Consider the following 112,849-nt stretch of genomic DNA (forward strand, 5'->3'; position numbering starts at 1 on the left):
CGCGGCCGGTTATGCCGATGGCTATATGCGCAGCCAGTCGAGCGGCGGCGTGCCGTTGCGCCAGGCCGTGCCGCAAGGTGGACAGGGTTTTGTCGCCGGCCAGAAGGTGCCGGTCGCAGGGCGCATCACCATGGATCAGACGATCTTCGACGTGACCGACCTGCCTGACGGCGCCGTGCGCGCCGGCGACTATATCGAACTCTTCGGCAAGAACATTCTCGTCGACGATGCGGCAAAGGCTGCGGGCACGATCGGCTACGAGATGCTGACGAGCATCGGCCTACGCCATGAACGCAAATACGAGATGGACGAGGAATAGCTCAGCGGCTCGTTAGCGCGAGGCGAACGCCGAGCGCCACGAAGAGCGCGCCGAGGCCGCGGTCTAGCCACAGGCCGATCTTCGCGTTGCTCTTGAAGAGACCCGCGAGCCGCCCTCCCGCAAGGATCAGCGGCGGCTCGATGAAGACGGCGACGACGATGATGAGGCCGCCATGGACGGTAAGCTGCAGCCACGTCGGACCTGCGCCCTCGACGACGAATTGCGGCAGGAAGGCGAGGAAGAAGATCGCCACTTTCGGATTGAGCAGCGAGACCAGCACGCCCTGCCGATAGATGCGCCGCCAGCCGAGCGTCTCGCCGGCCGCCTTGACGAAACCGCCCTCGCCTTTTGAACGCAGCGCCTGGATGCCGAGCCAGACGAGATAGACCGCGCCGACCCATTTGACGGCTGAAAAGGCGATGGCCGAGGCGGCGAGGATCGCCGACAGGCCGAAGGCGGCGAGAAGCACATGGATGCAGGCGCCCGTCCAGATACCGAACACCGCCGAGAAGCCGGCGCGTGTACCGCTCTTGATCGTGTGGCCGAGAATGAAGGCCATGTCGGGACCGGGCGAGAGGTTCAGGAGAACCGCCGCGGTGAAGAAACCGATCCAGTGGGCGAGCGAATAATCGAGCATGAGGCATCCTTTGACAGGCGCCGATGCTGCCAGCCAGAGCCTTGATGGGAAAATCATTAGTTTTGATCGATGCCGGAAGCCATTATCTAGGGCAAAACTCCGATTCGGGCGTCAGCCACGCCCTCTACCCGAAAGCAGTCATTGATGGCCAAGGCCAAAACACGATTCATCTGCCAGAGCTGCGGCGCGGTGCATAACCGCTGGGCCGGCAAATGCGACAATTGCGGCGAGTGGAACACCATCGTCGAGGAAGATCCGATGGGCGGCATCGGCGGCGGCCCGGCGAAGACGCCGAAGAAGGGCCGTCCGGTCGCATTGACGGCTCTGTCAGGCGAGATCGAGGAAGCGCCGCGTATCCATACCGGCATTTCCGAACTCGACCGGGTGACCGGCGGCGGCTTCGTGCGCGGTTCTGCCGTGCTCGTCGGCGGCGATCCCGGCATCGGCAAGTCGACGCTGCTCATGCAGGGGGCGGCTGCACTCTCGCGGCGCGGACACCGGATTATCTATGTTTCGGGCGAAGAGGCGGTGGCGCAGGTGCGGTTGCGCGCCCAGCGGCTGGCGGCCGCCGATACCGACGTGCTGCTGGCAGCGGAAACCAATGTCGAGGACATTCTCGCGACGCTCGCGGACGGCAAACGCCCCGACCTCGTCATCATCGATTCCATCCAGACGCTCTGGAGCGAGCTTGCCGAATCCGCGCCGGGCACGGTGACGCAGGTGCGCACCGGCGTGCAGTCGATGATCCGTTTTGCCAAGCAGACGGGTGCGGCCATGGTGCTCGTCGGCCATGTGACCAAGGACGGACAGATCGCCGGCCCTCGCGTCGTCGAGCACATGGTCGATGCCGTGCTATATTTCGAAGGCGACCGCGGTCACCACTACCGCATCCTGCGCACCGTAAAAAACCGCTTCGGGCCGACCGACGAAATCGGCGTCTTCGAAATGTCGGACAAGGGCCTGCGCGAAGTCGCCAACCCCTCGGAACTCTTCCTTGGCGAGCGCAACGAGAAATCGCCGGGTGCGGCCGTCTTTGCCGGCATGGAAGGCACGCGGCCTGTTCTCGTCGAAGTGCAGGCGCTAGTGGCGCCAACCTCGCTCGGTACGCCGCGGCGCGCCGTCGTCGGCTGGGACTCCGCGCGCCTGTCGATGATCCTTGCAGTTCTGGAGGCCCATTGCGGCGTGCGGCTCGGCCAGCACGACGTCTATCTCAACATTGCCGGCGGCTTCCGCATCTCGGAACCGGCGGCCGATCTTGCCGTTGCCTCGGCCCTGGTTTCCTCGCTTGCCGGTATTGCCCTTCCGGCCGATTGCGTCTATTTCGGCGAAGTCAGTCTGTCGGGCGCTGTCCGGCCGGTTGCGCAAACAGCCCAGCGCCTTAAAGAAGCCGAAAAGCTGGGGTTTTCGGCGGCTCTGTTACCGTCCGGCTCCGCCGAACTGCCGAAGGGCGGCGGCCGCTGGAGCGAGATCGAGAGCCTGCCGGATCTGGTCGCGCGCATTGCCGGGTCCAAGGGCGCGTTGCAGCGTGTGGAAGAAGACGTTTGATCCTTCATCACCGATAGCGGGGATGCTATAGGATCAGCCAAACAAGGCGCGACGCGGCCCGCAAGGCGGCAGTCTGGAGTGGAATTTACATGCCCATTACGATTTTCGACGGTATTGTCATCGGCGTCGTGCTCTTCTCCGCCGTTTTGGCAATGGTCCGCGGCTTCTCGCGCGAAGTCCTTTCGATCGCGAGCTGGGGCGGCTCAGCCGCCGCCGCATACTATCTCTACCCCTACCTCGTGCCTTATGCGAAGAAATATACCGACGATGACCGCATCGCGATCGTTGGTTCTGCCGCCGTCGTCTTCCTGATCGCGCTGATCGTCATCTCCTTCATCACGATGAAGATCGCCGATTTCATCATCGACAGCCGTATCGGCGCGCTCGACCGCACTTTGGGCTTCCTCTTCGGTGCGGCGCGCGGCATACTTTTGCTTGTCGTGGCCGTTGCCTTTTGGAACTGGCTGGTCGATGCCGATCACCGTCCGGCTTGGGTCAACAACGCGAAATCGAAGCCGTTCCTGGATTCTCTCGTCGTTCGCCTGCAGGCGGTCCTGCCGGATGAATTCGCCCAGATGATCCAGAAGAGCATCACCGAGAAGCTTGGTGGCGCGAAGCCGACGGAAGACAATGCGCCGGCCAGCGATCAGGCTCCGGCGGAAGACGCAGCACCCGCGCCTAACAATGGCGCACAGCAGCCATCGAATTGACGCAGTGTTCACTAGCTTGACCCGCAGCCTGGCAATTGCCATTTGAGCGGGGCGTAAGACCAAAGGTCCGGCCGGGCATTTCGCTTTGCCGGGCCTCAACCGTTTCAGAGCCGGCGAACCGACTTTGAGACAGGTGTCGTTGAGCGTGAGGCTATCGGAAAGCTTAGAGATTTCCGGTATCATGCAATTGGAAATGCCGATCCATTCTTGTGAGAGCAGAGGCCCGCAGAAATGAACCAGTCCCATTCCTTCCCGACTGACGATCCGCTCGACGGAGATACGCTGCATGAAGAATGCGGCGTTTTCGGAATTCTGGGACATGACGATGCCGCGGCGCTGACGGCGCTCGGCCTGCACGCCCTGCAGCATCGCGGGCAGGAAGCGGCCGGTATCGTCTCCTTCGACGGCAAGCGCTTCCATCAGGAACGCCATATGGGCCTCGTCGGCGACCACTATACCAATCCGATGACGCTCGCCCGCCTGCCCGGCAGCATATCGATGGGCCATACGCGCTACTCCACGACCGGCGAAGTGGCGATGCGCAACGTTCAGCCGCTCTTCGCCGAACTGGAAGAAGGCGGCATCGCCATTGCCCATAACGGCAACTTCACCAATGGCCTGACGCTGCGCCGCCAGATCATTGCCACCGGTGCCATCTGTCAGTCGACCTCGGATACCGAAGTCGTTCTCCACCTCATCGCCCGCTCCCGCCACACGTCCACAGCCGATCGCTTCATCGATGCCATCCGCCAGATGGAAGGCGGCTATTCGATGCTCGCCATGACGCGCACGAAGCTTATCGCGGCGCGCGATCCCACCGGCATCCGCCCGCTCGTGATGGGCGAACTGGACGGCAAGCCGATCTTCTGCTCGGAAACCTGCGCGCTCGACATCATCGGCGCGAAGTTCATCCGCGACGTGGAAAATGGCGAAGTCGTCATCTGCGAAATCCAGCCTGACGGCTCGATCAGCATTGATGCGCGCAAGCCGAGCAAGCAGCAGCCGGAGCGCCTCTGCCTGTTCGAATATGTCTATTTCGCCCGTCCGGACTCGGTCGTTGGCGGCCGCAACGTCTATACGACGCGCAAAAACATGGGCATGAACCTCGCCAAGGAATCGCCTGTCGATGCCGACGTGATCGTGCCGGTTCCCGATGGCGGCACGCCGGCTGCGCTCGGCTATGCGCAGGCAAGCGGCATTCCCTTCGAATATGGCATCATTCGCAACCACTATGTCGGCCGCACCTTCATCGAGCCGACGCAGCAGATTCGCGCCTTCGGCGTGAAGCTGAAACATTCCGCCAACCGGGCGATGATCGAAGGCAAGCGCGTGGTGCTGGTCGACGATTCCATCGTGCGCGGCACGACCTCGCTGAAGATCGTGCAGATGATCCGCGAGGCGGGCGCCAAGGAAGTGCATATCCGCGTCGCGAGCCCGATGATCTTCTTCCCGGATTTCTACGGCATCGATACGCCCGACGCCGACAAGCTGCTCGCCAACCAGTATGCCGATGTCGAAGCCATGGCCAAATATATCGGCGCGGATTCGCTGGCCTTCCTGTCGATCAACGGCCTTTATCGCGCCGTCGGCGGCGAGGATCGCAACCCGGCCCGCCCGCAGTTCACCGACCATTACTTTACCGGTGATTATCCGACCCGCCTGCTTGACAAGAACGGCGAGTCCATGGGTAACAAGATTTCCATGCTTGCCAGCAACGGCTGAGCCGCTTCCGCTTTGACTTTCCTATCTGGGGCGCTTATTGCGCCCCTTATCTTTTCAAGCACATCCGGAGCCGGGGCAGATGAACATCAATCTTGAAGGCAGGATCGCGCTGGTCACAGGCGCATCGCGCGGGATCGGCTATTTCACCGCCCTCGAACTCGCCAAGGCCGGCGCGCATGTGATTGCTTGCGCCCGTACCGTCGGCGGACTGGAAGAGCTCGACGATGCCATCAAGGCTGTCGGCGGTTCCGCCACCCTCGTGCCCTTCGATCTCGCCGATATGGAGGCAATCGATCGTCTCGGCGGCTCGATCTTCGAGCGCTGGGGCAAGCTCGACATTCTCGTTGCCAATGCCGGTGTGCTCGGCGTCATCTCGCCGATCGGCCATATCGAAGCGAAGGTCTTCGAGAAGGTCATGAACATCAATGTCAATGCCACATGGCGGCTGATCCGCTCGGTCGATCCGCTGCTGGCCCGCTCGGATGCCGGCCGCGCCGTCATCATGTCCTCGGGTGCGGCGCATAAGTGCCGCCCCTTCTGGAGCGCCTATTCCGCCTCCAAGGCCGCCGTCGAGGCGCTGGCGCGCACCTGGGCCGGCGAAACGCAGACCACGCTGCTGCGCATCACCAGCGTCGATCCGGGCGCAACGCGCACGGCCATGCGCGCGCAGGCGGTTCCCGGCGAAGATCCGATGAGCCTGCCGCATCCGTCTGAAGTGGCGAGGGCGATCCTGCCGCTGGTCGGCCCCGGCGTGACCGAGACCGGCAAGTTGTTCATTGTGCGCGAGAACAAGCTGGTGGATTATCGGCTGCCGGAATAGCCGAACGCTTCAATTCGCCGCAACGGTCGGGAACAGATGAGCCAAACAGGCCTCCGACGGGCACAACGCGTTAAGGTCGACCGGTCCCTGAATGCCGTCCAAGGTGCCGTTATCGGCGAATTGCCATATCGACCAACGACTGCATCCCTCTTGTGTCGGCTCCTTGAAGACGCTTCGCAGCCACAGATAATGGTCCGGGAAGCGCGCTTCATTGCCTTTCAGATATTGATCGAAGAACTCCTCGGTGACGTAAAAAATGGGCTTTTCCGGAAAAGTGCCTTTGAGCTCCGTGAAAAACGCATTCACTTCCGCAGCCATTTCCTCGAGCGTCGGAACCTTATCGCAATTGCCGACGAACTCCAGGTCGACGGCGATCGGCAGGGTTCCCGCTTCCTTCGGCACGGTCGCGAGGACATTCTGCGCCTGATCCTTGCCGGGGCGGCAGAAGGTGAAGAAATGATAAGCGCCTCTTATTAGTCCGGCATCTCCGGCACGCTGCCAGTTCTCAGCGAATTTGGAATCCCGGTGATCTCCGCCTTCAGTCGCCTTCATGATCGCGAAGCGCACGTTCGCCTTCGAGGCGACGGTTTTCCAATCGATGTCGCCTTGATGGTGGCTGACATCGATACCCTGGATCGGATAGCGGCTTAGAGACGGATTGTTGAAGCGGACCATACCGAAATCGTAGGCGAAATATGCGGCGGACGCGACTGCCAGAATTGCGGTCGCGCCGATTGTCCATCGTGCCACTCCCCTCACCCATTCCTCCTGTTTTCAATGGCTTCGCAATTGGCTATGCGAAATTTACGTCTTGAAAATGACCAAGAAATCTTAACGCAAGCACATCTCTTTCGCTGGGCGTCCATCGCTGCAGTCGATTGACGAGACAGATAACTCAGGTTGCCTCGGATCGTTGCTCGCCCTCTTGACCAAACTCCGATCCCGCGCCATAAAACGCCTCATGAAAACGGTTACCTGCATTATTTGCCGGAAGATTATTCGCTAGCCCAAAGCTGGCCTGGCCGTTTTCGTCTCCCAAATGTCCAAGATGCGAAACGCCCCGGCCTCCGGTGGTGGTATTTTTCTGCATATGCATTTTAGGAGAGTGAAATGGGCGGTACGCCGGAACTGAAGCTGTACAACACGCTGACGCGGGAGAAATCGGTCTTCAAGCCGATCGATGCCGAAAATGTCCGCATGTATGTGTGCGGCCCGACGGTCTACGATTACGCCCATATCGGCAATGCGCGACCGGTCATCGTCTTCGACGTGCTGTTCCGCCTGCTGCGCCATGTCTATGGCGAAAGCCACGTCACCTATGCGCGCAACATCACCGATGTCGATGACAAGATCAACGCGCGGGCGCTCAGGGATTATCCCGGCCTGCCGCTGAACGACGCGATCCGGGCGGTCACCGAAAAGACCGAGACGCAGTTTCTCGATGATGCTAAGGCGCTCGGCTCCCTTGAGCCGACGGTGCAGCCGCGCGCGACCGACAATATCGCCCAGATGATCGAGATCATCGAGCGGCTGATTGCGCGCGGCCATGCCTACCAGGCATCAGGCGAAGTGCTGTTCGACACGAAGTCGATGGCCGAATACGGCCAGCTCTCGAAGCGCAATCTCGATGAACAACAGGCCGGCGCCCGAGTTGCCGTCGACGCACACAAGAAGAATCCCGGCGACTTCGTGCTCTGGAAGCTGTCTGACGAGAACGAGCCCGGCTGGGAAAGCCCCTGGGGTCGCGGCCGTCCGGGCTGGCATATCGAATGCTCGGCCATGAGCGGGCGCTATCTCGGCGATGTCTTCGATATCCACGGCGGCGGTCTGGACCTGATCTTCCCGCATCATGAAAACGAACTCGCCCAGTCGCGCTGCGCCCATGGCACCGATGTGATGGCGAATGTCTGGATGCATAACGGCTTCCTGCAGGTCGAAGGCCGCAAGATGTCGAAATCCGAAGGCAATTTCGTCACCATCTACGAGCTGCTGCACACGGAGACATTCGCCGGCCGGCAATGGCCGGGCGAAGTGCTGCGTCTTGCGATGCTGATGACGCATTACCGCGAGCCGATCGATTTTTCGGTCAAGCGGCTGGAAGAGGCCGAACGGCTGCTCGCCAAATGGCCGGCGGCCGAACCCGGTGATGCCAAGCCGGACGAGACGGTGCTGAATGCGCTCGCCGACGATCTCAATACGGTCGCGGCCGTACAGGCGCTGCATGCGCTGGCGCATTCCGGCAACGACGCCGTTTTTGCCGCCAGTGCGGCCCTGCTCGGCGTGCTGCCGAAAAAGACCGAGATCGACGAGGCGGTGGCGGCGGAAATCGATGCGCGGGTCAAGGCTCGGCTGGAGTTGCTCAAGGCGAAGAATTTCGCCGAAGCCGACAAGATCCGCGATACGCTTGCCGCCGAGGGTATACAGCTCAAGGACGGCAAGGATCCGGCAACGGGTGAGCGCGTGACGACGTGGGAGGTGAAGAAATGAACGTCTATACCGGCGGCTGCCAATGCGGGGCGATCCGGTTCCGGATGCGGGGGACGCCGCCGGATTCGTCGATCTGTCATTGCCGAATGTGTCAGAAAGCGTTCGGTGCTTATTATGCGCCGCTGGTTTCCGTGCGTGGAATGGAATTCGAATGGACAAGGGGGCAGCGGAAGAGCTTCCGGTCCTCGAATTTCGTTAACCGTGGCTTCTGCGGCGATTGCGGCACACCGCTGACCTATGAGGCGCCGGACGGCATGGCGGTTGCGGCTGGCGCATTCGACGATCCGTCGCAACTGCCACCGACCATTCAATGGGGAGTGGAAGGCAAGATCGGCTTCGTCGATCATCTGCACGAATTGCCCGGAGAGCGGACCGAAGCGGATCTTGCGGCAGGCTCCTTTCTCCGCGAGATCGTTTCCTATCAGCATCCGGATCACGATACGCCGGTCTGGCCGCCGGAGGATCATGCCTGATGGAAACGGTGGAGCAAACTGGTGGGTGCCAATGCGGTGCAGTTCGCTATCGGGCGCGCGGCGAACTCGGCTATCCGCATATTTGCCACTGCCGCATGTGCCAGAAAGCCGCCGGCAATTATTTCCTGCCGCTTGCTGCGGCCATGCGTGAAGGTTTCGAGCTGACGCGCGGCGAGCCCAGGTGGTTCCACTCCTCCGGCCTCGTGCGGCGCGGCTTCTGCGGCGATTGCGGCACGCCGCTTTTCTACGACATTCCCGATGCCGACTCCATCAACATCACGCTCGGCTCGCTCGATGATCCGCAGGCGGTAAAGCCGGTCATGCAGTCCAATCTCGACAGCAAAATGGTCTGGTTTCATGTGATCGACGGCTTGCCAGTCGAACCGGAACCGGAAACAACCGATCGCGAGGACAGGATCGCGGCGAGCAATCACCAGCATCCAGACCACGATACATCCCACTGGCCACCCGGAGCTCATTCATGACCGAGACGACTAGAACAGGCGGCTGCCAATGCGGCGCCGTGCGCTTCCGCATCACAGGCAAGCTCGGACGCCCGTCCATCTGCCATTGCCGCATGTGCCAGAAGCAGTTCGGCGGCTTCTTTTCCGCGCTGGTGACGGCGCCGGAAGAAGGCATGGAATGGACGCGCGGCGAGCCCGCCTATTTCCAGTCCTCGGTCAATATCGACCGCGGCTTCTGCCGCGATTGCGGCACGCCGATGACCTATCGCCATCCGGGCGGTCTGGAGCTTGCGATCGGCACCTTCGACGACCGCAGCGACCTCGCGCCGCAGATCCAGGTCAATTACGATTCCCGCCTGCCCTGGGTCGAGACGATCTTCGACGCGCCTGTTCACAAGGACCCGGACTTCTATGCCCGGCAGGAAGCGATCATATCCTTCCAGCATCCCGATCACGATACCGCAGTCTGGCCGGCGAAAGGCGTGAAGATATGACGGAAGTGCTGCGCACGCTCTATCCCGAAATCGAACCCTATGCCTGCGGTCATCTCGATGTCGGCGATGGCCATGTGATCTATTGGGAACGCTCCGGTACACCGGGCGCCAAGCCGGCGGTTTTCCTGCATGGCGGCCCCGGCGGCGGCATTTCGCCTGTTCATCGCCGCCTGTTCGACCCAAAGCTCTATGACGTCCTGCTGTTCGACCAGCGCGGCTGCGGCAAGTCCACGCCGCATGCGAACCTGGAGTCCAACACCACCTGGCATCTCGTTGCCGATATCGAGCGGCTGCGGAACATGGTTGGCGTCGACAAATGGCAGGTCTTCGGCGGCTCCTGGGGCTCGACGCTGGCGCTCGCCTATGCCGAGAAACATCCCGAGCGGGTGTCCGAACTCATCGTGCGCGGCATCTATACGCTGACGCGGGCCGAGCTCGACTGGTATTATCAGTTCGGCGTCTCCGAAATGTTCCCGGACAAGTGGGAGCGCTTCGTCGCACCCATCCCGCCGGAAGAACGCCATGAGATGATGCTCGCCTATAACCGCCGGCTCACCGGTTCGGACCGGGCGGTTGCTCTCGAGGCCGCGCAGGCCTGGAGCATCTGGGAGGGCGAGACGATCACGCTGCTGCCCGAGAAATCGACGAGCGGCAAATTCGAGGAAGCCGATTTCGCCTATGCCTTTGCGCGCATCGAGAACCACTTCTTCGTCCATGCCGGCTGGATGGATGAAGGCCAGTTGCTGCGCGATGCCCATAAGCTGAAGGATATTCCCGGCGTCATCGTCCACGGACGTTACGACATGCCCTGCCCGGCCAAATACGCCTGGCTGCTGCACAAGGCATGGCCGAAGGCCGACTTCCACCTGATCGAAGGGGCTGGTCACGCTTTCTCGGAACCCGGCATTCTCGACCAGTTGATCCGGGCGACGGACCGGTTCGCAGGCAAACAATAAAAGCCGCAAGGCGCGACAGGAAACACCACCATGACACGCGAAAGAATCTACCTCTTCGACACGACGCTTCGGGACGGGCAGCAGACGCCCGGCATCGATTTTTCGGTCGAGGACAAGATTGCGATTGCAAGCATGCTGGACGAGTTCGGGCTCGACTATGTCGAAGGCGGCTATCCGGGCGCAAACCCGACCGATACCGCCTTCTTTGCCGAGAAGCGTACCAGCCAGGCCACCTTCGTCGCCTTCGGCATGACCAAGCGTCCTGGCGTTTCCGTCTCCAACGATCCCGGTATCGTGAGCCTCCTGCAGGCGCGCAGCGATGCGGTCTGCTTCGTCGCGAAGAGCTGGGATTATCATGTGCAGGTGGCGCTCGGCTGCACCAACGAGGAAAACCTCGAATGCATCGCCGAAAGCGTCAAGGCCGTGGTTGCCGCCGGCAAGGAAGCTTTGGTCGACTGCGAGCATTTCTTCGACGGCTACAAGGCCAATCCGGAATATGCGCTCGCCTGCGCCAAGACCGCTTACGAAAACGGCGCGCGCTGGGTGGTGCTCTGCGACACCAATGGTGGCACGCAGCCGCCGGAAGTGTGCGCCATCGTCGAAGCCGTGATCGCCGCCGGCGTGCCGGGACACTGTCTCGGCATCCATGCGCATAACGATACCGGCCAGGCGGTCGCCAATTCGCTCGCCGCGGTCGAGGCAGGCGTGCGCCAGATCCAGGGTACGCTGAACGGCGTCGGCGAACGTTGCGGCAATGCCAATCTGGTGACGCTGATCCCGACGCTGGCGCTGAAGAGCGCCTACAACACGCGTTTCGAGACGGCGATCGACGCGGATCGGTTGACCAACCTCACCCGCCTGTCGCACGCGTTCGACGAACTGCTGAACCGCTCGCCGGATCATCAGATGCCTTATGTCGGCGCGTCTGCCTTCGCCACCAAAGCCGGCATCCACGCCTCGGCCCTGCTGAAAGACCCGCGCACCTACGAGCACGTACCGCCGGAAAGTGTGGGCAATTTCCGCAAGGTCATGGTCTCAGATCAGGGGGGCAAGGCCAACTTCATCAATGCGCTGAAGCGGCGCGGTATCGACGTCGCCAAGGACGATCCGAAGCTCGATCTCCTGATCTCCATCGTCAAGGAGCGCGAAGCATCCGGCTATGCCTATGAGGGTGCGGATGCGAGCTTCGAGCTTCTCGCTCGCCGCACCATGGGCACCATTCCGGACTTCTTCTCGCTCGATGGTTTCCGGGTGATGATCGAACGGCGCTTCGATTCCCACGGCCGTATAAAGATCGTCTCCGAAGCGGTCGTGAAGATCAGCATCGACGGGCAGACGCTGATGTCGGTTGCGGAAGCCGAAGGCCCGGTCAACGCGCTCGACCTTGCGCTGCGCAAGGATTTCGGCAAGTACCAGCACGAGATCGATGACCTCGTGCTCGCCGACTTCAAGGTGCGTATCCTCAATGGCGGTACTGACGCCATCACCCGCGTTCTGATCGAATCCACCGATTCCAGCGGCGTGCGCTGGTGGACTGTCGGCGTTTCCGACAACATCATCGACGCCTCGTTCCAGGCGCTGATGGATTCGGTGATCTACAAGCTGATGAAGAACCGGCAGCTCGCCGGCAAGATCGCCGCCGAATAGGCTCAGAGGAGGCCCCAGTCCTCCTCCGAATACCATTCGTCCTCTTCTCTCGGCGTCTTCCAGCGCAGCCGCGTGACCTCGTTCATGCCGCCATGCCGGAAGGTGTCTTCGAGCGCCCTGTAGGTCTCGAGCGTGCCGGTCGCGCCATGGCCCCAGACAAAGACGGTAGAGCTCAGATAACGGGCGCGATAGTCACTCGGCGTGCGCTCGATCAGGAAGAAGCCGCCGCGGGCGCTGAGTGGACGCAAATTATCCCTGCCGTCACGGGAGGGTGCGCTGAGCGGAAAAATCAGCCTGCCGCCGACAGCGAGATTGTCGATCCAGGCTTCGGCTGGCCTGTGGACCGCGAAATTGACGTAGATCGCGTCGAATGGCGACTGCGGCCATTTCAGGCCGTTGCCGCAGATGACCTCGACATTGCCGTAAGGGGCCAGACTGGTGGCGGCGCGGGCGGCAAGATCCCGGTCATATTCGATTGCCACGACATGGCCGTCGTGACCGACCAGATGCGACAGCATGGCGGTGTAGTAGCCACCGCCGGCGCCAATATGGCAGGCCGTCTCGCCGGGTTGCGGCGCGAGCCAGTGAAGGCCGAGCGCATGCAGCGAGGGGCTGCCGTTGTTGACCTGCCGTCCCTCCTGCAGCGCAATCAGAACATCCTGATAGAGGATGACGGGATCGGTCGACGGCATGTCCTGATAGCCGATCCCGTTTGCCATGCGCCACGGCGGCGGGTCCAGGAAATCCTCCCGCGGCACAGTGGCAAAGACCTGCCACAGCCGCTCGTCGCCTGCGATGCCCATCTTCGCCAGCATCTGAGTGGCATAGGCCTGCCGGCAGATCGCCAGTTTCGTTTCGTCCATGTTCGCCTCTTCCGGCGGCCAAATAGACACCGGTCCATTCAAGGAAATGAATTGGCCTATTCACGCCGCTTAAGCTAATCCGGATCAGAAACAGAACAAAGACGGAAACATCCAATGTCAGCTGACGTCAGCGCCCCGCTCATCAAGAACGAAGACAGTCCACGCGGATTTGCCTTCGCGCTTACGGCCTATCTTCTGTGGGGGTTCCTGCCGATCTACATGAAGGCGGTGGCGCATATCTCGCCGGCCGAAGTCATCGCCCACCGTATTCTCTGGTCGCTGCCGCTCGCCGGCATCGTGCTCCTGGTCCTGGGGCGGACCCAGGACGTTGCTGTTGCGCTGCGTTCTCCCCGCATGCTTGCCATGGCGGCCATGACCGCGGCGCTGATTACCGTGAACTGGGGCACTTATGTCTGGGCGATCGGCGCCGGCCATTCGCTCGATGCGGCCATGGGCTATTTCATCAACCCGCTCTTCAGCATCTTTCTCGGCGCGGTGCTCCTGAAGGAAAAGCTGCAGCCGATGCAGATCGCGGCGATCTGCCTTGCAGGCCTGGCGGTCGTGGTCCTTGCTTTCGACAGCGGCGGCATTCCCTGGGTGGCGCTGACGCTCGCAATCAGCTGGGGCTTCTATGCGCTCTTTCGCAAGACGTTGCCGCTCGGGCCGAACCAGGGCTTCTTCCTGGAGGTGCTGATCCTCAGCCTGCCTGCCCTGCTTTACATCCTGTATCTGGAATTCGTCAGCGGCGAAGGACACTTATACCGGACCGGCCTTTCCGACACCGCCCTGCTGCTTGGCTGCGGACTGATCACAGCCGTGCCGCTCATGATCTACGCCAACGGCGCCAAGTTGCTCAAGCTGTCGACCATCGGCATCATGCAGTATATCGCGCCGACGATGATCTTCCTCATCGCCGTCTTCGGGTTCGGAGAAGAGCTGGATAGGGCGCGCATGATCGCCTTCCCGCTGATCTGGGCAGGCCTGTTTTTCTATACCTGGTCGATGCTACGGACGACGCGCGGGCGCTGAGCCTACATCTTCGAGATCACGTCGTCCTCGCCGCCGCGGTCGGCGGCGAGTTCTGCCGCCTGCGCCATGATGGCCGGGATGATGCCGGAGATCTCGTCGACGACGAGCGGCTGGACGCGATGGGCGGTGTGCAGGAAGCCCTCGCCCGTCATGTGGCGCATGAGCTCCATCATCGGATCCCAGAAACCGTTGATATTGGCGAAGACCATCGGCTTCTCGTGGCGGCCGAGCTGCGCCCAGGTCATGATCTCGACGATCTCTTCCAGCGTGCCGATACCGCCCGGCAAGGCCACGAAGGCATCCGAGCGCTCGAACATCGTGTGTTTGCGCGCATGCATGTCAGGGGTTACAATAAGCTCGTTGAGTTGGCCGAGCGAATGGCGGGTCGCCTCCATGTCGATCAGGAACTCGGGAATGATGCCCGTTACCTGACCACCGTTGGATAGGGTCCCGCTGGCCACAGCGCCCATGATGCCTTTCGTGCCGCCGCCATAGATCAGGCGAAGGCCATATTCCGCGATCTCTTTTCCAAGTGCGCGGCCGGCAGCCATATGGGCAGGATCGCGTCCCGGCCGAGAGCCGCAATAAACGCAAATGGATCGAATCGATACAGATTGTTCGGTCATAAGGGAAAAACAACTATTCCATTTCAATGCAGTCAAGAAAATTGAATGAAAAGCGGCGTGCCGAGCTTGTGTAATTGCTTTGAATGCTTGTGAAAAGCAACGGGAATCGCTAGCAATTTCTGGATACTACGGCAATTTGCCGCCTTGGGAGACGTAATGATGAAAAACCGTGCCGGCTTGCTGGCCCTCGCAGTGCTCGTAATCGCAATCATACTGATGGTGTTTTTCGTCATGCCCCGGCTCGGCCCTGATGTGGCGAAGGTTGGTGACGCCATCAACCAGGCCGGCACCGAGGTCAGCAATACGGTTAACGAAGCGTCTAAGACTTCCCGCTCGGCTGTCGCGGATGCCGCAGCCGCCGTTCAGAAGATCGGCAGCCTCACCGCCGATGCCGGCCAGTCACTCTCCGGCCTGAAGGCGCTGTTTGCCGATGGCAAGGTGCCCGCCGCCGATGCGGTTGCAGGCGCCAAGACAGCAGCCGTGAATGCGCTGACCGCGATCGTCGATTTCGCCGCCCCTGACGGTCTCGACACCGCAACCGCAGGCCTCGTCTCCAAGGCCAAGGACGGTGCAGGCAAGGCGCGCGACATCATCCAGAATCTGCCTGAAAATGCCGCCGATGCGCTGGCCGCACTCACAAAGGCCGAAGCCGCGCTGACCGGATCGCCGGAAGCTGCCGGCCAGCCGGCCGCTTCCGACACAGGCCCGAAGATCCCGGCGTTCGACGTGCTGCGCGTCGAGCCCGATGGTTCGACCGTCATTGCCGGCTCGGCCGAACCGCATGGCAAGCTGGAAGTGCTTGACGGCGACAAGGTGGTCGTGACGACCGATGTCGACGGCACCGGCGATTTTGCCGCCGTTCTCGACAATCCGCTTCCCGCCGGCGACCATCAGCTCGTGCTGAAAGTGACGGGCAAGGATGGCAAGACCACGCTCTCGGAAGAAGTCGCGACCGTTTCCGTGCCGAAGGACGGCAGCGGCAGCGAACTGCTCGCCATGGTCTCCAAGCCCGGCACGGCAAGCCGCATCATTACGGCGCCGAAGGCTGAGGTCGCCAGTGCCCAGCCGCCGACCGCCAACGACGCATCCGCCGTACCTGCGGGCAATCAGCCGGCGCAGAATGGCGCTGCGAACGATCAGGTCGCCGTGCAGACCCCGGATATGCCCGCAGGCGCCAGCGATAACGCCAAGACGGCGCCGGCGGTTCCCGGCACCCAGCAGGGTGGCGGCAGCACGGCCGACGTGATGGTCAATGCCGTCGAGATCGAGGGCAACAAGATCTTCGTTGCCGGCACGACGCGCTCCAACGCCAAGGTCGTCGGTTATGCCGATGATGCGCTCATCGGCCAGGATACCGCAGGGCCGGACGGGCACTTCGTCATCGAAGGCGTGATGAATCTGTCGGTCGGCGACCACAAGATCCGCGTCGACGTCGTCGACGGCGCCGGCAAGGTGCTCGTGCGCGCCACCGTCAACTTCAACCGTCCAGCGGGCGATCAGGTCACGGTTGCCGCCCGGTCCGGCAACAATGCGAATACCAGTCAGGCGATGGTGCCGCTCGATGAAGGCCAGATCGGCAAGCTCAAGAGCGACGCAACGAAGGCCTTCGGCCTGCTGAAGGGCCTGTTTGCAGACGGCGGGGTGCCGGGTGCGGAACAGCTTGCGGCAGCGCGCTCGGCAACCGAATTCGCACTGCGCTCGATTGTCGATTTCCGTCCGGGCATCGATGCGACTGACGCCATCAAGCAGGCATCGGCTTCCGCCTCGCAGGTTGCCTCGAACGCGCTCACAGTGCTGCAGGGCCTGCCGAAGGATGCAAAGTCAGTCGGCGCGGCGCTCGACCAGCTCGGCGCGATCATTGCCCAGCTGACGGTTCCCAATGCCGCGCCCATGCCGTCGAACGAAATATCCGACGCCGGCCAGCCGAAGACGATCGAGCAGGCGCCGCTGACGGAAAACAACAATGCTGTCATCATCCGCCGCGGCGATACGCTGTGGCAGATTTCCCGCCGCGTCTACGGCCTCGGTGTGCGCTACACGACGATCTACATCGCCAACGAGGACAAGATCGTCAATCCGGACCGCATCCGCCCCGGCCAGATCTTCGGCCTGCCGAAGGATGCACTGCCCAACGCGGAGGAGCTGCATCGCAAGCGGCTCTCCGGTCAGCATCCCTGAATATCAAAACGGCGGCCCATCGGCCGCCGTTTTCCTTAGAGCGCCGTGCGTCCATTCGGACCCACAAAGGACGCTCTAACTCTTTGAATCTACGCATCAGGCTTCCGAAAATCGATTCCGATTTTCGGGCCGATGCTGTGGCGCGGGCGCGCAACACTTCGCCTATAAAATCCCTATCAATGTTGTATTCCGCCAGCCGGTATCATATCTCGCGGGAACGGCGACAGGCCGCGGCGAGAGCGGCCCTTCGGGCTGGAGACAGGCATGGCAAACAGCAAGACAGTTTCTGATACCAACCTGCTGGGAACGCTCTACAATCTCTGGCCCTATATGTGGCCGGCAGACCGTCCGGATCTCAGGATGCGGGTCGTATGGGCTTCGGTCTATCTGCTGATCTCGAAGTTCGTCCTGCTGCTGGTGCCCTATTTCTTCAAGTGGTCCACGGATGCGCTGAACGGCAAGATGGATCTGCAGGGCACACTGCCGCCGCTGCTCATCGGCGTCACCGCCCTCGTCATCGCCTATAACCTGACCCGCCTTATCCAGCTCGGCCTCAACCAGCTCAGAGACTCGCTCTTTGCCAGCGTCGGCCAATACGCGGTGCGCCAGCTTGCCTACCGTACCTTCGTGCACATGCACGAGCTTTCCCTGCGCTTCCACCTGGAACGCAAGACGGGCGGGCTTTCACGCATCATCGAGCGCGGCACCAAGGGCATCGAAACGATCGTGCGTTTCACGATCCTGAACTCGGTCCCGACCGTCATCGAATTCCTGCTGACGGCAGCAATCTTCTGGTGGGGTTACGGCTTCTCCTATCTTGCCGTCACCGCCTTTACCGTCTGGGCCTATATCTGGTTCACGATCCGCGCTTCCGACTGGCGCATCTCCATTCGCCGGGCGATGAACGACAGCGATACCGACGCCAATACGAAGGCGATCGACTCGCTCCTCAACTTCGAGACGGTCAAATATTTCGGTAACGAGGAGATGGAGGCCAAGCGCTTCGACAAGTCGATGGAGCGCTATGAGAAAGCGGCGACCGATGTGTGGACTTCGCTCGGCTGGCTGAACTTCGGCCAGGGCGTGATCTTCGGCATCGGCACGACGATCATGCTCGTTCTTTCCGCCTGGTCGGTACAGCGCGGCGAACATACGGTCGGCGATTTCGTCTTCGTCAATTCCATGCTGCTGCAGCTTTCCGTGCCGCTGAACTTCATCGGCTTCGTCTATCGCGAAATCCGCCAGGGGCTGATCGATATCGAGCAGATGTTCGATCTTCTGGAGGTCAAGGCCGAGGTTCTGGACGCGCCGGACGCGAAGGACCTCGCCATCGGCCAGGGCGCTATCTCCTTCAAGGACGTGCATTTCGCCTATGATGCCGCCCGGCCGATCCTGAAAGGCATTTCCTTCGACGTGCCCGCCGGCAAGACGGTCGCGGTCGTCGGTCCCTCGGGGGCCGGCAAATCGACGCTGTCGCGGCTGCTCTATCGTTTCTACGATATCCAGAGCGGCGCGATCACCGTCGACGGGCAGGATATACGGGGCATCACGCAGAAGAGCCTGCGCTCGGTGATCGGCATGGTGCCGCAGGATACGGTGCTGTTCAACGACACGGTGGCCTACAACATTCGCTATGGCCGCCCTTCGGCCAGCGAAGCCGACGTGAAGCAGGCCGCCGAGATCGCCCAGATCGCGCATTTCATCGAGACGCTGCCGGAGGGCTTCGAAACCAAGGTCGGCGAGCGCGGGTTGAAGCTCTCCGGCGGTGAAAAGCAGCGTGTGGCGATTGCCCGCACCATCCTGAAGGCGCCTCCGATCCTCATTCTCGACGAGGCGACCTCGGCGCTCGACACGACGACGGAGCGGGAAATCCAGACGGCGCTCGATGTCGTTTCCAGGAACCGCACGACGCTGGTCATCGCCCACCGCCTGTCTACCGTCATCGGTGCGGACGAGATCATTGTTTTGAAGAGCGGCGAGATCGCCGAGCGCGGCACGCATGCCGCCCTTCTCGAGCAGAATGGCCTCTATGCCTCGATGTGGAGCCGCCAGCGCGAGGCGACGCAGGCCGAAGAACATCTGAAGCAGGTGCGCGAGAAAGACGAGTTGGGCATCGTCAACCGGTTGGCACCGGCAAGCTGAGTATCGAAACAGGCCAAAGTGCCCGTTTTGTTGTTCAGAACCGGCGCATGAAAGCCTTGCTGATATCCGCGGCATTGCTCCTGGTGTCGTTTTTCTGTAACCAGCGGATACGAAAAACGACAGGAGGCCGGCATTCATGAGCTTGTTCGATACGGTTCGCAACACGATCGTTCCGGTGCACAAGGAAGGTTACCCCTTCGTCGCCGCCTTCTTCGTCGCGTCGCTCGTATTGGGCTGGATCTTCAAGCCGCTCTTCTGGATCGGCCTCATCCTGACGCTGTGGTGCGCCTATTTCTTCCGTGATCCCGAGCGCGTCACGCCGCAAGACGATGACCTCGTCATCTCACCGGCCGACGGCAAGGTCTCCTCGATCCAGATGGTCACGCCACCCGCCGAGCTGAACCTCGGCAGTGAACCGATGCTGCGCATCTCCGTCTTCATGAATGTCTTCAACTGCCATGTGAACCGCGCGCCGATGCGCGGGCGCATCGTCAGCATCAACCATCGGCCGGGCAGCTTCGTGAATGCCGAACTCGACAAGGCGAGCGAGGAGAACGAGCGCAACGGCCTCGTCATCGAGACCCGCCACGGGCAGATCGGCGTGGTGCAGATCGCCGGCCTCGTGGCGCGCCGCATCCTCTGCTTTTCGCATGTCAACGAACCTATCGATGCCGGCGAGCGTTTCGGCCTTATCCGCTTCGGCTCGCGGCTCGACGTGTTCCTGCCCGCCAATACCGCGCCACGCGTTTCGCTTGGCCAGACGGCGATAGCCGGCGAGACCGTCATTGCCGAATTCGCCTCGGCAAAGGGTCCGGTCATCAGTCGCCGCAGCTAATTTCAGGAGCGCGCGATATGGAACCTCCTTTTCCGCCCTTCGAACCGAACGGCCCAAACGACGATTCCGCCCGCGGGCCGCGCCTGCGCGAGATTCCGATCCGGCTCGTTGTACCGAACCTCATCACCATCCTGGCGATCTGCGCCGGCCTGACCGGCATCCGGCTCGCCTTTGAGAACCGCTACGAGCTGGCTGTCGCCATGGTGCTGGTCGCCGCCTTCCTCGATGGCATCGACGGCCGTGTGGCAAGGCTGATGAAGGCCACGTCGAAATTCGGCGCGCAGATGGATTCGCTTGCCGATATCGTCAATTTCGGCGTTGCCCCTGCCCTCGTGGTCTATGTCTATGCGCTTGATGCGGCACGCTCGCTCGGCTGGATCGCAGCACTCATCTACGCGATCGCGGCCGGCCTGAGGCTGGCGCGCTTCAACGTGATGTCGGAGCGCGAGAACCGCGCGCCCTGGCAGTCGGAATATTTCGTCGGCGTGCCGGCGCCGGCCGGCGCCATGCTGGTGCTGCTGCCAGTCTATCTGGGCTTCCTCGGCCTCTCCACCGACCGTACCTTCGCCTTTTTCTCTTCGGGCTACACGGTCCTCATCGCCTTCCTGCTCATCAGCCGCCTGCCTGTCTGGTCCGGTAAATCCGAAAGCCGGATGCGACGCGATCTCGTGCTGCCGGCCATGCTCGGCGTCGTCATCTACGTTGCGCTGCTGATGAGCTTCACTTGGGAAGTGATGGTCTTCACGGTCTGCGCCTACCTCATTTCGCTGCCCTTCGGAGCGCGGAAGTGGAAGCGCAAATATGGCACGCTGACCATCGAGGAACCCGGTGTCGGCGAGGACGACATCGGCCGCCACATCTGAGCGCTCTATTTTCTTAAGTAAGTATTAACGTACGCAGGCTTCGGTTAAGCCTCGCGAATTATGGTCCGTATTCACATTTCCTGATGAGCAATGCCTCTGTTTTGTCGCTATTGAGGACAAAAGAGCAAGATACATAAAATTCTAGGGAAACACGTAAGGAGAGTATCGTGACCTCGAAGAAGTCGGAACAGCAGCAGCAGGCAGCCAAGCCGGATCTCGCGACCAACTACCGCCCGCTCGGCCTCAAGGCCGTGGCTGCCGCCTCGATGATGGCAAAGCCGGCGCCGGTCAAGAAGCTCGCCTGAGCGGGCGCGAAGAACCGCACGCGCAGGCTGATCGCCAGCAGGTTCATGACGATGCTGATAATGACATCCGGAACCCGCCATGCCGCGGGTCCGGCAAAAATGGGCTGCAAGAGACGCGCCCCATATTCCAGCCCAAAGAACCAGACGAACGACGCCGTGGCGGCACCAAGGCCGTAGGCGAGACGATCCGTGATCCGTGCCATGACAGGCGGCCGAAAGGCTGGGCAGCTTTGCGCGACGCGTTTCAGAAGAAACTGAGCTGCCCGTCATCGGGCGTTTTCTTCTGGAGCGGCTTCGGCAGCTTTTCGAGCGGCACCGGATCGTGCAGATCCGGCCCCATATTAGAGACCTTGTTGACCTTGTCAGAGACCGGGATCGCCTCGAAAAAATCGTCCTGAACCGGCTGCATGAGATCGACGACCTCGCGCGGCTCCTGCGTCTTGCAGTCCAGCCAGCGGGAGAAATCCTCCGGCTGGATGACGACGGGCATGCGGTCATGGATCGAGGAAATGGCGCCGTTGGCCTTCGTCGTCAGGATGGCGCCGGTATCGACCTCGGACCCATCGGCCGAGGACCATGTTTCCATCAGGCCGGCAAAGGCGATCACGCCGCCACGGCGCGGCCTGATCCAATAGGCCTGCGCCTTCTCGCCGCTTTCCTTCGAAGGACGATGCCATTCATAGAAGCCGGAGGCCGGGATGAGGATGCGGCGATGACGCATGGCAGCGCGGAAAGAAGCCTTGCCGATCGCGGTTTCCGAGCGCGCATTGATCAGCAGCGGAAATTCCTTGGGGTCCTTGACCCAGCCCGGCGTGAAGCCCCAGCGCACCAGCAAAGCGCGGCGATCCGGCAGGTTGCTGCCCGGTTCCTGCCCCTCACCTGATATGACGACGAGAATCGGCTGCGTCGGCGCGATGTTGTAACGCGCCGGAAAGCCCTCTAGCTCGGCAAGGCTGAAGGTTTCGGCGATATCCTTGACCACCTCTGTCAGGGCAAAACGTCCACACATGCGGATGTCTTTGCACCCTGTCCGGCATCGGTCAAGGCGCTTTGTCCTCTGAATGGAAAGGCGCTGCACATCTTCAGCGGACTTGTTCTAACTGCGCGGCGCAAAGAGGATGATCGCCGTGCCGGCGAGGCAGACCAGCGCACCGCCGATATCCCAGCGGTCGGGAACACGGCTTTCCGCGAGCCATAGCCACAACAGCGAAGCAACGATGTAAATACCGCCATAGGCTGCGAAAGTGCGCCCAGCCGCCTCGCTCGGCACCAGAGTCAGCAGCCAGGCGAACAAGGCAAGCGACACCATACCCGGCGCCAGCCACCAGACGGGTTTTGCTAGCCGCAGCCAGGCCCAGAAGGCAAAGCAGCCGGCAATTTCGAAGAGAGCGGCAAGGGCGTAGATGAGGTAGGTCAACGGCGTCTCGCAGGAATCGTTGTGCCATATTCCACGCAATGCCGACGGTTGCGCAAGGTGCGCCGCCCGTGGGATAAGGCGGCATCACAGCAAAGCGTGCGAAACAATGACCTCCCAGGCCAAACCCGCCTCTTCCGCCATCCTTGAACGTGATGGCCGGTTCCTTCTCGTGCTCAGGCGAAACCCGCCTTCGGCCGATATGTATGCGTTTCCCGGTGGACGAGGCGAACCCGGCGAGACGCCCGAGGAAACGGCACTGCGCGAATTTCTCGAAGAGACCGGCATTCAGGCACGAAACCCGCTGCTGTTCTCCACCTATGACTTGAAGACGCATGCGCCCGATGGCAGCATCAGCAGCCATTTCTTCCTCTCCGTCTTCCGCGTCGAGGCGGATCGCCATCTGGTGGCTGAAGCCGCTGACGATGCTGCGGCGATCGGCTGGTACAGCGTGGAAGAGATCCGGCGCATGCCAGTGCCGCAAAGCGTGCTCGAATGCGCAGAGCGGCTGTCGGCCGGTGAATGAGGCGCACTCGCTAGAATAGAAGTGGAAACTGCCCTATCCGCCTTGTTCCTGTCATGCTCCCTGTATCAACTGGGGAGCATGATTCCCGTTCGACGCGTTGTCTTGTCATCTCTCGTCTTTGGCGGCCTCGTCTGGGCCGGTCCCACAATGGCGCAAGGAGGGGCACAAGGAGGGGCGCAGGGTGGCAAGAATGCGCCTCCGCCGCCAGAGGAGATCGTGCCGCAGGTCGCGATCGTACCCTATGACGACAAGCTGGCGCGGCTCGCGGAGGTTCTGGGTTCGGTGCATTACCTGCGCACGCTGTGCAAGGCGCCGGGGGCTGACGAATGGCGGAGCGACATGCAACAACTGCTTGATTCTGAAACGAATGGAGAGCCGCAGCGCAAGGAAAAACTGACCGCAGCCTTCAATCGCGGCTACCGCGCTTTTGCCTCGGTTTATACGGATTGCACCCAGGCGGCCATCGTGGCAGAAGAGCGCTACCGTAACGAAGGTGCAACACTTGCCACAGAAATTACTTCGCGCTTCGGAAATTAACGTTTAATTAACCTGTTTTCGCATGCGCACGTGTCGTTTTGGGAAAAGGCTGTTAGTGTTGTTAACGTAGCGGTAAGACATGAGAAGTGCTGAGGAAAAGATAATGGAACCAAGCCTCAACGACATCGACGACATGATCGTCCACGAAAAGATGCAGGCGGCTCTGGAATACCAGAACGAGGCTTGGGCCGACGGCATGGCCGACGGCATCGAGCCTGAGATCATTGCCGATGCCGCGATTGCCCATGCACTGCGCGAGACGATCAGACTGCATGGAGAAGGTAGCGCCGAGGCCTTGCTGGACTCGCTGCGTGATCGCATGCTGGCAGGTGAGTTTTCCACCAACAGGACCCTGCAATAAGGGCAATACAGAGAGTCTCATGCGTACCGGTAAAGATATTTCCTCGCGAATCCCGCTCGCGCCGGTCCTGCTTGCCGTCGGCCTTGCCGCAGGCAGCGTGCTGTCCGCATCTTCCGCCTACGCGCTTTCCGAACTTCAGAAGATTCCGGGCCAACCCGATGCGCCGGCCACAGCGCAACAGGGCCAGCAGCAACCGGCTGCACCACAGAACGGCTCTTCCGGCATTCCCCAGCCCGATCCGCTCGTCAACAAGCAAGGCGGCCAGAGCGTCGACAAGACACCGGGCGCATCCGACGATTCCAAGGCCGTCGACGTGATCTACGACATCAGCAAGGTGCCGGAGCCAGTGCGCAAGATGCGCGAACAGATCGTCGAGGCTGCCGCATCAGGCGATCTCGAACGCCTGCGCCCGCTGATGGGGACCGGTGCCGACCAGACGCAGGTGACGGTCGGCGAACCCACTGACGATCCGATCGGCACGCTGAAGGATCTCTCGGGCGATCCCGACGGCGACGAAATCCTCGCCATCATGCTCGACGTCATCTCGACCGGCTTCGTGCATGTCGGACAGGGCACGGCTGATGACATGTATGTCTGGCCCTATTTCGCCGAGAAGGACCTGAAATCGCTGACCCCGCCGGAACGCGTGGAACTGCTGCGCATCGTCACGGCAGGCGATCTCTCCGATATGCAGGAGTTCGGCGGCTATAATTTCTATCGCGTCGGCATAACGCCCGACGGCAAATGGAAGTTCTTCACTGCGGGCGACTGACGCCGCAACGCTTGCACCGTCAGCCTCAAAGACATACCTCTGAGCGATCACCAACGCGACAGGTTTCGCCATGCCAGCCGTATTCCTGAAAGACCGCTCGCTCATTGCCGTCGGCGGCGAAGAAGCAGAGTCCTTCCTGCAGAATCTCATCACCACCGACATCGTTTCGCTCGGCGCGGACGAGGCGTGGCCGGGCGCATTGCTGACGCCGCAAGGCAAGATCCTCTTCGACTTCATGATCTGGCGCGACGGCGACGGCTTCGTCATCGAAACGGATGCGGCCCAGCGCGAAGCCCTGCTCAAACGGCTGACCATGTACCGCCTGCGCGCGCCGGTGACGCTGACGCCTGACGCCGAGGATGGTGTGACCGTTTCGTGGGGCGAGGATGCTGGGGACGGCGCTAAAGACAGCCGATTCTCCAAGGCGGGCGTCACGCTTTTGCGCCGCGCCGGCCATCATGGCAGCTCTAACGAGGCCCTCTACGATGCATTGCGCATCAAACATGGCATCGTGATATCAGGGCCTGATTACGCGCTTCAGGACGCCTTTCCGCATGACGTGCTGATGGATTTCAATGGCGGCCTCTCCTTCAAGAAGGGCTGCTATGTCGGCCAGGAAGTGGTGTCCCGCATGCAGCATCGCGGCACGGCAAGACGCCGCGTCGTGACCGTGTCGGCAGGCGCAGCGCTGCCGGCCAGCGGCACTGAAATCACGGCTAATGGCAAGCCCGTCGGCACGCTCGGCTCCGTCGAGGGACAGAGTGGACTGGCGATCGTGCGCATCGACCGCGCCGGCGAGGCGATCGCATCGGGCACGCCGCTGCTTGCCGGCGATGTTTCCGTGACGCTCAGCCTGCCGGCCTGGTCCGGCCTCAGCTTCCCGACCTCCTCGGACGAGGCCAGCGCGTGACGGTTGCGAAGGCTCCACGCGCCTGGCAACGCATGCTGTCCGGCCGGCGGCTCGATCTGCTCGACCCCTCGCCGCTCGATGTCGAACTGACCGATATCGCCCACGGGCTCGCGCGCGTCGCCCGCTGGAACGGCCAGACGTCGGGCGATCATGCCTTTTCGGTCGCGCAGCATTGCCTTGTCGTCGAGTCCATCTTCCGGCATTTCAACGAGGCCACGCCCGGCGATTGCCTGATGGCGCTGCTGCATGACGCGCCGGAATATGTGATCGGCGACATGATCTCGCCTTTCAAGGCCGTTGTCGGCGGCGGATACAAGACCGTCGAAAAGCGGCTGGAGGCCGCCGTGCACCTGCGCTTCGGCCTGCCGCCGCACCCTTCGCGCGATCTCAAGGACAAGATCAAGAAGGCCGATACGATCGCCGCCTATTTCGAAGCGACGGTGCTTGCCGGCTTCACGCCTGCGGAAGCGCAGAAATTCTTCGGCCAGCCGCGCGGCATCACCAGGGACATGCTGTTGATCGATCCCCTGCCTGCACTCGAAGCACAGCGGCTTTTCTGCGAGCGTTTCGCCGAGATCGAGGCGGAGCGGATCGTGACCCCATGACCGTGATCGTGGTTTCCCCGCTTTCGCGTATCGCCGAGATGGCGGTGCGGCACAAGGCGCGCGAAATGATCAGCCTGATGGCGAAGGAACAGGCCTTTCACCGGCCGGGCATCATCCAGGCCGACCGGCACCTACTGCTCAATATGAACGATATCACCTTCAAGGGCACCGGCGATCTCGTGGCGCCCGACGAGAAGCATGTGCGGGCGATCATCGATTTCGCCGCCGGCTGGCAGCAGCAGGCGCCACTCCTGATCCATTGCTGGATGGGCGTATCGCGCTCGCCCGCCGCAGCATTGATTGCCGCCCTGTCGCTCGCGCCGGAGCAGGAAGATGCGGCACTTGCCCGACGGCTGCGCGCCGCCTCGCCCTATGCGACACCGAATGCACGGATCATCGAAATCGGCGATGCGCTGCTTGACCGGCGCGGGCGGCTCGTCGACGCCGTGAGAGCGATCGGCCGCGGTGCGGAGGCCGACGGCAACGCGCCCTTCGTGCTGTCCGTCGGAGACAATTCGAACGGTTGACGCTCCTCACCCCTGCCCCATCTTGCCCTCGACGAGGCATCCGAGGAGCACGTGATGGAACAGCAGGCCACCGACCTTATCATCGCAACCCGCTCGGCACTCGATCAGGCGAGTGCGCTTGCCGTGCAATATTCCTTCTCCATCCTCGGGGCGATCATCCTGCTCATCGTCGGCTGGGTGGCGGCGAGCCTCATCAGCCGCTGGGCCTATGAGGGCATCTCGCGCGTGCGCGGCATCGACGAGACGCTCGCCCGTTTCTTCACCAATGTCGTGCGCTATGCGATGCTGGTGTTGGTCTTCGTCACCGTTCTCGGGCAGTTCGGCGTGCAGACGGCATCGATTATCGCCACTCTCGGCGCCGCCGGCCTTGCCGTAGGTCTTGCGCTGCAGGGGACGCTGCAGAATATCGCTGCCGGCATCATGCTGCTGGTGCTGCGACCCTTCCGGGTCGGGGAATATATCGAGACGAGCAGTATCTCCGGAACGGTGCTGGAGATCGGCCTGTTCGCCACGGAACTGAAGACGGGAGACGGCCTTTACCGGCTGGCGCCCAATTCGACGCTGTGGAATACGCCGATCACCAATTACAGCCGTCAGCCGACCCGGCAGAACGAAGTGAAGATCAACATTACGCATCAGGAGGATCTCGATCTCGCCATGGAGACGCTGATGAAGCTTGCAACCGCCGATAAGCGCGTCCTCAAGACACCGGCGCCGAGCGTCTTCATCGATAGTCTCAGCGACAGTGCGGTCAGCGTGACGTTGCGCTACTGGGCATCGACAGGCGACTGGTGGGGCCTGAGCCGCGACATGATCAAGCGCGTCAAGCTTGCCTTTGACAAGAGGGGCGAGGCTGGCGACGCTCCGGCGGAAGTTTCGAACGCTCCCGTTCCCGAACCGCCACCAGAGGAAGCGCAGGCCAGGGTTTCGGCCCGCAAGAGGACGCCGAAGACGTCCCCGCAGACGCAGCCATAATCTATTTGATCACGCCGCAGGCAATCCTGTCGCCCCCGCCGCCCGAAGGCTGGCTTCGGTAATCGTCGGAATTGGCATGCACCATCAGCGCGCGGCCGCGCACGCCATCCGTCTTGCCGTCAAGCGAGATCATGGTGTCGAAGACCTGGGCGCGCAGGATACCGTCCTGCCCGACATACTGGTTCGGCATGTCGCCGGCATGCGGGCCTTTGGCGGCGAGGAAGCCATGCTCGGCCTTGGTCGGATTGAAATGCCCTCCGGCGGATTCGTGATGGGTTGCGGCATCGCAGCGGCCGGTTTCATGGATATGGAAGGCGACCCATTTATTGATCGGCAGGCCGGAGATTTCCGCCTCGATGAAAACGCCGCCATTGGCGGCAGCCGTCAGCGTGGCGCGTCCGGCCTCCTTGCCGTCAGGGCCGACAAAATTCGCCGTCGCCGTCTGCTTGTTCTGAGCAAAGCCTTGGGGCGCCGCCGCAAGCAGGCCGAGGGCAGCGATGGTGCATATGATTTTCATCGGGTTTCCTTCCATTTCGGGGACTTCGTCCCAACGCCTCACGAGGGAAGGTGTTCCTGCCTGCATAAAAGGCAAGAAAAAGCCGGCCACGGGCCGGCGGGATCGTTCAGCTTGGGCCGGCCCAGGCTCAGGCGGCGATATCGAGATCGAATTCGCCGTAGGTATTGCGATAGATCTGCATGGCCTGATCGTCGGCATCAGGGAGAACCTGCTGCAGTGCATAGGGAACGGCCATGCCGGTCGCCGAGCCGTTGTCGCGATATTCCATCACCAGCGCGACGAGGCTGCTCGGATATTTCGGCTGCATATTGCCAGCATCATCGTCTTCGAGAAATTCCCTGATAATGCCGGGCTTCTCATCCGCCGCGCGTTCCGTGCGGCTCAGCACACCGTCGCCATTGGCGTCGAGCCGCGAGAGCGTTGCCAAATATGCATAAGAGATGTCTGAAACTGATGAAAGAGCAGTCATACAAACCTCCGTTCACCGCTTCTACCGGTGAGAGTCTGCACGCAATACGCGGGTGGAAAATATCAAGGCTGATCTGTTGGTTAAACTGATTTGCAGCTTCGGTCAATAAGCTGTTAACTATCGATTAACCATAGTTGACAAAGTGTAACGACCCATTCCAGCGGCTGTTTCACTTTCCCTTGGGAAACCGGGTTTCTTCATTATTTCAGTAGTTTGCGAGATACAAACAAATTGCCGGCTAGCGATAAAGAGCCGCCCAGTTGCAACCGATTATTAATCGGGGCGGTAGAAGATGCCGCATGCGGGTTGCTGGAAGTTGCCGCTTGCCGCTTACAAAAATTTGATTCTCGCATTCATTTTAGAAAGGTCTTTTTATGCCCGGCGCGATATGGCAGCTTTGCCAATCGAAGACGCCTTCGCCTTTTGCCATGCTTCCACCGCAACCGTCCCATGAGGGGACTCGTGCGCATGAAAGCTGAGACGCTTTTCTGGCAACAGTGCACGCAGGCCGTCAAGCAGGACGGATCGATCGATGCCGAGCATCTGATGGAGCTCGTCATCGCGACCTATCGCAGCCATCAAAGCGAATATGATGTAATCGAGCAGAGCACCGAGACGCTGCTCAATGAAAACCGCGACCTGAAGAATACGATCGGCTCCACCACACAGGCGCTTGCAGAACAGCGCAAACTCTTCGAAATCGTCCTGAACAACCTGCCGCTCGGCCTCAGCGTGTTCGATGCGGACCAGCGGCTGACCCTTTCCAACCTGCGCTTCCGCCAACTCTTCGGCTTTACCGAAAGCGATGTCACGCCCGGCACGACGATTGCCGACCTGATGCACAAGACGCGCGGCACTGAGCAGACCAATGCCAGGACGCGTGGCAAGAAGGACGGCCAGGAAGCCTCTTCGAAGGCAGGGCGCATCCGCAGACGCGAATGGCTGATGGATGACGGCCGCATCATCCAGAGCGTGGTCACTATCCTGGCCGACGGCAGCAACATCGCTATCCATGCCGACGTTACAGAAGACCGCAAGGCTGCCGAGCGCATCACCTATCTCGCCCATCACGATCCCCTGACCGGCCTGCCGAACCGCATTCGCTTCCGCGAGCAGCTGGATGCCGCCCTTGCCGAGCGCAAGGAGGATGAGCAGATCGCGCTCGTGCATCTCAATCTCGACCGGTTCAAATCGATCAACAATACGTTGGGTGTTTCAGCCGGCGACAAGATCCTGCAGCAGGTGGCAGAGCGCATCCGTGCCTCGGCCGGCTCAGAGAATATCCTTGCCCGTCTCGGCTCGGACGAATTCGCAATCCTGCAGACGCGACGCCAGCAGCCGTGGAACATCACCGCGCTCGCCGACCAGATCCGCCGTGAGCTCAGCGAACCCTTCTTCCGCGGCGACAAGCAGGTGGAACTCAGCGTTTCCATGGGCATTTCGATCGCCCCTGGCGATGCTGTCGAGACCGACAAGCTGCTGCGCAATGCGGCGGTCGCCCTGTCCCATGCCAAGGCGGACGGGCGCCGGCACGAGCGCTTCTTCACCGGAGAGATGAACGAGAAGATGCAGGCCCGCCATGCGCTGGAGGCCGATCTGCGCGCTGCAGTGCAGAAGGAGGAATTCGAGCTTCACTACCAGCCGCTCTACGACCTGACGCAGCATCGCATCTGCGGCTTCGAGGCGCTGATCCGCTGGAATCATCCGGTGCGCGGCCGCGTCTCGCCTATGGAGTTCATTCCGCTGGCTGAAGAGGTCGGCCTCGTCGTCGATATCGGCCGCTGGGTTTTGCGCCGCGCCTGCAACGATGCAGCGCAATGGCCCGAAGATATCAAGATCGCCGTCAATGTCTCGGCCATCCAATTTTCCAGCAGCGACCTGCCGCAGGATGTCAGCGAGGCGCTTGCCGCCGCCGAACTCTCGCCGTCGCGTCTCGAACTGGAGATCACCGAAAGCGTGCTGATGGAAAATCTCGATGAGGCATTGCCGATCCTGCATGCGCTCAAGGAGCGCGGCATCCGCATCTCCATGGACGATTTCGGAACCGGCTATTCGTCGCTGAGCTATCTCTCGAGCTTCCCCTTCGACAAGATCAAGATCGACAAGTCCTTCGTCAACGACATCGTCGAGAACAAGGAAGCGCATGCGATCATGCGCGCGATCATCCTGCTCGGCGACGCACTCGGCATGCGCGTGACCGCAGAGGGCGTGGAAACCGCACAGCAGATGGCGCTGCTCGAACGCGAGGCATGCGACGAAATCCAGGGCTATTACATCAGCCCGCCAAAACCCTTCGGCGACGTAGCTCACATGCTTTCGATGCCGCCAAAGAAGAATGGCAGCGTTACGCCGCCCGTCAAACCCCGATACTGATTTCGGCACGTTGCGACTCGCCAGCCAAGCCGTTATCGACAGGAAACGATCCCTTCGAAAACCGGTGACGACGATGTTCAAGGCCGAAGCTTTCTTCCCCCATGAAGCGCTTGCTGCGGAGCTCATACCCCATGCAACGGAGGGTGACGACGGGTCCCACGATCTCGCCCATATCCTGCGTGTCTTCCGCAATGCCATGCGCATCCATGCTGCGGAAGGCGGCAAGGGCCAGGTGCTCGCGGCTGCCGTGCTGCTGCACGATTGCGTCGCCGTCGAGAAGAATTCGCCGCTGCGCGCCCAGGCGTCGGCGCTCGCCGCGGAAAAAGCGTCACGGATATTGAAAGAGCTTGGATGGGACGATGAGGATATCGCTGATGTCGCCCATGCGGTGACGGCGCACAGCTTTTCGGCAAATGTGCCGCCGGAAACGCTGGAGGCGAAAATCCTGCAGGATGCCGACCGGCTGGATGCCATCGGCATGGTGGGTGCTGCCCGCTGCTTCTATATAGCAGCGCGGCTTGGGTCCGGCCTCTACGATCCTTTCGATCCGGCTGCTGAGAACCGGCCGCTCGATGACAAGCGTTATGCGATTGACCATTTCCAGACGAAGCTGTTCAAACTGGCGGATGGTTTCCAGACCCCGACCGGGCGCGAACTGGCCGCAGCCCGCGACAGGAGCCTGCGCGACTTCCTCGCTGCATTTATGGACGAAATATAGGAGCCTATGATGCGTGTCAGCGATCTCTTCGTCTATCCGCTCAAGAGCGCCCGCGGCATCGCCCTGCCCTTTACGGACATAGACGCCTATGGCCTGCCCGGCGACCGGCGCGCGATGGTGACGGACCCGGATGGCCACTTCATCACCCAGCGCGAGCTCCCAACCCTTGCTCAGATCGAGGTTCGGCCCGAAGCCGGAGCCTTCCGGCTGCGGATGGAGGGCAAGCAGAAGATCGCCGCAGCACCGCCGCATCCGGACCGGCGACTCGATGTCATCGTCTGGAAATCGGCCGTCAGCGCCGCCGTTGCTGACGATGAGAGCAACGCCACGCTTTCGGAATGGCTCGGCCGCGCAGTGAAACTCGTCTTCTTCGACGGCAAGGCAGAACGGATGGCCAATGCCGAATGGGCGGGCGAAGGCACGCCGGTGACTTTTACCGATGGCTACCAGATCCTGGTGACGACGACGGGATCGCTGAAGGCGCTCAATGCCGATCTTGCCGACCATGCCGAAGGCGGCGTCGGCATGGAGCGCTTCCGGCCGAATATCGTCATCGACACAGACGAGGCCTGGGCCGAGGACCGCTGGGCGGCAATCGAAATTGCGGGCATCCGCTTCGACCTCGTCAAACCCTGCGCCCGGTGCATCATGACGACGCAGGACCAGTTGACGGGCTCACGCGAAGTGCCGAACCCCATGCCCGCCATGGGCCGCATCCGAATGTCGGGCGACCGGCGCGTTCCCGGCCCGCTTTTCGGCTGGAACGTCACCCCGCGCGGCACCGGCAGGGTCACGATCGGCGACGAGGTGAAGATCCTCGAGACGCGGCCGGACGGTTGGACCTTCAAGGTTCGCGCCCGAGCCTAAAACCTCAGACGCGGGCCAGCGCCGCGTCGATCTCCGCCATCACCTCTGCCGGCAACGGACCCTTTTCCAGTGCGCCGGCATTTTCCTCGACCTGAGCCACGGTCCGGAAACCGGGAATGGGCAAAGTGCGCGGCGAGCGCGCCCAGAGCCAGGCGAGCGCGCCCTGCGTCAGCGTGCGTCCATCAGATGTAAGCAGGCTGCGCACGGCGTCGAGCCTTGCTGCAAATTCCGGCGCGATACGGCCATCTTTGAAATAGACCATCCATTCGAGTGCCGCACCGCGCACGTCCTTGGCGCCGACGGCCTTGTCCGGCGTGAACTTACCTGTCAGCAGGCCCATGGCCAGCGGGCCGCGATTGATGGAGATGAGACCGTTCGTTTCGACGACATCGATCATCTGAGGCACGGGCTCGAAGACATTCATCGTGTGCTGGATCGAGACGAAGCCCGGCCGGCCGGCATGGCGGGCGGCGCGGTCAGGAAAATCCGTGCTCCAGCCGAAGGCATCGATCTTGCCCTCCGCCCGCAGGGCCTCCAGCGTATCGAAGACTTCGTCGGACTGTTCCAGCGGAAAATCGTTGAGGTGGAATTGCAGGAGGTCGAGACGCTCCCGCTTCAGACGGCTGAGCGACGTCTCGACCGACTGGCGAATGAAGGCCGGATCGGCAAAGGCGCCGGTCGCCTGTTTCGTCTCCGGATTGGTGGCAAAGCCGAATTTGGTGGCGATAATGATATCGGCGCGATTGCCGATTGCCTGCCCGAGGACCTCTTCCGAATGGCCGGCACCGTAATTCGAGGCCGTATCGAAGAAGCGGATACCAAGGTCGATCGCGCGATTGATCGCGGCGACGGATTCATTGTCGTCCACCTCGCCCCAGCCGAGCGGCGTATCACCGGCAAAGAACGGACCGCCGATCGCCCAGCAGCCCATGCCGAGGCGGGGAACTTCCTGCCCATTCCAGAGCTTGATGGTGGTCGATGTTTTGGGCTTGGTCAGCATGGCTTCCTCCTTGAGCACTTAGAGCCTTTCCTGATCGAATCCTTATCGAATGGAGAGATAGGGGCGCTGGGGATGCGGGTAAACCGCCAAAACTGAAGACTATTTTGCAAGGATGAAAAGCCGCTCAGGCAGAGAGCTCGTCCGACCGAGAAAGCGTCCGTGCAGCCGGGTTCAAGGCCTTGAGTGCTGCTTGGACGAAGCCCTCACGCGCTGCCGAAGCCTCCAGGCCACGCGGCTCATAGACATGGCGATGCAGAAAGAATCCAGTCAGACGGAATGCCGCCGTGAGGCTCTCGTAATCGGCCGCCTGGTTTTCCTGAACACTTAGAAAGGCCGGCAAAAGCAGCATCTTGTCGGCCCAGGGCTCTCCGGCGCCGCGACTGACGGCGCGGCCGGATTTTGGCGAGACATAGGCGAGATCGGTGCGGGTGCCGGTCGCGGCACATTCCGAGAGGTCGAGGCCGAAGCCGAGATCGTTCAACACGGCGAGTTCGAAGCGTACGAAGAGTTCGCCGGCATCGGCAGGATTGTGGAGATGATCGAGAATGACTTCCAGCGCCTCGAAGAGATGCGGATGCGGATCGCGCTCCGGTAACAGGCGCAGCAATGCGCCCATGGCCTGCACGCCATAGACGGCGGTTGCCGTCTCCATCAGCCGCGCGGCGCGCAGCTTCACCGGCTCGAGGCGGAATTCACCGAGATGCTCATCCAGCCGGGCGCGCCAGGTGACTTCCACCTCGTTGCCGGGCTGCAACACCGGCTGCATGGTGCGCGAACGGCCGGAGCGAACGAGACCAAGGTGACGACCGCGATCACGCGTCATCACCTCGGCGATGACGCTCGTCTCGCCGTGGCGCTTGACGCCAAGAATGATCGCCTGATCCTGCCATTGCATCGGAAAACCGTCCTTCAGCCTGCCGATTCACTTTAAAACCTTTCCCCGTCAGATTGAAGCGTTCTGACCGGGAAAGGCTCCAGGAAGGCTGGAGCCCTTTTATTCGGCCGGCGACGGGAAAAGCTTTTGAAGGAAGTCGCGCATCGCGTTCTCGTCGAAAGGTTTGACGAGAAGCGGCACGTCCTGAAGGTCGATCGGAAAATCCTGCGTATCGGAATAGCCGCTGACGAAGCCGAAGGGGATGTTGGCCTGCGACAGATCTCGCGCGAAATCGAAGCTCAGCGCCTCGCCGAGATTCACGTCGAGTAGCGCGAAATCGTAATCCGCAACCTGAATTGCATCCCTCGCCTGATCGAGGCTATTGGCAATATCAATGGTATCAGCACCGACGAGACGCAGGATATCCTCCGCCTCCATTGCGATGATCAGACTGTCTTCCAGGACCAGAACACGGGTTGTTGCGTTCATGATCTCCATGCCCCTCGTGAAGCGCAAATATTGCAGCGCTTCGGCCTCTTTGCAAACATCATTCCGTCGGTGCCCCGCCTGGACCTTTGACGGTGGTTGCCCACCATAACTGAATAGCCACATTTTCGTCTCCGGTCGATAAAAACGAAAGTCGGAGGAAAGATGACGCGACTCTAATTTTCCCGGCGTCATTTTGCATTTAAAAAAGACATTGATCTGCTCGAGCAGCTATATGAAAGGACGTTTCCCGTCGCTCAGGCCTTCCCAGCCGGCCATCCGCATCAGACCCTCCCCGTCCTGCACCTCGCAGCCACGCTCCTGCCAGCGGATGAGGCTGCGTGCCGCAAGCTTTTTCAAAGTCTTGTTGGTGTGAACGATCGAAAGACCGAGTGTGTCGGCGATATGCTGCTGGGTGATCGGAATGAGATTGCGGCCATTGAAAAGGCTAAGCTTTCTGGCGCGCTCGAAGAGGAAGGCAATCAGATAGGCGGCTCTTTCGAGCGCAGTGCGGCGGCCGATGCTCAAGAGGTGTTCATCGAGAATACGCTCTTCCTGCGCCGCGATCCAGGTAATGTCGAAGGCAAGCGAGGCGTGCCGGTTATAAAGGGTCATCAGCTTGTCGCGCTCGAAGACGCAGAGCGATACCGGCGACAGGGCCTCCACAGAATGCTGCATCTCGCCCATGATCGTGCCCTGCAGGCCGATCAGGTCGCCCGGCATGACGTAGTTCAGGATCTGTCGGCGGCCATCCTCCAGCATCTTGTAGCGGAAGCCCCAGCCGGACAGCACGGTAAAGAGGTGGGCGCTGTGGGCGCCTTCGACGAGGATGGTTGCGCCGGCATCGGCCGCCAGTTCCCCTCTCTTGAACTTCGAGACGAATTCCAACTCGTCCCGGCTGAACTCCCGAAAATGCGGCAATGACCGCAACGGACACTGCTCGCAGGGCGTCTTGAAGGAATGGGTAGGTTTTGCCGTCGCCATCTTGTCCCTGCTGTCGCAAAACCCGGCGCTGCAGGGTGCAGCGCCGTTGGCGGATCAATGCGCAGGCAGGCCGATTTGTTCCTTGGAACAGGCAGCGATTTTTACACGGAAACAAGGGGCTGAGTGCCCCTTGTCAATTTTCTTGTCGAACTAGCGCGGAAATTCGAGGCCCATTTCACGAAAGCGCTCGGGATCATCGCCCCAGTTCTCGCGCACCTTGACGAACAGGAAGAGATGGACGGGCTGTTCGAGGATTTCCGACAATTCCTTGCGTGACGCCGACGAGATCGCCTTGATCGTTTCGCCGCCTTTGCCGAGCGCAATCTTCTTCTGGCTGTCTCGCTCGACATAGATGACCTGTTCGATGCGCACGGAGCCATCCTTGCGTTCTTCCCACTTCTCCGTCTCGACATGCGAGGAATAGGGAAGCTCCTGATGCAGGCGCAGGAACAGTTTCTCGCGCGTGATTTCGGCGGCAAGCTGGCGCATCGGCAGGTCGGAAATCTGATCTTCAGGATAATACCAGGGGCCTTCCGGCAGGGTCTTTGCCAGATAATCCATCACGTCGTCGCAGCCGGAACCGTTTTCGGCCGAGATCATGAAGGTCTGGTCGAAATCGACCTTCTGGTTTGCTGTGGCAGCGATCGCCAGAAGCAGTTCGCGATTGACCCGGTCGATCTTGTTGAGAACCAGGATCTTCCTTTGCGGAACGTCCTTCAGGCTTTCGAGGATGGCTTCGGCATCGCCGCGCAGGCCACGCTCGCTGTCGATCAGCAGCATGATGAGATCGGCATCTTTGGCACCGCCCCAGGCAGACGTCACCATGGCGCGATCAAGACGGCGGCGCGGCTTGAAGATGCCGGGCGTGTCCATGAAGACGATCTGCGCATTGTTGTGGATGGCAATGCCGCGCACGACGGCGCGCGTCGTCTGTACCTTGTGGCTGACGATCGACACCTTGGCGCCGACGAGACGATTGACCAGCGTCGATTTGCCGGCATTGGTGGGGCCGATCAGGGCGACGAAGCCCGAATGCGTCGGATTGCTTTCAGCAGCGCGATCGGCTGCCATTTCGTTTTCTTCTGTCATTGATCCCGTCAGTTTCCGGCAGATGTCGGCTGCCAAATGCCTTCACGCTCGAGCATTTTCGTCGCGGCGACCTGTTCTGCAGCGCGCTTGGAACGCTCTACGCCTGTTTCCGGTGCCACACCAGCCACTTCGACCGTCACCTTGAAGCGCGGATCATGATCCGGTCCGCTGCGATCTTCAACCCGGTAGACGGGTGTGACGCCATATTTGGCGTGCGACCATTCCTGCAGCTCGGTCTTGGCGTCACGGCGGGCGCCATCGGCGCGCACCGCCCTGCCCTCCCAATAGCGCAGGATGAAACGACGGGCGACTTCCAGGCCGCCATCGAGATAGAGCGCGGCGATCAGGCTTTCGACGACATCGGCGCGCACATTCATCATGCGCTTGCCGGTGAGTTTCTTCACGTCGGCGCCGGTGCGGATATAGAGGTGGAGATTGAGTTCGTCGGCAACTGCCGCACAGGTTTCGGCGCTGACAAGCTGGTTCAGGCGCACCGAAAGCTCGCCCTCCGCCGCAGCGCCGAAAGTGCGGAATAGCAAATCGGCGATACAGAGCCCAAGAACCCTGTCGCCGAGAAATTCAAGCCGCTCGTAATTGCCCTTGTCGGTGCGCGCGCTGGCATGAGTCAGCGCGCGATCCAGACGTTCCTTCTCGGCAAATTCATGCCCGATCAGGGTTTCAAGCTTTGCGCGGTCCGCCGCTGAGAGCGTCTGCGCCTTGCTCATTCAACAACCTTGAAGAGGCGGTCCCAACGCATGTTGGTCGGCCATTTCCAGATTTCGCGGAAGGACGTGTCGTTGCCGAGCGAGAAGAAGATGACGCTGGCGCGGCCGACGAGATTTTCCGCCGGGACGAAGCCGACATCGAAGCGGCTGTCGAGCGAGTTGTCGCGGTTATCGCCCATCATGAAGTAATGGCCTTCCGGAACGATGAACTCGCGGGTGTTGTCGCCGCGCGACACCGGCGACTGGTCGAGCGTGTCATAGGTCTTGCCATCATCCAGCGTCTCGCGGAATACCGGTACGTCCTGACCCGGATCGAGCTTGTAGTCGGAGTTGAAAGTACCATCCGGTACCTTCGGAACCGGCTTGCCGTTGATGTAGAGAATACCGTCGGTAACCTGGATATGGTCGCCCGGCAGGCCGACGACGCGCTTGATATAATCGACATCAGGATTCGGGGGGAAACGGAACACGACGATATCGCCGCGCTTCGGATCGGAGCCGAAGATGCGGCCGCTGAAGATGTCGGGCGAGAAAGGCAGCGAATATTTCGAATAGCCGTAGGCAAACTTGTTGACGAAGATATAGTCACCGACGAGCAGCGTCGGCATCATCGAGCCCGAAGGAATGGTAAAGGGCTGGAACAGGACAGTCCTGATAATCATCGCCAGGAGAAGAGCCTGGATGATGACCTTGATGTTTTCCCAGAGGGCGTTCGGCTTGGCTTCGACTTTTTCGGACACGCAGTCTTATTCCTTCAAGACGCCATGAAGGCGCATTTCTTTCTGATGTTCTCTCTAGCGACTTCGACCGGTGGCGGCAATAACGACGGCGGTAAAAGCGACGAGAGGTCGCCATCATACGGTATCCGGCAGCGCTTCGATGATCACAAAAGCCTGAGCCAAGGGATAATCATCGGTTATTGTCAAATGAATGGCCGCCTTATGGCCGGCGGGCAGCATGGCCTGAAGAACGGCTGCGGCACCGCCCGTCAGTTGCATGGTCGGCTTGCCGCTCGGCAGGTTGACCACGCCCATATCCTTCCAGAAAACGCCCTGCGACAACCCCGTGCCGAGCGCCTTGGAGCAGGCCTCCTTGGCGGCGAAACGCTTGGCATAGGATTCGGCACGGTTGGCGCGGCGGTCCGAACGGGCACGCTCGATCTCGGTGAAACAGCGATGCGTGAAGCGGTCACCGAAGCGCTCGATGGATTTCTCCACGCGGCGGATGTCGATGAGGTCGCTGCCAATGCCGATGATCATGCGAGGGGCCTTTCGGGATGAATTCTGCTTGAGTTCAGACGGTCGGCATCTCGGTGACGGGATCGGCGAGCCGAAGACGCGCACGCTCCATCAGCCGCGCACGGCGGCGCGTCTGAAAACCCCTGACGGTGTAGAATGTCAGCGCATAAAGCGCAACCGAGGTGAGAGCAGCCGGCGGGATGGCGCCGATCAGCATCGGCTCCAGCACCGGTTTCCAAAGCTCGGTGAAGTGCAGCTTATGAAAGAGTTCGGCGAGATCGATCGTCTGCCCGCCCATCTGAGCCTGGCGGCTGAGCAGCAGGTGACCGACTTCCCAGGTGATGCCCCAGATGAAGGGATAGGTCAGCGGATTGCCGAAAGCCGCGCAGCCGAGGGCTGCGGCCACCATGTTTCCCGACAGGAAATAGGTGATGACGAAGGCCATGACGAAATGCACGCCGATAAAGGGTGTCCACGAAACGAAGACACCCGCGGCAACGCCCACCGCAACGGCATGCGGCGAAGCTGACAGGCGCAGAACGCGCATCATGATATAGCGTGCAGGGCGCAGAAAACCTTTTCGGGGCCATAGAAGCTCCCGCAGCTTTTCCTTAAATCCTGCTGGTTTGCGACGGCGAAATAACATGGCGCGTATTTAGTGCAGCGCACATGACCCTGACAAGAGCGGCAAATGGAACCGCTTAACAAACAGGCCGTCTCTTCTTCTTTTATTCCAAGGGGCGTGGATCATGCATAGCGCCCCCTTCCTTGCGTCAAGTATATCTCAGCGATCAGCGATTGCGGAAGATGCCGCGATCGACCTGGCGCTGACGATATTCAAGATCAATACGGTCGTGCGAGCCGTTGAGATATGCCATTTCACGTTCCTGAGCGGTCGGAGCGCGAAGGGCGCGGGCGAACTTTCTGATCGGTTCAAACATTGCTTTGCCTCATCTTCGTTTCATTTCTTGATGACCAGAAGATAGTCGCGGCAATGGTTAATTACCAACGCTGTAACCTGAACACAGCCATGCAAATGATGCATGGCTTGCCATTTCAATGTGCCGGCCCGGCCATGAAATGATCACAAAATGTGCAAATCGCAAGTCTGCGAGCGGCAATAATTTAATGAAATCCTACTCATAGAGACGCCGGACCGTCGCGATGCATTCCAGGTCCTTGAGCTGGGCAAGAAGCTGGTTGAGCTGACGCAGGTCCCAGACCTCCACTTCCAGCATCATTTCGGTGAAGTCGGTCGCCGCCCGCATCGTGTTCAGCATGCGGATGTTGACGTCGAGGCTTGCGACCGTCTGCGCCACCTTGGCGAGCGTGCCGGGTTCGTTCAGCGCATTGACCATGATGCGGGCCGTGAAGCGGGACTTGTTGGCTTCGTCGAGATCCCAGCGCACGTCGATCCAGCGGTCCGGTTGGTCATCGAAACGCTGCAACGCCGGCGACTGGATGGGATAAATGGTGATGCCCTTGCCCTTTTCCATGATGCCGACGATGCGATCGCCGGGCACCGCGCCGGTCGGCGAAAACTTGACGCCGACATTGCCGGAGAGCCCGCGGATCGGCACAATATCGGGATCGCTCTCGGTGGAGGCGCGCTCGCCATCGAGATCGGCCTTGGTCTTGCCGGGGATCTTGAAGATCATGCCCGCGGCGCTGCGGACATTGAACCAGCCCTCGTCGCCGGCCGGCTTGACGGTGACGCGCTCGTCCTGATGGTCGGGATAGACGGCACGCAGCACGTCGAGCGAGGACATCTCACCGCGGCCGACGGCGGCGATCGCGTCTTCCACATCCTTCTGCCCCAGGCGGTGGAGGGCCGGCTTCATGGCGTCGCGCGAGAAGATCTTGCCGGCGCGCTCGAAGGTGCGCTCCAGGATGCGGTGGCCGAGACCGGCATATTGCTTGCGGATCGCCATGCGTGTCGCGCGGCGGATGGCGGCGCGCGCCTTTCCGGTGACGACAATTTCCTCCCAGGCAGCCGGCGGCACCTGCACGCCGGAGCGGATGATCTCCACCTCGTCGCCATTGTTGAGGCGGGTCACCAGCGGCATGATGCGGCCGTTGATCTTGGCGCCGACGGTCGTATCGCCGATATTGGTGTGGACGGCATAGGCGAAATCGATGGGGGTCGCGCCGCGCGGCAGCGCGATCAGCTTGCCCTTCGGCGTGAAACAGAAGACCTGGTCCTGAAACAGCTCGAGCTTGGTATGTTCGAGGAATTCTTCCGGGCTGTCGCCTTCGGCAAGTGCCTCGATCGTGTGGCGCAACCAGGAATAGGCGTTGCTTTCCCGCGAAAGGATATCGCCGTCCGCATTGGTGGCACCATCCTTGTAGAGCGTATGGGCGGCGATACCGAATTCGGCGATCTCATGCATGCGCTTGGTGCGGATCTGCAGCTCGATGCGCTGCATCGACGGGCCGACGATGGTGGTGTGCAGCGACCGATAATCGTTCTGCTTCGGCGTCGAGATATAGTCCTTGAAGCGGCCGGGAACGACCCGCCAGCGCGTATGGACGATGCCGAGCGCGCGATAGCAGGAGGGGATATCCTCGACGATGATGCGGAAACCGTAGACATCGGAAAGCTGTTCGAAGGAGAGCGACTTCGACTGCATCTTGCGGAAAACCGAATAGGGCTTCTTCTGGCGACCCTTCACATAGGCGCTCGTCAGCCCGCTGGCGATCAGCAGGTCGCGCAGTTCAGCCTCGATCTTCTTGACCAGCCCCTCATTGCGCTTCGACAGTTCCTCGAGGCGCTTGGTGACGGTCTCATAGGCCTCGGGGTTCATGTGCCGAAAGGAGAGTTCCTCCAGCTCCTCGCGCATGTCCTGCATACCCATGCGGCCGGCAAGCGGCGCATAGATTTCCATCGTCTCTTCGGAAATGCGCGCGCGTTTTTCCTGCGACATATGGTCGAGGGTGCGCATGTTGTGGAGACGGTCGGCGAGCTTGACGAGCAGGACGCGCACATCATCGGAAATGGCAAGCAGGAGCTTACGAAGGTTTTCCGCCTGCTTGGCCTTCTTGGTGACGAGGTCGAGCTTCTTGATCTTCGTCAGGCCTTCGACGAGACGGCCGATATCCTCCCCGAAGAGTTCGTCGATTTCGGCGCGGGTCGCCGTCGTATCCTCGATCGTGTCGTGCAAGAGGGCGACTGCAATCGTCGATTCATCGAGATGCATGTCTGTCAGGATGGCGGCCACTTCGAGCGGATGCGAAATGTAAGGGTCGCCGCTCGCCCGCTTCTGCTGGCCATGCTTCTGCATGGCGTAGACATAGGCTTTGTTCAGCAGAGCTTCGTTGGCATCGGGCTTGTATTTCTGAACCCGCTCCACGAGCTCGTACTGCCGCATCATTCCAAAGCCACTCCAATAAAATAAAAGCGCGCCAATCGCAGATTGGCGCACACATGGGCAATATTATGCCTAAGCTTTACAGGCGCAAGATTGATGATTGGTAATCATCGATCTTTTGCCGCGCAGGAAGCCCCGACCGTTCAAAGGCAAGGGATGCGCTTAGTAATCGTCGCTCTTTTCCGGCGGGACGAGACCTTCGATGCCGGCCAGAAGCTCTTCTTCCGACATCTGGTCGAAGGTGATCGTTTCCGGCAGATCGTCCTGCTCTTCGCTGTCGGCAGAGGCAGCAGCGCCGGCGGCGATCAGGCTTGCCGGATCGGGCTCGGGCTCATCCACTTCCACGTGCTTCTGCAGCGAGTGGATCAGGTCTTCCTTCAGGTCATCAGGCGACAGGGTCTCATCGGCGATTTCGCGCAGAGCCACAACCGGGTTCTTGTCGTTATCGCGATCGATGGTGATCGATGCACCCTGGGAAATCAGCCGGGCGCGGTGGCTGGCGAGCAGAACCAGCTCGAAGCGGTTCTCCACCTTGTCAATGCAATCTTCTACTGTGACACGGGCCATTGCCTGTCCTTTGCGGTCGTCTTTTCAGGATTAAAACGCCCGATACAATTAAAACCGGGCAAATTCAAGTTTTTCGTTAGGGTCCCCTCGCCTTTATCCGCAGCCGGTCTAAATTTCCATGCACAATATGACATTTCCACCGGGGGTTGCTTGGAATATCCCGAATCGTGCCCTAAATCTTTCATATATGAATAATTCATAAAGTATGAAACAGCTCGACGCCACATCCACAAGCCGCTGTTTTTATTGGGCTAAGTGGCTTATGGATTTGGATTACTCTCTTTGGATTGGTAAGCGATGTTTGACCCACGCGAAAAAATTGCACTATTCATTGACGGCGCCAACCTCTACGCTGCATCCAAGAGTCTCGGCTTTGATATCGATTACCGCAAGCTCTTGAAAGCATTTCAGAAACGCGGATACCTGCTGCGCGCTTACTACTATACCGCGCTAATCGAAGACCAGGAATATTCCTCGATCCGTCCACTCATCGACTGGCTGGATTATAACGGCTACAAGGTCGTGACGAAGCCTGCCAAGGAGTTTACCGACTCCATGGGACGCCGCAAGATCAAGGGCAATATGGATATCGAACTCGCAATCGATGCCATGGAACAGTCCGAAACGGTCGACCATCTCGTCATCTTCTCCGGCGACGGCGATTTCACCAATCTGGTCGAAGCGCTGCAACGCAAGGGGCGCAAGGTTTCGGTCATTTCGACCATGTCGACCCAGCCGCCGATGATCGCCGACGACCTGCGTCGCCAAGCCGATCATTTCATCGATCTCCTGTCGCTGAAGGCCGAGATCGGCCGGGATCCTTCCGAACGTCCGCCCCGTCCTGCCGAAGTGGCGCCGGCCAGCGATTTCGAAGACTGAACCCTATTCGCAGATAGCGAATGCTGGTGGCATGGTCAGCCGTTGTCTTTCAACAGACGGCTCTTCTGCCTGTTCCAATCGCGCTCCTTCTCGGATTCGCGCTTGTCATGCAGTTTCTTGCCCTTCGCAAGCGCCAGCTCGAGCTTGGCGCGGCCCTGATCGTTGAAGTAGACCTTCATCGGGATCAGCGTCATGCCTTCGCGATTGATGCCTGCACGCAAGCGGTTGATCTCACGCGCGGACAAGAGCAGCTTGCGTCGGCGGCGCGGCTCATGGTTGAAGCGGTTCGCCTGCAGATATTCCGGCAGATAGGAATTGATCAGCCAGATCTCGCCATCCTCATCGGAGGCGTAGGATTCGGCGATATTGGCCTTGCCTTCGCGCAATGACTTGACCTCGGTGCCCATCAGCACCAAGCCCGCCTCATAGGTATCGATGATCTCGTAGTTGAAGCGGGCCTTGCGGTTTTCCGCGACGACCTTCTTCACGATACGCTGGCTGCCTTTGGGGGCCATGACGATAATTCCATTCCAGAGGCGCGAATGCCGCGCCCTCATTTCCTGTCATCTATGTAAGAGAACGGCTCGATTTTGTGAAGACGGGCCGGGTTTACGCTTAACGCATGTCGTTTTCGCAAAACCGCTGCACACTTTTGCGCGACATGCTTTAGTTGAGCAGGCCCGCGTGACGCATGGCGGCATCGATCGCCGCTTCCGTTGCCGGCTCCAGCGAAGACATCAGCGGCGAGCGGACAGTACGGCCCATGCGGCCGAGCTTCGACAGGCCGTATTTCGCGCCGCAGACGCCGGGCTCCATGAAGACCGCCTTGTGCAGCGGCATCAGCCGGTCCTGCAGTTCCAGCGCCTTGGCATAGTTGCCGGCAGCCGTCGCCGCCTGGAACTCCGCACAGAGGCGCGGCGCGATATTGGCCGTCACCGAAATGCAGCCGACGCCGCCGTGGGCGTTGAAGCCAAGCGCCGTCGCATCCTCGCCGGAAAGCTGCTGGAACTCCTTGCCGCAGGTGATGCGCTGCTCGGAGACACGCTCGATCTTGCCGGTGGCATCCTTGACGCCGACGATGTTCTTGTGCGCCTTGGCAAGCGCGCCCATCGTCTCCGGCGTCATGTCGATGACCGAGCGGCCGGGGATATTGTAGATGTAGATCGGCAGGGCAACGGCTTCGGCGATCGCCGAATAGTGAGCGATCAGGCCCTTCTGCGTCGGTTTGTTGTAATAGGGCGTGACGACGAGGACGGCATCGGCACCGACCTTTTCGGCATGCTGGGCAAGCTCGATCGCTTCGCGCGTATTGTTCGAGCCGGCGCCGGCCATGACGGGCACGCGTTTGCCCGCAACTTCGATGCAGAGCTCCACCACCCGTTTGTGCTCGGCATGCGACAGCGTCGGCGACTCACCGGTCGTGCCGACCGGAACGAGGCCGCTGCTGCCCTCCCCGATCTGCCACGTGACGTGAGCGGCGAAGCTGTCTTCGTCGATCAGGCCAGCATCGGTGAAGGGAGTGACGAGAGCGGGGATGGACCCATTGAACATGCAAAGCTCCTCACGGCCGATATCCTTGCTTCAGCCGCATTCCATGAATAAGAGTTGCGCACCATAGAGCGGCAATATGGCCGCGACAAGCGCGCATAGATCGGTTTAGGGCAAAATCCGATAGCAAATGTGAATGAATTTTACCTGGTTTGGTAAGGTTTCGTTAATGTGCCTCCCGCCAAATGGAAGGGCGTATTTTCGTTGCGAGTCATCCGGATGAAGAGAACCGTTCTGATCCTGTCCGCCTTCGGTCTGGTGGCCGCGGCCTGGGGCAGCGCTGCATCGCAGCTGCCCGGCGAAGGCGCTCCCGTACCCGCCGTCAAGCCGCTGGGTTTCGTGCCGGAAACCGCGTCCTTCCCCGAGGCGATCACGACCGGCGCCATTCCGCGCAATCCGGCGATCGCGCCTGTCAACAGCGACCTGAAGGCGGGGCTCGATGCGCTCTCCAACAAAGATCCGCAGCAGGCGCTCGCCATCCGCAATACCATGGCGGCGGGAACGCTCGACCGTCATATCCTGACCTGGGCAATCGCCACCTCCGGCCTGAAGGGTGTTCCCTCCTACGAGATCGCCAGTGCTTCGGACGAGCTGAAGGGCTGGCCGGGTCTCGAACGGCTGCGCGGCAATTCCGAACGCGCGCTCTATGACGAAAACCCCGCTCCTGCCGCGGTGTTGAACGCCTTCGGCGATACGGCGCCCGAGACGGCGCAGGGCGCCATGATCCTGTCGCGGGCGCTTGTGGCGACCGGCAAGTCTGTGCAGGCGGCAAAATATATCGGCAAGACCTGGCGCGGACAGGCGCTCGACAAGGCAACCGAAGACAAGATCCTGGCCGAATTTGCCGGTCTGCTGACTCCGGCCGATCATAAGACGCGGATGGATTATCTCATGTATCGCGGACGTGTGGCGCAGGCCAAGCGCTTCGGCGACATGGGTCAGGCGCAGTCGCTCTACAAGGCCTGGGCTGCCGTCGACAACAATGCCGGCAATGCCGGCGCGCTTCTGAACGCGGTCGATGCCAAGTGGCGCAGCGATCCGGGTTTTCTCTTCGCGCGCATCGAATATCTTCGCAAGCAGGACAAGTATCTCGACGCCGCCAAGCTGCTGCAGCAAATACCCCGCGACCGGACCGAACTGATGAACTCGGGCGAATGGTGGAACGAGCAGCGGATCGTCAGCCGCGGCCTCGTCGACCAGGGACAGTTCAAGGCCGCCTACCAGATCGTTGCCGCCTCCGTCGCGACGGTGCCGACGGATGTCGTCGAGGCGCAATTCCATGCCGGCTGGTATGCGCTGCGCGGTCTGCAGGACCCGACGACGGCCGAGACGCATTTCCGCAAGATCCTGCAGGTTTCCAACGGCCCGCTCTCCGTTTCGCGCGCCTGGTATTGGCTCGGACGCTCAGCCGAAGCCGGCGGACCGGGCAAGGCCAGCGAATTTTTCGCCAAAGCCGCGAATTTTCCGGGCACTTTCTACGGCCAGCTTGCCGCGGAAAGGCTGGGACGCAAGACGCTCGATGTCACATATCCGTCGCCGACGGCTTCCGACCGCCAGAATCTGCAGCAGCGCGAGGCCGTGCAGGCGATCGGGCGGCTGGAATCCGCAGGTCATGGCTGGCGGGCCGCAGCCCTTTATCTGGCACTGGCCGACCAGCTCCAGAGCCCCGGCGAGCTTGCAATCCTGACTGCCAAGGCCGAGCAGGCGGGCGACCATCATCTTTCACTGCAGATCGGCAAGATCGCCTATGGGCGCGGCATCGATGTCGCAGCACTTGCCTTCCCGGTCGGCGTCATTCCGGCCAACGCCAATATATCCGGCTCCGGCAAGGCGCTCGCCTATGCAATCGCCCGGCAGGAAAGCGCCTTCAATCCGGCCGCCGTTTCCGCCGCCAATGCCCGCGGCCTGCTTCAGCTCTTGCCGGGCACGGCCCAAGCCGTCGCCAAGCGACACAAGATCACCTATTCCAAGGACAAGCTGACGGCCGATGCCGGCTATAATGCGACGCTCGGCGCGCATTACCTCGGCGAGCAGATCGACGCCTTCGGCGGCTCCTATATCCTCACCTTCATCGCCTATAATGCCGGGCCGAAGCGCGTGCCGGAATGGATCGGCCGCTATGGTGACCCGCGCGGCAAGCCGGTCGACGAGATCGTCGATTGGATCGAGCGCATCCCCTTTCCCGAAACACGCAATTATGTGCAGCGGGTGATGGAGAACTACGAAGTCTACAAGGCGCGCCTTGGGCAGACACCTGACATCGAGCGTGACCTCATTGGTGGGCGCGGCGCGACCTGAAGCCGATTGGCAGGCCTGCCGAAAGCACACTAACCTTCTTCCGGCAAGCGGATGGAGGCGTCATGGCCAACGGGAACATGAAAGATTTTGCTGAACGATTCTATAAGTCGACTGACGGGCTGACGCTCTACGTCCGTGACTACCAACCGGCGACTGGAGACACCGGTCGATTGCCGGTCATCTGCCTGCCGGGCCTGACCCGCAACTCGCGTGATTTCCACGATCTGGCATTACTGCTTTCGCGAGACGCCACCTCTCCCCAGCGCGTCATTGCCCTGGATTATCGCGGGCGCGGCATGTCCGAGCGGGATGAGAACAAGGCGAATTACAATCTCGCCGTCGAAGGCGGCGATGTCATCGCCGCCTGCGCGGCGTTCGGCATCAACCGCGCCATCTTCATCGGCACATCGCGAGGCGGGCTGATCCTGCATTTGCTGGCGGCAACGCGGCTCGGATTACTTGCCGGCGTCATCTTCAACGATATTGGCGCAGTCATCGAACCGGCCGGGCTGATGGCTATCCGGGACTATCTCAATCGCAGCCGCAAACCTCGGACCTGGAGTGACGCGGTCGATATCCTCAAAGAAAATCTTGCCGCTGCCTTTCCCGCGCTCGGTGCCAACGACTGGTGGGAAATGGCACGGGCTATTTACAGGGAGACAAATGGCATACCGGTTGCCGACTATGACCCGGCTATTGCCGAACAGTTGAAAACGATTGATTTCAACGGCCCCCTACCCGACCTTTGGCCGCAATTCGAAGAGCTGCGCTCCACACCGCTATTGGTGATCCGGGGAGAGAATTCCAATCTGCTATCCCTGGAGACGACAGACGAGATGACGAAACGGCATCCTAATATGGTGCAGATCACGGCGAAAGGCCAAGGTCACGCGCCACTTCTGCATTTAGGAGACATTCCGGAGGCGATCAGGACATTTATCGGCAGGCTGAGCTGAGCTTTCGTGACACCGCCTAGCGCCGACATCAAAACACTACCCGCCACAATGAAGGTGGCAATCAACAAAAAAGCCCGGCTCAAAAGCCGGGCTTCTCTATGACCGAAGTCAACTCGAATTAGAACGCACGCTGCAGACGGAAGTAACCGGTGGTTACGTCGTCGCCATCTTCCGGATCCAGGTACTGGACCGAAGCCTTGGCGTAGAAGTTTTCGACGATCTGGTAATCAACCGTCAGACCAGCCTTCCAGGCATCGCCGAGACCATCCCAGTCTGTCGGAACATTCTTGCTGCCGCCGAAGTAGTTGCCGTAGTACTGAACGCCAGGGGTGATCTTCAGCTTGTCCGTTGCCTTGATGGCGTATTCGCCAGCAACTGCCCATTCAGCCGTCGAGTAGTAGGAGTTCGGGCCGCTGGAGTAGACAACAGCGAGGCCGAGCGTGCCCGGGCCGAGTTCAGCCGTACCCATAGCGCGGATTGCGCCGTCTTCGTTGTCGAAGTCCCAGCCGCCGGTGACCTGGTAGCTGAAGGCGCCAGCCTTACCGCCGATGCCGAAGGCAACGCCGACGTTGTTCGGACCATCGTCCGCAGTGAAGGTGGTGGTGCCGGCAGCGTTGGTAGCAAAGGTGCCCTGATAGACGCCGTCTTCCAGTTCGTCGACGCTGAGGCCAGCGTAGAAGGAGCCGGTTTCGTACTGATAACGGATCGAGTTATGCAGCGTTACGACAGAACCGATATCGTCCGTTTCGCCGGAGAGACCATCGTCCCACCAGGAGTAGAAGAGACCAGCGCGGAAGCCCGCGACGTCGAGGTAAGCGGAGTCGAGCTTCGTGTTCTGGCTGGACGCGTTGTCTGCGTTGGCCTGGAGAACGATCACGCCGGTGAGCGGGCCGTATTCGGTGTCGCTCTTGGCCGTGAACTGAACCTGACCGCGGGTTACAGCATCCCAGCTGGAGTCGTTGGTCGTCTTGTCGCCGCCGGCGTTCGGGCCGACGTTAACCTGGAAACGGATGTAACCGTTGATCTTCAGGCAGGTTTCCGTGCCCGGGATGTAGAAGTAGCCGGTGCCGTAAGCGTCGCAGACGCGAACGTACTCAACCGGTTCCGGCTCGGCTGCAACGATAGCGTCAGCAGCCTGAGCGCCGGAAACTACTGCCAAAGCGGCAGCAGAGCCAAGAAGAAGGCTCTTGATGTTCATAATGACCTCCAATTCAAGTTTCGATCGGAGGTAGGATCACGTCTGAACGACGTTTCCCTGCCCCACCCCCGGTGTTTGAAGAAGTCGGGCGGTCAGGCCCTTGCTTCCGAGAGTGAAAATACAAGACGAAAGCTGTCACGCAATCACCAACTTGTGTTCGAGAGGGGTTTACGAAGGCCTTACCGAAACGCTGTTGCTGAAAGGCCACAAGTTGGGCAACGGGGCCGCCATTTGTTTAAGCTTTGTTAAGAAAGCGCTTATTTTCCCGGTGTTTATTGGGATTTCATAAGACGCAGAGGCATCCGGTCGTGCCAAATTGGCACCATTTTCCCGCCAGATTCGGCTTTCTGCGCTGACCGGCTAACGACTGACGCGAAGCTTGCCCATGCGAAAATCGAAACCGATTTCAGCTTTGGCCGACGAGAGACGATTGATTCCCCTATGCGATTCGCTCGGCGCTCATCGCGATTCCGGAACGCGACATGCGACAGGGAGAATTTCGAACAGAGAAAATTGACGGCGGGCACGAGAAGCCGCGCGCGAAAAGACCGCTGACATTAATGAAGGAAAACGGCGGAGACGATATCCGCCAGCCGGATCAGCACCACTCCCACTGTGGTCGGCTCACCGACGATTCCAGGCCGCTCGATCGATGAAACCGTTCATCGGAGGTTCATGCCTGGCAGCGCAATCTGAAAACCTGAGAGGATACGTCGATGAGGAAGCTATTATCAGCACTCGCAGCCGTTGTCCTGGCTGCATCTTTCGCCCCACCGCTAAACGCGGCTCCGATTTTCGTGCCGAGAGCCGAACAAGTGCAGATCGGCAATGTCGAGCTGGTCAGACACCGGAGCCATCGTCATTGGCGTGCGGATCGCCACTGGAACCACCGGTACGCCTACCGTTCCTGCGGGTATTATGGCAGGTGCTACAATAGATATCCTCGGTATTACGGCTATCGATATCCCGGGTATTACGGCTATCGGGATTATTACCATCGGCGGCCAGGAGTGACTTTATATTTTCGCTTCTAGCCGGCGACACTCGCCCGGCCTATCGCAGGGTGCGGCATTCAGCAACCGTCGGCTCCTTCAAGACCGATGGCGGAATGCTGCCCGGGCATCTGCGCTGGCGCTCTCGGGCAGAACGTCTTCACCAAAGCCACCACAGACGCCTGCCGGCTCACCACCCGGCGGGCATTTTTACGTCCAAGGACCGATCACGCTTCGAGAGACGTGGAAAATTTACAGCCCAAACGCGGCCCAGCCCGACTGAGGCAAGCGAAAATCGTCTTCCGGCAAATATTATGGCTGAATTGATATACGCGGCCATCTATCTGATTCAATGACAAAAAAGATAGATGGCGGAGAAGATGGGATTCGAACCCACGATACCCTCTCGGGTATACTCCCTTAGCAGGGGAGCGCCTTCGACCACTCGGCCACCTCTCCGGTGGGAGCCCTGATATGGGTATTCTCCCGTGCGATCAAGCTCTTTTTGAAGTTTTCACATGTCCTTTAGATAGGCCACCGATAGAATGATGACAGTTCAAACGTAAAGCGCTTCAGAGGCGCTTGTGCGGGTTGCCCGGTCAGGCCAGCAATTGCTTCAGATCGGCCGCGGGATCAGCAAGGATCGCCCGATCCGGATTGATCCCCGATTCCAGCATCTTCTTGCCCGTCACATAGGCCTTTGCATCGTTGATGGCATCGACGGCAATCAGCCTGCCCTCACGGAAATACCAGACGGAGCTTGCGCCTTCGCGGGCGCCCGGGCGCAGAAGCGTGTCGTCATAGCCCATATTGAAGCCGGCGATCTGCAGCTTCACATCATATTGGTCGGACCAGAACCAGGGCTTCGGGTCATAGGGTTCGCTGCCGCCGGCGATAACGGCAGCGGCGGCATCTGCCTGATCGACGGCGTTCTGGACGGATTCGAGCCGGATGCGGCCGCCCTGCCACGGCAGGCTCGCGCAATCGCCCGCCGCAAAGATCGACGGATCGGATGTGCGGGCGAACTCATCGACGATGATTCCATTGCCGACGTCGAGCCCTGCCTCCTTGGCGAGAAGATCGTTCGGCACCACACCGATGCCGACGATGACGAAATCCACGTCGATGATGCTGCCATCGGAGAGTTCGGCGCCGGCCACCCGGCCATCCCTACCGATCAGATGCTTCAGACCGGTCTTTTCGCGAATCGTCACATCATGGCTCTTATGAATCGCGCGCATGATGTCCGCGGTCTCCTTGGCGGCGACGCGCTGCAGGATCCGCTCGGCCATTTCGATGACGGTCACTTCGAGGCCGAGATGGCGGGCAACGGCTGCAGCCTCCAGGCCGATATAACCGCCGCCGATGATAAGCACACGGCGGCCGGGTCGCATTTCCCCGGCCAGAAGATCGGCGTCGCGCTTGTCGCGGGCGACATAGACGCCCTCCAGATCGCCGCCGATCGCGGCAGGCAGGCGGCGAGGCGTCGAGCCCGTCACGATTGCCAGCGTACCGTAGTCGATGATGGAACCATCCTGCAGCAGGACCTGCTTGGTCTCGCGGTTGATCTGCTCGGCCCAGGTCGACAGACGGATCTCGACATTATTGTCTGGGTACCAATGCTCGGGACGGAACAGCAGGCGATCGAAGGCCATCTCACCGAGCAGATATTTCTTCGACAGCGGCGGGCGCTGGTAGGGAAGCACGTCTTCGGCGCCGATGAGCGTGATCGGACGCTCATCCTTCAATGCACGCAGCTTGGCTGCCAATGCGAAGCCTGCCTGCCCCGCGCCGATGATCACCAGTCTATCCGTCACGATGTCACTCCCGAATATGCGGCCTTCAACAGGGACAAGGCCTATCCCCTGCCCCAAACGCCGTCAACGGAAGCGAGGTCTAACCTCAGCCGATCTCGATCCAGCGGCGCTCATGGAAGGACTGTGCCATGGCATGAACCGACTTCTCTATCCTGAGACCGTCTTCGAATGTCACGATAGACGCCGGCTCTCCGGAAATCGCCCGGATCAGCTCGCGGCATTCGATGATCTTCAGATCGTTGAAGCCGAGACCGTGGCCAGGGGCCGGAATGAAGCGATCATAGGGCTGATGGGCGGGCGCCGCCAGTATCTTGCGGAAGCCCTGTTCGGAGCCTCGCCCTTCGGCCCGATAGAGCTCGAATTCGTTCATGCGCTCCTGATCGTAGAGGATCGAGCCCTTCGAGCCGTAGATCTGCAGGGCGATCCGGCCCTTGCGGCCCCAGGCGGCCCGGTTTGCCATCAGCACAGCGGAGATGCCGCCGCCAAGGCGCATCAGCACATTGGCGGCATCGTGATTCTCCACAGCGCGGCGGCCGCCTTCCTTCTGAGGGCGGTCGGCATAGGGCTTCACCATATCGGTGGTGACGGCCTCGACATGGCCGAAGAGATACCAGAGCAGCGACAGGGGATGGACGGCGAAATCGTCGAGCGCGCCGTAGCCGGCCGACAGCTCGCTCTTCCAGTAGAAGAAGACATCGGGATCGGCCATGAAATCCTCGTCCATTTCGACGCGGATATGATTGACCGAGCCGATCGCGCCTTCGCCGATCAGCGTCTTTATATGCCGCATGATCGGGTTCTGGATATAATTGTAGCCGAGCACGGCAACTTTGCCGGATTGCCTCGCAACGGCAAGCATGCGCTCGGCTTCCGCATAGGCAGGCGCCATCGGCTTTTCACACCAGACATGTTTGCCGGCCTCAAGTGCCGCAATCGCCATTTCGGCATGGAACTGATTGGGTGTGGTGACGGAGACGACATCGACATCGGGGTCGGCAATCAGTGCCCGCCAGTCGGCCGTCGCCTTCTCGAAGCCGAACTCGGCGGCGCGAGCGCCTGCAAGCTCGGCATTGGCTTCGGCAAGATGCACGAGGCGCGGCCGCTCGACATCGCCGAACACCGTTTTCACCGCATTCCATGCCAGTGCATGGCACTTGCCCATATAACCGGTGCCGATCAAACCGATGCCGAGTGGCTTCATGTCAGGGTCTCCTCCTCAAATCCGCATGGATTTTTGGAATATTTGGATCATTTTGACAAGCAGGCAGCGATGCATCATTTCGTCTCGTCGCTCCTGAGACTGTCTAAAACCCTTGATTTTCAGGAGATTAAAAACAATTAGGCGCCTTCGTGGAAATCGTTTATGCTTCGAAATATGGAATATTTGTTTCATCTTCTGAGCCGTCAGCATGGATAATGATCCCAAGAGAGCGCGCGTGCCGCGCGATTTCGAAAGCCTGCGCAGCACCATCATCGAGCGCAAGGCGAACATGCCGAAACGGCTGGCGCAGGTGGCCGCCTTTGCGCTCGGCAATCCCGACGAGATCGCCTTTGGCACGACGGCGAGCATTGCCGCGGCCTCCGATGTGCAGCCGTCCACGCTCGTGCGCCTTGCCCACCACTTGGGCTATGAAGGCTTTTCCGACCTGCAGAGCATCTTTCGCGAGCGGCTGCGCGACCGGACACTGAGCTATGAGGAACGCCTCGTCACGCTGGAACAGTCCGGTGGGGACGACGAGGATGCAACGCTGCTTTCCGGTTTCATATCGGCCGCCAGCCAGTCCGTGAACCGGCTTGCGGCGACGGTGCAGACCGACACGTTCGCCAAGGCAGTCGATATCCTGGCGGCTGCCGAGACCATCTATCTCATCGCCAAGCGGCGCTCCTATCCGCTGACGGCGCATATGACCTACGCTTTTTCCAAGCTGCATATCCGCCATCAGATCGTCGCCTCGCCAAACGGCGTCGATCCGGAGATGGTGCAGTTTGCCACGCCGCGCGATGCGGCGATTGCAGCAAGCTTTTCGCCCTATGCCGCCGACAGTCTCAGCCAGAGCCAGGAGCTTGCCGATCGCGGCGTGCCGGTCATTGCGATCACCGATTCGGCCTTTTCGCCGCTGGCTGCCTGCGCGACACACTGGTTCGAGGTGGCGGAGGCCGATTTCGGCGGTTTTCGTTCGCTCTCGGCATCGATGGCGCTCACCATGGCGCTGCCTGTCGCCATTGCCGAGCGGCGGCGCAAGCTGCAACATTCCAAACCCGTGAAGACGAAAATGGAATAAACATTCCGAATTGACAAAGAGACGGAACCGATGTTTCATTATTCAAAATTCACGGGCACCCCAGACCGTGTAAGAATCTAGCGGGAGGATATCATGGTACAATCGAATCCGGGCTCGCCGGAGCCGTCTCTCGACGTGATCACGATCGGCCGATCCTCCGTCGATCTCTACGGCCAGCAGATCGGCTCGCGGCTCGAAGATATCGGCTCGTTTGCCAAGTCCGTCGGCGGCTGCCCGGCCAATATCGCGATCGGCACGGCGCGGCTCGGGCTGAAATCGGCATTGATCACGCGTGTCGGTGCGGAGCAGATGGGCCGCTTCATCATCGAGCAGTCGGCGCGCGAAGGCGTCGAGACCAAAGGCATCAAGACGGACAAGGAGCGGCTGACGGCGCTCGTGCTGCTCGCGGTGGAGGCCGAAGGTGTCTCGCCGATGATCTTCTATCGCTCCGACTGCGCCGACATGGCGCTCGACGAAGGCGATATCGACGAGGATTTCATCAGGTCCTCGCGCGCCGTGCTCGTCTCGGGCACGCATTTCTCCCGGCCGAATACGGAGGCCGCGCAGCGCAAGGCGATCCGCATCGCCAAGGCCAACGGCCGCAAGGTGATCTTCGATATCGATTATCGGCCGAACCTCTGGGGCCTTGCCGGCCATGCCGAGGGCTTCGAGCGTTATGTGAAGTCCGACCGTGTGTCTTCGAAGATGAAGGAGACGCTGCCGGATTGCGACCTGATCGTCGGCACGGAAGAGGAAATCCTGATTGCGTCGGGTGCGGACGATGTTCTCGGTGCACTAAAGGAAATTCGACGTCTTTCCCCGGCAACGATCGTTCTGAAGCGCGGCGCCATGGGCTGCATCGTCTATGACGGCCCAATCAGCGACAATCTGGAAGACGGCATCGTCGGCCAGGGCTTTCCGATCGAGGTGTTCAACGTGCTTGGTGCTGGCGATGCCTTCATGTCCGGTCTGCTGCGCGGCTGGCTGAAGGATGAGCCGCTGAAGACCTGCGCCACCTGGGCGAATGCCTGCGGCGCCTTTGCTGTCTCCCGCCTGCTCTGCTCGCCGGAATATCCGACCTGGGCGGAACTCGACTTTTTCCTGAACCACGGCAGCAAACATCGCGCATTGCGCAAGGACGAGGCGATCAACCACATCCATTGGGCCTCGACCCGCAAAGGCGCAATCCCACTTTTGATGGCGCTCGCCATCGATCACCGTTCGCAATTGACCAGCGTCTGCGACGAGCTCGGCGTCGACTACAAGCGGATCGTCGCCTTCAAGCGGCTGGCGGTGGAAGCCGCAGCCCGCGTTGCCGATGGGCGGCGGGGCTACGGCATGCTGATCGACGAGCGTTTCGGCCGCGATGCCTTCTTCGATGCGGCCAAGAAGAATTTCACCTGGATCGGCCGGCCGGTCGAGCTTCCGGGCTCCAAGCCGCTGCGTTTCGAGTTCAGCCAGGATATCGGTTCGCAGCTGGTTGAATGGCCGCTCGACCATTGCATCAAGTGCCTGTGCTTTTACCATCCCGACGATCCGGCAGCGCTGAAGACCGAGCAGCAGGAGAAGCTGCGCACGCTCTTCGAAGCCGCACGCAAGGTCGGCCGCGAGCTGCTGGTGGAGATCATCGCAAGCAAGAACGGGCCGCTGACCGACGATACGGTGTCGACGGCACTGGAAGAGCTCTACGCGCTCGGCATCAAGCCGGACTGGTGGAAGCTGGAGCCGCAGGCATCGAGCGGCGCCTGGAAGAAGATCGATGCCGTCATCGCCAAAAATGATCCATGGTGCCGCGGTATCGTGCTGCTGGGGCTCGAGGCTCCCGCCGATGAACTGGTGAAGGGGTTCGAGGCAACGCTGGCGGCACCCTCCGTCAAGGGCTTTGCGGTCGGCCGCACGATCTTTGCCGAAGCCGCGCGCGGCTGGCTGTCCGGCAAGATCAACGACGAGGAGGCGATTGCCGACATGGCCGGCCGCTTCAAGCAATTGACAGAGGCTTGGCTGAAAACCCGCGGCCTCAACTAAGAGAGTGAATTTGGGAGGCGCCTTATGGGCAAGACGGTAAGATTGACGATGGCGCAGGCTATCGCGCATTTCCTCAAGAAGCAGATGACCATTGTCGATGGCAAGAAAGTGCCGATCTTCGGCGGCGTCTGGGCGATCTTCGGCCATGGCAATGTCGCCGGCATGGGTGAAGCGCTCTATCAGGTGCGCCAAGAGCTGCCGACCTATCGCGCACATAATGAACAGGGCATGGCCCATGCGGCGATTGCCTATGCCAAGGCGAGTTTCCGCCAGCGTTTCATGGCCTGCACGACCTCGATCGGCCCCGGCGCGCTGAACATGGTGACGGCCGCCGGTGTGGCGCATGTCAACCGTATTCCCGTCCTCTTCCTCCCCGGCGACGTCTTCGCCAATCGCGCGCCCGATCCGGTGCTGCAGCAGATCGAGGATTTCGGCGACGGCACGGTTTCGGCCAATGACGCCTTCCGCCCGGTCTCGCGCTATTTCGACCGCATCACCCGGCCGGAACAGATCATCACCGCATTGAAGCGCGCCATGCAGGTGCTGACCGATCCGCTCGATTGCGGTCCTGTGACGCTGTCGCTCTGCCAGGATGTTCAGGCGGAAGCCTTCGATTATCCGGAGAGCCTGTTTGCGGAAAAGGTCTGGACGGTGCGCCGTCCGCAGCCGGATGCCGATGAGCTTGCCAATGCGATTGCGTTGATCAAGGCCTCGCAGAAGCCTGTCATCGTTGCCGGCGGCGGCGTCCTCTATTCGCAGGCGACCAAGGAGCTTGCGGCCTTCGCGGAGGCGCACGGCGTTCCCGTCGTCGTCACCCAGGCCGGCAAGTCGGCGATCGACGAGCGTCATGCGCTGGCGCTCGGCTCGGTCGGCGTGACCGGCACGTCTGCTGCCAATGCGATTGCCGAGGAAACCGATCTGGTGATTGCCGTCGGGACGCGCTGCCAGGATTTCACGACGGGCTCCTGGGCACTCTTCAAGAATGAGGGCTTCAAGCTGCTCAGCCTCAACATTGCAGCCTATGACGCACTGAAGCATGACAGCCATCCGCTGGTTGCCGATGCGCGCGAAGGGCTGAAGGCGCTCTCATCCGGTCTTTCCGGCTGGAAGGCGCCGGCAGCCCTTGCCGAAAAGGCTGCGAAGGAAAAGAAGGCCTGGATGGAGGCTGCCGCCAAGGCAATGGGCACTACCAACGCCGCCCTGCCCTCCGATGCGCAGGTCATCGGCGCCGTTGTCCGCTCGATCGGTGGCGAGAAGACCACGCTGCTCTGCGCGGCAGGCGGCCTGCCGGGCGAATTGCACAAGCTGTGGCCGGCAACCGTCCCCGGCAGCTACCATATGGAATACGGCTTCTCCTGCATGGGCTATGAGATCGCCGGCGGCCTCGGCGCCAAGATGGCGCATCCGGAAAAGGACGTCGTCGTCATGGTCGGCGACGGCTCCTACATGATGATGAATTCCGAGCTTGCGACCTCGGTCATGCTTGGTCTCAAACTCAACATCGTGCTGCTCGACAACCGCGGCTACGGCTGCATCAACCGCCTGCAGATGGCGACCGGCGGCGCCAACTTCAACAATCTCCTGAAGGACACCTATCACGAAGTGATGCCCGAGATCGATTTCCGGGCACATGCCGAAGCGATGGGCGCGATTGCGGTCAAGGTATCTTCGATTGCCGAACTGGAACAGGCGATTGCCGATTCGAAGAAGAACGACCGCACGTCGGTCTTCGTCATCGACACCGATCCGTTGATCACCACGGATGAAGGCGGCCACTGGTGGGATGTCGCGGTGCCGGAAGTCAGCCCGCGCGGCGAGGTCAACAAGGCGCATGAGGCCTATGTCAAGGCACGCGCCGCCCAGCGCGTCGGCTGATCGGATTGCTATGATTTATGGAGGAGCGGCAGCGCTCCTCCGCACTATTTAAGGAGACCATTGATGAAGGCCAAACTCGGCATGTCGCCCATCGCGTGGTGGAACGACGATCTTCCCGAACTCAGCGACGATGTATCCCTTGAGGAATGCCTGCGACAGTCGCGCACAGCCGGCTTCACCGGCATGGAACAGGGCCGCCGCTTCCCGAGCAATCCTCAGGAAATGCTGCCCATCCTGCGCGCCGCCGACGTGACGCTCTGCGGCGGCTGGTTTTCGGGCACGCTGGTCAATGAGGAGCTTGCGGCCAACAAGGACCGCATCGCGCCGATGATCGAACTCTTCAAGGCCGTCAATGCGCCCTGCATCGTCTATGGCGAAGTCGGCCGCTCCATCCAGGGCGACCGGTCCAAGCCGCTCGCGACCAAGCCGCGGCTTGGCGATGACGAGATGAAGGCCTATGCGCGCCGCGTCACCGAATTCGGCGAATGGTGCGCTGACCAGGGCATGCCGCTCTCCTATCATCACCACATGGCGGCTGTCGTCGAAACCGAACCGGAACTCGACGCCTTCATGAAGAATTCCGGCGCCGGCATTCCGCTGCTGCTCGATGCCGGGCACCTTGCCTTTGCCGGCGGCGACGTGCTGCGCGCCATCGATAATCACCATGCCCGCATCAATCATGTGCACGTCAAGGATATCCGCAAGGCTGTTGTCGACGGTCTCGACCGCAGCAAGCAGTCCTTCCTTGATGCGGTGGCGCTTGGCGCCTTTACCGTGCCGGGCGACGGCTCGCTCGATTTCGGCGCGATCGTCAAGCGGTTTGCGGATTATGGTTATGAGGGCTGGTTCGTTGTGGAAGCCGAGCAGGACCCACGTAAGGCACCGCCGCAGAAGATGGCGGAGATCGGTCATGCCGAATTGATGCGGGTTATGACGGCGGCTGGTTATACGGTGGAGACGGAAGGTTTCCCGAAGGGGTAATTACACGATCGTCGGAGCAAGAGGCCCCCTCATCCGCCCTCCGGGCACCTTCTCCCCGCCGGGGAGAAGGGGGAATGAGAGGGCACGGCATGTCCCTTCTCCCCGGCGGGGAGAAGGTGGCGGCAGCCGGATGAGGGGGGCCGCACCCACCAATCTAGGAGGAAAACACCAATGCCAAACCTCAAGGTAAAACCATCAGGCACGCATGGCCGCGTCACGCATGTGACGCCCGAAAGCGCCGGCTGGACCTATGTCGGCTTCGACATGTACCGGCTGAAGCCGGGCGAAACGGCATCGGGCGAGACCGGCGAACGCGAGATCTGCCTCGTCTGGGTCACCGGCAAGGGCAAGGCTTCGGCCGGCACGAAGGATTTCGGCACGCTCGGCGAGCGCATGAGCCCCTTCGACGGCGCGCCGTATGCTCTCTATATTCCGATGGAATCGACCTGGTCTGTCACGGCCGAGACCGATCTGGAGCTTGCCGTCTGCTCTGCACCCGGCGGCGGAACCTATGAGGCGAAGGCCATTCCGCCCGGCACGCATGCCCCGCTGACACGCGGCAAGGGCACGAATGTGCGCCACGTCAACAATATCATGCCGGAAGACGATGCCTCGGCACACTCGCTGCTCGTCGTCGAGGTCATTACGCCTGGCGGCCACACCTCCTCCTATCCGCCGCACAAGCACGACCAGGACAATCTTCCGCACGAAAGCATGCTGGAAGAAACCTATTATCACCGGCTCAACCCGCCGCAGGGTTTTGGCTTCCAGCGCGTCTATACCGATGACCGCTCGCTCGACGAAGCGATGGTCGTGGAAGACGGCGATGTGACACTGGTGCCCAGGGGATATCACCCCTGCGCGGCAACGCACGGCTATGATCTCTATTATCTCAATGTCATGGCCGGGCCGAAGCGCATCTGGAAGTTCTACAATGCGCCGGAGCATGAGTGGCTGCTGAAGGCCTGATATGGCCGCAGATCGCTAAATAATCTGACAGCGGGCGAGCCGCGCAGATGGTTCAATCCTCTCATTCAAACGCAATGGATGGAGGAACACCATGCGCGGCTCAAGCCTTACACTCTACTCCCAGATGTCCCGACGGACGGAAACCAGGCAATCCCGGCTCTTTGCCAGTCTCATCAATGGTTTCCGATGGACGGCACGTAAGCTCGCCGAGCGGCGCAACCGCAGCGCCGTGATGGAGCTTTCAGACGATCAGCTGAAAGATATCGGCCTTTCCCGCGGCCAGATCGAAAGCGACGTGCATGTCAGCAGCTACTACTGGAACAACAAAGGATTGTGATAGGGTGCGGCGGGCAATGCTTGCTGCTCGAAGTTCCGGAAAGACCGATGTCGCAATTTTCGACCGAACTGCTCCTGAAGACCAACACCGTCACGATCCGTGACATTGTGTGCAATGGCGAGTGCCGCCACAAGAGCGGTGAGGAATGCGCCCATAAGACCAGCCTTGTCTATCCCTATCGTGGCGTCTTCATGCGCCATGTCGGGCGCACCGACACGGTGGCGGAAGCCAATCAGGTTCTGTTCTTCAATGTCGAGCAAGGCTATCGCATCAGCCACCCGGTCGACGGTGGCGATGCCTGCATTGACCTCTCGATAGACCAAACGCTGCTTGCCGAGCTTGCACCCAGGGATCAGGTGCAGGCTGGTGAGCTATTCGGTTTCAAACGCCAGCGCCGGCGCATCGATCCGCGCGCGCAGGCGCTTGTTGCGCTTCTTCGCCATGGGCTGCATCGGGGTGTTGCCGAGACGCTGGAGGCGGAAACACTGGCGCTCACGCTCGTACGCCGGTCTCTTGGCGAGCGCACCTCGCATGCAGCGGGTGCCAGCGTCGGTCGACAGAAGCTTGTCGACCGGGCGAAGCTCGTTCTGTCTTCCGATCTTGCGCGGCGCTGGACGCTCGCCGAAATCGCCACCGAGGTCGGTGTTTCGCCTGTTTATCTCACGCAGGTTTTCCAGCAGGTGGAGGCGACGCCGCTTTACCGCTACCAGCTCCGGCTCCGGCTTGCCCGCGCGCTCGATCTTCTTGGCGAGTATGAGGATCTGACGGCACTCGGCCTCGATCTCGGCTTTTCCAGCCACAGCCATTTCACCTCATCCTTCCGTCAGACCTATGGCCAGACACCGGCGGAGTTCCAGCGCGCGACACGGCTTCGGGCGTAAAGTCGCTAAAGAATTCGACAGCGGCGAGAGAGCCTTCGATGGTCTTATGACCCTGCCCCAGACGGGGACCGAAACGGAGGACCATCCCATGAAGAAGACGACATGCGCCGCCTGCGACTGTGAACTCGGACCTGACGCGATCAGCGTCAAGCTCGGCGGCAAGACCGTCGAGGTCTGCTGCGAGGAATGCGCGCAGGCGCTCGGGGAAGCGGAGGCGGCAGCGGCTTCCGCACCCGCAGCCAGCAAGGATTGAAAACCAAGGCCGCGCCGGACAGGCGCGGCCTTGTTGGCTTACGCGGGCAACAATCCATAGCGCCAGCCGAGCCGCTTGGCATTCCGCGTAAGGACGGCAAAGGCCAACAGGAACATGCAGGCCTCGGCAAAGACCGGCACCATCCAGATGCCCATTTCACCAAAGGCATGCGGCAGCAGGAAGGTCAGCGGCAGTGTGAAGAGATAGGCCCGCGACAGGCCGAAGATCGCAGCACGCCCGGCATCGCCGATCGCCTGGAAATAACCCGACAGCACGATCATCTGGCCGAACAGGAAATAGGCGCCGACCGTCCAGGGCAGGATGCGGGAAACTTCGGCGATGACGACGGGATCGGCCACGAAGATATGGCCGAGGCGGGTGGCCAGCAGCTCCACCGTGATCTCGACGCCGGTGCAGTAGACGAGTGCGGCGACCAGGGCGATCTGCAGGCTGCGGCCGACGCGTTCTCCAAGGCCGGCACCGTAATTGTTGCCGCAGATCGTCTGGAAGGCGATGTTGAGGCCAAGCAGCGGCAGGTAGGCGACGGTCATGACGCGGGTGATGATGCCATAGGCACCGACGGTTGCGACATAATCCCCTTCGCTCCAGATCGATAGGTTGAAGATGACGGCTGCCGAGCAGAGCGAGATGCCGATGAAGCCGAGGCTCATCGGCACACCAAGTGCGAGGATCGGCCGCCAGTCGGCAAGCGGGAAGCGTGTCGCCGGACGCAGGGCGCGCTCGTTGCGCCAGCGATAGATCAGCACGGCGACCAGGCAGATTGCCTGTGCGAGCACCGAGCCGAGAGCCGAACCCGCGACACCCCATCCAAGGATCGCCATGAAGAACCAGTTCGCGGCAATGTTCAGCGCTGTCGCCGCAAGCATCACCAGGGTCATGAAGCCGATCCGGCCTTCGCTGCGCAGGGCGTCGATGTTGAGCGACAGGAAGAAGGCAATGGGTGCTGCGCCGACCATGATGGCGATGAAGGTCCGGGCATTTTCGGCAACGGCGAGATCGCCCGCCGCGGCATTGTCGACGATCCGCCAGCCGACCGTCCAATAGATGACGTTGACGACAAGCACGACGACGATTGCCAGCACATGGGCGGCAGCGAAGGTGCGTCGCGCGGCATCGCGATTGCCGCCACCGAGTTCGCGGGCAAGGATGCTCGCCATGCCGTTCGAGACGAGCGATTGCAGAGCGACGAGCATCATCAGGCCGGGAAAGATGAGCGTTACGGCGGAGAGCGCCCCGGCGCCGACATAGGCGCCGAGGAAATAGGCGTCCACAACGGCAAAGAGGCCGTTGATGGTGGTGATGAGGATGATCGGCAGCGCCGTGCGGGCAGAGACTGAAGGCAGCGAACCGGTTAGGAAGGCATTGGTTTGCGAACTCGAGGTCATGGACGGAATCCGGATGTTGCGGGCAACGACAGGGCTGTCAGATATCGAGGACGAGATGCGGCAGACCGTTGGAGGTCTTGCGCGGCGAGACGCCGTTCTCGTCGATCTGGGCATGGATGCGCTGGCGGAAGGCCGAGAAGCTCTCGAAGGTCACGACATCGACGGGCTCGTCGAAATGGATGGTGATCCTGTAGAACTCGCTGCCTGCTACGGCCGAAAGCGCCAGAACCTTGCCGGTGAAAGGCTGGTTCAGATAACGCCCGCGAACATGGGCGCCGACGAAGATCGGCGAGGCGGGCTTATCGTTGGGCTTGGCAGCGAGGGCCGAGAGCGTGTTCCAGTCGCGGGCGCCATATTGGCGGGCGATCAATTCCAGAGCGACGGCATGGGTGATCTCGCTGCCGCGCTCGGTCATGGCCTGGCGCAGGCGCTTTGCCTGGGCCTTGAGTTCGTCGACCGTGGGATAGGTCATAGTCATGGGTTCAGCCTTTCAAAAGGCATGCCATTCGACTGTCAGGGGGGCTCGCATTGCCGTCAGTCAGCATGCACTCGGGCTGTGACCATGATCGCGAGGGCTTCACCATGGATCTTCATCCGCGAGCGGCCGGTGCCTCGAACCGGCTTCTCTATGCGCGACGACAGGCCGCAAGTCAATGGCAGTACAAAAATGGTGAAAAACTGGGCAGATTCTGGACAGTCTTGCCCGTGATAAATGCGTTTTGTCATTCAATTTTGCACAAGGTTTCAATTTTAAAGATGTTGTTCAGCAGATGTGAGCAATCCTGCGTTAAAGTCTGATCATACAACAAGCGGAGGCTGATATGGCCTTTCAGATGCAGCTCGACACGGAACATCCCAAGCCGGAACAGGCTTACAGGGAATTCAATCTCGACCGGCCCGGCAACATCATTTTCGTCGGCCACCACTTGAGCACCGGCACGCAGGTCCGCTGCCTGATCCGTACCATCACGCTCGCCGGCGCGCTGCTGGAAGTCAGCCCCAGCCTGGAAATGCCGCAGCATTTCTTCCTGGAGATCCTTGGCATCCATGACGAGATCGGTTCGACCGTGGTCAAGCGCGAAGGCGAGTTCGTGACCATCAGCTTCAACATGCTGCTGAACCCCGAATTCCTGCACCATGTGCTGCGGCTGAGTTTCGAAGCCAGTCTCTGATTTCCGACCTCTAATCCGCATAGGAAAACGCGGGCCTTGCGACCCGCGTTTCGAAGAGCGATGGCTTTCGGCGATCACGCGGCGAGATGCCGCTCGATCTGATCGACGGGAAGGTTGGTATAGTCCTTCACCACTTCGGCCGAAATCGCCGCCTGCGCATCGACACTCAGGTTGGGACGCAGCATGCCGAGCGCCCGCGGGGGTGCTACGAGAATGATGCGGCTCGCCTCCTTCTCATGCACGAGCTCATCGAGCTTGTCGGCCACCTCCTTCAGGAACTCCTCTTCCGCCTGGTCCTGCCAGTCGGTTTCCTCCATGGCGCTGCCGCTCAGTCCGTCAGGCGCATAGGATCGGCCTGGCTTGTCGGCACCGATTTCGCGGGTCGGCTGGTTGGGTTGCGTCAGGGTTTCGCGAACCTGAAGATTCATCAGTTGCGCGTCACCGGCATTCTGCAGGATCAGGGCTTTCGCCCCATCGCACACGACAACCCAGGATTCCCAGGGAACTTTGACATCTGTCATTTGAGTTTTCCTCGCTTTGATGATTGGAGGCGACGCGTCGCTAGAGGAAAAACGCCGGACAATTGAAAGAGTTCGGAAGATCCCGCGGAAAGAGAGTCACGGGTGATCCAAGGGTCAAAGTCGATCGGCACGACGCTTCTCTATGGTGCCATTTTAGGATTCGCCGCCTACAGCACCTATGAGATTCACTGCGCAGTGAGATTGCTTGCTCGAGCGACGACAGGTTTATTCCCAAGAGGGCACAATAGCTGTGCCGCTAAAGCACAAATTTCAAACTCGTTAAAATTGTAGTTTTATATTTGACGAATGTGAAAAACATTCGTGTGAGCCTCTCCGTCGAACAGCCCGAAATTTGAACTGCCCCAAATTTTGAACTGCCTGACGGAGAATGCGAAATGGAAATGCTCCGCGCAACGCACCTCGCCACGGTGAAGTCGGCTGTCTACGATATTCGCTGGGAGGAGTTCAACGTCAAACGACCGGCCCGTATCGTCGCCGTTCGCCCCTGTCTGACCGGGATTTCGATGCGCAGCGCCGAAATTCTCGACATTTCCCAGGGCGGCGCGACCTTCGTCGTGTCGACCACGGCCGGCCTGCCCAAACACTATTACCTGAACATCCTGGGGCTTGCCTACCGCATCGGCTGTGCCGAAGTCTACCGCCATCATGAACGCATCGGCGTTCGCTTCATCAACCTCATCGATCCGGATGTTCTACGCAAGGTAGTGCGTGCCGACTTCATGATCGGCAATACGGAAGCGATCGACGCGCGCCGCAACGGCAACCGCGTCTGAGCCGTCACGAACGAGAAATAATCTTGCTTGCCTTGGCAAAGCGAGGGCCTATTGTTGCGCGGCTTTTTCAATAATTCCGGGAAATTGCCGTCGCATGTCTGCCTTCTCGCGCTTCACGCCGCTTGCCAGCGCCCTGCCCTCCACCGTCCCCTTCGTCGGCCCCGAGGCCATCGAGCGCCAGCGCGGCCTGAAGGTCGAAGCGCGCATCGGCGCCAATGAAAACGGCTTCGGCCCGGCTCCCTCGGTCATTGCCGCCATGCGGGAACAGGCCGGCGATATCTGGAAATACAACGATCCGGAAAACTACGTGCTTCGCGAAGTACTCGCCGCCCATCTCGGCGTGACGCCGGCCAATATCGCCATCGGCGGCGGCATCGACGAGTTGCTCGGCCAGATCGTGCGGCTGGTGATCGAGCCCGGCGGCACCGTCGTCACTTCGCTCGGCGCCTATCCCACCTTCAATTTTCACGTGAACGGTTTCGGTGGCCGGCTGGTCACCGTTCCCTATGCCGGCGACCGCGAGGATCTCGACGCGCTGCTCGATGCGGTCAAGCGCGAAAACGCGCCGCTCGTCTATTTCGCCAATCCCGACAATCCAATGGGAAGCTGGTGGGATGCCCAAGAGATCGTCGCCTTTGCGCGCGCGCTTCCGGAAAGCTGCCTGATGATCCTCGACGAAGCCTATAGCGAGACCGGGCCGGCCTCCGCCCTGCCGTCGATCCAGTCCCTCATCGACCTGCCGAACATCGTGCGCACCCGCACCTTCTCCAAGGCCTACGGTCTTGCCGGCGCCCGCGTCGGCTATGCCATCTCGACGCCGGGCACGGCGCAGGCCTTCGACAAGATCCGCAACCATTTCGGCATGAACCGGCTAGCGACGGTCGCCGCACTCGCGGCCCTTAAGGATCAGGCCTACCTGTCCGAAGTGATCGGGAAAATCCATGCCGCGCGCGACAGGATCGCCGGTATTGCCAGGGCGAACGGCCTGCAGCCGCTCTCGTCGGCCACCAATTTCGTGGCAGTCGATGCCGGGCGCGACGGCACCCATGCGCGGGCCATCGTCGACGGGCTGATGGAACACGGTGTCTTCATCCGCATGCCGGGCGTGGCACCGCTCAACCGCTGCATCCGCGTGAGTGTTGGGCCGGAGGCCGATATGGCGCGGCTTGAAGCAGCCTTGCCGTCGGTCCTGAAGACATTGAGCTGAAACAGGTAAACCGCGGCCGGCAGAGGACAAGCCGGTCGCGGTTTCCTTCTCCTGGCATCGGCCCCGTCCAAGGCGCCCCGCCAGCTCCCCTCTTTTGAGGTTGTTATTTTGCTCTTGTCGATTTGTTCCCGGATGGACGGTTTTTAGTGGATCGTCATCCATTCGCGGGCGGCGCGCAGCGCCTCGGCAAGCTGCATCTTGCTCATCGTCGCAGCGACATCGGCGCGCAGCTCGGCTGCGCGGTCGTTGCCCTTGATCGCGGCAATATTCAGCCACTTGTGAGCGGCGATGAGGTCGATGTTGCAGCCGCGGCCGGTCGCATACATCAGACCCATTTCGCAGAAGACATCGGCGCTGTTGTTGTCGCCACCCATGGTGGCCATTTCAGCATTGTGCATTTCAAAGCGTGCCATCGGTTCTATCCCTGTTTAGCCTGTTAAGACGTACCCTGTTTTACCTTTGGGCCTTGCCATCTTCTGCGGCTTGCGGCCTCTCCGGTCCGGCGGGTTTTCCCCGCTCGTTTGATGGGTTCACTATGCCAAACGGCCTTCAAAAAACGCCTAAAATGCATGATTAATTTGACGCAAACAAAGTGCAAATGCTTGGTAAAATTGGATTTTTGTTAAACATCGGAATCCCTGGGAATTAAGGATTTTCGCGCGCTTTTTACGAAAAATTAGGAATTGGAAATTGAGGAACTGTTTACCGTGAAATCAGCATCGATCAGGCCATCAGCAGAAAAACCTGGAGGCGAAAGCCGGATTTCAGGCGCTCCGGCAGCGTATTTACCTTTACGTTCGCGTCAGTTATTTTCGCGCCAATCAGCTTCATGGAGGAAAAGATGATCCGTACCCTCGTTCTCGCCAGTGCGCTGGCACTTACGGCAGGCCTTGCGCTGGCGGAAGAACCGATCGTCGGCAAGTGGAAGACGGTCGCCGGCGATACGGCAGTGATTGCCCCTTGCGGCGGCGGATACTGCATCACGCTCAAGTCGGGCAAATATGCCGGCAAGAAGATCGGCATGCTGGCGGGCACCGGCGACAGTTACAATGGTGAGATCACCGATCCCTCCAATGACAAGACCTATAGCGGCTTTGGTAACATTTCCGGCAGCTCTCTGAAGCTGAAGGGCTGCGTGATGAACGTCCTCTGCAAAACGCAGACATGGACTCGCCTTTGAGGGGACTCGCCTTTGAGGGGACCCGTCTCCGAGACCCTTAGCCGGCCTCAGAAACTGAACGCCAAATGAACCGCCATCTCAGCACCCGTTCAGCCGCATCATGGCAAAACAGCACCATGAAGGGCGCATATCGGGGTAAGGACGTGGACGTGTTCATTCTGGCGAGACGGTTTACAATCATAACGCTGTTTGCGGCGATCTTCGCGATCTCGTTTTCGGCGGTGGTCGTGCGCACGGGCGGCGGCGGGGCACAGCAGTCGCATTTCGGCGCGAACTATACGTGCCTGGAAAGCCGCGGCGGTTACTGCACCGCCATCCGCTGAGAGTTGGAAAGATATTGGGGAAAATATCTGGGTTTCAGCCTTTGCGCGTCGTTTGCTTGTTAAAAACGACTCTCTATAATGCCTCATGAGCAAACGAATCTATCCACTGTCCGCTTTCGACATTTCGTCCCCCCCCCCTTTCGAGCCGCAAGCCTTCGATGATCCGGCAAAAGCCGTCGAAGCTTTGACGGAGCTTTACGAGCGCAACACCTCGTTCCTAATCGACAGCTTCACGAAGCTCGCGCAGGGGGCGCCGGTCACGTCCCGCTACCGCGCTTTCTACCCGCAAGTCAGCATCGAGACGACGAGCTTCGGTCATGTCGACTCCCGCCTCTCCTACGGCCATGTGACGGCACCGGGCGTCTATACGACGACGGTGACGCGGCCGAAGCTCTTCAAGCATTACCTTAGGGAGCAGCTGCTGCTCCTGATGAAGAGCCATAACGTGCCTGTCGTCGTCTCGGAATCCTCGACGCCGATCCCGCTGCATTTCGCATTCGGCGAAGGCGCGCATGTGGAAGCATCGGCAACGGCTTTCGTCGATACCCCGCTGCGCGATCTCTTCGACACGCCCGACCTCAACACGACGGATGACGAGATCGCCAACGGCGAATACCTGCCGCCTCCGGGCGAGCCCTCGCCGCTTGCACCTTTCACCGCACAGCGCATCGACTATTCGCTCGCCCGCCTTTCGCACTATACGGCGACCGGTGCCGAGCACTTCCAGAACTTCGTGCTGTTTACGAACTACCAGTTCTACGTCGACGAATTCTGCTCCTGGGCGCGCAAGCTGATGGCTGAGGGCGGCAACGGCTACACCGCCTTCGTCGAGCCCGGCAATATCGTCACGCTGGCAGGATCGAGCGTTCCGGAAACGGATGCCGTGCTTTCTCGCCTGCCGCAGATGCCGGCCTATCACCTCAAGAAGAAGGGCCATGCCGGGATCACCATGATCAATATCGGCGTCGGTCCTTCCAACGCCAAGACGATCACCGACCATGTGGCCGTGCTTCGCCCGCATGCCTGGCTGATGCTTGGCCATTGCGCGGGACTGCGCAACAGCCAGCGCCTCGGCGATTATGTTCTGGCGCATGCCTATATGCGCGAAGACCATGTGCTGGACGACGACCTGCCGGTCTGGGTGCCGATCCCGGCCCTTGCCGAAGTGCAGGTGGCGCTCGAGGGGGCCGTTGCCGAGATCACCGGCTACGAAGGCTTCGAGCTGAAGCGCATCATGCGCACCGGCACGGTCGGCACCATCGATAACCGCAACTGGGAACTGCGCGACCAAGCAGGCCCGGTAAAGCGACTGTCGCAGGCCCGCGCCATCGCGCTCGACATGGAATCGGCGACGATCGCTGCCAATGGTTTCCGCTTCCGCGTGCCCTATGGAACGCTGCTCTGCGTGTCCGACAAGCCGCTGCACGGCGAGCTGAAACTGCCGGGCATGGCGACCGCCTTCTACCGCACGCAGGTGAACCAGCACCTGCAGATCGGCATCAGGGCAATCCAGAAACTCGCCGCCATGCCACCGGAAGCGCTGCATTCACGCAAGCTGCGCAGCTTCTTCGAGACGGCGTTTCAGTAAGATATCAGGCGTGGCCCGGCCTTGTCCGCCGGGCCACACACTGTTCTCAAGCGCTTGCGGCAAGCTGCAGCGCTGCGATCAGGCCTGCAAACGCCGCCAGCGCAATCCCGGTCCTGACCAGCATCCTTATCACCTCGGCATTCTCAAGCGGCGGCATCTCGCGTGCGCCGCGTGTGATGATCAGATGTGCTATTCCGAATTCAAGCATGCTCATTGCTCCATCTCCTCGATGTTGTCGATGGAGCTTTGTCGAGCGCTGCCCCGGCCTTTCGACATTCAGGCCGCTTAAAAGATATTTTTCTTCCCTGTCGAAAAACGCCTAGGCTGTTCGTCTCTAAGCATCGGCCCGAAAATCGAGATAGATTTTCGGAAAGCCCGATGCGTAGATTCAAAGATTTAGAGCGTCCTTTGTGCGTCCGAATGGATGCACGGCGCTCTAAGGGCTGTGAAACCACAGCGTGGAGGACAAGGGATGAAATATCTTTGCCAGGTCTGGTTCGACGGCACGGTGCTGTCGGCCATGTCGACGGAAGAAAAGAAAAAGCTCGACCGGGATTCGCTCGCCTATGACCGCGATCTTGCCGACAGCGGTCATATGATCATTGCCCAGGCGCTGCAGTCGCCGCAATCGGCGGTCACGGTCCGGGTGCGCGGCGGCGAGATGTCGGTCACCGACGGCCCCTTCATCGAGACGAAGGAAGCGCTCGGCGGCTTCATCCTGATCGACGCCAAGGACCTCAACGACGCGATCCGTGTTGCCGCCGGCATTCCGCTGGCAAAGCTCGGCGCGATCGAGGTTCGCCCCATCCATGAATTCGGCTGAGGAGGTGATGTCATGAAGTTTCTGGGCCAGATCTGGTTCGATACCGAAAAGAGCAAACGGGTCACCCCAGAAGAGTGGGAAGCCGTCACGCAGGAATGCATCGTCAGCGACGACCACTGGCGCGACAGCGGCCATATGTTGAGCGCGCTGGCGCTCTATGAGCCGGAGCAGGCTGTGACGCTCAGGGTTCGCAACGGCACCATCGCTGCAACGGATGGTCCTTTCGCAGAGATCAAGGAACATCTCGGCGGCTTCGTCGTGATCGAGGCCAGGGATATGGCGGAAGCACAGTCGATCATTTCCACCTTCCCGATCCTCAAATATGCATCAATCGAAATCCGCCCCGGCTATTCGATCAAGGATGGGAGATAGCCATGCGCTTCGTCTGCCTCATCTATAATGCCGCCGATATGGACGGCACACTCAGCCAGGCCGAGGGCGACGAACTCGTGAGGGCACATTTCCAATATGACGAGGAGCTTCAGCGCAAAGGCATCATGATCCATTCCGATGCATTGGAAGGCCCCGACAGCGCCTCTGTGTTGAGGGTGCGCGATGGCATTCTGTCTTCGACCGACGGCCCCTATGTCGAGACCAAGGAACATCTGGCCGGCATTTACATCATCGAGGCGGCCGATCTCGAAGAGGCGCGCAAGGTCGTTGCGGGCATTCCGAGCGTCCGGGTCGGGGCGATCGAATTGCGGCCGGTGAGACTGCTCACCCTGCCACAGTGAGGGTCGGCCCATGAGACAGGTGATCGAGGATATCTACCGGCAGCATTCGCGCCGGGTTCTGGCGACGCTGATCCGCCTGCTCGGCGATTTCGACCGGGCGGAGGAAGCGCTGCACGATGCCTTTGCGGCGGCGGCACGGACATGGCCGGTCGACGGCATGCCCAACAATCCCGTTGCCTGGCTCGTCTCGACCGGCCGCTTCAAGGCGATCGACCATCTGAGGAGACGAGCGCGCTTCAACGCCTCGCTGCGGCATATCGAGGACGGGCTCTACCCTGACGGCACGGAAACGGAGATCGGCGACATGGAACCGATCGAGGACGACATGCTGCGGCTGATCTTCATCTGCTGCCATCCGGCTCTTGCCGCCGATGCGCAGATGGCGATGGCGCTGCGCGAGGTCTGCGGACTGACGACGGAAGAGATCGCCCATGCCTTCCTCGTACCGGCGCCGACGGTCGCACAACGGATCGTGCGTGCCAAGAACCGGATCAGGACGGAAAAAATCCCTTATGAAGTGCCCGTCGGAGCCGAACTGCCCGAAAGGCTCGACCGGGTACTGCATGTCATCTACCTCGTCTTCAACGAGGGCTACTCGGCATCCTCGGGCAGCGCCATCGTGCGCGCCGACCTGACGGCAGAGGCGATCCGGCTGGCGCGGCTGCTTGCCGCCTTGCTGCCGCATCCGGATGTCGCCGGCCTGCTGTCATTGCTCCTGCTGCAGGAGTCGCGGCGCGCTGCCCGGCAGGATGGTGACGGCGCGCTGGTGCTGCTTGCCGATCAGGATCGCTCGCTCTGGGACCGGGCAAGAATATCAGAGGGGCTGTCGCTGCTTGCAAGCGCCATGCGCACGCCTGATATCGGCATCTATACGGTTCAGGCGGCAATCGCGGCGGAACACGCGAAGACCGGAAGCATCGAGGAAACGGACTGGCGGCGCATCGCCTTCTACTACGACCTGCTGATTGCCGCCCATCCCTCTGATATTGCGGAGCTCAACCGCGCGGTGGCGATTGCCATGGCCGATGGGCCGGAGAAAGGACTGGCCCTCGTCGATGCCGTCATGGGCAAGGGGGACCTAACGTCCTATCATCTCGCCCATTCGGCGCGGGCGGATTTCCTGCGCCGGCTCGGACGCAGGGCCGAGGCGATTGCGGCTTACGAGACGGCGCTGACACTCTGCCGGCAGGAGCCGGAACGGGCCTTTCTGCGCAAGCGCATCTCGGAGCTTACAGCATCGTCTTGAGGCGCGGTCAGGCCTTGCGGCGGCCGAGCGGCAGCGAGATGGCGGTGCCTGTCAGGGCGGAAACGATGATGAGCAGATGCGCGCTGACGCTTGCCTGCGCCAGCGCGTCCAGGGCCGACCGTTCGCTCGATGCTCCGAAGGCGATGGCACCGGCGGTGATGCCGGCCGGATAGGTGCCGACGCCGCCCGGCGCATGCACCGGCAGGACCGAGGAAAGCTCGCCGCCGAGCGCGCCGCCGAAACTCGCGGCCATCGGCAGCACGCCCATCAGACCGAGCGCCCAGGCGAGCACGAGCACCTTCACCAGCCAGTTGACGATGGTCATCGCCCAGGCGCGGGCAAAAGCAACGGCATCGAAAGGCAGTCCGTTCTCGATTTCATGAAGCAGCGTCTGCGCCTTGCGCGGCAGCAGTTTCGCCCCGAGGCGCAGCAGCGGCTTGCGGGCAGCAAAAGCAAAGACCGGCAGGAACAGGAAGAGTACCCAGACCAACCAGGCGAGCGCGGCATTGGAGGCGGCGGCCGCAACGCCGAGGCCCGCGGCGGCCAGCAGCGCATGCAGGTCCAATAGCCGCATAACCAGCAGGGCGGAGGTGCCGCGCGTCAGGGGAATGCCGAATTCCGTGCGCATCAGCACCGGAAAGCTGGTCTCGCCGGCGCGGAAGGGCAGCATGATGTTCAGAAGGTTATGGATCTGCGTGATGCGGAAGAGCGTTGCGAAACGGCCTGCCGTCTCCCGTGGAAAATAATCGTAGATGCGCCATGTACGCAGGAAATAGGTGCTGGTCAGGAGTATGAGCGCGCCGATAACGGGCCGAGGACCGACGGCAGCCCATTGCTCCAATATGACAGTCCAGCCCCAGAACCATTCGATGAAAAGCGCATAGGCTGCGACGATTGCGACCGTCAGAAGGGTCATGCGATTGCGCAGAAACCAGGATTGCCCGCTTTCAACACTCGGGGTCTTCATGTATCAGGCTTCCTAAGTTTGGCTGCGGCGGCTGGTTTTCATCGGTCTTCCATTGCCGCGCCTTTTAGGAGAAATGAAAGTTGCAGACAACGGTAGAGTCCATTCGCGGTGCGAATGATCAGATACAACCGCTCGAGCTGTCGCTGGTCGTTCCTGTTTTCAACGAGGAAGAAAGCATCGGCCCGCTCGTCGAGCGCATTGCCGCGGCCATGGCCGACTATCCGCTTCGCTGGGAACTGATCCTCGTCGACGACGGCAGCACGGACGCAACGCTCGTCAATGCCCGCAAGTTCGTCAACCGCGAGGGGCTGACGCTGCGTATCGTCGAGCTGCAGCGCAATTTCGGCCAGACGGCCGCCATGCAGGCCGGCATCGACACGGCGCAGGGCCGGCTGATCGCCACCATGGACGGCGACCTGCAGAACGACCCGAAGGATATTCCCTCGATGGTCTCGGAGCTGGAACGGCGTGAACTCGACCTGCTCGTCGGCTGGCGCAAGAACCGCCAGGACGGTCTGCTGCTGCGCAAGATCCCCTCCTGGTGCGCGAATTACCTCATCGGCCGCATCACCGGCGTCAAGCTGCACGACTACGGCTGCAGCCTGAAGATCTACCGTGCCTCGATCATCAAGCAGGTGAAGCTGATGGGCGAGATGCATCGCTTCATCCCGGCCTGGGTCGCCGGCGTGGTGCCGAGCTCACGCATCGGCGAAATGGCCGTCACCCATCACGCACGCCAGCACGGCACGTCTAAATATGGCATCTCGCGCACTTTCCGCGTGATCCTCGATCTGCTGTCTGTGATGTTCTTCATGCGCTACAAGGCGCGTCCGGGCCATTTCTTCGGCTCGCTCGGCCTCGGCCTCGGCGGCCTCGCAGCGCTGATCCTCATCTATCTCGGTTTCGACAAGTTCATCATGGGCAACGATATCGGTACGCGACCGATGCTGATGGTCGGCGTCGTGCTGCTGCTGTCGTCCGTGCAGATGATCACGACCGGCATCCTGGCGGAAATGATCGCGCGAACCTATTATCGCGACGACGCCTCGCCGAATTATATCGTGCGCCAGATCTTCTCCCGAGAAAGCTGACGTGAAGAGCCTTTTCAGCCGCCGGCCCAATCTGATCCTGGCGGTGCTTGGAACCTATTTTCTGCTCCACTTGATCGTGCGGCTCAGCATTCCCAATGCGCTGGAGCTGGACGAGGCGGAGCAGATATTGCTCTCGCAATGGTTCGCCTTCGGCTATAATTCGCAGCCGCCCTTCTACAATTGGGTGCAGTACGGCGTCACATCGCTCATCGGCGTGTCGCTGTTTTCGCTGTCGCTCCTCAAATGCACCATGCTGTTCCTGTCCTATGTCTTCTACTGGCTGGCGGCGCGGCTGACGTTGAAGAACAGCAGCCTGGTGGTGATGACGACGCTCGGCCTGCTCACCATGCCGCAGATCGTCTTCGAGGCGCAGCGGGACCTGACCCATTCGGTGGCGACGATCTTTGCTGGCTCGTTATTCCTCTACGGCTTTTTCCGCACGCTGAAGACGCCGTCGGCCATCTCCTATGCCATCGTCGGCATTGCGACCGGCATCGGCATCATATCGAAGTATAATTTCGCGCTTCTTCCGGCCGCGGCATTCGTCGCTGCGCTGATCGATGCCGATTTCCGCAAGCGCTTGCTCGACTGGCGACTGATACTGACCATCGTGATTTCGATCGCCATCGTCACGCCGCACGCAATCTGGTTCCTGCAGCATTTCGACCTTGCCGTCGATCGTACGCTGCACAAGATGACCGGTGACGAGGAGAGCTTTCTGGCGCAGGTATCGACCGGCTTTTTCCGCTTCATCTCCGCAATGGTCGGCATCGCTGGCGTCTCTGTCCTCATCTTTCTGGCGCTCTTTGCCAAATCGCTGCGGGCAATGTGGCGCGCGTCCAGCCGCTGGACAAGAATTGCCGGGCGCATCCTGCTGATCGAGATCAGCGCTATTGCGCTGATGATCCTGCTTGCCGGCGTCGACAATGTCGCCGACCGATGGCTGACGCCGCTCTTCCTCATCCTGCCGCTCTATATCTGCATGAAGGCCGAGAGCACCGAGGTCGACCCCGCAGTACCCTTGCGTGCATCGCTGGCGGTGAGTGGCGTGATCATGGGCATCGTGCTGGCCGTGCTCGCCATGCGCGCCTATTACGGCCCGCTCTTCGGCAAATATCAGCGACTGAACATCCCCTATGCCAGCTTTGCCGAGACGATCCGCAAGGATATCGGCGGCGAACCGGGGCTGATCGTCGGTTACGACCCGCATCTCGACGGCAATATGCGGCTGCAAATGCCTGACACCCCGGTGCAGTCCTATTTCTATCCGGACTTCAAGCCGACATTCCAACTGGATGCGAAACACCCCGTCGTCTTCGTCTGGCGCGACGACAAGGGCAGGACGCCGCCGGCCTGGCCGAATGATTATTTTGGGGATGTGCTGGCGCAGACCGGCTTGAAGCAGCCGGAAACGCATGTCGTCACCCTGCCCTATATCTATGGCCGACCGGGTGACACCTATCAGTTCGCCTACGCGGTGGCTTATCCCTAAGAGCCTTTCCTGGTTAGATTGAAGCATTCTGTTGGCTCAAACGGAGTCGAATGGTCGACCGGCTGGCGCGCGTCGTAGCCCAGATCTACGGCCAAGCCGGCCGATCGATCAGGCGGCCCGTTTCAGCCAACCCCGGTGGTTTGCTTGCAAACCAGCTAGGGCCGGGCATCTTTCCGCCAGGATCAAAGGCGATCGGCTCGGACATACCCCGGGGTATGCCCTTCTCCATCAGCCTTTGCCCTGACGAAAACCTGCTCCGGCAGAATGCTTCAATCTAACCAGGAAAGGCTCTAGCGTGCGAATGCGTCGAAAGGATTGACCTCTGTGAGTTGGCGCACTGTGTCCCTGCTCGCGCCCGCGATCTGAAGCCTTGGCAGAAGGCTCTCGACAAGGTGCGTATAAGGCCTCGGGGTCCCGCCACCCGGTTGCGCCGGATCATACCAGCCGAGATCGTGGCTTATCAAAAGCCGCTTGCCCAATCCTGCTTCAAGGGCGTCCATTATCAACGCGACCACGTCTTCATCCGGTGCCCTACCGACATGGTCGTATTCGATCCACGCGCCGCGTTCCACCAGTGCCTTGTGAAGCTGGAAGTCCTTTTCCTCCTGGGTATGAATGGATATGAACCGCTCGGCTGCGCAACCCTCTGACTGAAGGATGTCCAGCTGCTCCATCACGACCCTTCCCCGAATCGTGTGCGAGCCGATGACCGCACCGGTTCGCACGGATGCTCTTGCGGCCGCGCGCAGGATGCGGGCCTCCAATGGCGTAATGCCATCGTCGCCGGCGCTCAGTTTTATCCATCCGGCGAGCACGCCGGTATCTTCGATGCCCTCGGTAAGCTCAGCCACCATCCATTGTTCGAGATCGACTTCGCTGGCTTCTGCTACCCACCTGGGTATCCATGGTTCGCGATAGTTACCGGTCGGCACAACGATCGGAAAGTCGGCGGCCCTCGATACGGCAAGATCAATATCTGCGCGTCTTCCAACGCCCCCTGTCGTGCATTCGACGAGCAGTGAAATGCCTTGTCTTTTGATTGCCTCTATTTGTGGGACCATCAGCGCCACGACATCGTCTACATCCGCCTTGGCGTAGCCGGGCCGGTCGGGGGTTCGGAGATCGACAAACACGTGCTCGTGCGGAAGAATCATGCCGAGTTCTTCGCGGCGTTTCGGTCCCAGAGTGGTGTAAATCTGCTTCATTGGTCGAGATTCCCCCAAATGATCGACGTTCTATGACAATGCGAGTGATCTCCTCACCCAACATCACTGAGCAGCGACGGCAGGGCTTCGCCGTCGCAATCGTCGCTAGCCACGTAGCTCCTTCCAGGCTGCGTCCAGCGCAATCTTGGTAATACGCGCCATCTCGTCGACCTCCTCATGGCTGATGACGAGCGGCGGGGAGGCCAGCATGCGGTCGCCGGTGGCGCGCAGCACGAGGCCGTTTGCGAGAGCGTGATTGCGCACCAGCGAGCCGATCGGATCGGGCTTTTCGAAGCGGGTGCGGGTCTTCTTGTCGGCGGCAAGCTGCAGACCGCCCATCAGGCCGATGCTTTGCGCCTCGCCGACAAAATCATGATCGGCAAGGGCGGCCCACTTCTTTGCGAAATAGGGGCCGATATCGTCGCGCACGCGCTCGACCAGTTTCTCCTCCTCGATGATGCGCAGGTTTTCGAGCGCGGCGGCGGCGCAGACCGGATGGCCGGAATAGGTGAAGCCATGGTTGAAATCGCCGACCTCGTTGATCAGCACATCGGCGATGCGATCACTGACGAGCACGCCGCCGATCGGCAGGTAACCCGAGGAAAGCCCTTTGGCGATCGGGGCAAAATCCGGCTCGACGCCGAAATATTGATGGCCGAACCATTCGCCGAGGCGACCGAAGCCGCAGATGACCTCGTCGGTTACGAGCAGGATGTTGCGGGCCTTGCAGATGCGGTCGATTTCCGGCCAATAGGTCTCCGGCGGAATGATGACACCGGCCGCGCCCTGGATCGGCTCGGCGACGAAGGCTGCGACATTCTCCTCGCCCAGCTCATCGATCTTGGCGTCCAGCTCGCGGGCGACCTTCAGGCCGAATTCGGCGGGCGTGAGATCGCCACCCTCGCCATACCAATAGGGCTGGCCGATATGGACGATGCCTGATATCGGCAGGTCGCCCTGCTCGTGCATATATTTCATGCCGCCGAGGCTGGCGCCGGCAACCGTCGAGCCGTGATAGCCGTTGCGCCGCGCAATCACCATCTTCTTCGAGGGCTTGCCGACGGCTGCCCAATAGACGCGGGCCATGCGGAACCAGGTGTCGTTCGCTTCCGAGCCGGAGCCGGTGAAGAAGATATGGTTGAAGCGCGGGCCGGCCTTGGACGTCACCTTCTCTGCGAGCAGCGTGGTCGGCGGCGACGTCGTGCCGAAGAAGGTGTTGTAATAGGGAAGCTCGTTCATCTGACGCGCGACGGCATCGGCGATTTCCTTGCGGCCGTAACCGATATTGACGCACCAGAGGCCGGCGAAACCATCGAGATACTTTTTGCCGTTGTTGTCGTAGATATGCACGCCCTCGCCGCGCTCGATGATGCGCGTGCCGTCGGCATTCAGCTTCTTCATGTCGGAGAAGGGATGCAGATGGTGGGCGGCATCGATCGCAGCAAGATTGGACAGCGGGTAAGTATCGGACATGATTGGACCTTCGGATTGAAAGGCTTTGACTGATGGTTTACGAGCTTGGCCTTCTGCGAGAGGATTTTCAAGGTCATGGCGAGCAACGGCAAAGAGGCTGGTGAGGGCGATCCGCGTTTCGAGATCCTCGTTGTCGGCATGAACGGCGATCTGCGGGGCAAGCAGCTTCCGCTTTCGGCCGAAAAGAAGGTCTGGGCCGGCGATATCCGCCTGCCGACTTCCACACAGTCGCTCGATATCTGGGGCGACGACAATGACGACATTACCGGCCTGTCGCTGACGATCGGCGACCCCGACGGCAATCTCATTCCCGATAAGCGCAGCCTGACGCCGATGCCCTGGGCGCCTGAGGGCTCCATGCAGGCGCTCGCCACCATGCACGAATTCGATGGCAGCCGCAGCTTCATGGATCCGCGGGGCATTCTCGCTTCCGTTCTTGAACGCTATTCCGAGCGCGGGCTGACGCCTGTCGTCGCGACGGAATTGGAATTCTATGTGGTGGACGAGAGCTGGCGCGAGACGGGCGTGCCCTCGCCGCCTGCAAGCTTGACCTATCGCGGCGATCCGAACGGCTTCCAGCTCTATGACATGAGCGCCGTCGATGCGCTCGACGACTACCTGCGGACTCTGCGCGCCTATGCCAAGGCGATGAACCTGCCGGCGGAGGCGACGACGGCGGAATTCGGCCCCGGCCAGTTCGAAGTGAACCTGCTGCACCGGCCGGATGCCCTGGCGGCCGCCGACGACTGCCTCTACCTGAAGCGCGTTGCCGAGCAGGCGGCGCGCAAGCACGGGCTGAAATCGACCTGCATGGCCAAACCCTATTCGGATCATGCCGGTTCCGGTCTGCATGTGCATGCGAGCATCATCGACAGCCACGGCAACAATATCCTCGATGCCAAAGGCGGCGAACCGACGCTTCTAAAATCGGTGACGGCAGGCATGCTGCAGACCATGCAGGAGGCGCAACTCGTCTTTGCGCCCTTTGCCAATTCCTACCGTCGGTTCCAGCCGGGCTCCTTTGCGCCGACCGACCTCACCTGGGGCACCGGGCATCGCGGCACGGCGATCCGTATTCCTGACAGCAACGGGCCGGCGGCGCGCATCGAGCATCGCGTGGCGGGTGCGGATGCCAATCCCTATCTGCTGCTGGCGGCCATTCTCGGCGGCATGCTGCTCGGCCTCGACGGCGATCTCGATCCCGGCGAGGAAACGACGCCCGCCTATACACCACCGGGCGCGAAGCGTCTGACGCATGATTTCCTGACAGCGGTCGAGGCCTTCCGGCAGTCGGCCTTCATCGCCAATATCTTCGGCGACAAGTATCGAAAGTTGTATGGCGACACGAAGTACAAGGAAGCAATAGCGTACCTGCGCACCGTGTCGGATTTCGACTATCGCACATATCTCGCGCGCCTGTAGTTAATAGAGCCCGTCATATCACTTTCACTTAGACGCTTTTCTTAACCCTGTTGGCATTATCGATGATCTATACTCGAAATCGGTAATATATGCCGGGTATCAGCATACTCAATAAACCGGCAACGGGGCCGGATTGGATGACGAGTTGAAAGGGATCGGTTTGATGAACCGCATCACTCTTGAGGGAAAGCTGCTGTTTGCGACCGTCATCGTCGCCTTTCTCACCCTTGTTCTGACAGCGAGCGCCCTCATTCCGACCTATGAGAGCTACCGTTCGACTCATGACAATCTGCTTGCGGTGGAACGCTTCCGCCAAGTTTTGGAGGCTGGCACCCAAGTGTCCGCGGAACGTGGCCCGGCCAATGATATCATGGCGATCGAGCCGGACAGCAGCGCCCCGGCAACGGAACGCCTGAGGTTCTTCCGGCGCATCAGCGATCAGGCGCTCGAGGCTCTCGACGAGCCGCTCGCCGTCGATGTCTCTTCCGCCCTGCCCGACCTGCAGAAGGCGCTGGCCGATACCAGAGACCAGCTTCGCAAAGCCCGTGAGGCCGTGGACCGGGTTGCTGCAACACCGCTTGCCGAGCGCCGGCCGGAGGATGTCCAGGCCGCGATCGGCGAAATGATCGAGGTGATCGAAACCTTCCAGGCTGTCGTCGACTGGCACGTGGCGGCCTTCACGAGCCGCCAATCGGAACTGACTGCTCCGTTCCTGACAGGGCGGATGATCAGCGACATGCGCGAATATGGCGGCCGGGCCGCCTCGCAGATCATGGGGCCGATCGCCACGCGCCAGCCGCTGCGCGACAGCCATGTCACCGATGCCAGCCGCACCATCGGCCGGCTTCTGGAATTGCGCGCGCTGATGGAGGGCCAGAAGGTCGTCAGCGATAACGACACGCTGTCTGCCAACCTCATGAAGGATGTCGATGCGATCTTTTTCGGATCCGGCCTCGACCTCGTGAAGATCCTCATCGAACAAGGCAAGATTTCCGGCGACTATTCGATCTCCGCCGTCGATCTGACGCACAACTATGTCCCGACGCTGCAGCCGCTGGCGCGGCTGCGCACGGTCTTCCTCAACGATGTCGTGAAGCGCTATCGGACCCAGCATGACACAGCCTCCTACCGTCTGGCCGTCATTGCGCTCATCACAGCCTCTGCGCTCGCAGTGCTGCTCACCCTCTTCCGCTCCATCCGCCTTCATATGCTCGATCCGCTGCTGACGGCGCGCCGGCAGATCATCGCGCTTGCCGAGGGCAGCGCCATGACAAACCTTGAGACGATCTCCAAGGCACCGGAGATGCGCAGTCTGTTCGAAGCACTGGAACTGCTGCGCGGCAAGCTTGACGAACGGGCCGAATATGAAGCCCGGCTGAAGATGCAGGCCGAGAAGGATGGGCTGACCGGCGTATGGAACCGCCGGGCGCTGGAAGGCTTCGGCAATGCGCCTTCGGAGCACGAGGAAGATGTCTGCCTGATGCTGATCGACATCGATCACTTCAAGACGGTCAACGATACCTATGGCCACCTGACGGGTGATGCCGTGCTCATCGAAATCGCGTCACGGCTGCAGGGTGCGATGCGGCCGACGGATATCGTGGCGCGCTATGGCGGGGAGGAATTCGCCGTTCTCGTTTCCAGATCGGATCTTTCGAACACCGTGGATTTTGCCGAAGAACTTCGCAGCCATATTCAAGCGCATGTCATCCGCGACGCGGAAACCGGTATGGATCTCTCCATCACTGTCAGCATCGGCGTCGCCTCCGGCCGGTGCGGCGCAAATGGCTGGCGCCAGCTCATCGCATCGGCCGACGAGGCGCTTTACTGCGCCAAGAAGAAGGGACGCAATCGCACCTGTGTTTTCGGAGACGAGGCGGACCGGGATATCGTCGAAGGCGCTCTCATTCCTTTCAGAGCCAGGCGCTCCGCTGCGCTCTGAGCGTCAGGCCGCCGGCTCGCGCCGCTCCCTTTCGCCTTCCTGTGCGGCAAGCCCCTGCTTGACCAGCACCTTCAATTCGCCTGGGTGCAGCTTGATCGTGATATCGCGCTCCAGCGGCAGAAGCTCGCCATCCATGACGCAGTTCGCCTTGGCGCGCAGCTTCGGAAAGTGCAGATTGACCTCGGCCGGATGCATGACCATGACCGCATCGTTTTCGCGGAACCTGCCGCGCAGCATGTCGATCGCCAACCGTGCGACACCGAGCGGTTTCAGCGGTTTTGCCGTGTAGAAGCCAAGCTCGCCGCTGCGCAGATTGTCGGCATAGAGCAGCGCGTTTTCGCCGAAGGGATTGTTGGAGACGGAGATGGCGGAGACGCGGCGGGTTTCCTTCATGCCGGCCGCCTCGAACTCGACCTCGAATTCCGGCGGGTTGAAGACGACGCCGAAAGCCGCACGGGCGCTCGCCCGCAACTTTCCGAGGCGGGAGCGATAGCTGTAGGAGTTGCGGTAGCGCACCATGCGCGCATGCAGGCCGGCGGAGAACTGGTGGATGAAGGGCCTTCCGTTGGCACTGGCGATATCGATATTGTCGAGCTCGCCGAAAGCCAGCACGTCGAGCGCCTGCCAGATATCGAGCGGCACTTTCAGCGAGCGGGCAAAGAGGTTCATGGTACCGGCCGGCACGACGCCGAGCGCCACACCGTTCCTCCAGGCAATCGATGCGGCCGCCGAAATTGTGCCGTCACCGCCGCCGGCAACGATGCCGTCGACGTCGTCGCGCCGAGCGGCACGTTCCATGGCGGGAACAATCTCGCCGCCGGAAAAGACGATCGCTTCGAAATCATGCCCGGCATCGCGGAAGACCTCCTCCGCGCGCTTCTCGTAAGCCTGCATGTCCGTCGTTCTGAAGGTACCGCCGTCGCGATTGAAAAAGCCGACGAGCTTCATAAAGTGCCTGTTCCTATCTATCCCTGTCCTCAAGAGATGGTTGGCGCACCTGCGATTTCAAGCCGGATGGTTTTTCCGGTCACATCGCTGAAACGCAAATATTGCAATGGACGTATGCAGATAGCAGGACGCTGCACTGCAAAAAAAGCACTCGACGCTTCCGACTTTGCGCTCAATAGATGGGAGTATTGGAGATCATATCTCCTCCTCCCGCCATTTCTGCCCGCCAATTGTAAATGACCGGCCCTGCGCGTCCCGCCAGCGGCCGTCACCAAGTACAGATCCTCCGAGGACCGCCCGTGAGCCAGGTTGCCGTCAACGATTCCATCGATGAGTCTGTCGAGTCTGGGCCGGAGGCGGAGCTTCCTTCCGCCATGACCGTCGCACTGGTGCAGTTGGCGCTCGCCGCCGGCGGCTTCGGCATCGGCACGGGCGAATTCGCCATCATGGGTCTGTTGCCGAACGTGGCCGATATCTTTTCGGTCACGACCCCGCAGGCAGGTTATGTCATCAGCGCCTATGCGCTCGGCGTCGTCATCGGCGCACCGGTCATTGCCGTGCTTGCAGCCAAGATGGCGCGGCGCACGCTGCTGCTCTGCCTCATGCTGCTCTTTGCCGTCGGCAATATCCTGAGCGCTGTCGCTCCGACCTTCGAGAGCTTCGCCGTATTGCGCTTCATCACCGGCCTGCCGCATGGCGCCTATTTCGGCGTGGCCGCCCTCGTCGCTGCCTCCATGGTGCCGGTGCATCGCCGTGCGCGGGCCGTCGGCCGTGTCATGCTCGGCCTGACGGTCGCCACCCTGCTCGGCACGCCGCTGACCACCTTCTTCGGCCAGGCGCTCGACTGGCAGGTCGCCTTCCTGACGGTCGGCATCATCGGCCTCGTGACGGTCGCTCTCATCTGGTTCTACGTGCCGCATGACAAGGTCTCGGAAGAGGCAAGCGCGTTGCGCGAACTCAGCGCCTTCCGCCGTCCGCAGATCCTACTGACGCTTGCCATTGCCGCTGTCGGTTATGGCGGCATGTTCGCGATGTTCAGCTATATCGCCTCGACAACGACGCAGGTGGCCATGCTGCCGGAGACGGCCGTTGCGCTTATGCTCGTGCTGTTCGGTGTCGGCATGAATGCCGGAAATGTCATCGGCTCCTGGCTGGCGGATAAATCGCTGCTCGGCACGATCGGCGGTTCGCTGGTCTATAATATCGTGGTGCTGACGATGTTCTCTCTGACGGCTTCCAACCCCTACATGCTCGGGCTTTGCGTCTTCCTCGTCGGCTGCGGTTTTGCGGCAGGCCCGGCGCTGCAGACGCGGCTGATGGATGTCGCGGCCGATGCACAGACGCTGGCTGCCGCCTCCAACCATTCGGCCTTCAATATTGCCAACGCCATCGGCGCATGGCTCGGTGGCCTCGTCATTGCCGCTGGCTATGGCTTTGCGGCAACCGGCTATGTCGGCGCCGTCCTGTCCTTCCTCGGCCTCTTCGTCTTTGCAGCGTCGCTACGCCTGGAGCTCCGCAGCCGGAGCGCTTAACGCCTTCGAGATACGCAGTTCCCGGCCTTCCGGGCTGCAGAAGACGAATTCATCGCCCCAGGCGGCAAGCGCCCGGATGACCGGCTTCAGCGTGGAGCCGAGCGGTGTCAGCGCATATTCGACACGCGGCGGCACGACCGGGTAAACTGTTCGTGAGATCAGGCCGGATTCTTCGAGCTCCCGCAGCTGCTTGGTCAGCATGCGCTGGGTGATCGCCGGCAGATGGCGTCTCAGCTCGTTGAAGCGTAAAGTCTTGTCCATCAGGTGGAAAAGGATCACGCCTTTCCACTTTCCATCGAGATAGCTCAGCGTCGCCTCCACCGGGCAACCGGGAAAATTCGTGACCAGTTTGGCGCGCGGCAGCGACATTTACAGTATCCTTTTTGGTACTACGTACAGAATTTGTGCATTCTTGCGTTGCCGGAACATAGGTCGCATCTAGCTCTCGTGCAATGAACACAGGAGTTTCAAAAGATGCGTGCCGTCGCCTACAAAACCCCGCAGCCGATCGCTGCCGAAACCTCGCTGATCGATGTCGAACTGCCCACACCCGAAGCTCGGGGGCACGACCTGCTGGTCGAGATCAAGGCCGTCTCCGTCAATCCCGTCGACGTGAAGGTGCGCGCTCATATGGCACCGCCCGCCGATGAGCTGAAGGTACTGGGCTTCGATGCCGCCGGCATCGTCAAGGCAGTCGGTTCGGATGTGACGCTGTTTACGCCAGGCGATGAGGTCTTCTATTCCGGCGTCATCAATCGCCCCGGCTCGAATGCCGAGTTCCAGCTCGTCGACGAACGCATCGTCGGCAGGAAGCCTGACAGCCTGGACTTCGCTGCAGCCGCCGCCCTGCCGCTGACTTCGATCACCGCTTATGAAGCGCTGTTCGACCGGTTGCGCGTGACCGATCCCGTGCCGGGTGCGGCCCCTGCCGTGCTCATCATCGGTGGTGCGGGCGGCGTCGGTTCGATCGCCATCCAGATCGCCCGCGTGCTGACGGATCTCACCGTCATCGCCACGGCTTCACGCCCGGAAACGCAGGACTGGGTTAGGGAACTCGGCGCCCATCACGTCATCGACCATTCCAAGCCGATCGCACCGCAGGTCGCAGCGCTTGGTATCGGCGCACCGGGTTTCATCTTCTCGACCACGAATACGGACAAACACGTTGCCGATATCGTGGAGGCGCTGGCACCGCAGGGCCGCTTCGCACTGATCGACGATCCCAAGACCTTCGATATCGTTCCTTTCAAACGGAAGGCCGCTTCGGTTCACTGGGAACTGATGTTCACCCGTCCGCTCTTCGGCACGCCCGACATGATCGAGCAGCACAAGATTCTGAACAGGATTTCCGAGCTCGTCGACACTGGCAAGATCCGCACGACGCTGTCGGAAACGGTCGGTACGATCAATGCGGCGAACCTGAAAAAGGCGCATGCCATGGTCGAAAGCGGCAGGATGAAGGGCAAGGTCGTTCTTGCCGGCTTCTGAGGTTTTCGACGTCGAAAATCCGCTTTTTCCGACGCTAGAAATATTGCGTAAAGGATGCTGACCTATAATGCCGCGCCGAGGGTGCGGCATTCTGGCGTTAAACATCTAAGCAGCTTGACTTTTTCCGCATTCGAGACCACCTAGTGGGACACGTGCATGACATACGCCGCGCACGGATATCAACGGAGCCATCATCACGATGCCAAGCGACAGTAGCAGTCGATTGCCTTTGCCGTACGCGGCCGTCGCGCGCTGACCTGGATGCTCCAGGCTCGCCCGTTCGGACGCTACGGCGGATCGACGGAAAGGCGAGCCAATGAATATCAATCGCTTCCCCCTGCGGGCCGGCTATGCCGCCCGTGCCTTCATGAACAACAGCCGTGTCGCGACCATCGCCGAGCGCGTGGAATCGCTGAACGGGCTCGCCCCGGCTGAAGCCGGCCGCATCCTTTCGCGGATGCCGCAGGACTATGCCGTCAACATTCTCGACCGTCCGGAGCTGCGCAACGCGCCGGCCATTCTGGCGCTGATGGACAGTGCGGATTCGGCCCGGCTGCTGCACGGCATGTCGAACGACCGCGTCGCCGACGTCCTGCTGGAACTCGGTGTCGACGACCGCGTACGCCTGTTCTCCAGCCTGGAAGAACCTGTTCGTATCGCCATCCAGCATCTGATGGGCTATCCGCCGCGCACGGCCGGCAGCATCATGACGACGGAATTCGTCAGCGTGCCCGATGACTGGACCGTCGCGCAGACGCTGGACCATGTGCGGCAGGTCGAGCGCTCGCGCGAGACCGTCTATGCCATCTATGTGCTGGATCACAATTCCGGCGCGCTGATGCATGTCGTCACCCTTCGCCGCCTCATTACTGGCGAGCCCGATGCCTCGATCCTGTCCGTAGCTCAGAAGGGCACGCCGGTTTCGGCCAATGCGCTGATGAAGCAGGAAGATGTCGCACGGCTGATCCGCAAGCACGACCTGCTGGCGCTGCCGGTGATCGACGATCATGGCCTGATCCTCGGCATCGTCACCGTCGATGACGTCATCGACACGATGATCGCGGATACGACGGAAGCCGCCCAGAAATTCGGCGGTATGGAAGCGCTCGGCAAGCCCTATATGAAGATCGGCTTCGGCGGCATGATCCGCAAGCGGGCCGGCTGGCTCTGTGCCCTCTTCCTCGGCGAAATGCTGACGGCAAGCGCCATGCAGCATTTCGAAGGCGAGCTGGAAAAGGCCGTCGTGCTGACGCTCTTCATTCCGTTGATCATGAGCTCCGGCGGTAACTCCGGTTCGCAGGCAACCTCGCTCATCATCCGGGCGCTCGCCGTCGGCGAGTTGAAGCTGAGCGACTGGTGGCGGGTGCTGCTGCGCGAACTGCCGACGGGCATTGTGCTCGGCGCCATTCTCGGGCTTGTCGGCCTGCTGCGCGTGATCTTCTGGCAGACGGCCGGGCTCTATGATTACGGCCCGCACTGGCAGCTGGTCGGCCTGACGGTCTTTGCCGCATTGGTCGGCATCGTCACCTTCGGCTCCATGTCCGGTTCGATGCTGCCCTTCCTGTTGCAGAAACTGCGGCTCGATCCGGCAACGGCATCGGCTCCGTTCGTCGCCACGCTGGTCGATGTCACCGGGCTCGTCATCTACTTCTCGGTGGCGCTGCTCATCCTCAGCGGGACGCTGCTGTAGTTCTTTGATCAGAGGCGGAGATTTAGGCTGGGCTAAAACCATCCGCCTCTGGTGTCCTAAGGCGTGTCAATTGCGCTCCGGCAGCTTCAGCGGTCCATGTGTCTTGATGCTGCGAATGGCGAAATTCGAGCGGATATCGGTGACATTCGGCAGGGTCAGCAATGTCTCCGTCAGCAGCCGTTCATAGGCCGAGAGATCTTCGACCACGACTTCGGCCAGGAAGTCCGCCGTGCCTGAAATCAGAAAGCAGGAGACGATCTCCGGAATGGCGAGCAGTGCTGCCTGCTGCGCCTCGGAATTCTCCTTGCTGTGACGGGCGACCTTGAACTCGACGAAGACGGTAAGCCCGAGCCCGACCTCCTTGCGGTCTATATCGGCCGTGTAGCGCCTGACGACGCCGAGCTTTTCGAGATTGCGGATGCGGCGCAGGCAGGGCGACGGCGAGAGGTTCACCTTCTCGGCGATCTCGACATTGGTGGCACGCGCATCCTCCTGAAGGCATTTCAGGATGGCGATATCGAATTTATCGAGATTTGGCATAATTGCGAAATCCATCAGCATGAATTGGCAGATCATTGCGCATAGCACGATTTCTGCGCCACAGATAGCAAGGACATGCCTCGGCCTCCGGCGCTAATCTTCTTGTCAATCGGATGACATCCGGACGGAAGAGAGGACAGGACGATGAGCACGATCGCATTTTCAAACGAGAAATCGCCTTCACAGACACTGGGTTATGCCGCTGGCACGATCACCGTACTGATCTGGTCGACATGGTTTCTGGCAACCCGCCATAGTGCTGCAACGCCGCTGGGCTCGATCGATATCGGGCTGATCCGCTTCGGCATACCGGCGCTCGCTCTCTCGCCTGTCTGGCTGCGTACAGGCCTGCTGCCAAAAGGTCTCCCGCTATACCTGCTGGCGATCATGGTCGCCGGCTGCGGTGCAATCTTCTTCCTGGTGACGACGCTTGCCATTCATTCCACACCGGCCGCCTCGTCGGGCATCCTGCTCGGCGGCTCCATGCCGCTCGCCACCGCCTTGATCGGCGTTCTGCTCTTCGGCGAACGGCCGGATGCAACCCGTATCGCCGGGCTGCTGGCGATCGTCGCCGGTGTGATGATCCTACTGATACGCAGCCTTGCCGATGCTTCCCTGCCCTGGACGAGCTTCGTGCTGCTGCCGGCGGGCGCCGTTCTCTGGGCAAGCTATACGCATGCCTTCCGCCGCTCGGGCCTGACCGCCATCCAGGCCAGCGCGCTGATCGCCATCTGGTCCTTCCTGATCATGGCCGTCTTGGCGCTGGTCTTCGGCATCTCGCTGCCGCAGGCACCACTTCCGGAAATCGGCCTGCAGGTGCTGAGCCAGGGTATTCTGTCCGGCCTTGTCGCCATGGTCGCCTATGGCACGGCGGTGCGCATCCTCGGCGGCACGCAGGCTGCGGCTTTCACCGCGCTGACGCCGGTGCTGGCAACGGTCGGCGGCGGCCTCCTGCTCGGCGAGCAGATGGGCTTTGCCGAAATCAGTGCGGCCGTGATCACCGGCATCGGCGTGGCGCTCTCGACCGGCATCGCCGCCAAGCGCCGCTGATCGTATCGCTCAGACAAAAGCCGCCGACAGCGATACGCTGCGGCGGCTTTCGCATGTCTATCGGTCAGGCTGTCGCCTGGATGACCACGACCCTGGCGCCAACTTCGACGCGGTTGTAGAGATCGATCACGTCGTGGTTCATCATGCGGATGCAGCCGCTCGACATGGCAAGGCCGATCGATTGCGGCTGGTTGGTGCCGTGGATACGGAAATGCGTGTCGTTGCCGCCGCGATAGAGATACATGGCGCGCGCACCGAGCGGATTGTTCGGGCCGCCCGGCATGCCCGCGGCAAGCCTGCGATAGCGCTCCTCGCGGCGCTGCATGTTTTCCGTCGGCGTCCAGCTCGGCCATTCTGCCTTGCGGCCGACATAGGCATTGCCGGCAAAGGCAAGACCCTCGCGGCCGACGCCGACGCCGTAACGCATCGCCCTGCCGTCACCGAGGATATAATAGGCGCGCCGCGCCGGCGTATCGATGATGATCGTTCCCGGCGCATAGCTGCCCTCGTAAGCGACTTCGGTGCGGCGAAGCTCCGGCTTGATTTGATCGATCGGCACCTGCCTCAGCGGAAATTTCTCATCCGGAAGTGCGGCGTAATTCGTCTGGCTGTTCAGGGTTGTCGAAGAGCAGCCGGCAACGAAAAGGGGCAGAGCGATCAGGAAGCCCCGGCGCGAGATCGTCATGAACGTGTCCTTAGTGCGTCAAGAAGATGTCGCAAGCTAAGGAGATTATGGTTAATGAAACGCTAAACCGACGTTGCGAATAGAGATAACGAATGCGTTATCAGGTATAGGCGACGCTTTACTCGGCTATAGGCTCAAGTCTGCCAAGCAGCGCGACCTATTGATCTGCGGCAAATTTTCCCTGCGACCGGTTCGGCGCCGAATTCGCGGCACCGAACGATCATCTCGTGTCACATATTCGGATAGACCGGCCCCTCGCCGCCCTGCGGCGGCACCCAGTTGATGTTCTGGTTGGGGTCCTTGATGTCGCAGGTCTTGCAGTGGACGCAGTTCTGGGCGTTGATGACGAAGGTCTGTTCGCCATCCTTTTCCACCCATTCGTAGACCCCGGCCGGACAGTAGCGCGTCGAGGGGCCTGCATAGATGCCGAATTCCGACGACTTCTGCAGCGCCATGTCCTTCACCTGGAGATGGACCGGCTGGTCCTCCTCGTGATTGGTGTTGGACAGGAAAACGGAGGACAGGCGGTCGAAGGTGAGCACGCCATCGGGCTTCGGATAGGCGATCGGCTTATGCTGCGAGGCGGGCTCCAGCGAGGCGGCGTCGGTCTTGCCGTGACCAAGCGTGCCGAAGAAGGAGAAGCCGAAGAGCTGGTTGGTCCACATGTCGAGGCCGCCGAGAGCGACACCGAGCGCCGTGCCGAACTTCGACCAGAGCGGTTTGACGTTGCGCACGCGCTTCAGGTCCTTGCCGATATCGCTCTTGCGCCAGTCGGCTTCGATCTCGACCACTTCGTCATTGGCGCGGCCTGATGCAATGGCGTCAGCGATGCGGTCAGCCGCCATCATGCCCGAGAGCACGGCATTGTGGCTGCCCTTGATGCGCGGCACGTTGACGAAGCCCGCCGAACAGCCGATCAGCGCGCCGCCGGGGAAGGAGAGTTTTGGCACCGACTGATACCCGCCCTCGGTGATGGCGCGCGCGCCATAGGAGAGGCGCTTGCCGCCCTCGAAGGTGCCGCGGATTGCCGGATGGGTCTTGAAGCGCTGGAACTCCTCGAAGGGGTAGAGATAGGGGTTCTTGTAGTTCAGGTGGATGACGAAGCCGACGGCGACGAGATTGTCTTCCAGGTGATAAAGGAAGGAGCCGCCGCCGGTCGACATGCCGAGCGGCCAGCCGAAGGAATGCTGCACGAGGCCGCGGCGGTGGTTCTCCGGCTTGACCTCCCAGAGTTCCTTGATGCCGATGCCGAACTTTTGCGGTTCGCGATCCTTTTGCAGGTCGAACTTGGCGATCAACTGCTTGGCGAGCGAACCGCGCACGCCCTCTCCAACAAGCACATATTTGCCCATCAGCGCCATGCCGCGCGCATAGTTCGGGCCGGGCTCGCCGTTCTTCTCGACGCCCATGTCGCCGGTCGCGACACCGATGACGGCGCCTTCGTCATTGTAGAGCACTTCCGCTGCGGCAAAGCCCGGATAGATCTCGACGCCGAGTTCTTCGGCCTTCGTCGCCAACCAGCGACAGACATTTCCGAGCGAGACGATGTAATTGCCGTGATTGCTCATCAGCGGCGGCATCATGATGTTCGGCAGGCGGATCGAGCCGGCTGGACCGAGCAGCAGGAAGTGATCGTCCGTCACTTCGGTCTTGAAGGGATGACCTTCCTCTTCGCGCCAGCCGGGCAGCAGGCGATCGATGCCGATGGGATCGACGACGGCGCCGGAGAGGATATGGGCGCCGACTTCGGAACCCTTCTCCAACACGACGACGGATAGTTCCGGATTGACCTGCTTCAAGCGAATGGCAGCCGAAAGGCCGGCCGGACCGGCGCCGACGATCACCACGTCGAATTCCATGCTCTCGCGTTCCGGCAGCTCAGTCATTTCGGTCATCCATCCGTCTCCGCTCGGCCGTTTGACGGCCGTTTTTCCCTAATCAGGGTAACTGTCTTGTCAAAATCAGAAAACATTGTCGAGCCGGGAAGCGACAGGCGATCCTCCAATTCGCACAATGAGTGTCCTCTACACAAAAGATTATATGACGCTTACGTTAACGTCAATTATTGAAGCTGATCGGGTTCACCTTCGTCCTTTTCTTCCGCACGGCTTGCGCCCTATAAAAAGAGCAACAGGAAATGGAGAAAAATCATGGATCTCGGCATCAAGGGAAAACGCGCACTGGTACTGGCTTCCTCGCGCGGTCTTGGGCTCGGCATCGCCAAGGCCCTGGCACAGGAGGGTGCGAATGTTCTTCTCTGCGGACGCAGCGGCGACGAGTTGGAAGCCAATTGCAAGACGATCAATGCGCAAGGCAAGGGCAAGGCCGATTGGATCTGGGCCGACCTCTCCGATGACAATTTCGTCGGCACCGTCACGGCTGCCGTGCAGGAGAAATTCGGCGGGCTCGATATTCTCGTCAACAATACCGGCGGCCCGACGCCCGGCACGACCGAGGACATGACTGCCGACAAGCTGGAGACCTATTTCTTTTCCATGGTGGCGCGCGTCATCACGCTGACCAATGCGCTGCTGCCCGGCATGAAGGCGCAGGGCTGGGGCCGCATCCTGACGGTCGCCTCGTCGGGCGTGATCGAGCCGATCGCCAATCTTGCACTGTCGAACACCTTGCGCCCGGCGCTGGCCGGCTGGAGCAAGACGCTGGCGTCGGAAGTGGCAAGCCACGGCGTCACCACCAACCTGCTGCTGCCCGGCAGCATCCTGACAGCGCGCCTCGACGATCTCGATAGTGCCGCCGCCAAGCGGACCGGCAAAAGTGTCGCAGACATCCGCGTGGAAAAGCAAGCGCGCATTCCGGTCGGGCGCTACGGCAAGATCGAGGAATTCGCTGCAACGGCGGCCTTCCTCTGCAGTGAGCCGGCGAGCTACATCACCGGCTCGCTGATCCGCTGCGACGGCGGTGCTGCGCGCTCCGTCTGATCGCCGGCATCATCCAGTATGGGCCGAGGCAGCGGCCCATGCCGCGACGCTGTCGATCTTCGAGCCGATATAGGCGGGATCGTCGGCAAGTTCGGCGAGTTCGGACAGGCGATGGAAGCCCGTCAGGATCGCGATGCGCCGGCGGTCGAGCTGGCGGCCGGTCAGCGTCTCATAGGCCGAGACGATGCGCGCCGTCAGATCGGGCGAGATGAAGTTCGAATAGATGAACTCCTGATGCAGCGGGCCGAAGCCTGAATCGGCGAAGTCATAGACGCCGTTCAGCCTGCCCTGCCCGTGATCGAAGGCCATGTTCCAGCCGTGGCCGTCGAAGAAGCCGAAGGTGATGCCGTAGGGGTCGGGCGGTAGGGACTGGAAATCCGAGATGACGGTTTCCGCATAGCTTGTCAGTTCGGACGGCAGCAGCGGCAGGGCCTTGTCTCTGACAGTCTCGGGCAATTGCCAGGGCAGGATCGGCCCGGCGCCCAGCGCGCGCATACGGTCGGCATCAAGGTCATGCAGTTCGGCATAGAAACGGGCGAGATCGTCGCTAAGGCGCTGACGGGCTGCTTCCGGCAGAGCCTCGTAATCCTCCGTCATGAGATGTTCGCCGCGCAGCTTGGAATGGCTCGAAAAGATCGATGGGCCGTCGTGGATGCGCATGTCGGGGACGGCCATCGTTAAAGATGGCCTGATGACGCCGAGGAACGCCGCTTCCCTCACAAGCGCCCTTTCGGCATGCGGATTAAGGGGAAACTTGAAGATCAGCCGGTCGTCGACATCGACGGCCACCGAATCCCAACCCTTGGTCGCCAGCTTGAAGACGGAGCCCGTCAGTTCGGGAAAAGTGGTTGTGATGAGTGAGCGAAGTTCACCAGCATTCAACTCGGCCATGGCTGCCTGCCTCTGCATTTTCCAGGGTCTATCCCGCGCAGGATCTGCCATGCGGATCAAATAGTGTTTCGCCGGTACAGCCTGCGCTGGCAGGTCTCCACGATCGACGACGCTGCCTACCTGACTATATATTAGAATAACCTGAATATTACAGATTGTTCATTACGAAAATTTAAGCCGCCATAACCGCTTAGTGATCGCCGCCGGGGTGATTATGTCTTTTTTGCGCCGCAATACAGGCGGCTCAATCACGGCAGAAATCACGCAATTTTCCAAGACAAGACCGGTCTCACCCATGAAGAAATTTTGGATCACCGTCAGTATTGCAGCCGTGGCCGCCGTTGGCGTCTGGCAGTTCGGGGACAGGATTCCCTATGCCTCCGATATGCCCTACCTGTCGCAGTTCATCAGGAAGCCTGAGGGCACCCGCAATGGCGGCCATCAGCAGGCGCAAAGCGATCAGGCCCAAAGTGCTGGGCAACAGGGCGGTGAGCGGCAGGGCGGCGGACGCAGGCACGGCGCGACAGGCCCGACCATGGTCAAGACCGTGGCAGCCGTGACGGCGACGCTGCCGATGGATGTGACGGCGACCGGCTGGGCCGATGCCGAGGACAATACGACCATCGCCGCGCAGGAACAGGGCCTCGTCGTCAGCATCGAGGCTCAGGACGGTGCGACGGTCAAGGAAGGCGATCTGATCGCCAAGCTGGACGACCGGACGGCCAAGGCCGCCGTCGACAAGGACAATGCGATGATCGTGCGCGATACGGCGACGCTCGCAGAATCCGAGACGGCGCTGACCCGGGCGCAAGACCTCTTCGACCAGAAGGCCGGAACCCAGCAGAGCCTCGATCAGGCCAAGGCTGCCCGCGATACCGCCGCCGCGACCGTCGAAGCCGACAAGGCCACGCTCGCCTCCGACCAGGTCATCCTCGAGCATACCGATATTCGTGCGCCTTTCGACGGCAGGCTCGGCGATATCACCCTCAGCAAGGGCGCCTTCGTCAATGCGGGTGCGGCCATCGTCACCATCGCCAAATACGATCCGATCTACGTGAAGTTCCATCTGCAGGAACGCTACCTGCGTGTGCTGAAGAAGGCGCTGGCCGCCGGCCCGGTCGAGGTCAGCACGGCACCCAATTCCACCAAAGGGCAGGTGCGCAAAGGCGAGATCAGCTTCTACGACAATACGGTCGATACGGCATCGGGCACGATCCTTGCCAAGGCGAAGTTCGAAAACGCCGCCGGCGCTCTGTGGCCCGGCCAGTCGGTCAATATCGTCGTGCATTTCAACAATGACGAGCAGCAGGTGGTCGTGCCGACGGTTGCCGTCAGCCCCGGTCCCGACGGCTTCTTCGCCTTCGTTGCCAAGGACGGCAAATCGCACCTGACGCCGGTGACCGTCGCCCGCGCCAATGGCGGCTTCACCGCCATTGCGTCCGGCATCGCGGAAGGCGATCACGTGGTTGTCGAAGGCCAGGGCCAGCTCAACGACCAGCAGGCGGTCAGCGAGCAATTCGACGACAAGACGCTCAATGTCGCCTCCGCCGAGGCGCCTCGGCAACAGCAGCAGGCCGAAACGATCGCAGTGGGGACTGAGCAATGATCCCGAATTTCTGTATCCAGCGCCCGGTCGCAACGACGCTGCTTGCGATCGGCGTCATTCTGGCCGGTCTTGCGGGCTACCGGCTCGTGCCGGTGGCGGCGCTGCCGCAGGTCGACTTCCCGACCATCAACGTTTCGGCGCAGCTGAGCGGCGCCTCGCCGCAGACGATGGCGACCTCGGTCGCGACACCGCTGATCAAACAGTTCGAGACGATCCCCGGCATCAGCGAGATCAGCGCGTCGAGTTCGCTCGGCAGTACCAGCATCGTGCTGCAATTCGACCTGAACCGCGATATCGATGCGGCCGCCGCCGACGTGCAGGCGGCCATTTCGCATGCGACGCGGCAATTGCCCGACAACATGACGACACCGCCGAGCTATCGGAAGACCAACCCCGCCGATGCGCCGATCATGCTGCTGTCGGTGCAGAGCAACACCATGCCGCGCAGCAAGCTCGACGAGATCGCCGAAGACATCATCTCGCCGTCGCTGTCGACGCTTCCGGGTGTTGCCCAGGTCAGCGTCTTCGGCGCGCAGACCTATGCCGTGCGCGTCGAGGTCGATCCCAACAAGCTTTTGACCCGCAACATCGGCATCGATACCGTCAACAAGGCGCTTGCCGCCGCCAACAGCCAGCAGCCGGTCGGCACCCTGCAGAACAATTCGCAGGCCATGACGATCACGGCGAACACGCAGCGCACCAACGCCGAGCAGTTCCGCTCGCTCGTCATTGCCAATCCGAACGGTGCGCCGATCCATCTCGGCGATATCGCCGACGTGCAGGACAGCGTCGAGAACCAATATACGGGAAGCTGGTATGACGGCCAGCGCGGCATCATCCTGGCCATCCAGCGCCAGCCGGATGCCAATACGGTCGACGTCGTCGACGCGATCAACGCCAAGCTGCCGCAGCTTCACGCCGAAATCCCGCCCTCGGTCAACACAGTCGTCATGAACGATGCCGCAAAGCCGATCCGCGATGCCATCGCCGACGTGAAGTTCACGCTACTCCTGACGATCGGCCTCGTCGTTCTCGTCATCTACCTCTTCACCGGCCATGCAACGGCTACGATCATTCCGGGGCTTGCCGTTCCGCTGTCGCTGATTTCGACTTTCGGCATGATGTATGTGCTGGGCTACAGTATCGACAATATCTCGCTGCTCGGCCTCACGCTCGCGGTGGGCCTCGTGGTGGACGATGCGATCGTCATGCTGGAAAACATCCTGCGCCATGTCGAGGAAGGCATGCCGGTGCGCGAGGCGGCGATCAAGGGTGCCGGTGAAGTCAGTTACACCATCATCTCCATGTCGGTCTCGCTGATTGCGGTCTTCATCCCGATCCTCTTGATGGGTGGCGTCGTCGGCCGCGTGTTCAATGAATTCGGCATGGTGGTGGCGATCGCCATCATTGCTTCGGCGATCGTGTCGCTGACGGTCACGCCGATGCTCGGCTCGCGTCTTTCCAGCAATCACAGCCGTCCGCCACTCGTCATCCGCATCTTCGATGCCGGTTTCGAGCGGACGCTGCGCGGTTATGACAATGCGGTCGGCTGGTGCCTTCGCCATCGCCCCTTCATCCTTGGAGTCTTTCTCGCGTCCGTCGCGCTGACCGTCTATTTCTTCATGACGCTGCCGACGAGCTTCTTCCCGCAGGAAGATATCGGCCGCCTGACGATCAGCACACAGGCGCGGCAGGATATTTCCTATTCGGCGATGGAGGCCCTGCAGCAGCAGGCAGCCGCCGTCGTCAAGGCGAACCCGGCCGTCAACCACGTGATGTCGACCATCGGCGGCAACCCCAACAAGCCGCAGAACAACGGCTCGATGTTCGTCGAACTGAAGGACAAGGATCAGCGTGAACCGCTTGACCAGACGCTGCGCGAGCTGCGCACTGACATCAACAAGATCCCCGGCCTGCAGGCCTTCGTGACCCCGAACCAGAGCCTGCGCTTCGGCGGGCGCCAGACCGCCAGCCAATATCAGTTGGTCATACAGGCGCTGAACGCCGACCAGACCAACCTGTGGGCCGGCAAGATCCAGCAGGCGATGCGCGCCGACCGCCTGTTCACGGATGTGACCTCGGATGCGCAGAACAATGCCCTTCAGGCCAGTATCGTCATCGATACCGAGCGGGCAGCCGCCTACGGGATCGACAACGACACGCTGCGCACGACGCTGCAGGAATCCTTCAGCGGCTTTGCGGCCGCGGAAATCCAGTCGACCGGAGACAGCTACGACGTCATCGTCGAATATGACACGAGCAAGCCCTGGGACGACCAGAAACTCTCTGAAATCCGCGTCGCCTCTTCCAATGGCAGCCTGGTGCCGCTTTCGAACTTCGCGCATGTCGAACGTACGGTCGGACCCGTCACCATCAACCAAACGGGGCAGCTCGTCTCGACCACCGTTTCCTTCAACCTGCCGGAAGGCGTATCGCTCAGCGACGCGACGGCCAGGATCGACCAGATCAAGAAAGACCTCGACATGCCGGCCGACGTCTTCACGTCCTATGGCGGTACGGCAGAGATCTTCCAGCAGTCGCAGGGCAATACACCCTATCTGATCCTGGCGGCCGTGCTGACCATCTATGTCGTGCTCGGCGTACTCTATGAGAGCTTTATCCACCCGCTGACCATCCTCTCCGGTCTGCCGGCGGCCGCCTTCGGCGCGCTTCTGGCGCTAAAGATCATGGGCTTTGATCTCTCGATCATCGCTCTCATCGGCCTGCTGATGCTGATCGGCATCGTCAAGAAGAACGCGATCATGATGATCGACGTGGCGGTGGAGACGATGCGCACGACGGGCGAGAAGGCGACGGCGGCGATCCACGAAGCCTGCGTGCGGCGCTTCCGCCCGATCATGATGACGACCTTCTGCGCCCTGCTCGGCGCCCTGCCGATCGCGCTCGGCACAGGTGCCAGCTCGGAGCTGCGCCAGCCGCTCGGCATCGCCGTCGTCGGCGGCCTCATCGTCTCGCAGATGCTGACGCTGTTCATCACCCCGGTCATCTTCGTCGAGATGGACCGGTTCGGCAATTTCCTCCATCGCATGCTCAGCCGCAGGAAGACGGAAGCGCACGCGGCAGAGGAGCCGCGGGCGATCGCTGCGGAGTAAAAAGACAGAAAGGGCGCCTTGCGGCGCCCTTTTCGTATCAGCGGCTTTCGACCAGCATCGGAAAATCAGCGATCAGCGAATCCCGCGTCTCGAAGCTGATGGGATTGTCGCCGTAGCGGTGATTGGCGATGTAGAGCCTTGCGAAGATAAACCGCCGGTCACCCTTCATCGCCCAGCCGACAAACCAGCCGAGCGGGCGTTCGTAGTTGGTCTTGCCGGCCGTGTTGCGCAGCCAGCCGGCGCCGGTCTTGCCCTGGATATCCCAACCGCCAGCCGCTTGGAAATGCGGCACAATCGCTTCCGTCATCTGCCGCGCACGATCCGATATCGGCAGGCGGCCGGCGCGGAAGCGGCGCAGGAACCGCACCTGATCCTCGGCGGAGATCTTCAGAGACGACATCAGCCAGGATTCCGTCAGCCCATCCGTATTGCCAGGCCCGCCCGAGATATCCTGATTGCCGTAGCCGAAGCGCTTGACGTAATCGGCAAAGGCGCCCTTGCCGAGCTTGCGGGTCAGCGCCTGCGAGAACCAGACGATGGAATCCCGCTCCCAGATGGTCGGATCGGTGTCCTTCTGTTCACGCGGGGACCGCTTGAGCTTCGGATCATATGTCCAGAGTGGATTGTGCTCGTCGACCAGAATGCCGGAATCATAGCCCATCATGGCCAAAGGCAATTTGAAGGTCGATTGCGGATAGAAGCCCTGATCGCAATTGCCCTGACGGTAAATCGTCTCGCCGGTCTTCTCATCGATGATGAGCGTGCAGCGGATCGGATCGGCGGCATCGGCCTGCGATGCACTCATGGAAATTGCTGTAATAATTATGGAAAATGCCAGAAGAAGAAGTCTTTCGAAAGCCACTTTCGTTCTCCATATGGTTCGACCTCAGCTTTCTAGGCCGGCCTGGAAGGCCCAATCAAACGATGATATTTCCGGTCAGGCATAAATCAGATTAGGCCATTGCCATGGTTCGACCATATTTGCCGCTGAATTCGCTGCGCGCCTTCGAGGCGGCGGCGCGGCATCTTTCCTTTACCCGGGCGGCCATCGAGCTCTGCGTCACACAGGCTGCCGTCAGCCATCAGGTCAAACTTCTGGAACAGCGGCTCGGGGCCAGCCTGTTTCGCCGCCTGCCGCGCGGGCTGATGATCACGGAGGAAGGGCTCGCCCTCTTACCGGCGCTGCAGGATTCCTTCGACCGCATGGCCGATATGCTGGAGCGGTTCGAGGGCGGGCATGTGCGCGAAGTGCTGAAGCTCGGCGCGGTCGGCACGCTGGCCGTCGGCTGGCTCCTGCCGCGGCTTGCCGATTTCCGCGAGCAATATCCCTTCATCGATCTCAGGCTTTCGACCAATAACAACCGCGTCGATATTGCCGCCGAGGGTCTCGACTATACGATCAAGTTCGGCAACGGCGCCTGGCACGACATAGAGGCCGAAGCCCTGTTCGAAGCGCCGCTTTCGGTGCTCTGCGTTCCCTCGATCGCCCGCCAGCTCTCCTCCCCCGAAGACGTCGCCCATCAGACGCTGCTGCGCTCCTACCGCGCCGACGAATGGCCGGGCTGGTTCGAGAAGGCTAACGTCACCTCCCCGCCGATCCGCGGCATGGTCTTCGATTCCTCCGTGCTGATGATCGAGGCGGCGCTGCAGGGCGCGGGCGTGGCGCTGGCGCCGCCCTTGATGTTCTCTCGCCAGCTTGCGGCAGGCGAACTGGAACAACCCTTCCCGATCTGGATTTCCAAGGGCAGTTACTGGCTGACGCGTCTCAAATCGCGCTCTGTCACGCCTGCCATGGAGATGTTCCGCAAGTGGATCGGCAAGATGGCCGAGGAGACGCGCGCGCAGCTTGGAAACTAGTTAAGGCGGGTTGCTTTCCGGCTCCTGCTGTGCGATCACGCGCCTCTCACAACATGTCAGGGGCGCACCATAAGGCGCCCTTTCGTATTTCGGGGCACCTGCCCCGGTTCAGTCATTTTCGACAGATCTGATAAGGAGCACGGCCATGGCACAGGCGCTCGGGCTTGACTTCGGCACGACCAATACTGTTCTGGCGCTGGCAGATAGCGGCGCCGATACTCATTCCATATCGCTCACCAGCAGCGCCGGCACCGCCGACAGCATGCGCACCGCACTCTCCTTCATGAAGGACGCGCAGCTCGGCGCGTCGGCACTGAAGGTGGAGGCCGGCCATGCGGCGATCCAGCAGTTCATCGACAATCCCGGCGACTGCCGCTTCCTGCAGTCGATCAAGACCTTCGCGGCAAGCGCCCTCTTCCAGGGCACGATCATCTTCGGCAAGCGGCAGAGCTTCGAAGACCTGATGGAAATCTTCATCCGGCGTCTGCGCCACTATGCGGGCGAGAACTGGCCTGCGGATGTCACCCGCATCATTGCCGGCCGTCCGGTGCACTTTGCCGGCGCCAGTCCGGACCCGGTGCTGGCCGTGCAGCGCTACAACGAGGCGCTGACGCGCTTCGGCTTTCCGGAAATTCACTATGTCTACGAGCCGGTGGCGGCCGCCTTCTACTTCGCGCAGAACTTGAAGTCCGATGCGACCGTGCTTGTCGCCGACTTCGGCGGCGGCACGACGGACTATTCGCTGATCCGCTTCGAAACCAAGGCCGGCAAGCTGACGGCAACGCCGATCGGCCATTCGGGTGTCGGTGTCGCCGGCGACCATTTCGACGCGCGCATGATCGACAACATCGTCGCGCCACAGATCGGCAAAGGGAGTCATTTCAAGAGCTTCGACAAGATCCTTGAGGTTCCATCAAATTATTATGCGAGCTTCAGCCGCTGGAACCAGCTGTCGATCTTCAAGACCACAAGGGAATTCGAGGATCTGAAGAAGCTGGTGCGCACGGCGCTGGAGCCGGAGAAGCTGGAAATCTTCATCGATCTCATCGACCATGACGAAGGCTATCCGCTCTACCAGGCGGTCTCGGCAACGAAGATGGCGCTTTCCGCCGCCGAGGACGCCCCCTTCGACTTCGCTCCGCTTGGCCGGGCCGGTCACCGGACGATCAAGCGCAGCGATTTCGAAAGCTGGATCGTCGATGACCTTGCCCGCATCGAGGGCGCACTCGACGAGGTGCTGGAGAAGACCAATACGGATGCATCCGGCATCGACAAGGTGTTCCTGACGGGCGGCACATCTTTCGTGCCGGCGGTGCGGCGCATCTTCACCGAGCGCTTCGACAGCGACAAGATCGAGAGCGGCGGCGAACTGCTCTCGATCGCCCACGGCCTGGCGCTGATCGGCGAACGCGACGACATCGACCAATGGACTGTGCAATAAGGGCCGAAAGGGCGCCGGCTGCCCTGCCCGCCCTTTCATTGCCGTTTTCGCTCCGCTAAAGTCCGTCCATGATCTCCGCCAACGACCTGACACCGGCCGAACTTGCCGCACTTCTGCATTTCCATGCGGAAGCGGGCGTGGACTGGCTGCTGGAGGACGAGGCGGTCGACCGGTTCGCAGAATTCGAGGCGATGAAGGCGGCACGCCGCGCGGCAGCACCCGCGCAGCCGGAAAGACTGGCACACTCGCAAAGTGAGGCGCCTTCGCGCCCGGCCGCCCCGCAGCAGCGGGCAGCCACTCCCGCCCCTGTCTCGCGCCCGCAGCCGGCTATCCCCGACGGCGAAGCGGTGCAGCAGGCGCGGTTTGCGGCCGAGAGCGCACGTTCGCTGACCGAGTTGAAGACGGCGTTGGAAGCCTTCAACGGCTGCAATCTGAAAAACAGCGCCCGCTCGACCATCTTCGCGAGCGGCGATCCGGCGAGCGGCATCATGGTGATCGGTCCGGCGCCGGGTGCCGATGACGAGCGCGAGGGCACGGCCTTTGCCGGTCGTCAGGGCCAGTTGCTGGACCGGATGCTGGCCTCGATCGGCCTCGATCGATCAGCCATTCTCCTGACGCAGATCATTCCCTGGCGTCCGCCGGGCAACCGGATGCCTTCGGCGGCCGAAACGGAGATCTGCCGTCCCTTCATCGAGCGGCAGATCGCGCTCGCCGAGCCGCGTGCCATTCTGCTGCTCGGCAATTACACGGCGCGATTCTTCTTCGGCGAAAATGACACGATTCACGGGCTTCGCGGCCGGTGGAAGGAGATCGCTGTCGCAGATCAGGTCATTCCGGCCATCGCCAGCCTGCATCCGCAGGACCTGTTAACCGCACCCGTCAATAAGCGGCTCGCCTGGAGCGATCTTCTGGCCTTCCAGGCTAGACTTAGGTCGCTTTCCTTGCTTACAAATTAGCCAAGTTTGAAAATATTATGAATTGGTCCATGCAATATATGCATGGCTGCATCCTGCAAGGGTGCATTGAAGAATCAATGCTGCACTGCAATATAGAAGGCGTGTCTTGGGAGGAATGAACAGGAACCAAGGCCATGAGCAAGCGTTTTCGTCCTATACATTGCGGGTTTGAAACCCTGCGCCAAGCAAGCGATCAGGTTCGCAGCACCCAGGGCTACAGCCGTTTCGGCTTTGCCACCAACGAACAGATGATCGCCCGCGGTACTGGTATCAGCAGCCGCACCTCGCGTCCGGCCGCGATTTTCGCCGATTTCCAGGAATATTGAAAATTCCGGAGTGATGATCCGGCAGGCGGTTCGCCTGCCTTTTCGCATTTCAAAAAGTAACGACCGATGTCAACAATTCTCATTTCACTGCTGCGTCACCTCGACTCTTTCGAGCATATCCGTGCTGCCGTCTGCGCCGCGCACGAATATCGTCGTGAGCTTTGCGATACGCCATCCGAGGTCAAGACCCCGGCTTGCGCCATCGCGCTTTAGTCAGGCATTCCCGGCTTCGAACTGCGCCTTTGCCCATTCGAAAGCTTCGTCCACATAGGCGAACTTGATCGCCTGCCAGCCGACATATTCCCTCAGGAAATCGCGCGACAGCCACAGTTGCGACTTCTTCGGCTCGTCGTACCAGCCGAGACAACCGCGCTGCGCGCCCTTTGCGAGCAGCCGCTGGAGATGTGTGCGCGACATCATGAAATCACCGGCAAGCGGGCGGGTTTCCACCTTGCCGATCAACAGCCGTGCCGGATCGGTTCCTTCGAGATCGAGCCGGGACATGAAATGATCGATGACCATTCCGCCCGCTTCCGTCCACAGGAACAGCGCCACCTGTTCAGGCGGTTCGCGCCAGTTGATATCCTCGAGGCAATTATAGGCGACACGTGGCTGGATCTGGCGGAAAAGCAGGGAATTTTCCTGCAGGAATGCCGCCCGCTTTCCACCATCGATGAGATCAAGCGCACCGAGATTGGCGAGCAACCAGCCGAACATTGCCTGGTGGCTGACTTCGGCCGGCTCGAAATGGCGCGGGCGGCGGCGTTCATCGCCGGGCGTATGGGTGATGAAGCGATAGGTGAAGAGCTCTTCGATGAAGGCAAGCACCGTGTTGCGGCTGGCGATCTTGTGCGCGGTGATCTTGCCGGTCAGCCGAACGGCGGTGAGGCCCGAAGTCACGTCCTGCGGATCGTATTCCAGATGCAACGCATATGCCGTCTGCGTCAAGAGCCAGCGTTGATGCGAGGCCAGCAGGCGCGCCAGCCGCGGCCCCGCATCAAACATGCTACGCATTTGCCCGGCCAGGAAGCGAATGCTCACGACGAAAGAGGGGTGCTGCGCCAGTTGTTCCGCCGTGAACGCCATGATGCTTTTCCTCAACCCCCGCTCGCAAGCCAGCGTTCGGAGCAGCGATACCGAAACTCCCCCGGCATCCATGGCCTATCGAATATGCACAGCTTTGAATAAATGAAAGTAATTCACTTTCATAACCATATTTTTGCGAAAAGCGATATCCTAAGATTTCGCCATCTCATTTTCTTTTGAGGGGCGAATGCCTGAATTATTCAATCAATGCGATAAAAAATACGACCTGTGATGCCCCCTTGGGAGCCTTCCTGGCCGCTCAGGAGGACTGCGGTGTGCCGGCTTTTCGTGCTTCGCGGCGTTCGAGGCCAAGCTGATGCTCGCGGTAGATGATGAAGATGCCGGCAGCGACGACGATAACGGTACCGAAAAGCATCGTATTGCTCGGAACGTCGTCGAAGACAAAATAGGCGACGATGCCGCCAAGCAGGATCGAGCTGTATTCGAAGGGGGCGATGGTGGAAACGTCCGCGTGCCGGTAGCTCTCGGTGAGCAGGATCTGTGCGACACCGCCGCAGAAACCGGCAGCGATCAGAAAGAGAGCCGATGACCAGCCGAGCAGCAGCCAGCCGAACGGCACGGTCACCAGAGAGAAGACCGAAGCCGTGATCGAGAAATAGAGCACGATCGTCGCCGTCTTCTCGTCCTCGACGAGGCGGCGCACCTGGATCATCGCCATGCCGCCGAGCACGGCCGACAGCAGCACGCAAAGCGCGCCGACCGCCTGTTCGGCCGCCATGCCGCCTTCCCGGAACAGCGTGAGCTTCGGCCAGGAGATGATGGCAACACCGATAATGCCGAAGCAGACGGCGCTCCAGCGATAGACACGCACCGTCTCGCCCAGGAAGACGGCTGCGAAAATGACGGCGACGAGCGGCGTCGCGTAACCGAGTGCGATCGCTTCGGGGAGCGGCAGATGCAGAAGCCCGTAGAAGCCGAGCCCCATCGAGATGATGCCGAGCGTGCCGCGCTTCAGATGGCCGACAGGATTGGCGGTGTAGAAGGCGGAGCGCAGTTGATGCCGGTAGCCGAGATAGGCCATGATCGGAAACAACGCGAAGAAGGAGCGGCAGAAGGTCACCTGCCCCGGCGGGATCTCCGACCCAGCCAGCTTGATGAATGTCTGCATGGTCAGGAAGACCACGACCGACGAGACTTTCAGCGCAATGCCTCTCATCGGGTTTCTGAGAACCGATTCCATGATCCAGGCTCTTATGCGGGTATGCCGAGCGGGGGAGACGCGTTCGACTCGAACGCAACGGACGATTTTTTCATCGTAACCGAAGAAATGCGCCGGTGGGAAAAAATCTGCACCCACCAGGCAGCAAGTATTTACCCGCTTTATTTGCCTATTTCCTGTGCAACCCCACTCTCTGGTGAAAAAACTTCACTTTTTACGCTCATTCCCCCGAAAATGTTCACATCTGCGCCCACTGCGTTAACCGGTTGCAAACCATGCCGCCGCATCGTTTCCAGTTAATTAGTCATACAAAAGACCAGCATTCGTTCCGCAGCCAGCCGCGTCAGATTATTTTCAGGATCTTTTTCAATGAAGCCGCTCAGCGCAGAGATCATATCCCAGTCGCAGAACGCAACGCCCCGCTCGATGCGTGTCGTCACCGACGGCATCAGCACGGATCTGGAGCGTTTCAGCACCGACAACACCAGCATCGTCAAGCAGATCAAGCTGCTTGCCATCAACGCGCTGATCGAGGCGGCGCGTGCCGGTGAAACCGGCAAGGGCTTTGCCGTCGTCGCCAATGAAGTGCAGCGTCTGGCGCAGATCGCCACCGAGATCACCAACAAGTTCGAGAGCAATGTGCTGGGACGCATCGGCCTCAGCCGTGCGATGGCGGATTCGCTCGTTACCGAGATGGAAGGCGTGCGGCTGACCGATCTCGCGCAGACGCTGGTCCAGCTCATCGTGCGCAACCTCTTCGAGCGCACCGCCGACGTGCGCTGGTGGGCGACGGATCCGGCGCTCTGGCAGGCATTGCAGGAGCCGGATAAGGACAGCGTCGCCTTCGCTGCCGAACGGCTCGGCACCATCAACCGCTTCTATACCGTCTATCTCGATCTCGTGATGACCGATCTCTCCGGCCGGGTGATCGCATCGGCCAATCCGACCTTCCAGCGCAAGATATCAGGCTCGTCGCTTGCCGCCGATCCCTGGTTCCGGGCCGCAGCGAGCTGCGCATCCGGCGACGACTATATCGTCGACCAGGTGAAGCCGAGCCCGCTTCACGACCAGCGGCATGCACTCGTCTATGCGACCGGCATCCGCGAAGGCGGCAAGGTTGACGGCAAGCTCATCGGCACGCTCGGCGTCTATTTCGACTGGCAGAACCAGGGTCAGGCGATCGTCGAGAAGGAAGCCAACCTGCCGCCGCAGCTTGCGGAAAAGACCACCGTCATGCTGCTCGACGGCGCAAGCCGGGTGATTGCCAGCACCAATCCGGCCATGCTCTTCACTCATTTCGCGCTTGCCAACCAGACCGGCCAGCCGAAGGGCAGCTATTACGACAATAGCGGCTCGATCGTCGCCTTTGCCCGCACGCTCGGCTACGAGGATTATGACGGGCTCGGCTGGTATGGCGTCGTCATCCAGCAGACGGAAAGCGATGCCGAGATCAAGATTGCACTCAATCTCAAATAGCAGTTTTCCGCTTTCGGCTGCATATGCACGACAATTTGACCATAATAATTTGGCTATGAACTTCGCGTTCGCAGCCGATTTGCTTTAACTTTAGTTCAGACTTTAATGTAATCATGGCGGCCGAATTTCAGCAGAGCGCGCCCGCCTCTGTAGTCGGCCATTGTCTAATAAAGGTCTTCAGGCAACATGCGAACAGATACCGGTCAGGTCATCAATCTGGCAGATTACCGCCCAACAGATTTCGTACTGGAACGCGTCGACCTGACTTTCGAACTGGATCCGACAGAAACAAAGGTGGAAGCGCGGCTGATCTTCCACCGCCGCGAAGGCGCCGATCCTTCCGCTCCCCTTATCCTCGACGGCGACGAACTCACGCTTTCCAGCCTTCTCTTCGACCAGAACGAACTGGCGCCGGAACGCTATACGGTTACGCCCGAGAGCCTCACAATCTGCGACCTGCCGGAAACGGTGCCTTTCGAAGTGACCGTCACCACGATCATCAATCCGGAAGCCAATACGCAGCTGATGGGCCTTTACCGCACCAGCGGCATTTATTGCACGCAATGCGAGGCCGAAGGCTTCCGCCGCATCACCTATTTCCCTGACCGGCCGGACGTGCTGGCGCCCTACACGGTCAATATCATCGCCGACAAGGATGCCAATCCGCTGCTCTTGTCGAACGGCAATTTCCTCGGCGGCGCCGGCTACGGCCCGGGCAAGCATTTCGCCGCCTGGTTCGACCCGCATCCGAAGCCGAGCTATCTCTTCGCACTGGTCGCCGGCGATCTCGGTGTCGTCGAAGACACGTTCACGACGATGTCCGGCCGCGAGGTCGTGCTGAAGATCTATGTCGAACATGGCAAGGAGCCGCGTGCAGCCTATGCGATGGACGCGCTGAAGCGCTCGATGAAGTGGGACGAGGACGTGTTCGGCCGCGAATACGATCTCGACATCTTCATGATCGTCGCCGTCTCCGACTTCAATATGGGGGCCATGGAGAACAAGGGCCTCAACATCTTCAACGACAAATATGTGCTCGCCGATCCCGAGACCGCGACGGATGCCGACTACGCCAATATCGAGGCGATCATCGCGCATGAGTATTTTCATAACTGGACCGGCAACCGCATCACCTGCCGCGACTGGTTCCAGCTCTGCCTCAAGGAAGGCCTGACTGTTTATCGCGACCACGAATTCTCGTCGGACCAGCGCTCGCGCCCGGTCAAGCGCATTGCCGAGGTGCGCCACCTGAAATCCGAGCAGTTCCCGGAAGATGGCGGCCCGCTCGCCCATCCGGTGCGCCCGACCAAATATCGCGAGATCAACAACTTCTATACGACGACGGTCTATGAGAAGGGCAGCGAAGTCACGCGCATGATCGCGACCCTGCTCGGGCGCGAGACCTTCAAGAAGGGCATGGACCTCTATTTCGATCGCCATGACGGCCAGGCCGTCACGATCGAGGATTTCGTCAAATGCTTCGAGGATGCGAGCGGCCGTGACCTTTCGCAGTTCTCGCTCTGGTATCATCAGGCCGGCACGCCGCTCGTCACCGCGTCCGGCACTTATGATGCGGCTGCCAAGAGCTTCAGCCTGTCGCTGGAACAGATGATCCCGGCCACCCCCGGTCAGCCGACCAAGGAGCCGATGCATATTCCGCTGAGCCTTGCGCTTTTTGCCGAGGACGGTTCCAAGATCGAGCCTGTTACCGTCGAAGGCGCCGAATATGCCGGCGAGGTGCTGCATCTGACGGCGCGCACGCAGACGGCCGTCTTCCACGGCATCGGCTCGCGGCCGGTGGTTTCGATCAACCGCAGCTTCTCCGCGCCGATCAACCTGCATTTCGACCAGAGCCCGGCAGATCTCGCCCTGCTTGCCCGCTATGAGACGGATCATTTCGCCCGCTGGCAGGCGCTGACGGATCTCGCGCTGCCGAACCTCCTGAAGGCTGCCCGAGATGCACGCGAGGGCACTGCGATCGTCTGCGAACAGACCTTCGTCGACACGTTGATTGCGGCGGCTGCCGATGAAGGCCTCGAGCCTGCCTTCCGCGCCCAGGCGCTGGCCTTGCCGAGCGAATCCGACATCGCGCGCGAACTCGGCAGCAATATCGACCCCGATGCCATCCATGCCGGTCGCCAGGCGGTCATGAAGCAGATCGCCGAAGCCGGCAAAGCCACCTTCGCAGCCCTCTACGACGCGATGACCACACCCGGCAACTTCAGCCCGGATGCCAAGAGCGCCGGCCGCCGTGCGCTGCGCAACGCTGCGCTGACCTACCTCTCCTATGCCGAGGGCAGCCCCGTTCGCGCCACGGCCGCCTTCGACGGCGCCAACAACATGACCGATCTCAGCCATGCGCTGACGATCCTCGCCCATCGTTTCCCCGACAGCACAGAGGCCAAGGCGGCGCTCGAAACCTTCCGCAGCCGTTTCCAGGAAAACGCGCTCGTCGTCGACAAGTGGTTTGCGATCCAGGCCGGCATTCCCGGACCGGGCGCGCTCGATCGCGTCAAGGCGCTGATGGAAAACCCGCTCTTCAAGCGCACGAACCCGAACCGCATGCGCTCGCTGGTCGGCACGTTCGCCTTCGGCAATCCGACCGGCTTCGGCCGCGCCGACGGCGAAGGCTACCGCTTCCTCGCCGGCGAGATCCTCGATATCGACCAGCGCAACCCGCAGCTTGCCGCACGTCTGCTGACCTCGATGCGCTCCTGGCGCTCGCTGGAATCGGCCCGCGCCGATCACGCGCGTTCGGCCCTGATGGAAATCGAAAAGGCAGCCAGTCTTTCGACCGATGTCCGCGACATCGTCGAGCGCACCCTCAAGGGCTGACTTGCGCAAGTGATTTGCCGCCTGGCTGCCTTCATCGGATGAAGCAGCCAGGCTGTGCCATCTGCGAATCTCTTTGAAAAACCAGCAATCACAAATGGTTAACAAAATTTTACCATCGGCTCTGGACAAGGCGAATCACGCATGATTCTCTACGTGTAGTTCGAGCGAGCGGCGCGCGAATCACACGAGGGATTAGGTTCAGAGATGATGGACGTGCGGCGGGCAACCGCGGCCGAAGGACGGCTGCGTGTCGATTTTGGCGGGCTCAAAGCCTGGCGCGACAGCCTGTCCGGACAGACTGCAAAAGCTCCTGAGCCATTGCTGCGCCACCTGCCAAAGGCCGAGCTTCTGCTGAAGCGCGCCATCCCCGTTCTGATCGTCGCCTTCCTTGCCGTGGTGGCAACCTCGCATTTCTTCGGCATGGTCAGCGAATACAGCCGCATGGCCGCCTCCGCGCGCCATGCGACGGCGCTTTCCGCTGCGACTGCTGCTGCCGTCTTTTCCGATGCGACCGATGTGTTCGACGGCGGCAACGCTGCGGAAGCGCAGGCGCGTCTTGCGAAGTTCCTGCCGCAGGACCGGCTGGAAAACGGTGCCTTCGTGCTGCTGGTGCAGGCAAGCGGCAAGGTCTTCGCGGCAACGGCGGCGGGTGCCGCCTATGTCGGCGCCGATGTCTCGACGCTCTTTCCCGAGATCTCCGCCATCCGCCGGTTCGGCGACCGCACCGATGTCATCGAGACGAGCATCGGCGGCGAGCTGCATTATGCCGAGATCGCCCTGATGGGCACGGCCGGCGGCTATATCATTTCCGCCACCTCGCTCAACGAGATCAACCGCCTCTGGCGCGAAGAGCTGACGCTCAACGTTACGCTGTTTGCCGGCATTTCCTCCATTCTGCTGGTCATCCTCTACGCCTATTACATGCAGGTGAAGCGGGCACGCGATGCCGACGACATCTTCCTGGAATCCAATCTCAGGGTCGAGACCGCGCTGTCGCGCGGCCGCTGCGGCCTCTGGGATTTCGATTTCCACAACCGCGAATTCTTCTGGTCGCGCTCGATGTACGACATGCTCGGGCTTGCCGGTTCCGACAAGACGATGAGTTTCGCCGATGCGGCCCGCCTCATGCACCCCGAAGACAACGGCCTGCATGAGATCGCGCGGGCCGTCGCCAAGGGCGATTCCGGCCAGGTCGACCAGATCTTCCGTATGCGCCATGCGGCCGGCCACTACGTCTGGATGCGCGCCCGCGCCCAGGTGATCCGTAGCCATTCCGGCCGCGTGCACATGATCGGCATTGCCATGGACGTGACCGAGCAGCATCGCCTTGCCCAGCGCTATGCCGAGGCCGACCAGCGTCTGGCCGATGCCATCGAATGCACTTCGGAAGCCTTCGTGCTATGGGACAAGAACGACCGGCTCGTCATGTGCAACGCGCATTTCCAGCAGGCCTACGGCCTTCCCGACAGCGTGCTCGTGCCCGGCACGGAGCGCACGGTCGTCCATGCCGCTGCGGCCCGTCCCGTCATCGAGCGGCGCATCGCCGATGCAGACGGCTCCGGCTATTCGCGCACGACGGAAGTACAGCTTGCCGACGAACGCTGGCTGCAGATCAACGAGCGGCGCACCCGCGACGGCGGCCGCGTTTCCGTCGGCACCGACATCACGCCTTTGAAGCGTCACCAGGAGCGCCTGCGCGACTCCGAGCGGCGGCTGATGGCGACGATCAACGATCTCTCCGCCTCGCGCCAGACGTTGGAGACGCAGAAGGCCGAGCTTTCGACCGCCAACTCCAACTATCTCGTGGAGAAGGAACGCGCGGAAGCAGCCAACAAGGCGAAATCGGAATTCCTCGCCAACATGTCGCATGAGCTGCGCACACCGCTCAACGCCATCCTCGGCTTCTCGGAGATCCTGCAGAACCAGATGTTCGGCCCGCTCGGTTCAGCCAAGTACAATGAATATGCCCGCGATATCCATGACAGCGGCAAACATCTCCTGAACGTCATCAACGACATCCTGGATATGTCGAAGATCGAGGCGGGCCATATGCTGCTGTCGCGCGAGCGCACCGACCTTGCACCGCTGATCGAGGAAAGCCTGCGCTTCACCGCCATTCCGGCCGCTGAAAAGAACATCGTCATCGAGCAGCGCATCTCCTCGGGCATGACGCTGATGGCTGACCGCCGCGCCATGAAGCAGGTGCTGCTGAACCTGCTTTCCAATGCCGTGAAGTTCACCAACGAGGGCGGGCGCATTGCCGTGCGCACCCGCCGCGTCGCCGATGGCGTCATGGTCACCATCGCCGACACCGGC

General features: G+C 61.0%; 110 protein-coding genes, 1 tRNA gene and 2 pseudogenes (2 of these 113 cut by a window edge). 69 read left to right on the forward strand and 44 right to left on the reverse strand.

All coding sequences use genetic code 11. The annotated features are described in order from the left end of the window. Positions 1–319, forward strand: the 3' portion of a protein-coding gene (gene alr / locus FHT87_RS26690) for an alanine racemase (protein WP_183805786.1). 848 nt of this gene lie to the left of the window's left edge; the window shows 319 of its 1,167 coding nt (coding positions 849–1,167); its start codon lies off the left edge, out of view; its stop codon occupies positions 317–319. Between the two features lies 1 nt (position 320). On the opposite strand, the gene FHT87_RS26695 is transcribed toward alr, so the two are convergent. After that, positions 321–956, reverse strand: coding sequence for a LysE family translocator (locus FHT87_RS26695; protein WP_183730673.1), 636 nt, complete (start codon positions 954–956; stop codon positions 321–323). A 144-nt stretch (positions 957–1,100) separates the two neighbouring features. On the opposite strand from FHT87_RS26695, the gene radA reads away from it, so the two are divergent. The 4 genes from radA to FHT87_RS26715 all read left to right on the forward strand — a co-directional run bounded on the left by radA (position 1,101) and on the right by FHT87_RS26715 (position 5,753). Next, positions 1,101–2,501, forward strand: coding sequence for a DNA repair protein RadA (radA, locus tag FHT87_RS26700; protein WP_183730676.1), 1,401 nt, complete (start codon positions 1,101–1,103; stop codon positions 2,499–2,501). 89 nt (positions 2,502–2,590) lie between these two features. Then, the gene (locus FHT87_RS26705; protein ID WP_183730679.1) at positions 2,591–3,211 is read left to right on the forward strand and encodes a CvpA family protein; all 621 of its coding nucleotides are present in this window, start codon (positions 2,591–2,593) and stop codon (positions 3,209–3,211) included. A gap of 231 nt (positions 3,212–3,442) precedes the next feature. Further along, positions 3,443–4,933, forward strand: a complete 1,491-nt coding sequence (gene purF / locus FHT87_RS26710) for an amidophosphoribosyltransferase (RefSeq protein ID WP_183730681.1) — start codon at positions 3,443–3,445, stop codon at positions 4,931–4,933. A gap of 79 nt (positions 4,934–5,012) precedes the next feature. Then, positions 5,013–5,753, forward strand: a complete 741-nt coding sequence (locus tag FHT87_RS26715; RefSeq protein ID WP_183730684.1) for an SDR family NAD(P)-dependent oxidoreductase — start codon at positions 5,013–5,015, stop codon at positions 5,751–5,753. 9 nt (positions 5,754–5,762) lie between these two features. Here FHT87_RS26715 and FHT87_RS26720 read toward each other — a convergent pair whose 3' ends face one another. Further along, positions 5,763–6,512 carry a GH25 family lysozyme gene (locus FHT87_RS26720; protein ID WP_183730687.1) on the reverse strand — a complete coding sequence of 250 codons (750 nt, stop codon included), beginning with the start codon at positions 6,510–6,512 and terminating at the stop codon, positions 5,763–5,765. Positions 6,513–6,863: 351 nt separating this feature from the next. Between FHT87_RS26720 and cysS the strand changes: the two genes are divergently transcribed. Genes cysS through cimA form a run of 6 tightly spaced genes read left to right on the forward strand, consistent with a single transcriptional unit; the run spans position 6,864 to position 12,274 of the window. Beyond that, complete coding sequence (cysS, locus tag FHT87_RS26730) at positions 6,864–8,240, forward strand: cysteine--tRNA ligase (protein WP_183730690.1); 1,377 nt, start codon at positions 6,864–6,866, stop codon at positions 8,238–8,240. Next, entirely contained in the window at positions 8,237–8,713 is a 477-nt protein-coding gene (locus FHT87_RS26735) for a GFA family protein (protein WP_183730693.1), read from the forward strand. Before cysS ends, FHT87_RS26735 begins: the two co-directional genes overlap by 4 nt. Beyond that, the gene (locus tag FHT87_RS26740) at positions 8,713–9,198 is read left to right on the forward strand and encodes a GFA family protein (protein WP_183730696.1); all 486 of its coding nucleotides are present in this window, start codon (positions 8,713–8,715) and stop codon (positions 9,196–9,198) included. Before FHT87_RS26735 ends, FHT87_RS26740 begins: the two co-directional genes overlap by 1 nt. Continuing rightward, entirely contained in the window at positions 9,195–9,671 is a 477-nt protein-coding gene (locus FHT87_RS26745) for a GFA family protein (RefSeq protein WP_132651032.1), read from the forward strand. The genes FHT87_RS26740 and FHT87_RS26745 overlap by 4 nt, the downstream gene beginning before the upstream one ends. After that, positions 9,668–10,627 carry a prolyl aminopeptidase gene (pip, locus tag FHT87_RS26750; protein ID WP_183730698.1) on the forward strand — a complete coding sequence of 320 codons (960 nt, stop codon included), beginning with the start codon at positions 9,668–9,670 and terminating at the stop codon, positions 10,625–10,627. The genes FHT87_RS26745 and pip overlap by 4 nt, the downstream gene beginning before the upstream one ends. Positions 10,628–10,657: 30 nt before the next feature. Beyond that, positions 10,658–12,274 (forward strand): citramalate synthase, encoded by a 1,617-nt coding sequence (gene cimA / locus FHT87_RS26755; RefSeq protein WP_183730699.1) that lies wholly within the window; start codon positions 10,658–10,660, stop codon positions 12,272–12,274. A 2-nt stretch (positions 12,275–12,276) separates the two neighbouring features. Here the strand turns inward: cimA and FHT87_RS26760 are convergent, their stop codons facing one another. Then, positions 12,277–13,137 carry a methyltransferase domain-containing protein gene (locus FHT87_RS26760; protein ID WP_183730701.1) on the reverse strand — a complete coding sequence of 287 codons (861 nt, stop codon included), beginning with the start codon at positions 13,135–13,137 and terminating at the stop codon, positions 12,277–12,279. 114 nt (positions 13,138–13,251) lie between these two features. Here FHT87_RS26760 and rarD point away from each other — a divergent pair, with 114 nt between their 5' ends. Next, on the forward strand, positions 13,252–14,166 hold the full coding sequence (gene rarD, locus FHT87_RS26765; protein ID WP_183730704.1) for an EamA family transporter RarD: 915 nt from the start codon (positions 13,252–13,254) through the stop codon (positions 14,164–14,166). Positions 14,167–14,168: 2 nt separating this feature from the next. On the opposite strand, the gene FHT87_RS26770 is transcribed toward rarD, so the two are convergent. Beyond that, positions 14,169–14,792, reverse strand: coding sequence for a TIGR00730 family Rossman fold protein (locus tag FHT87_RS26770; RefSeq protein ID WP_183730706.1), 624 nt, complete (start codon positions 14,790–14,792; stop codon positions 14,169–14,171). Between the two features lie 156 nt (positions 14,793–14,948). Here FHT87_RS26770 and FHT87_RS26775 point away from each other — a divergent pair, with 156 nt between their 5' ends. The 5 genes and pseudogenes from FHT87_RS26775 to FHT87_RS31300 all read left to right on the forward strand — a co-directional run bounded on the left by FHT87_RS26775 (position 14,949) and on the right by FHT87_RS31300 (position 21,115). Next, on the forward strand, positions 14,949–16,970 hold the full coding sequence (locus tag FHT87_RS26775; protein WP_183805788.1) for a LysM peptidoglycan-binding domain-containing protein: 2,022 nt from the start codon (positions 14,949–14,951) through the stop codon (positions 16,968–16,970). A gap of 264 nt (positions 16,971–17,234) precedes the next feature. Further along, complete coding sequence (locus tag FHT87_RS26780) at positions 17,235–19,112, forward strand: ABC transporter ATP-binding protein/permease (RefSeq protein WP_183730712.1); 1,878 nt, start codon at positions 17,235–17,237, stop codon at positions 19,110–19,112. 133 nt (positions 19,113–19,245) lie between these two features. Beyond that, a pseudogene (locus FHT87_RS26785) lies at positions 19,246–19,947 on the forward strand (phosphatidylserine decarboxylase); the annotation flags it as partial. 17 nt (positions 19,948–19,964) lie between these two features. Continuing rightward, positions 19,965–20,810: a CDP-diacylglycerol--serine O-phosphatidyltransferase gene (gene pssA / locus FHT87_RS26790; protein ID WP_183730718.1), complete on the forward strand. Its 846-nt coding sequence runs from the start codon at positions 19,965–19,967 to the stop codon at positions 20,808–20,810. A 167-nt stretch (positions 20,811–20,977) separates the two neighbouring features. Then, positions 20,978–21,115 (forward strand): hypothetical protein, encoded by a 138-nt coding sequence (locus tag FHT87_RS31300; protein WP_246698134.1) that lies wholly within the window; start codon positions 20,978–20,980, stop codon positions 21,113–21,115. Positions 21,116–21,123: 8 nt separating this feature from the next. Here FHT87_RS31300 and FHT87_RS26795 read toward each other — a convergent pair. The 3 genes and pseudogenes from FHT87_RS26795 to FHT87_RS26805 all read right to left on the reverse strand — a co-directional run. Next, a pseudogene (locus FHT87_RS26795) lies at positions 21,124–21,300 on the reverse strand (LysE family transporter); the annotation flags it as partial. Positions 21,301–21,359: 59 nt separating this feature from the next. After that, the gene (locus FHT87_RS26800; RefSeq protein ID WP_183805789.1) at positions 21,360–22,124 is read right to left on the reverse strand and encodes an SOS response-associated peptidase; all 765 of its coding nucleotides are present in this window, start codon (positions 22,122–22,124) and stop codon (positions 21,360–21,362) included. 87 nt (positions 22,125–22,211) lie between these two features. Further along, positions 22,212–22,532 (reverse strand): YnfA family protein, encoded by a 321-nt coding sequence (locus tag FHT87_RS26805; RefSeq protein WP_183730724.1) that lies wholly within the window; start codon positions 22,530–22,532, stop codon positions 22,212–22,214. A gap of 106 nt (positions 22,533–22,638) precedes the next feature. Here FHT87_RS26805 and FHT87_RS26810 point away from each other — a divergent pair, with 106 nt between their 5' ends. From FHT87_RS26810 to FHT87_RS26845, 8 genes are all read left to right on the forward strand, one after another. Then, positions 22,639–23,055, forward strand: coding sequence for an NUDIX domain-containing protein (locus FHT87_RS26810; protein ID WP_183805790.1), 417 nt, complete (start codon positions 22,639–22,641; stop codon positions 23,053–23,055). 78 nt (positions 23,056–23,133) lie between these two features. After that, complete coding sequence (locus tag FHT87_RS26815; RefSeq protein ID WP_183805891.1) at positions 23,134–23,592, forward strand: TIGR02301 family protein; 459 nt, start codon at positions 23,134–23,136, stop codon at positions 23,590–23,592. Between the two features lie 103 nt (positions 23,593–23,695). After that, the gene (locus FHT87_RS26820; protein WP_018115578.1) at positions 23,696–23,953 is read left to right on the forward strand and encodes a hypothetical protein; all 258 of its coding nucleotides are present in this window, start codon (positions 23,696–23,698) and stop codon (positions 23,951–23,953) included. A 19-nt stretch (positions 23,954–23,972) separates the two neighbouring features. Further along, positions 23,973–24,725 carry a hypothetical protein gene (locus FHT87_RS26825; protein WP_183730733.1) on the forward strand — a complete coding sequence of 251 codons (753 nt, stop codon included), beginning with the start codon at positions 23,973–23,975 and terminating at the stop codon, positions 24,723–24,725. 70 nt (positions 24,726–24,795) lie between these two features. Further along, entirely contained in the window at positions 24,796–25,635 is an 840-nt protein-coding gene (locus FHT87_RS26830; protein WP_183805791.1) for a folate-binding protein YgfZ, read from the forward strand. Next, positions 25,632–26,240: an HD family hydrolase gene (locus tag FHT87_RS26835; RefSeq protein ID WP_183805792.1), complete on the forward strand. Its 609-nt coding sequence runs from the start codon at positions 25,632–25,634 to the stop codon at positions 26,238–26,240. Before FHT87_RS26830 ends, FHT87_RS26835 begins: the two co-directional genes overlap by 4 nt. Next, entirely contained in the window at positions 26,237–26,767 is a 531-nt protein-coding gene (locus FHT87_RS26840; protein ID WP_183805793.1) for a tyrosine phosphatase family protein, read from the forward strand. Before FHT87_RS26835 ends, FHT87_RS26840 begins: the two co-directional genes overlap by 4 nt. A gap of 54 nt (positions 26,768–26,821) precedes the next feature. Then, on the forward strand, positions 26,822–27,742 hold the full coding sequence (locus FHT87_RS26845; RefSeq protein ID WP_183805794.1) for a mechanosensitive ion channel domain-containing protein: 921 nt from the start codon (positions 26,822–26,824) through the stop codon (positions 27,740–27,742). A 1-nt stretch (position 27,743) separates the two neighbouring features. Here the strand turns inward: FHT87_RS26845 and FHT87_RS26850 are convergent, their stop codons facing one another. Together FHT87_RS26850 and FHT87_RS26855 are read right to left on the reverse strand one after the other, a co-directional pair. Then, positions 27,744–28,259: a superoxide dismutase family protein gene (locus tag FHT87_RS26850; RefSeq protein ID WP_183730745.1), complete on the reverse strand. Its 516-nt coding sequence runs from the start codon at positions 28,257–28,259 to the stop codon at positions 27,744–27,746. A 127-nt stretch (positions 28,260–28,386) separates the two neighbouring features. Then, a complete protein-coding gene (locus FHT87_RS26855) occupies positions 28,387–28,728 on the reverse strand; it encodes a hypothetical protein (protein WP_183730748.1) in 342 nt (113 codons plus the stop codon). A gap of 468 nt (positions 28,729–29,196) precedes the next feature. Between FHT87_RS26855 and FHT87_RS26860 the strand changes: the two genes are divergently transcribed. The 3 genes from FHT87_RS26860 (at position 29,197) to FHT87_RS26870 (ending at position 32,686) form a co-directional block, all read left to right on the forward strand. Beyond that, positions 29,197–31,101: an EAL domain-containing protein gene (locus tag FHT87_RS26860; RefSeq protein WP_183730751.1), complete on the forward strand. Its 1,905-nt coding sequence runs from the start codon at positions 29,197–29,199 to the stop codon at positions 31,099–31,101. A 73-nt stretch (positions 31,102–31,174) separates the two neighbouring features. Then, a complete protein-coding gene (locus FHT87_RS26865; RefSeq protein WP_183730754.1) occupies positions 31,175–31,819 on the forward strand; it encodes an HD domain-containing protein in 645 nt (214 codons plus the stop codon). 9 nt (positions 31,820–31,828) lie between these two features. After that, entirely contained in the window at positions 31,829–32,686 is an 858-nt protein-coding gene (locus tag FHT87_RS26870) for an MOSC domain-containing protein (RefSeq protein ID WP_183731026.1), read from the forward strand. Between the two features lie 4 nt (positions 32,687–32,690). On the opposite strand, the gene FHT87_RS26875 is transcribed toward FHT87_RS26870, so the two are convergent. The 12 genes from FHT87_RS26875 to rpoZ form a co-directional block, all read right to left on the reverse strand. Further along, entirely contained in the window at positions 32,691–33,686 is a 996-nt protein-coding gene (locus FHT87_RS26875; RefSeq protein WP_183730756.1) for an aldo/keto reductase, read from the reverse strand. A gap of 124 nt (positions 33,687–33,810) precedes the next feature. Continuing rightward, entirely contained in the window at positions 33,811–34,581 is a 771-nt protein-coding gene (gene recO / locus FHT87_RS26880) for a DNA repair protein RecO (protein WP_183730759.1), read from the reverse strand. A 99-nt stretch (positions 34,582–34,680) separates the two neighbouring features. After that, positions 34,681–35,172: a response regulator gene (locus tag FHT87_RS26885; protein ID WP_246698130.1), complete on the reverse strand. Its 492-nt coding sequence runs from the start codon at positions 35,170–35,172 to the stop codon at positions 34,681–34,683. 105 nt (positions 35,173–35,277) lie between these two features. Further along, positions 35,278–36,030 carry a Crp/Fnr family transcriptional regulator gene (locus FHT87_RS26890; RefSeq protein WP_183730762.1) on the reverse strand — a complete coding sequence of 251 codons (753 nt, stop codon included), beginning with the start codon at positions 36,028–36,030 and terminating at the stop codon, positions 35,278–35,280. Between the two features lie 150 nt (positions 36,031–36,180). Then, a complete protein-coding gene (era, locus tag FHT87_RS26895) occupies positions 36,181–37,119 on the reverse strand; it encodes a GTPase Era (RefSeq protein ID WP_183730765.1) in 939 nt (312 codons plus the stop codon). A gap of 8 nt (positions 37,120–37,127) precedes the next feature. Then, positions 37,128–37,844 carry a ribonuclease III gene (gene rnc / locus FHT87_RS26900; RefSeq protein WP_183730768.1) on the reverse strand — a complete coding sequence of 239 codons (717 nt, stop codon included), beginning with the start codon at positions 37,842–37,844 and terminating at the stop codon, positions 37,128–37,130. Continuing rightward, a complete protein-coding gene (lepB, locus tag FHT87_RS26905; RefSeq protein ID WP_183730771.1) occupies positions 37,841–38,584 on the reverse strand; it encodes a signal peptidase I in 744 nt (247 codons plus the stop codon). Before lepB ends, rnc begins: the two co-directional genes overlap by 4 nt. A gap of 114 nt (positions 38,585–38,698) precedes the next feature. Beyond that, entirely contained in the window at positions 38,699–39,103 is a 405-nt protein-coding gene (gene acpS / locus FHT87_RS26910) for a holo-ACP synthase (protein WP_183730773.1), read from the reverse strand. Between the two features lie 34 nt (positions 39,104–39,137). Further along, positions 39,138–39,728: a DUF2062 domain-containing protein gene (locus tag FHT87_RS26915; RefSeq protein WP_183730776.1), complete on the reverse strand. Its 591-nt coding sequence runs from the start codon at positions 39,726–39,728 to the stop codon at positions 39,138–39,140. A 145-nt stretch (positions 39,729–39,873) separates the two neighbouring features. Next, a complete protein-coding gene (locus FHT87_RS26920) occupies positions 39,874–40,023 on the reverse strand; it encodes a DUF3563 family protein (protein WP_018115599.1) in 150 nt (49 codons plus the stop codon). Positions 40,024–40,218: 195 nt separating this feature from the next. Further along, the gene (locus tag FHT87_RS26925; RefSeq protein ID WP_183730779.1) at positions 40,219–42,453 is read right to left on the reverse strand and encodes a bifunctional (p)ppGpp synthetase/guanosine-3',5'-bis(diphosphate) 3'-pyrophosphohydrolase; all 2,235 of its coding nucleotides are present in this window, start codon (positions 42,451–42,453) and stop codon (positions 40,219–40,221) included. Positions 42,454–42,612: 159 nt separating this feature from the next. After that, positions 42,613–43,017, reverse strand: a complete 405-nt coding sequence (rpoZ, locus tag FHT87_RS26930; RefSeq protein ID WP_183730782.1) for a DNA-directed RNA polymerase subunit omega — start codon at positions 43,015–43,017, stop codon at positions 42,613–42,615. 297 nt (positions 43,018–43,314) lie between these two features. Here rpoZ and FHT87_RS26935 point away from each other — a divergent pair, with 297 nt between their 5' ends. Next, positions 43,315–43,896, forward strand: coding sequence for an NYN domain-containing protein (locus tag FHT87_RS26935; protein WP_007820126.1), 582 nt, complete (start codon positions 43,315–43,317; stop codon positions 43,894–43,896). 35 nt (positions 43,897–43,931) lie between these two features. Here FHT87_RS26935 and smpB read toward each other — a convergent pair whose 3' ends face one another. Both smpB and dapA read right to left on the reverse strand, forming a co-directional pair. Beyond that, complete coding sequence (smpB, locus tag FHT87_RS26940) at positions 43,932–44,411, reverse strand: SsrA-binding protein SmpB (protein WP_183730785.1); 480 nt, start codon at positions 44,409–44,411, stop codon at positions 43,932–43,934. A gap of 151 nt (positions 44,412–44,562) precedes the next feature. Then, positions 44,563–45,447: a 4-hydroxy-tetrahydrodipicolinate synthase gene (gene dapA, locus FHT87_RS26945; RefSeq protein ID WP_183730788.1), complete on the reverse strand. Its 885-nt coding sequence runs from the start codon at positions 45,445–45,447 to the stop codon at positions 44,563–44,565. Positions 45,448–45,663: 216 nt separating this feature from the next. Here dapA and FHT87_RS26950 point away from each other — a divergent pair, with 216 nt between their 5' ends. Both FHT87_RS26950 and FHT87_RS26955 read left to right on the forward strand, forming a co-directional pair. Then, entirely contained in the window at positions 45,664–47,742 is a 2,079-nt protein-coding gene (locus FHT87_RS26950) for a lytic transglycosylase domain-containing protein (RefSeq protein WP_183805796.1), read from the forward strand. A gap of 62 nt (positions 47,743–47,804) precedes the next feature. Next, complete coding sequence (locus FHT87_RS26955) at positions 47,805–48,698, forward strand: alpha/beta hydrolase (RefSeq protein ID WP_183730794.1); 894 nt, start codon at positions 47,805–47,807, stop codon at positions 48,696–48,698. 118 nt (positions 48,699–48,816) lie between these two features. On the opposite strand, the gene FHT87_RS26960 is transcribed toward FHT87_RS26955, so the two are convergent. Then, positions 48,817–49,896 (reverse strand): porin, encoded by a 1,080-nt coding sequence (locus FHT87_RS26960; protein ID WP_183805798.1) that lies wholly within the window; start codon positions 49,894–49,896, stop codon positions 48,817–48,819. A 716-nt stretch (positions 49,897–50,612) separates the two neighbouring features. Between FHT87_RS26960 and FHT87_RS31305 the strand changes: the two genes are divergently transcribed. Further along, positions 50,613–50,930: a hypothetical protein gene (locus tag FHT87_RS31305; protein WP_246699675.1), complete on the forward strand. Its 318-nt coding sequence runs from the start codon at positions 50,613–50,615 to the stop codon at positions 50,928–50,930. 327 nt (positions 50,931–51,257) lie between these two features. Here the strand turns inward: FHT87_RS31305 and FHT87_RS26970 are convergent. From FHT87_RS26970 to FHT87_RS26980, 3 genes are all read right to left on the reverse strand, one after another. Further along, positions 51,258–51,347, reverse strand: a tRNA-Ser gene (locus tag FHT87_RS26970). A 140-nt stretch (positions 51,348–51,487) separates the two neighbouring features. Continuing rightward, on the reverse strand, positions 51,488–52,705 hold the full coding sequence (locus FHT87_RS26975) for an FAD-dependent oxidoreductase (RefSeq protein ID WP_183730812.1): 1,218 nt from the start codon (positions 52,703–52,705) through the stop codon (positions 51,488–51,490). Between the two features lie 85 nt (positions 52,706–52,790). Further along, positions 52,791–53,906: a Gfo/Idh/MocA family oxidoreductase gene (locus FHT87_RS26980; protein WP_183805800.1), complete on the reverse strand. Its 1,116-nt coding sequence runs from the start codon at positions 53,904–53,906 to the stop codon at positions 52,791–52,793. Between the two features lie 208 nt (positions 53,907–54,114). Here FHT87_RS26980 and FHT87_RS26985 point away from each other — a divergent pair, with 208 nt between their 5' ends. From FHT87_RS26985 to FHT87_RS27020, 8 genes are all read left to right on the forward strand, one after another. Then, positions 54,115–54,987, forward strand: coding sequence for a MurR/RpiR family transcriptional regulator (locus FHT87_RS26985; RefSeq protein ID WP_183805802.1), 873 nt, complete (start codon positions 54,115–54,117; stop codon positions 54,985–54,987). A 93-nt stretch (positions 54,988–55,080) separates the two neighbouring features. Further along, positions 55,081–57,012, forward strand: coding sequence for a 5-dehydro-2-deoxygluconokinase (gene iolC / locus FHT87_RS26990; RefSeq protein ID WP_183805804.1), 1,932 nt, complete (start codon positions 55,081–55,083; stop codon positions 57,010–57,012). A gap of 24 nt (positions 57,013–57,036) precedes the next feature. Beyond that, a complete protein-coding gene (gene iolD / locus FHT87_RS26995; protein ID WP_183805806.1) occupies positions 57,037–58,887 on the forward strand; it encodes a 3D-(3,5/4)-trihydroxycyclohexane-1,2-dione acylhydrolase (decyclizing) in 1,851 nt (616 codons plus the stop codon). Positions 58,888–58,950: 63 nt separating this feature from the next. Further along, positions 58,951–59,868 (forward strand): myo-inosose-2 dehydratase, encoded by a 918-nt coding sequence (gene iolE, locus FHT87_RS27000; RefSeq protein WP_183730827.1) that lies wholly within the window; start codon positions 58,951–58,953, stop codon positions 59,866–59,868. Between the two features lie 171 nt (positions 59,869–60,039). Beyond that, entirely contained in the window at positions 60,040–60,837 is a 798-nt protein-coding gene (iolB, locus tag FHT87_RS27005; RefSeq protein ID WP_183805808.1) for a 5-deoxy-glucuronate isomerase, read from the forward strand. A gap of 124 nt (positions 60,838–60,961) precedes the next feature. Further along, on the forward strand, positions 60,962–61,174 hold the full coding sequence (locus FHT87_RS27010) for a DUF1127 domain-containing protein (protein WP_246699678.1): 213 nt from the start codon (positions 60,962–60,964) through the stop codon (positions 61,172–61,174). Between the two features lie 47 nt (positions 61,175–61,221). Beyond that, positions 61,222–62,055 (forward strand): helix-turn-helix domain-containing protein, encoded by an 834-nt coding sequence (locus tag FHT87_RS27015; RefSeq protein ID WP_183730836.1) that lies wholly within the window; start codon positions 61,222–61,224, stop codon positions 62,053–62,055. A gap of 88 nt (positions 62,056–62,143) precedes the next feature. Next, a complete protein-coding gene (locus FHT87_RS27020) occupies positions 62,144–62,308 on the forward strand; it encodes a hypothetical protein (protein ID WP_183744474.1) in 165 nt (54 codons plus the stop codon). Positions 62,309–62,346: 38 nt separating this feature from the next. Here FHT87_RS27020 and FHT87_RS27025 read toward each other — a convergent pair whose 3' ends face one another. Then, positions 62,347–63,714, reverse strand: coding sequence for an MATE family efflux transporter (locus tag FHT87_RS27025; RefSeq protein WP_183805812.1), 1,368 nt, complete (start codon positions 63,712–63,714; stop codon positions 62,347–62,349). Between the two features lie 37 nt (positions 63,715–63,751). Continuing rightward, entirely contained in the window at positions 63,752–64,192 is a 441-nt protein-coding gene (locus tag FHT87_RS27030) for a glyoxalase superfamily protein (protein ID WP_183805814.1), read from the reverse strand. A gap of 355 nt (positions 64,193–64,547) precedes the next feature. Between FHT87_RS27030 and FHT87_RS27035 the strand changes: the two genes are divergently transcribed. Next, positions 64,548–64,886 (forward strand): hypothetical protein, encoded by a 339-nt coding sequence (locus FHT87_RS27035; protein ID WP_183805893.1) that lies wholly within the window; start codon positions 64,548–64,550, stop codon positions 64,884–64,886. 74 nt (positions 64,887–64,960) lie between these two features. On the opposite strand, the gene FHT87_RS27040 is transcribed toward FHT87_RS27035, so the two are convergent. After that, entirely contained in the window at positions 64,961–65,407 is a 447-nt protein-coding gene (locus FHT87_RS27040) for a host attachment family protein (RefSeq protein ID WP_183805816.1), read from the reverse strand. A 395-nt stretch (positions 65,408–65,802) separates the two neighbouring features. Between FHT87_RS27040 and FHT87_RS27045 the strand changes: the two genes are divergently transcribed. Then, entirely contained in the window at positions 65,803–66,201 is a 399-nt protein-coding gene (locus FHT87_RS27045; protein WP_183730850.1) for a PilZ domain-containing protein, read from the forward strand. A gap of 94 nt (positions 66,202–66,295) precedes the next feature. Beyond that, positions 66,296–67,408, forward strand: a complete 1,113-nt coding sequence (locus FHT87_RS27050; RefSeq protein ID WP_183805818.1) for a pyridoxal phosphate-dependent aminotransferase — start codon at positions 66,296–66,298, stop codon at positions 67,406–67,408. Between the two features lie 143 nt (positions 67,409–67,551). On the opposite strand, the gene FHT87_RS27055 is transcribed toward FHT87_RS27050, so the two are convergent. Further along, a complete protein-coding gene (locus FHT87_RS27055; RefSeq protein WP_183805820.1) occupies positions 67,552–67,821 on the reverse strand; it encodes a sel1 repeat family protein in 270 nt (89 codons plus the stop codon). Between the two features lie 428 nt (positions 67,822–68,249). On the opposite strand from FHT87_RS27055, the gene FHT87_RS27060 reads away from it, so the two are divergent. The 3 genes from FHT87_RS27060 (at position 68,250) to FHT87_RS27070 (ending at position 70,499) form a co-directional block, all read left to right on the forward strand. Next, complete coding sequence (locus FHT87_RS27060) at positions 68,250–68,588, forward strand: DUF2147 domain-containing protein (RefSeq protein ID WP_183730859.1); 339 nt, start codon at positions 68,250–68,252, stop codon at positions 68,586–68,588. Between the two features lie 143 nt (positions 68,589–68,731). After that, on the forward strand, positions 68,732–68,911 hold the full coding sequence (locus tag FHT87_RS27065; protein ID WP_183730862.1) for a hypothetical protein: 180 nt from the start codon (positions 68,732–68,734) through the stop codon (positions 68,909–68,911). Positions 68,912–68,996: 85 nt separating this feature from the next. After that, the gene (locus FHT87_RS27070) at positions 68,997–70,499 is read left to right on the forward strand and encodes an AMP nucleosidase (RefSeq protein ID WP_183805822.1); all 1,503 of its coding nucleotides are present in this window, start codon (positions 68,997–68,999) and stop codon (positions 70,497–70,499) included. Positions 70,500–70,545: 46 nt separating this feature from the next. Here FHT87_RS27070 and FHT87_RS27075 read toward each other — a convergent pair whose 3' ends face one another. Next, positions 70,546–70,713: a hypothetical protein gene (locus tag FHT87_RS27075; protein ID WP_183730868.1), complete on the reverse strand. Its 168-nt coding sequence runs from the start codon at positions 70,711–70,713 to the stop codon at positions 70,546–70,548. A 258-nt stretch (positions 70,714–70,971) separates the two neighbouring features. On the opposite strand from FHT87_RS27075, the gene FHT87_RS27080 reads away from it, so the two are divergent. From FHT87_RS27080 to FHT87_RS27095, 4 genes are read left to right on the forward strand one after another with little or no spacing between them, the layout of a single operon-like run. After that, entirely contained in the window at positions 70,972–71,322 is a 351-nt protein-coding gene (locus FHT87_RS27080) for a YciI family protein (protein ID WP_183730871.1), read from the forward strand. Between the two features lie 12 nt (positions 71,323–71,334). Next, positions 71,335–71,694, forward strand: a complete 360-nt coding sequence (locus FHT87_RS27085; RefSeq protein ID WP_183730874.1) for a YciI family protein — start codon at positions 71,335–71,337, stop codon at positions 71,692–71,694. A 2-nt stretch (positions 71,695–71,696) separates the two neighbouring features. Beyond that, positions 71,697–72,056: a YciI family protein gene (locus FHT87_RS27090; protein ID WP_183730877.1), complete on the forward strand. Its 360-nt coding sequence runs from the start codon at positions 71,697–71,699 to the stop codon at positions 72,054–72,056. 10 nt (positions 72,057–72,066) lie between these two features. Further along, positions 72,067–73,302 carry an RNA polymerase sigma factor gene (locus tag FHT87_RS27095; RefSeq protein WP_183730881.1) on the forward strand — a complete coding sequence of 412 codons (1,236 nt, stop codon included), beginning with the start codon at positions 72,067–72,069 and terminating at the stop codon, positions 73,300–73,302. A gap of 7 nt (positions 73,303–73,309) precedes the next feature. Here the strand turns inward: FHT87_RS27095 and FHT87_RS27100 are convergent, their stop codons facing one another. After that, positions 73,310–74,269, reverse strand: coding sequence for a lysylphosphatidylglycerol synthase domain-containing protein (locus FHT87_RS27100; protein ID WP_183805824.1), 960 nt, complete (start codon positions 74,267–74,269; stop codon positions 73,310–73,312). 80 nt (positions 74,270–74,349) lie between these two features. Between FHT87_RS27100 and FHT87_RS27105 the strand changes: the two genes are divergently transcribed. Beyond that, positions 74,350–75,360, forward strand: a complete 1,011-nt coding sequence (locus tag FHT87_RS27105; RefSeq protein ID WP_183730886.1) for a glycosyltransferase family 2 protein — start codon at positions 74,350–74,352, stop codon at positions 75,358–75,360. Between the two features lies 1 nt (position 75,361). Next, positions 75,362–76,852, forward strand: a complete 1,491-nt coding sequence (locus FHT87_RS27110; RefSeq protein WP_183805826.1) for a glycosyltransferase family 39 protein — start codon at positions 75,362–75,364, stop codon at positions 76,850–76,852. A 290-nt stretch (positions 76,853–77,142) separates the two neighbouring features. Here the strand turns inward: FHT87_RS27110 and FHT87_RS27115 are convergent, their stop codons facing one another. Both FHT87_RS27115 and FHT87_RS27120 read right to left on the reverse strand, forming a co-directional pair. Beyond that, positions 77,143–78,057, reverse strand: a complete 915-nt coding sequence (locus tag FHT87_RS27115; protein ID WP_183805828.1) for an esterase — start codon at positions 78,055–78,057, stop codon at positions 77,143–77,145. Positions 78,058–78,162: 105 nt separating this feature from the next. Next, positions 78,163–79,530, reverse strand: a complete 1,368-nt coding sequence (locus FHT87_RS27120; protein ID WP_183805830.1) for an aspartate aminotransferase family protein — start codon at positions 79,528–79,530, stop codon at positions 78,163–78,165. A 75-nt stretch (positions 79,531–79,605) separates the two neighbouring features. Between FHT87_RS27120 and FHT87_RS27125 the strand changes: the two genes are divergently transcribed. Together FHT87_RS27125 and FHT87_RS27130 are read left to right on the forward strand one after the other, a co-directional pair. Beyond that, positions 79,606–80,952: a glutamine synthetase family protein gene (locus FHT87_RS27125; RefSeq protein WP_183805832.1), complete on the forward strand. Its 1,347-nt coding sequence runs from the start codon at positions 79,606–79,608 to the stop codon at positions 80,950–80,952. Positions 80,953–81,115: 163 nt separating this feature from the next. Continuing rightward, positions 81,116–82,894, forward strand: coding sequence for a GGDEF domain-containing protein (locus FHT87_RS27130; protein ID WP_183805834.1), 1,779 nt, complete (start codon positions 81,116–81,118; stop codon positions 82,892–82,894). A gap of 3 nt (positions 82,895–82,897) precedes the next feature. Here FHT87_RS27130 and FHT87_RS27135 read toward each other — a convergent pair whose 3' ends face one another. Continuing rightward, on the reverse strand, positions 82,898–83,842 hold the full coding sequence (locus tag FHT87_RS27135; RefSeq protein ID WP_183805836.1) for a diacylglycerol kinase family protein: 945 nt from the start codon (positions 83,840–83,842) through the stop codon (positions 82,898–82,900). Positions 83,843–84,141: 299 nt separating this feature from the next. On the opposite strand from FHT87_RS27135, the gene FHT87_RS27140 reads away from it, so the two are divergent. Beyond that, positions 84,142–85,374, forward strand: coding sequence for an MFS transporter (locus FHT87_RS27140; RefSeq protein WP_183805838.1), 1,233 nt, complete (start codon positions 84,142–84,144; stop codon positions 85,372–85,374). Here the strand turns inward: FHT87_RS27140 and FHT87_RS27145 are convergent. After that, positions 85,342–85,743 carry a helix-turn-helix domain-containing protein gene (locus tag FHT87_RS27145; protein WP_183805840.1) on the reverse strand — a complete coding sequence of 134 codons (402 nt, stop codon included), beginning with the start codon at positions 85,741–85,743 and terminating at the stop codon, positions 85,342–85,344. The genes FHT87_RS27140 and FHT87_RS27145 overlap by 33 nt on opposite strands. A gap of 105 nt (positions 85,744–85,848) precedes the next feature. Here FHT87_RS27145 and FHT87_RS27150 point away from each other — a divergent pair, with 105 nt between their 5' ends. Both FHT87_RS27150 and mgtE read left to right on the forward strand, forming a co-directional pair. Beyond that, positions 85,849–86,862, forward strand: coding sequence for a zinc-binding alcohol dehydrogenase family protein (locus FHT87_RS27150; RefSeq protein WP_183805842.1), 1,014 nt, complete (start codon positions 85,849–85,851; stop codon positions 86,860–86,862). Positions 86,863–87,178: 316 nt separating this feature from the next. Continuing rightward, the gene (gene mgtE / locus FHT87_RS27155; protein ID WP_183805844.1) at positions 87,179–88,552 is read left to right on the forward strand and encodes a magnesium transporter; all 1,374 of its coding nucleotides are present in this window, start codon (positions 87,179–87,181) and stop codon (positions 88,550–88,552) included. Positions 88,553–88,618: 66 nt separating this feature from the next. Here mgtE and FHT87_RS27160 read toward each other — a convergent pair whose 3' ends face one another. Next, the gene (locus FHT87_RS27160; RefSeq protein ID WP_183730913.1) at positions 88,619–89,092 is read right to left on the reverse strand and encodes an Lrp/AsnC family transcriptional regulator; all 474 of its coding nucleotides are present in this window, start codon (positions 89,090–89,092) and stop codon (positions 88,619–88,621) included. A 144-nt stretch (positions 89,093–89,236) separates the two neighbouring features. Between FHT87_RS27160 and FHT87_RS27165 the strand changes: the two genes are divergently transcribed. Further along, a complete protein-coding gene (locus FHT87_RS27165) occupies positions 89,237–90,142 on the forward strand; it encodes a DMT family transporter (RefSeq protein WP_183805846.1) in 906 nt (301 codons plus the stop codon). Positions 90,143–90,206: 64 nt separating this feature from the next. On the opposite strand, the gene FHT87_RS27170 is transcribed toward FHT87_RS27165, so the two are convergent. Both FHT87_RS27170 and FHT87_RS27175 read right to left on the reverse strand, forming a co-directional pair. Continuing rightward, positions 90,207–90,827, reverse strand: a complete 621-nt coding sequence (locus FHT87_RS27170; RefSeq protein WP_183805848.1) for a L,D-transpeptidase — start codon at positions 90,825–90,827, stop codon at positions 90,207–90,209. Between the two features lie 230 nt (positions 90,828–91,057). Then, positions 91,058–92,722, reverse strand: a complete 1,665-nt coding sequence (locus FHT87_RS27175) for an electron transfer flavoprotein-ubiquinone oxidoreductase (RefSeq protein ID WP_183805850.1) — start codon at positions 92,720–92,722, stop codon at positions 91,058–91,060. A 255-nt stretch (positions 92,723–92,977) separates the two neighbouring features. On the opposite strand from FHT87_RS27175, the gene FHT87_RS27180 reads away from it, so the two are divergent. After that, positions 92,978–93,766 (forward strand): SDR family oxidoreductase, encoded by a 789-nt coding sequence (locus FHT87_RS27180; RefSeq protein ID WP_183805852.1) that lies wholly within the window; start codon positions 92,978–92,980, stop codon positions 93,764–93,766. 9 nt (positions 93,767–93,775) lie between these two features. Here FHT87_RS27180 and FHT87_RS27185 read toward each other — a convergent pair whose 3' ends face one another. Next, positions 93,776–94,657 carry an aminoglycoside phosphotransferase family protein gene (locus FHT87_RS27185; RefSeq protein WP_183805854.1) on the reverse strand — a complete coding sequence of 294 codons (882 nt, stop codon included), beginning with the start codon at positions 94,655–94,657 and terminating at the stop codon, positions 93,776–93,778. Between the two features lie 295 nt (positions 94,658–94,952). Here FHT87_RS27185 and FHT87_RS27190 point away from each other — a divergent pair, with 295 nt between their 5' ends. Together FHT87_RS27190 and FHT87_RS27195 are read left to right on the forward strand one after the other, a co-directional pair. Then, positions 94,953–96,263, forward strand: coding sequence for an efflux RND transporter periplasmic adaptor subunit (locus FHT87_RS27190; RefSeq protein ID WP_183805856.1), 1,311 nt, complete (start codon positions 94,953–94,955; stop codon positions 96,261–96,263). After that, entirely contained in the window at positions 96,260–99,376 is a 3,117-nt protein-coding gene (locus tag FHT87_RS27195) for an efflux RND transporter permease subunit (RefSeq protein WP_183805858.1), read from the forward strand. The genes FHT87_RS27190 and FHT87_RS27195 overlap by 4 nt, the downstream gene beginning before the upstream one ends. 37 nt (positions 99,377–99,413) lie before the next feature. On the opposite strand, the gene blaOXA is transcribed toward FHT87_RS27195, so the two are convergent. After that, a complete protein-coding gene (gene blaOXA / locus FHT87_RS27200; RefSeq protein WP_183805860.1) occupies positions 99,414–100,238 on the reverse strand; it encodes a class D beta-lactamase in 825 nt (274 codons plus the stop codon). A 104-nt stretch (positions 100,239–100,342) separates the two neighbouring features. On the opposite strand from blaOXA, the gene FHT87_RS27205 reads away from it, so the two are divergent. The 5 genes from FHT87_RS27205 to FHT87_RS27225 all read left to right on the forward strand — a co-directional run bounded on the left by FHT87_RS27205 (position 100,343) and on the right by FHT87_RS27225 (position 104,169). Further along, complete coding sequence (locus FHT87_RS27205; protein ID WP_183805862.1) at positions 100,343–101,233, forward strand: LysR family transcriptional regulator; 891 nt, start codon at positions 100,343–100,345, stop codon at positions 101,231–101,233. 145 nt (positions 101,234–101,378) lie between these two features. After that, the gene (locus FHT87_RS27210) at positions 101,379–102,674 is read left to right on the forward strand and encodes an Hsp70 family protein (protein ID WP_183805864.1); all 1,296 of its coding nucleotides are present in this window, start codon (positions 101,379–101,381) and stop codon (positions 102,672–102,674) included. 68 nt (positions 102,675–102,742) lie between these two features. Then, entirely contained in the window at positions 102,743–103,630 is an 888-nt protein-coding gene (locus FHT87_RS27215; RefSeq protein ID WP_183805865.1) for a uracil-DNA glycosylase, read from the forward strand. 134 nt (positions 103,631–103,764) lie between these two features. Continuing rightward, positions 103,765–103,956: a hypothetical protein gene (locus tag FHT87_RS27220; RefSeq protein WP_183730938.1), complete on the forward strand. Its 192-nt coding sequence runs from the start codon at positions 103,765–103,767 to the stop codon at positions 103,954–103,956. A 66-nt stretch (positions 103,957–104,022) separates the two neighbouring features. Further along, a complete protein-coding gene (locus tag FHT87_RS27225) occupies positions 104,023–104,169 on the forward strand; it encodes a hypothetical protein (RefSeq protein WP_183730941.1) in 147 nt (48 codons plus the stop codon). Here FHT87_RS27225 and FHT87_RS27230 read toward each other — a convergent pair whose 3' ends face one another. Together FHT87_RS27230 and FHT87_RS27235 are read right to left on the reverse strand one after the other, a co-directional pair. Then, positions 104,170–105,042 carry a hypothetical protein gene (locus FHT87_RS27230; protein ID WP_183805867.1) on the reverse strand — a complete coding sequence of 291 codons (873 nt, stop codon included), beginning with the start codon at positions 105,040–105,042 and terminating at the stop codon, positions 104,170–104,172. Between the two features lie 259 nt (positions 105,043–105,301). Next, a complete protein-coding gene (locus FHT87_RS27235; RefSeq protein WP_183805868.1) occupies positions 105,302–106,243 on the reverse strand; it encodes a DMT family transporter in 942 nt (313 codons plus the stop codon). 348 nt (positions 106,244–106,591) lie between these two features. Between FHT87_RS27235 and FHT87_RS31450 the strand changes: the two genes are divergently transcribed. From FHT87_RS31450 to FHT87_RS27250, 3 genes are all read left to right on the forward strand, one after another. Further along, a complete protein-coding gene (locus tag FHT87_RS31450; protein ID WP_183730949.1) occupies positions 106,592–107,698 on the forward strand; it encodes a methyl-accepting chemotaxis protein in 1,107 nt (368 codons plus the stop codon). Between the two features lie 186 nt (positions 107,699–107,884). Continuing rightward, positions 107,885–110,533, forward strand: a complete 2,649-nt coding sequence (gene pepN / locus FHT87_RS27245) for an aminopeptidase N (protein WP_183805870.1) — start codon at positions 107,885–107,887, stop codon at positions 110,531–110,533. Positions 110,534–110,737: 204 nt separating this feature from the next. Beyond that, positions 110,738–112,849: the 5' portion of a PAS domain-containing sensor histidine kinase gene (locus tag FHT87_RS27250; protein WP_183805872.1), read on the forward strand. The gene runs 204 nt beyond the window's last position; 2,112 of the gene's 2,316 nt are visible here — the first part of the coding sequence; the start codon lies at positions 110,738–110,740; its stop codon lies off the right edge, out of view.

Source organism: Rhizobium sp. BK316, assembly GCF_014193695.1.
Classification (GTDB): Bacteria; Pseudomonadota; Alphaproteobacteria; order Rhizobiales; family Rhizobiaceae; genus Rhizobium.

Excerpts from the sequence above, each read along its gene's own strand:
- FHT87_RS26695 (WP_183730673.1), bottom strand. The coding sequence starts at position 956 with ATGCTCGATTATTCGCTCGCCCACTGGATCGGTTTCTTCACCGCGGCG.
- radA (WP_183730676.1), top strand. The coding sequence starts at position 1,101 with ATGGCCAAGGCCAAAACACGATTCATCTGCCAGAGCTGCGGCGCGGTG.
- FHT87_RS26705 (WP_183730679.1), top strand. The coding sequence starts at position 2,591 with ATGCCCATTACGATTTTCGACGGTATTGTCATCGGCGTCGTGCTCTTC.
- purF (WP_183730681.1), top strand. The coding sequence starts at position 3,443 with ATGAACCAGTCCCATTCCTTCCCGACTGACGATCCGCTCGACGGAGAT.
- FHT87_RS26715 (WP_183730684.1), top strand. The coding sequence starts at position 5,013 with ATGAACATCAATCTTGAAGGCAGGATCGCGCTGGTCACAGGCGCATCG.
- cysS (WP_183730690.1), top strand. The coding sequence starts at position 6,864 with ATGGGCGGTACGCCGGAACTGAAGCTGTACAACACGCTGACGCGGGAG.
- FHT87_RS26735 (WP_183730693.1), top strand. The coding sequence starts at position 8,237 with ATGAACGTCTATACCGGCGGCTGCCAATGCGGGGCGATCCGGTTCCGG.
- FHT87_RS26740 (WP_183730696.1), top strand. The coding sequence starts at position 8,713 with ATGGAAACGGTGGAGCAAACTGGTGGGTGCCAATGCGGTGCAGTTCGC.
- FHT87_RS26745 (WP_132651032.1), top strand. The coding sequence starts at position 9,195 with ATGACCGAGACGACTAGAACAGGCGGCTGCCAATGCGGCGCCGTGCGC.
- pip (WP_183730698.1), top strand. The coding sequence starts at position 9,668 with ATGACGGAAGTGCTGCGCACGCTCTATCCCGAAATCGAACCCTATGCC.
- cimA (WP_183730699.1), top strand. The coding sequence starts at position 10,658 with ATGACACGCGAAAGAATCTACCTCTTCGACACGACGCTTCGGGACGGG.
- FHT87_RS26760 (WP_183730701.1), bottom strand. The coding sequence starts at position 13,137 with ATGGACGAAACGAAACTGGCGATCTGCCGGCAGGCCTATGCCACTCAG.
- rarD (WP_183730704.1), top strand. The coding sequence starts at position 13,252 with ATGTCAGCTGACGTCAGCGCCCCGCTCATCAAGAACGAAGACAGTCCA.
- FHT87_RS26770 (WP_183730706.1), bottom strand. The coding sequence starts at position 14,792 with ATGACCGAACAATCTGTATCGATTCGATCCATTTGCGTTTATTGCGGC.
- FHT87_RS26775 (WP_183805788.1), top strand. The coding sequence starts at position 14,949 with ATGATGAAAAACCGTGCCGGCTTGCTGGCCCTCGCAGTGCTCGTAATC.
- FHT87_RS26780 (WP_183730712.1), top strand. The coding sequence starts at position 17,235 with ATGGCAAACAGCAAGACAGTTTCTGATACCAACCTGCTGGGAACGCTC.
- pssA (WP_183730718.1), top strand. The coding sequence starts at position 19,965 with ATGGAACCTCCTTTTCCGCCCTTCGAACCGAACGGCCCAAACGACGAT.
- FHT87_RS26800 (WP_183805789.1), bottom strand. The coding sequence starts at position 22,124 with ATGTGTGGACGTTTTGCCCTGACAGAGGTGGTCAAGGATATCGCCGAA.
- FHT87_RS26810 (WP_183805790.1), top strand. The coding sequence starts at position 22,639 with ATGACCTCCCAGGCCAAACCCGCCTCTTCCGCCATCCTTGAACGTGAT.
- FHT87_RS26815 (WP_183805891.1), top strand. The coding sequence starts at position 23,134 with ATGATTCCCGTTCGACGCGTTGTCTTGTCATCTCTCGTCTTTGGCGGC.
- FHT87_RS26820 (WP_018115578.1), top strand. The coding sequence starts at position 23,696 with ATGGAACCAAGCCTCAACGACATCGACGACATGATCGTCCACGAAAAG.
- FHT87_RS26825 (WP_183730733.1), top strand. The coding sequence starts at position 23,973 with ATGCGTACCGGTAAAGATATTTCCTCGCGAATCCCGCTCGCGCCGGTC.
- FHT87_RS26830 (WP_183805791.1), top strand. The coding sequence starts at position 24,796 with ATGCCAGCCGTATTCCTGAAAGACCGCTCGCTCATTGCCGTCGGCGGC.
- FHT87_RS26840 (WP_183805793.1), top strand. The coding sequence starts at position 26,237 with ATGACCGTGATCGTGGTTTCCCCGCTTTCGCGTATCGCCGAGATGGCG.
- FHT87_RS26845 (WP_183805794.1), top strand. The coding sequence starts at position 26,822 with ATGGAACAGCAGGCCACCGACCTTATCATCGCAACCCGCTCGGCACTC.
- FHT87_RS26850 (WP_183730745.1), bottom strand. The coding sequence starts at position 28,259 with ATGAAAATCATATGCACCATCGCTGCCCTCGGCCTGCTTGCGGCGGCG.
- FHT87_RS26855 (WP_183730748.1), bottom strand. The coding sequence starts at position 28,728 with ATGACTGCTCTTTCATCAGTTTCAGACATCTCTTATGCATATTTGGCA.
- FHT87_RS26860 (WP_183730751.1), top strand. The coding sequence starts at position 29,197 with ATGAAAGCTGAGACGCTTTTCTGGCAACAGTGCACGCAGGCCGTCAAG.
- FHT87_RS26865 (WP_183730754.1), top strand. The coding sequence starts at position 31,175 with ATGTTCAAGGCCGAAGCTTTCTTCCCCCATGAAGCGCTTGCTGCGGAG.
- FHT87_RS26870 (WP_183731026.1), top strand. The coding sequence starts at position 31,829 with ATGCGTGTCAGCGATCTCTTCGTCTATCCGCTCAAGAGCGCCCGCGGC.
- FHT87_RS26875 (WP_183730756.1), bottom strand. The coding sequence starts at position 33,686 with ATGCTGACCAAGCCCAAAACATCGACCACCATCAAGCTCTGGAATGGG.
- recO (WP_183730759.1), bottom strand. The coding sequence starts at position 34,581 with ATGCAATGGCAGGATCAGGCGATCATTCTTGGCGTCAAGCGCCACGGC.
- FHT87_RS26885 (WP_246698130.1), bottom strand. The coding sequence starts at position 35,172 with ATGTGGCTATTCAGTTATGGTGGGCAACCACCGTCAAAGGTCCAGGCG.
- FHT87_RS26890 (WP_183730762.1), bottom strand. The coding sequence starts at position 36,030 with ATGGCGACGGCAAAACCTACCCATTCCTTCAAGACGCCCTGCGAGCAG.
- era (WP_183730765.1), bottom strand. The coding sequence starts at position 37,119 with ATGACAGAAGAAAACGAAATGGCAGCCGATCGCGCTGCTGAAAGCAAT.
- rnc (WP_183730768.1), bottom strand. The coding sequence starts at position 37,844 with ATGAGCAAGGCGCAGACGCTCTCAGCGGCGGACCGCGCAAAGCTTGAA.
- acpS (WP_183730773.1), bottom strand. The coding sequence starts at position 39,103 with ATGATCATCGGCATTGGCAGCGACCTCATCGACATCCGCCGCGTGGAG.
- FHT87_RS26915 (WP_183730776.1), bottom strand. The coding sequence starts at position 39,728 with ATGTTATTTCGCCGTCGCAAACCAGCAGGATTTAAGGAAAAGCTGCGG.
- FHT87_RS26920 (WP_018115599.1), bottom strand. The coding sequence starts at position 40,023 with ATGTTTGAACCGATCAGAAAGTTCGCCCGCGCCCTTCGCGCTCCGACC.
- FHT87_RS26925 (WP_183730779.1), bottom strand. The coding sequence starts at position 42,453 with ATGATGCGGCAGTACGAGCTCGTGGAGCGGGTTCAGAAATACAAGCCC.
- rpoZ (WP_183730782.1), bottom strand. The coding sequence starts at position 43,017 with ATGGCCCGTGTCACAGTAGAAGATTGCATTGACAAGGTGGAGAACCGC.
- FHT87_RS26935 (WP_007820126.1), top strand. The coding sequence starts at position 43,315 with ATGTTTGACCCACGCGAAAAAATTGCACTATTCATTGACGGCGCCAAC.
- smpB (WP_183730785.1), bottom strand. The coding sequence starts at position 44,411 with ATGGCCCCCAAAGGCAGCCAGCGTATCGTGAAGAAGGTCGTCGCGGAA.
- dapA (WP_183730788.1), bottom strand. The coding sequence starts at position 45,447 with ATGTTCAATGGGTCCATCCCCGCTCTCGTCACTCCCTTCACCGATGCT.
- FHT87_RS26950 (WP_183805796.1), top strand. The coding sequence starts at position 45,664 with ATGAAGAGAACCGTTCTGATCCTGTCCGCCTTCGGTCTGGTGGCCGCG.
- FHT87_RS26955 (WP_183730794.1), top strand. The coding sequence starts at position 47,805 with ATGGCCAACGGGAACATGAAAGATTTTGCTGAACGATTCTATAAGTCG.
- FHT87_RS26960 (WP_183805798.1), bottom strand. The coding sequence starts at position 49,896 with ATGAACATCAAGAGCCTTCTTCTTGGCTCTGCTGCCGCTTTGGCAGTA.
- FHT87_RS31305 (WP_246699675.1), top strand. The coding sequence starts at position 50,613 with ATGAGGAAGCTATTATCAGCACTCGCAGCCGTTGTCCTGGCTGCATCT.
- FHT87_RS26980 (WP_183805800.1), bottom strand. The coding sequence starts at position 53,906 with ATGAAGCCACTCGGCATCGGTTTGATCGGCACCGGTTATATGGGCAAG.
- FHT87_RS26985 (WP_183805802.1), top strand. The coding sequence starts at position 54,115 with ATGGATAATGATCCCAAGAGAGCGCGCGTGCCGCGCGATTTCGAAAGC.
- iolC (WP_183805804.1), top strand. The coding sequence starts at position 55,081 with ATGGTACAATCGAATCCGGGCTCGCCGGAGCCGTCTCTCGACGTGATC.
- iolD (WP_183805806.1), top strand. The coding sequence starts at position 57,037 with ATGGGCAAGACGGTAAGATTGACGATGGCGCAGGCTATCGCGCATTTC.
- iolE (WP_183730827.1), top strand. The coding sequence starts at position 58,951 with ATGAAGGCCAAACTCGGCATGTCGCCCATCGCGTGGTGGAACGACGAT.
- iolB (WP_183805808.1), top strand. The coding sequence starts at position 60,040 with ATGCCAAACCTCAAGGTAAAACCATCAGGCACGCATGGCCGCGTCACG.
- FHT87_RS27010 (WP_246699678.1), top strand. The coding sequence starts at position 60,962 with ATGTCCCGACGGACGGAAACCAGGCAATCCCGGCTCTTTGCCAGTCTC.
- FHT87_RS27015 (WP_183730836.1), top strand. The coding sequence starts at position 61,222 with ATGTCGCAATTTTCGACCGAACTGCTCCTGAAGACCAACACCGTCACG.
- FHT87_RS27020 (WP_183744474.1), top strand. The coding sequence starts at position 62,144 with ATGAAGAAGACGACATGCGCCGCCTGCGACTGTGAACTCGGACCTGAC.
- FHT87_RS27025 (WP_183805812.1), bottom strand. The coding sequence starts at position 63,714 with ATGACCTCGAGTTCGCAAACCAATGCCTTCCTAACCGGTTCGCTGCCT.
- FHT87_RS27030 (WP_183805814.1), bottom strand. The coding sequence starts at position 64,192 with ATGACTATGACCTATCCCACGGTCGACGAACTCAAGGCCCAGGCAAAG.
- FHT87_RS27035 (WP_183805893.1), top strand. The coding sequence starts at position 64,548 with ATGCAGCTCGACACGGAACATCCCAAGCCGGAACAGGCTTACAGGGAA.
- FHT87_RS27040 (WP_183805816.1), bottom strand. The coding sequence starts at position 65,407 with ATGACAGATGTCAAAGTTCCCTGGGAATCCTGGGTTGTCGTGTGCGAT.
- FHT87_RS27045 (WP_183730850.1), top strand. The coding sequence starts at position 65,803 with ATGGAAATGCTCCGCGCAACGCACCTCGCCACGGTGAAGTCGGCTGTC.
- FHT87_RS27050 (WP_183805818.1), top strand. The coding sequence starts at position 66,296 with ATGTCTGCCTTCTCGCGCTTCACGCCGCTTGCCAGCGCCCTGCCCTCC.
- FHT87_RS27055 (WP_183805820.1), bottom strand. The coding sequence starts at position 67,821 with ATGGCACGCTTTGAAATGCACAATGCTGAAATGGCCACCATGGGTGGC.
- FHT87_RS27060 (WP_183730859.1), top strand. The coding sequence starts at position 68,250 with ATGATCCGTACCCTCGTTCTCGCCAGTGCGCTGGCACTTACGGCAGGC.
- FHT87_RS27070 (WP_183805822.1), top strand. The coding sequence starts at position 68,997 with ATGAGCAAACGAATCTATCCACTGTCCGCTTTCGACATTTCGTCCCCC.
- FHT87_RS27075 (WP_183730868.1), bottom strand. The coding sequence starts at position 70,713 with ATGAGCATGCTTGAATTCGGAATAGCACATCTGATCATCACACGCGGC.
- FHT87_RS27080 (WP_183730871.1), top strand. The coding sequence starts at position 70,972 with ATGAAATATCTTTGCCAGGTCTGGTTCGACGGCACGGTGCTGTCGGCC.
- FHT87_RS27085 (WP_183730874.1), top strand. The coding sequence starts at position 71,335 with ATGAAGTTTCTGGGCCAGATCTGGTTCGATACCGAAAAGAGCAAACGG.
- FHT87_RS27090 (WP_183730877.1), top strand. The coding sequence starts at position 71,697 with ATGCGCTTCGTCTGCCTCATCTATAATGCCGCCGATATGGACGGCACA.
- FHT87_RS27095 (WP_183730881.1), top strand. The coding sequence starts at position 72,067 with ATGAGACAGGTGATCGAGGATATCTACCGGCAGCATTCGCGCCGGGTT.
- FHT87_RS27100 (WP_183805824.1), bottom strand. The coding sequence starts at position 74,269 with ATGAAGACCCCGAGTGTTGAAAGCGGGCAATCCTGGTTTCTGCGCAAT.
- FHT87_RS27115 (WP_183805828.1), bottom strand. The coding sequence starts at position 78,057 with ATGAAGCAGATTTACACCACTCTGGGACCGAAACGCCGCGAAGAACTC.
- FHT87_RS27120 (WP_183805830.1), bottom strand. The coding sequence starts at position 79,530 with ATGTCCGATACTTACCCGCTGTCCAATCTTGCTGCGATCGATGCCGCC.
- FHT87_RS27125 (WP_183805832.1), top strand. The coding sequence starts at position 79,606 with ATGGCGAGCAACGGCAAAGAGGCTGGTGAGGGCGATCCGCGTTTCGAG.
- FHT87_RS27130 (WP_183805834.1), top strand. The coding sequence starts at position 81,116 with ATGAACCGCATCACTCTTGAGGGAAAGCTGCTGTTTGCGACCGTCATC.
- FHT87_RS27135 (WP_183805836.1), bottom strand. The coding sequence starts at position 83,842 with ATGAAGCTCGTCGGCTTTTTCAATCGCGACGGCGGTACCTTCAGAACG.
- FHT87_RS27145 (WP_183805840.1), bottom strand. The coding sequence starts at position 85,743 with ATGTCGCTGCCGCGCGCCAAACTGGTCACGAATTTTCCCGGTTGCCCG.
- FHT87_RS27150 (WP_183805842.1), top strand. The coding sequence starts at position 85,849 with ATGCGTGCCGTCGCCTACAAAACCCCGCAGCCGATCGCTGCCGAAACC.
- mgtE (WP_183805844.1), top strand. The coding sequence starts at position 87,179 with ATGAATATCAATCGCTTCCCCCTGCGGGCCGGCTATGCCGCCCGTGCC.
- FHT87_RS27160 (WP_183730913.1), bottom strand. The coding sequence starts at position 89,092 with ATGCCAAATCTCGATAAATTCGATATCGCCATCCTGAAATGCCTTCAG.
- FHT87_RS27165 (WP_183805846.1), top strand. The coding sequence starts at position 89,237 with ATGAGCACGATCGCATTTTCAAACGAGAAATCGCCTTCACAGACACTG.
- FHT87_RS27170 (WP_183805848.1), bottom strand. The coding sequence starts at position 90,827 with ATGACGATCTCGCGCCGGGGCTTCCTGATCGCTCTGCCCCTTTTCGTT.
- FHT87_RS27175 (WP_183805850.1), bottom strand. The coding sequence starts at position 92,722 with ATGACCGAAATGACTGAGCTGCCGGAACGCGAGAGCATGGAATTCGAC.
- FHT87_RS27180 (WP_183805852.1), top strand. The coding sequence starts at position 92,978 with ATGGATCTCGGCATCAAGGGAAAACGCGCACTGGTACTGGCTTCCTCG.
- FHT87_RS27185 (WP_183805854.1), bottom strand. The coding sequence starts at position 94,657 with ATGGCCGAGTTGAATGCTGGTGAACTTCGCTCACTCATCACAACCACT.
- FHT87_RS27190 (WP_183805856.1), top strand. The coding sequence starts at position 94,953 with ATGAAGAAATTTTGGATCACCGTCAGTATTGCAGCCGTGGCCGCCGTT.
- FHT87_RS27195 (WP_183805858.1), top strand. The coding sequence starts at position 96,260 with ATGATCCCGAATTTCTGTATCCAGCGCCCGGTCGCAACGACGCTGCTT.
- FHT87_RS27205 (WP_183805862.1), top strand. The coding sequence starts at position 100,343 with ATGGTTCGACCATATTTGCCGCTGAATTCGCTGCGCGCCTTCGAGGCG.
- FHT87_RS27210 (WP_183805864.1), top strand. The coding sequence starts at position 101,379 with ATGGCACAGGCGCTCGGGCTTGACTTCGGCACGACCAATACTGTTCTG.
- FHT87_RS27215 (WP_183805865.1), top strand. The coding sequence starts at position 102,743 with ATGATCTCCGCCAACGACCTGACACCGGCCGAACTTGCCGCACTTCTG.
- FHT87_RS27220 (WP_183730938.1), top strand. The coding sequence starts at position 103,765 with ATGAGCAAGCGTTTTCGTCCTATACATTGCGGGTTTGAAACCCTGCGC.
- FHT87_RS27225 (WP_183730941.1), top strand. The coding sequence starts at position 104,023 with ATGTCAACAATTCTCATTTCACTGCTGCGTCACCTCGACTCTTTCGAG.
- FHT87_RS27230 (WP_183805867.1), bottom strand. The coding sequence starts at position 105,042 with ATGGCGTTCACGGCGGAACAACTGGCGCAGCACCCCTCTTTCGTCGTG.
- FHT87_RS27235 (WP_183805868.1), bottom strand. The coding sequence starts at position 106,243 with ATGGAATCGGTTCTCAGAAACCCGATGAGAGGCATTGCGCTGAAAGTC.
- FHT87_RS31450 (WP_183730949.1), top strand. The coding sequence starts at position 106,592 with ATGAAGCCGCTCAGCGCAGAGATCATATCCCAGTCGCAGAACGCAACG.
- pepN (WP_183805870.1), top strand. The coding sequence starts at position 107,885 with ATGCGAACAGATACCGGTCAGGTCATCAATCTGGCAGATTACCGCCCA.